Source organism: Pantoea sp. B9002 (assembly GCF_013385945.1).
Taxonomy (GTDB): Bacteria; Pseudomonadota; Gammaproteobacteria; order Enterobacterales; family Enterobacteriaceae; genus Pantoea.
Genome location: NZ_JACAPA010000003.1, coordinates 1 through 115,343, shown reverse-complemented (window position 1 = coordinate 115,343; position 115,343 = coordinate 1). Strand labels below are relative to the sequence as shown.

General features: G+C 55.1%; 106 protein-coding genes and 3 pseudogenes (1 of these 109 running past the window's edge). 62 read left to right on the top strand and 47 right to left on the bottom strand.

All coding sequences use genetic code 11. The annotated features are described in order from the left end of the window. From fabD to ptsG, 10 genes are all read left to right on the top strand, one after another. Positions 1-385 carry the end of an ACP S-malonyltransferase gene (gene fabD / locus HX773_RS02580; protein WP_176970304.1) on the top strand. It extends 548 nt beyond the left edge of the window, so 385 of the gene's 933 nt are visible here — the last part of the coding sequence; its start codon lies beyond the left edge, outside the window; its stop codon occupies positions 383-385. A gap of 10 nt (positions 386-395) precedes the next feature. Beyond that, positions 396-1,130 (top strand): 3-oxoacyl-ACP reductase FabG, encoded by a 735-nt coding sequence (gene fabG / locus HX773_RS02575; protein WP_007885776.1) that lies wholly within the window; start codon positions 396-398, stop codon positions 1,128-1,130. A 153-nt stretch (positions 1,131-1,283) separates the two neighbouring features. Next, complete coding sequence (gene acpP, locus HX773_RS02570; protein ID WP_007885774.1) at positions 1,284-1,520, top strand: acyl carrier protein; 237 nt, start codon at positions 1,284-1,286, stop codon at positions 1,518-1,520. An 86-nt stretch (positions 1,521-1,606) separates the two neighbouring features. Further along, positions 1,607-2,848: a beta-ketoacyl-ACP synthase II gene (gene fabF, locus HX773_RS02565; protein ID WP_101760834.1), complete on the top strand. Its 1,242-nt coding sequence runs from the start codon at positions 1,607-1,609 to the stop codon at positions 2,846-2,848. A 76-nt stretch (positions 2,849-2,924) separates the two neighbouring features. Next, positions 2,925-3,737 carry an aminodeoxychorismate lyase gene (gene pabC / locus HX773_RS02560; protein ID WP_176970303.1) on the top strand — a complete coding sequence of 271 codons (813 nt, stop codon included), beginning with the start codon at positions 2,925-2,927 and terminating at the stop codon, positions 3,735-3,737. Beyond that, positions 3,734-4,753, top strand: a complete 1,020-nt coding sequence (gene mltG, locus HX773_RS02555; protein WP_176970302.1) for an endolytic transglycosylase MltG — start codon at positions 3,734-3,736, stop codon at positions 4,751-4,753. Before pabC ends, mltG begins: the two co-directional genes overlap by 4 nt. Beyond that, positions 4,743-5,378: a dTMP kinase gene (gene tmk, locus HX773_RS02550; protein WP_176970301.1), complete on the top strand. Its 636-nt coding sequence runs from the start codon at positions 4,743-4,745 to the stop codon at positions 5,376-5,378. Before mltG ends, tmk begins: the two co-directional genes overlap by 11 nt. After that, positions 5,375-6,364 (top strand): DNA polymerase III subunit delta', encoded by a 990-nt coding sequence (gene holB / locus HX773_RS02545; RefSeq protein ID WP_176970300.1) that lies wholly within the window; start codon positions 5,375-5,377, stop codon positions 6,362-6,364. The genes tmk and holB overlap by 4 nt, the downstream gene beginning before the upstream one ends. Before the next feature lie 16 nt (positions 6,365-6,380). Beyond that, positions 6,381-7,172 (top strand): metal-dependent hydrolase, encoded by a 792-nt coding sequence (locus tag HX773_RS02540; RefSeq protein ID WP_154181483.1) that lies wholly within the window; start codon positions 6,381-6,383, stop codon positions 7,170-7,172. A gap of 285 nt (positions 7,173-7,457) precedes the next feature. Then, the gene (gene ptsG / locus HX773_RS02535; protein ID WP_176970299.1) at positions 7,458-8,891 is read left to right on the top strand and encodes a PTS glucose transporter subunit IIBC; all 1,434 of its coding nucleotides are present in this window, start codon (positions 7,458-7,460) and stop codon (positions 8,889-8,891) included. A gap of 223 nt (positions 8,892-9,114) precedes the next feature. On the opposite strand, the gene HX773_RS02530 is transcribed toward ptsG, so the two are convergent. Next, positions 9,115-10,254: a glycoside hydrolase family 105 protein gene (locus HX773_RS02530; protein WP_176970298.1), complete on the bottom strand. Its 1,140-nt coding sequence runs from the start codon at positions 10,252-10,254 to the stop codon at positions 9,115-9,117. Further along, on the bottom strand, positions 10,251-11,855 hold the full coding sequence (locus tag HX773_RS02525) for an MFS transporter (protein WP_176970297.1): 1,605 nt from the start codon (positions 11,853-11,855) through the stop codon (positions 10,251-10,253). The genes HX773_RS02530 and HX773_RS02525 overlap by 4 nt, the downstream gene beginning before the upstream one ends. Before the next feature lie 356 nt (positions 11,856-12,211). On the opposite strand from HX773_RS02525, the gene hinT reads away from it, so the two are divergent. From hinT to HX773_RS02485, 8 genes are all read left to right on the top strand, one after another. Then, positions 12,212-12,562 (top strand): purine nucleoside phosphoramidase, encoded by a 351-nt coding sequence (gene hinT / locus HX773_RS02520; RefSeq protein WP_007885755.1) that lies wholly within the window; start codon positions 12,212-12,214, stop codon positions 12,560-12,562. A gap of 17 nt (positions 12,563-12,579) precedes the next feature. Next, positions 12,580-12,945 (top strand): YcfL family protein, encoded by a 366-nt coding sequence (locus HX773_RS02515; protein WP_101760824.1) that lies wholly within the window; start codon positions 12,580-12,582, stop codon positions 12,943-12,945. A 10-nt stretch (positions 12,946-12,955) separates the two neighbouring features. Further along, positions 12,956-13,552 (top strand): penicillin-binding protein activator LpoB, encoded by a 597-nt coding sequence (lpoB, locus tag HX773_RS02510; protein WP_176970296.1) that lies wholly within the window; start codon positions 12,956-12,958, stop codon positions 13,550-13,552. Continuing rightward, the gene (thiK, locus tag HX773_RS02505; protein ID WP_370463581.1) at positions 13,512-14,354 is read left to right on the top strand and encodes a thiamine kinase; all 843 of its coding nucleotides are present in this window, start codon (positions 13,512-13,514) and stop codon (positions 14,352-14,354) included. Before lpoB ends, thiK begins: the two co-directional genes overlap by 41 nt. 15 nt (positions 14,355-14,369) lie before the next feature. Then, positions 14,370-15,413: a beta-N-acetylhexosaminidase gene (nagZ, locus tag HX773_RS02500; RefSeq protein ID WP_176970295.1), complete on the top strand. Its 1,044-nt coding sequence runs from the start codon at positions 14,370-14,372 to the stop codon at positions 15,411-15,413. 39 nt (positions 15,414-15,452) lie between these two features. After that, entirely contained in the window at positions 15,453-15,995 is a 543-nt protein-coding gene (gene ycfP / locus HX773_RS02495; protein WP_061716944.1) for an alpha/beta hydrolase YcfP, read from the top strand. A gap of 212 nt (positions 15,996-16,207) precedes the next feature. Next, positions 16,208-17,512, top strand: coding sequence for an NAD(P)/FAD-dependent oxidoreductase (locus tag HX773_RS02490; RefSeq protein ID WP_176970294.1), 1,305 nt, complete (start codon positions 16,208-16,210; stop codon positions 17,510-17,512). Positions 17,513-17,808: 296 nt separating this feature from the next. Then, the gene (locus HX773_RS02485; RefSeq protein WP_007885735.1) at positions 17,809-18,351 is read left to right on the top strand and encodes a glycine zipper 2TM domain-containing protein; all 543 of its coding nucleotides are present in this window, start codon (positions 17,809-17,811) and stop codon (positions 18,349-18,351) included. 180 nt (positions 18,352-18,531) lie between these two features. On the opposite strand, the gene mfd is transcribed toward HX773_RS02485, so the two are convergent. Further along, positions 18,532-21,975, bottom strand: coding sequence for a transcription-repair coupling factor (gene mfd / locus HX773_RS02480; RefSeq protein ID WP_176970293.1), 3,444 nt, complete (start codon positions 21,973-21,975; stop codon positions 18,532-18,534). A gap of 297 nt (positions 21,976-22,272) precedes the next feature. Then, positions 22,273-22,482 (bottom strand): hypothetical protein, encoded by a 210-nt coding sequence (locus tag HX773_RS02475; RefSeq protein WP_008103029.1) that lies wholly within the window; start codon positions 22,480-22,482, stop codon positions 22,273-22,275. Positions 22,483-22,711: 229 nt separating this feature from the next. On the opposite strand from HX773_RS02475, the gene lolC reads away from it, so the two are divergent. The 4 genes from lolC (at position 22,712) to cobB (ending at position 26,779) form a co-directional block, all read left to right on the top strand. Further along, positions 22,712-23,911, top strand: a complete 1,200-nt coding sequence (gene lolC / locus HX773_RS02470; RefSeq protein WP_176970292.1) for a lipoprotein-releasing ABC transporter permease subunit LolC — start codon at positions 22,712-22,714, stop codon at positions 23,909-23,911. Further along, positions 23,904-24,605: a lipoprotein-releasing ABC transporter ATP-binding protein LolD gene (gene lolD, locus HX773_RS02465; RefSeq protein ID WP_176970291.1), complete on the top strand. Its 702-nt coding sequence runs from the start codon at positions 23,904-23,906 to the stop codon at positions 24,603-24,605. Before lolC ends, lolD begins: the two co-directional genes overlap by 8 nt. Beyond that, positions 24,605-25,849: a lipoprotein-releasing ABC transporter permease subunit LolE gene (gene lolE, locus HX773_RS02460; protein ID WP_008103023.1), complete on the top strand. Its 1,245-nt coding sequence runs from the start codon at positions 24,605-24,607 to the stop codon at positions 25,847-25,849. The genes lolD and lolE overlap by 1 nt, the downstream gene beginning before the upstream one ends. A 96-nt stretch (positions 25,850-25,945) precedes the next feature. Further along, positions 25,946-26,779: a Sir2 family NAD+-dependent deacetylase gene (gene cobB / locus HX773_RS02455; RefSeq protein ID WP_176970290.1), complete on the top strand. Its 834-nt coding sequence runs from the start codon at positions 25,946-25,948 to the stop codon at positions 26,777-26,779. 109 nt (positions 26,780-26,888) lie between these two features. On the opposite strand, the gene potD is transcribed toward cobB, so the two are convergent. Genes potD through potA form a run of 4 tightly spaced genes read right to left on the bottom strand, consistent with a single transcriptional unit; the run spans position 26,889 to position 30,669 of the window. Then, entirely contained in the window at positions 26,889-27,932 is a 1,044-nt protein-coding gene (gene potD, locus HX773_RS02450; protein ID WP_176970289.1) for a spermidine/putrescine ABC transporter substrate-binding protein PotD, read from the bottom strand. Between the two features lie 10 nt (positions 27,933-27,942). Then, positions 27,943-28,716: a spermidine/putrescine ABC transporter permease PotC gene (gene potC, locus HX773_RS02445; protein WP_061716930.1), complete on the bottom strand. Its 774-nt coding sequence runs from the start codon at positions 28,714-28,716 to the stop codon at positions 27,943-27,945. After that, positions 28,713-29,573, bottom strand: a complete 861-nt coding sequence (gene potB / locus HX773_RS02440; protein ID WP_176970288.1) for a spermidine/putrescine ABC transporter permease PotB — start codon at positions 29,571-29,573, stop codon at positions 28,713-28,715. The genes potC and potB overlap by 4 nt, the downstream gene beginning before the upstream one ends. Next, positions 29,557-30,669, bottom strand: coding sequence for a spermidine/putrescine ABC transporter ATP-binding protein PotA (gene potA / locus HX773_RS02435; RefSeq protein WP_176970287.1), 1,113 nt, complete (start codon positions 30,667-30,669; stop codon positions 29,557-29,559). Before potA ends, potB begins: the two co-directional genes overlap by 17 nt. A gap of 299 nt (positions 30,670-30,968) precedes the next feature. Between potA and pepT the strand changes: the two genes are divergently transcribed. Then, positions 30,969-32,198, top strand: coding sequence for a peptidase T (pepT, locus tag HX773_RS02430; RefSeq protein ID WP_176970286.1), 1,230 nt, complete (start codon positions 30,969-30,971; stop codon positions 32,196-32,198). A 265-nt stretch (positions 32,199-32,463) separates the two neighbouring features. Here pepT and HX773_RS02425 read toward each other — a convergent pair whose 3' ends face one another. The 8 genes from HX773_RS02425 to rluE form a co-directional block, all read right to left on the bottom strand. Then, complete coding sequence (locus HX773_RS02425; protein WP_101760811.1) at positions 32,464-33,585, bottom strand: cupin domain-containing protein; 1,122 nt, start codon at positions 33,583-33,585, stop codon at positions 32,464-32,466. Between the two features lie 57 nt (positions 33,586-33,642). Continuing rightward, complete coding sequence (gene phoQ, locus HX773_RS02420) at positions 33,643-35,103, bottom strand: two-component system sensor histidine kinase PhoQ (protein WP_176970285.1); 1,461 nt, start codon at positions 35,101-35,103, stop codon at positions 33,643-33,645. A 3-nt stretch (positions 35,104-35,106) separates the two neighbouring features. After that, entirely contained in the window at positions 35,107-35,775 is a 669-nt protein-coding gene (gene phoP, locus HX773_RS02415; protein ID WP_176970284.1) for a two-component system response regulator PhoP, read from the bottom strand. A 182-nt stretch (positions 35,776-35,957) separates the two neighbouring features. Beyond that, positions 35,958-37,328, bottom strand: a complete 1,371-nt coding sequence (gene purB / locus HX773_RS02410; protein ID WP_176970283.1) for an adenylosuccinate lyase — start codon at positions 37,326-37,328, stop codon at positions 35,958-35,960. A gap of 44 nt (positions 37,329-37,372) precedes the next feature. Beyond that, on the bottom strand, positions 37,373-38,014 hold the full coding sequence (hflD, locus tag HX773_RS02405) for a high frequency lysogenization protein HflD (RefSeq protein ID WP_176970282.1): 642 nt from the start codon (positions 38,012-38,014) through the stop codon (positions 37,373-37,375). 36 nt (positions 38,015-38,050) lie between these two features. Next, positions 38,051-39,163, bottom strand: coding sequence for a tRNA 2-thiouridine(34) synthase MnmA (gene mnmA / locus HX773_RS02400; RefSeq protein WP_176970281.1), 1,113 nt, complete (start codon positions 39,161-39,163; stop codon positions 38,051-38,053). A 42-nt stretch (positions 39,164-39,205) separates the two neighbouring features. After that, positions 39,206-39,679: an NUDIX domain-containing protein gene (locus tag HX773_RS02395; RefSeq protein WP_176970280.1), complete on the bottom strand. Its 474-nt coding sequence runs from the start codon at positions 39,677-39,679 to the stop codon at positions 39,206-39,208. Positions 39,680-39,709: 30 nt separating this feature from the next. Then, positions 39,710-40,378: a 23S rRNA pseudouridine(2457) synthase RluE gene (gene rluE / locus HX773_RS02390; protein WP_370463580.1), complete on the bottom strand. Its 669-nt coding sequence runs from the start codon at positions 40,376-40,378 to the stop codon at positions 39,710-39,712. Between the two features lie 101 nt (positions 40,379-40,479). Between rluE and icd the strand changes: the two genes are divergently transcribed. Beyond that, on the top strand, positions 40,480-41,730 hold the full coding sequence (icd, locus tag HX773_RS02385) for an NADP-dependent isocitrate dehydrogenase (RefSeq protein WP_007891496.1): 1,251 nt from the start codon (positions 40,480-40,482) through the stop codon (positions 41,728-41,730). An 84-nt stretch (positions 41,731-41,814) separates the two neighbouring features. Here the strand turns inward: icd and HX773_RS02380 are convergent, their stop codons facing one another. The 4 genes from HX773_RS02380 to HX773_RS02365 form a co-directional block, all read right to left on the bottom strand. Further along, entirely contained in the window at positions 41,815-43,332 is a 1,518-nt protein-coding gene (locus HX773_RS02380) for a hypothetical protein (protein WP_218168115.1), read from the bottom strand. 153 nt (positions 43,333-43,485) lie between these two features. Next, entirely contained in the window at positions 43,486-44,742 is a 1,257-nt protein-coding gene (locus HX773_RS02375; RefSeq protein ID WP_176970277.1) for a mechanosensitive ion channel family protein, read from the bottom strand. 98 nt (positions 44,743-44,840) lie between these two features. Beyond that, positions 44,841-45,236 carry a type II toxin-antitoxin system HicB family antitoxin gene (locus tag HX773_RS02370; RefSeq protein ID WP_176970276.1) on the bottom strand — a complete coding sequence of 132 codons (396 nt, stop codon included), beginning with the start codon at positions 45,234-45,236 and terminating at the stop codon, positions 44,841-44,843. Positions 45,237-45,275: 39 nt separating this feature from the next. After that, positions 45,276-45,458, bottom strand: coding sequence for a type II toxin-antitoxin system HicA family toxin (locus tag HX773_RS02365; RefSeq protein ID WP_176970339.1), 183 nt, complete (start codon positions 45,456-45,458; stop codon positions 45,276-45,278). Between the two features lie 270 nt (positions 45,459-45,728). On the opposite strand from HX773_RS02365, the gene HX773_RS02360 reads away from it, so the two are divergent. Continuing rightward, the gene (locus HX773_RS02360) at positions 45,729-45,926 is read left to right on the top strand and encodes a DUF6404 family protein (protein ID WP_176970275.1); all 198 of its coding nucleotides are present in this window, start codon (positions 45,729-45,731) and stop codon (positions 45,924-45,926) included. Between the two features lie 52 nt (positions 45,927-45,978). On the opposite strand, the gene HX773_RS02355 is transcribed toward HX773_RS02360, so the two are convergent. From HX773_RS02355 to HX773_RS02345, 3 genes are all read right to left on the bottom strand, one after another. Continuing rightward, positions 45,979-46,227, bottom strand: a complete 249-nt coding sequence (locus HX773_RS02355; protein ID WP_007891510.1) for a CsbD family protein — start codon at positions 46,225-46,227, stop codon at positions 45,979-45,981. Between the two features lie 150 nt (positions 46,228-46,377). Continuing rightward, positions 46,378-46,929, bottom strand: coding sequence for a hypothetical protein (locus HX773_RS02350; RefSeq protein WP_176970274.1), 552 nt, complete (start codon positions 46,927-46,929; stop codon positions 46,378-46,380). Positions 46,930-46,990: 61 nt separating this feature from the next. Beyond that, on the bottom strand, positions 46,991-47,320 hold the full coding sequence (locus HX773_RS02345; protein WP_176970273.1) for a hypothetical protein: 330 nt from the start codon (positions 47,318-47,320) through the stop codon (positions 46,991-46,993). Positions 47,321-47,519: 199 nt separating this feature from the next. On the opposite strand from HX773_RS02345, the gene HX773_RS02340 reads away from it, so the two are divergent. Both HX773_RS02340 and HX773_RS02335 read left to right on the top strand, forming a co-directional pair. Further along, complete coding sequence (locus HX773_RS02340; protein ID WP_008108187.1) at positions 47,520-47,699, top strand: hypothetical protein; 180 nt, start codon at positions 47,520-47,522, stop codon at positions 47,697-47,699. Between the two features lie 129 nt (positions 47,700-47,828). Beyond that, positions 47,829-48,212: a hypothetical protein gene (locus HX773_RS02335; protein WP_176970272.1), complete on the top strand. Its 384-nt coding sequence runs from the start codon at positions 47,829-47,831 to the stop codon at positions 48,210-48,212. Between the two features lies 1 nt (position 48,213). Here HX773_RS02335 and HX773_RS02330 read toward each other — a convergent pair whose 3' ends face one another. Further along, positions 48,214-48,876: an MBL fold metallo-hydrolase gene (locus tag HX773_RS02330; RefSeq protein ID WP_176970271.1), complete on the bottom strand. Its 663-nt coding sequence runs from the start codon at positions 48,874-48,876 to the stop codon at positions 48,214-48,216. A 23-nt stretch (positions 48,877-48,899) separates the two neighbouring features. Beyond that, positions 48,900-49,823 carry a muramoyltetrapeptide carboxypeptidase gene (gene ldcA / locus HX773_RS02325; protein ID WP_176970270.1) on the bottom strand — a complete coding sequence of 308 codons (924 nt, stop codon included), beginning with the start codon at positions 49,821-49,823 and terminating at the stop codon, positions 48,900-48,902. A 163-nt stretch (positions 49,824-49,986) separates the two neighbouring features. Here ldcA and emtA point away from each other — a divergent pair, with 163 nt between their 5' ends. After that, positions 49,987-50,616: a membrane-bound lytic murein transglycosylase EmtA gene (gene emtA / locus HX773_RS02320; RefSeq protein WP_072093393.1), complete on the top strand. Its 630-nt coding sequence runs from the start codon at positions 49,987-49,989 to the stop codon at positions 50,614-50,616. Between the two features lie 46 nt (positions 50,617-50,662). Here emtA and HX773_RS02315 read toward each other — a convergent pair whose 3' ends face one another. Beyond that, complete coding sequence (locus HX773_RS02315; protein ID WP_176970269.1) at positions 50,663-51,613, bottom strand: sugar-binding transcriptional regulator; 951 nt, start codon at positions 51,611-51,613, stop codon at positions 50,663-50,665. A 183-nt stretch (positions 51,614-51,796) separates the two neighbouring features. On the opposite strand from HX773_RS02315, the gene HX773_RS02310 reads away from it, so the two are divergent. From HX773_RS02310 to HX773_RS02280, 7 genes are all read left to right on the top strand, one after another. After that, entirely contained in the window at positions 51,797-52,738 is a 942-nt protein-coding gene (locus HX773_RS02310; protein WP_176970268.1) for a D-ribose ABC transporter substrate-binding protein, read from the top strand. 13 nt (positions 52,739-52,751) lie between these two features. Beyond that, positions 52,752-53,363, top strand: coding sequence for a DUF2291 family protein (locus HX773_RS02305; protein WP_176970267.1), 612 nt, complete (start codon positions 52,752-52,754; stop codon positions 53,361-53,363). Beyond that, entirely contained in the window at positions 53,363-54,877 is a 1,515-nt protein-coding gene (locus HX773_RS02300; protein WP_176970266.1) for a sugar ABC transporter ATP-binding protein, read from the top strand. Before HX773_RS02305 ends, HX773_RS02300 begins: the two co-directional genes overlap by 1 nt. 1 nt (position 54,878) lies before the next feature. Continuing rightward, the gene (locus tag HX773_RS02295) at positions 54,879-55,985 is read left to right on the top strand and encodes an ABC transporter permease (RefSeq protein WP_176970265.1); all 1,107 of its coding nucleotides are present in this window, start codon (positions 54,879-54,881) and stop codon (positions 55,983-55,985) included. Positions 55,986-56,073: 88 nt separating this feature from the next. Continuing rightward, a complete protein-coding gene (locus tag HX773_RS02290) occupies positions 56,074-56,907 on the top strand; it encodes a transketolase (protein WP_176970264.1) in 834 nt (277 codons plus the stop codon). Next, a complete protein-coding gene (locus tag HX773_RS02285) occupies positions 56,900-57,844 on the top strand; it encodes a transketolase family protein (RefSeq protein ID WP_101760785.1) in 945 nt (314 codons plus the stop codon). The genes HX773_RS02290 and HX773_RS02285 overlap by 8 nt, the downstream gene beginning before the upstream one ends. Positions 57,845-57,846: 2 nt before the next feature. Further along, complete coding sequence (locus HX773_RS02280; protein WP_176970263.1) at positions 57,847-59,334, top strand: FGGY family carbohydrate kinase; 1,488 nt, start codon at positions 57,847-57,849, stop codon at positions 59,332-59,334. A 127-nt stretch (positions 59,335-59,461) separates the two neighbouring features. On the opposite strand, the gene HX773_RS02275 is transcribed toward HX773_RS02280, so the two are convergent. After that, entirely contained in the window at positions 59,462-60,196 is a 735-nt protein-coding gene (locus HX773_RS02275) for a flagellar brake protein (protein WP_176970262.1), read from the bottom strand. A gap of 186 nt (positions 60,197-60,382) precedes the next feature. On the opposite strand from HX773_RS02275, the gene HX773_RS02270 reads away from it, so the two are divergent. Next, the gene (locus HX773_RS02270) at positions 60,383-60,631 is read left to right on the top strand and encodes a GlsB/YeaQ/YmgE family stress response membrane protein (RefSeq protein ID WP_008102737.1); all 249 of its coding nucleotides are present in this window, start codon (positions 60,383-60,385) and stop codon (positions 60,629-60,631) included. A gap of 63 nt (positions 60,632-60,694) precedes the next feature. Here the strand turns inward: HX773_RS02270 and HX773_RS02265 are convergent, their stop codons facing one another. Both HX773_RS02265 and treA read right to left on the bottom strand, forming a co-directional pair. Further along, positions 60,695-62,794 (bottom strand): TonB-dependent siderophore receptor, encoded by a 2,100-nt coding sequence (locus HX773_RS02265; RefSeq protein ID WP_176970261.1) that lies wholly within the window; start codon positions 62,792-62,794, stop codon positions 60,695-60,697. Positions 62,795-63,057: 263 nt separating this feature from the next. Further along, on the bottom strand, positions 63,058-64,737 hold the full coding sequence (gene treA, locus HX773_RS02260; protein WP_176970260.1) for an alpha,alpha-trehalase TreA: 1,680 nt from the start codon (positions 64,735-64,737) through the stop codon (positions 63,058-63,060). Between the two features lie 208 nt (positions 64,738-64,945). Between treA and ghrA the strand changes: the two genes are divergently transcribed. Genes ghrA through HX773_RS02245 form a run of 3 tightly spaced genes read left to right on the top strand, consistent with a single transcriptional unit; the run spans position 64,946 to position 67,233 of the window. Continuing rightward, entirely contained in the window at positions 64,946-65,884 is a 939-nt protein-coding gene (gene ghrA / locus HX773_RS02255; protein WP_176970259.1) for a glyoxylate/hydroxypyruvate reductase GhrA, read from the top strand. Between the two features lie 24 nt (positions 65,885-65,908). Next, on the top strand, positions 65,909-66,646 hold the full coding sequence (locus HX773_RS02250; RefSeq protein WP_176970258.1) for a phosphatase: 738 nt from the start codon (positions 65,909-65,911) through the stop codon (positions 66,644-66,646). A 26-nt stretch (positions 66,647-66,672) separates the two neighbouring features. Beyond that, positions 66,673-67,233: a molecular chaperone gene (locus HX773_RS02245; protein WP_176970257.1), complete on the top strand. Its 561-nt coding sequence runs from the start codon at positions 66,673-66,675 to the stop codon at positions 67,231-67,233. A gap of 3 nt (positions 67,234-67,236) precedes the next feature. Here the strand turns inward: HX773_RS02245 and HX773_RS02240 are convergent, their stop codons facing one another. After that, complete coding sequence (locus HX773_RS02240) at positions 67,237-68,598, bottom strand: CoA transferase (RefSeq protein WP_176970256.1); 1,362 nt, start codon at positions 68,596-68,598, stop codon at positions 67,237-67,239. 46 nt (positions 68,599-68,644) lie between these two features. Beyond that, positions 68,645-69,529, bottom strand: coding sequence for an EamA family transporter (locus tag HX773_RS02235; RefSeq protein ID WP_176970255.1), 885 nt, complete (start codon positions 69,527-69,529; stop codon positions 68,645-68,647). Positions 69,530-69,719: 190 nt separating this feature from the next. On the opposite strand from HX773_RS02235, the gene HX773_RS02230 reads away from it, so the two are divergent. Continuing rightward, complete coding sequence (locus tag HX773_RS02230) at positions 69,720-70,445, top strand: glutamine amidotransferase (RefSeq protein WP_176970254.1); 726 nt, start codon at positions 69,720-69,722, stop codon at positions 70,443-70,445. On the opposite strand, the gene HX773_RS02225 is transcribed toward HX773_RS02230, so the two are convergent. Next, positions 70,433-70,996, bottom strand: coding sequence for a class I SAM-dependent methyltransferase (locus HX773_RS02225; protein ID WP_110865965.1), 564 nt, complete (start codon positions 70,994-70,996; stop codon positions 70,433-70,435). The genes HX773_RS02230 and HX773_RS02225 overlap by 13 nt on opposite strands. A 238-nt stretch (positions 70,997-71,234) precedes the next feature. On the opposite strand from HX773_RS02225, the gene HX773_RS02220 reads away from it, so the two are divergent. Beyond that, complete coding sequence (locus HX773_RS02220) at positions 71,235-72,755, top strand: aldehyde dehydrogenase family protein (protein WP_176970253.1); 1,521 nt, start codon at positions 71,235-71,237, stop codon at positions 72,753-72,755. A gap of 172 nt (positions 72,756-72,927) precedes the next feature. Next, the gene (locus HX773_RS02215; protein ID WP_110865967.1) at positions 72,928-73,140 is read left to right on the top strand and encodes a hypothetical protein; all 213 of its coding nucleotides are present in this window, start codon (positions 72,928-72,930) and stop codon (positions 73,138-73,140) included. Positions 73,141-73,241: 101 nt separating this feature from the next. On the opposite strand, the gene fumA is transcribed toward HX773_RS02215, so the two are convergent. Then, positions 73,242-74,885, bottom strand: coding sequence for a class I fumarate hydratase FumA (gene fumA / locus HX773_RS02210; RefSeq protein WP_176970252.1), 1,644 nt, complete (start codon positions 74,883-74,885; stop codon positions 73,242-73,244). 164 nt (positions 74,886-75,049) lie between these two features. After that, positions 75,050-76,564: an anion permease gene (locus tag HX773_RS02205; protein ID WP_176970251.1), complete on the bottom strand. Its 1,515-nt coding sequence runs from the start codon at positions 76,562-76,564 to the stop codon at positions 75,050-75,052. A gap of 605 nt (positions 76,565-77,169) precedes the next feature. Here HX773_RS02205 and HX773_RS02200 point away from each other — a divergent pair. Both HX773_RS02200 and HX773_RS02195 read left to right on the top strand, forming a co-directional pair. After that, the gene (locus HX773_RS02200; protein ID WP_176970250.1) at positions 77,170-79,950 is read left to right on the top strand and encodes a flavocytochrome c; all 2,781 of its coding nucleotides are present in this window, start codon (positions 77,170-77,172) and stop codon (positions 79,948-79,950) included. Positions 79,951-80,096: 146 nt separating this feature from the next. Beyond that, positions 80,097-81,062, top strand: a complete 966-nt coding sequence (locus tag HX773_RS02195) for an FAD:protein FMN transferase (protein ID WP_176970249.1) — start codon at positions 80,097-80,099, stop codon at positions 81,060-81,062. Here HX773_RS02195 and dcuR read toward each other — a convergent pair. The 4 genes from dcuR to HX773_RS02175 all read right to left on the bottom strand — a co-directional run bounded on the left by dcuR (position 81,056) and on the right by HX773_RS02175 (position 84,765). Continuing rightward, a complete protein-coding gene (gene dcuR / locus HX773_RS02190) occupies positions 81,056-81,775 on the bottom strand; it encodes a two-component system response regulator DcuR (RefSeq protein ID WP_008102769.1) in 720 nt (239 codons plus the stop codon). The genes HX773_RS02195 and dcuR overlap by 7 nt on opposite strands. Beyond that, entirely contained in the window at positions 81,772-83,397 is a 1,626-nt protein-coding gene (locus HX773_RS02185; protein WP_176970248.1) for a sensor histidine kinase, read from the bottom strand. The genes dcuR and HX773_RS02185 overlap by 4 nt, the downstream gene beginning before the upstream one ends. Positions 83,398-83,610: 213 nt before the next feature. Continuing rightward, entirely contained in the window at positions 83,611-84,147 is a 537-nt protein-coding gene (gene msrA, locus HX773_RS02180; protein WP_061716771.1) for a peptide-methionine (S)-S-oxide reductase MsrA, read from the bottom strand. Positions 84,148-84,210: 63 nt separating this feature from the next. Then, positions 84,211-84,765 carry a flavin reductase family protein gene (locus tag HX773_RS02175; protein ID WP_176970247.1) on the bottom strand — a complete coding sequence of 185 codons (555 nt, stop codon included), beginning with the start codon at positions 84,763-84,765 and terminating at the stop codon, positions 84,211-84,213. A gap of 109 nt (positions 84,766-84,874) precedes the next feature. Between HX773_RS02175 and HX773_RS02170 the strand changes: the two genes are divergently transcribed. Next, positions 84,875-85,933, top strand: a complete 1,059-nt coding sequence (locus HX773_RS02170; protein WP_176970338.1) for a nitronate monooxygenase family protein — start codon at positions 84,875-84,877, stop codon at positions 85,931-85,933. A gap of 45 nt (positions 85,934-85,978) precedes the next feature. Next, entirely contained in the window at positions 85,979-86,404 is a 426-nt protein-coding gene (locus tag HX773_RS02165; protein ID WP_176970246.1) for a DUF393 domain-containing protein, read from the top strand. Between the two features lie 10 nt (positions 86,405-86,414). On the opposite strand, the gene HX773_RS02160 is transcribed toward HX773_RS02165, so the two are convergent. Continuing rightward, on the bottom strand, positions 86,415-87,341 hold the full coding sequence (locus tag HX773_RS02160) for a LysR family transcriptional regulator (protein ID WP_176970337.1): 927 nt from the start codon (positions 87,339-87,341) through the stop codon (positions 86,415-86,417). 95 nt (positions 87,342-87,436) lie between these two features. On the opposite strand from HX773_RS02160, the gene HX773_RS02155 reads away from it, so the two are divergent. Continuing rightward, positions 87,437-87,925 (top strand): GNAT family N-acetyltransferase, encoded by a 489-nt coding sequence (locus tag HX773_RS02155; RefSeq protein WP_176970245.1) that lies wholly within the window; start codon positions 87,437-87,439, stop codon positions 87,923-87,925. A gap of 579 nt (positions 87,926-88,504) precedes the next feature. Here the strand turns inward: HX773_RS02155 and HX773_RS02150 are convergent. The 4 genes from HX773_RS02150 to HX773_RS02135 are packed head-to-tail and all read right to left on the bottom strand — an operon-like array spanning position 88,505 to position 93,275. Next, positions 88,505-89,326 (bottom strand): alpha/beta fold hydrolase, encoded by an 822-nt coding sequence (locus HX773_RS02150; protein ID WP_176970244.1) that lies wholly within the window; start codon positions 89,324-89,326, stop codon positions 88,505-88,507. A 36-nt stretch (positions 89,327-89,362) separates the two neighbouring features. Next, positions 89,363-90,988 carry an MFS transporter gene (locus HX773_RS02145; RefSeq protein ID WP_176970243.1) on the bottom strand — a complete coding sequence of 542 codons (1,626 nt, stop codon included), beginning with the start codon at positions 90,986-90,988 and terminating at the stop codon, positions 89,363-89,365. Then, entirely contained in the window at positions 90,975-91,394 is a 420-nt protein-coding gene (locus HX773_RS02140; RefSeq protein WP_176970242.1) for a DoxX family protein, read from the bottom strand. The genes HX773_RS02145 and HX773_RS02140 overlap by 14 nt, the downstream gene beginning before the upstream one ends. Positions 91,395-91,397: 3 nt before the next feature. Then, entirely contained in the window at positions 91,398-93,275 is a 1,878-nt protein-coding gene (locus HX773_RS02135) for an amidohydrolase (RefSeq protein ID WP_176970241.1), read from the bottom strand. A gap of 197 nt (positions 93,276-93,472) precedes the next feature. Here HX773_RS02135 and HX773_RS02130 point away from each other — a divergent pair, with 197 nt between their 5' ends. Genes HX773_RS02130 through HX773_RS02110 form a run of 5 tightly spaced genes read left to right on the top strand, consistent with a single transcriptional unit; the run spans position 93,473 to position 100,716 of the window. Beyond that, positions 93,473-94,165: a hydrolase gene (locus HX773_RS02130; protein ID WP_176970240.1), complete on the top strand. Its 693-nt coding sequence runs from the start codon at positions 93,473-93,475 to the stop codon at positions 94,163-94,165. 56 nt (positions 94,166-94,221) lie between these two features. Further along, positions 94,222-94,473: a DUF1427 family protein gene (locus HX773_RS02125; RefSeq protein WP_176970239.1), complete on the top strand. Its 252-nt coding sequence runs from the start codon at positions 94,222-94,224 to the stop codon at positions 94,471-94,473. Between the two features lie 2 nt (positions 94,474-94,475). After that, positions 94,476-94,730, top strand: coding sequence for a XapX domain-containing protein (locus HX773_RS02120; RefSeq protein ID WP_176970238.1), 255 nt, complete (start codon positions 94,476-94,478; stop codon positions 94,728-94,730). A gap of 41 nt (positions 94,731-94,771) precedes the next feature. Beyond that, positions 94,772-95,158, top strand: a complete 387-nt coding sequence (locus HX773_RS02115; protein ID WP_176970237.1) for a response regulator — start codon at positions 94,772-94,774, stop codon at positions 95,156-95,158. Next, complete coding sequence (locus HX773_RS02110; protein WP_176970236.1) at positions 95,155-100,716, top strand: ATP-binding sensor histidine kinase; 5,562 nt, start codon at positions 95,155-95,157, stop codon at positions 100,714-100,716. The genes HX773_RS02115 and HX773_RS02110 overlap by 4 nt, the downstream gene beginning before the upstream one ends. Positions 100,717-100,782: 66 nt before the next feature. Here the strand turns inward: HX773_RS02110 and HX773_RS02105 are convergent, their stop codons facing one another. Both HX773_RS02105 and HX773_RS02100 read right to left on the bottom strand, forming a co-directional pair. Next, positions 100,783-101,397: a response regulator transcription factor gene (locus tag HX773_RS02105; RefSeq protein WP_176970235.1), complete on the bottom strand. Its 615-nt coding sequence runs from the start codon at positions 101,395-101,397 to the stop codon at positions 100,783-100,785. 190 nt (positions 101,398-101,587) lie between these two features. Then, positions 101,588-101,980: a YgiW/YdeI family stress tolerance OB fold protein gene (locus HX773_RS02100; RefSeq protein WP_176970234.1), complete on the bottom strand. Its 393-nt coding sequence runs from the start codon at positions 101,978-101,980 to the stop codon at positions 101,588-101,590. 223 nt (positions 101,981-102,203) lie between these two features. Here HX773_RS02100 and HX773_RS02095 point away from each other — a divergent pair, with 223 nt between their 5' ends. From HX773_RS02095 to HX773_RS02085, 3 genes are all read left to right on the top strand, one after another. Continuing rightward, positions 102,204-103,337: a glutathione-independent formaldehyde dehydrogenase gene (locus tag HX773_RS02095; protein WP_176970233.1), complete on the top strand. Its 1,134-nt coding sequence runs from the start codon at positions 102,204-102,206 to the stop codon at positions 103,335-103,337. A 306-nt stretch (positions 103,338-103,643) separates the two neighbouring features. Beyond that, positions 103,644-105,908, top strand: a complete 2,265-nt coding sequence (gene katE / locus HX773_RS02090; protein ID WP_176970232.1) for a catalase HPII — start codon at positions 103,644-103,646, stop codon at positions 105,906-105,908. 268 nt (positions 105,909-106,176) lie between these two features. Then, positions 106,177-107,736: a sensor domain-containing diguanylate cyclase gene (locus HX773_RS02085; protein WP_176970231.1), complete on the top strand. Its 1,560-nt coding sequence runs from the start codon at positions 106,177-106,179 to the stop codon at positions 107,734-107,736. Between the two features lie 5 nt (positions 107,737-107,741). On the opposite strand, the gene HX773_RS02080 is transcribed toward HX773_RS02085, so the two are convergent. Continuing rightward, entirely contained in the window at positions 107,742-107,993 is a 252-nt protein-coding gene (locus tag HX773_RS02080; RefSeq protein ID WP_176970230.1) for a hypothetical protein, read from the bottom strand. A 212-nt stretch (positions 107,994-108,205) separates the two neighbouring features. Here HX773_RS02080 and HX773_RS02075 point away from each other — a divergent pair. Together HX773_RS02075 and HX773_RS02070 are read left to right on the top strand one after the other, a co-directional pair. Next, positions 108,206-108,486 (top strand): annotated as a pseudogene (locus tag HX773_RS02075) (type II toxin-antitoxin system RelE/ParE family toxin). Beyond that, on the top strand, positions 108,486-108,803 hold the full coding sequence (locus HX773_RS02070) for a HigA family addiction module antitoxin (RefSeq protein WP_176970229.1): 318 nt from the start codon (positions 108,486-108,488) through the stop codon (positions 108,801-108,803). Before HX773_RS02075 ends, HX773_RS02070 begins: the two are co-directional and overlap by 1 nt. 305 nt (positions 108,804-109,108) lie before the next feature. Here HX773_RS02070 and umuC (HX773_RS02065) read toward each other — a convergent pair. Beyond that, a pseudogene (gene umuC / locus HX773_RS02065) lies at positions 109,109-110,074 on the bottom strand (translesion error-prone DNA polymerase V subunit UmuC); the annotation flags it as partial. Between the two features lie 141 nt (positions 110,075-110,215). On the opposite strand from umuC (HX773_RS02065), the pseudogene HX773_RS25870 reads away from it, so the two are divergent. The 5 genes and pseudogenes from HX773_RS25870 to umuC (HX773_RS02045) all read left to right on the top strand — a co-directional run. Further along, positions 110,216-110,592, top strand: a pseudogene (locus HX773_RS25870) (IS3 family transposase); the annotation flags it as partial. 240 nt (positions 110,593-110,832) lie between these two features. Then, entirely contained in the window at positions 110,833-111,795 is a 963-nt protein-coding gene (locus HX773_RS02060; protein WP_176970228.1) for a hypothetical protein, read from the top strand. Positions 111,796-111,866: 71 nt separating this feature from the next. After that, on the top strand, positions 111,867-112,838 hold the full coding sequence (locus tag HX773_RS02055; protein WP_176970227.1) for an FRG domain-containing protein: 972 nt from the start codon (positions 111,867-111,869) through the stop codon (positions 112,836-112,838). Positions 112,839-113,243: 405 nt separating this feature from the next. Beyond that, positions 113,244-113,666: a translesion error-prone DNA polymerase V autoproteolytic subunit gene (gene umuD / locus HX773_RS02050; RefSeq protein ID WP_176970226.1), complete on the top strand. Its 423-nt coding sequence runs from the start codon at positions 113,244-113,246 to the stop codon at positions 113,664-113,666. After that, the gene (gene umuC / locus HX773_RS02045; protein ID WP_176970225.1) at positions 113,666-114,928 is read left to right on the top strand and encodes a translesion error-prone DNA polymerase V subunit UmuC; all 1,263 of its coding nucleotides are present in this window, start codon (positions 113,666-113,668) and stop codon (positions 114,926-114,928) included. The genes umuD and umuC (HX773_RS02045) overlap by 1 nt, the downstream gene beginning before the upstream one ends. Positions 114,929-115,343 lie beyond the last annotated feature (415 nt).

Sequence of the window (115,343 nt, the reverse complement as noted above, 5' to 3'; positions counted from 1 at the left end):
TAAGGCTGCCGGCGCCAAACGTGCACTGCCGCTGCCCGTCAGCGTGCCATCGCACTGCGCGTTGATGAAACCTGCTGCCGATAAGCTGGCGGTGGCGCTCGAAGCGATCACCTTCAATGCGCCTTCGGTGCCGGTGGTGAATAACGTCGACGTGAAGTGTGAAACTGAAGGTGCTGCGATTCGAAGCGCGCTGGTCCGTCAGCTGTATAGCCCCGTGCGCTGGACCGAATCGGTCGAATTTATTGCTGCGCAGGGCGTTGAGCAGCTGCTGGAAGTCGGTCCAGGTAAAGTCCTGACCGGTCTGACCAAACGTATTGTGGATAGCCTGAGTGCCGCTGCGGTGAACGATTCTGCTTCACTGAGCGCTGCACTTTCACAGGAATAAGAGGAAAAACATGAGCTTTGAAGGTAAAGTAGCGCTGGTTACCGGTGCAAGCCGTGGAATTGGTCGCGCCATTGCGGAAACGCTGGCTGCGCGCGGTGCTAAAGTGGTGGGAACCGCCACCAGTGCAAGCGGTGCGGAAGCAATCAGTGCTTACCTCGGCGACAAGGGCAAAGGCCTGCTGCTGAACGTCACTGATGCCGCCTCAATTGAGAGCGTCCTCGAACAAGTTCGCGCCGAATTTGGCGAAGTGGACATTTTAGTCAATAATGCAGGCATTACGCGTGACAATCTGTTGATGCGCATGAAAGACGATGAGTGGGCGGATATCCTTGATACCAACCTGACATCTGTCTTCCGTCTTTCTAAGGCGGTTATGCGTGCCATGATGAAAAAACGCGTGGGCCGTATCATTACCATCGGTTCTGTAGTTGGGACCATGGGTAACGCGGGTCAGGCAAACTATGCGGCAGCAAAAGCAGGTTTGATTGGCTTTAGCAAATCACTGGCGCGAGAAATTGCGTCACGTGGCATTACTGTAAACGTCGTGGCTCCGGGCTTTATCGAGACGGACATGACGCGTGCACTGAACGAAGATCAACGTTCGGGTATTTTGGCAGAAGTTCCCGCAGGTCGTTTAGGTGACCCGCAGGAGATTGCCAATGCTGTTGCATTCTTAGCCTCTGACGAAGCAGCCTACATCACGGGTGAGACGCTTCATGTCAATGGCGGCATGTACATGGTCTGATAATCACGAAAACATTTGCTTTATCTGCGGTAAACACCGCAGAATAACGCAAAATCGTGGTTCGACCAGCCGGGATTTTGTTGCATCTTTTTCAACATTTTATACACTACGAAAACCATCGCGAAAGCGAGTTTTGATAGGAAATTAAATAGTATGAGCGATATCGAACAACGCGTTAAGAAAATCGTAGCTGAGCAGCTGGGTGTTAAAGAAGACGAAGTGATTAACACTGCTTCTTTCGTTGAAGACCTTGGTGCAGATTCTCTTGACACCGTTGAGCTGGTAATGGCTCTGGAAGAAGAGTTTGATACTGAAATTCCAGACGAAGAAGCTGAGAAAATCACTACCGTTCAGGCAGCGATCGACTACATCAATAGCCATCAAGGCTAATGAATATCTTCAGGCGGTCACCTCGACCGCCTGAGTTTTATGTTTGCCCCACATAGCGTTATTTTTTCCCTCCCTGGAGGACGTGCGTGTCTAAGCGTCGTGTAGTTGTGACTGGTCTTGGCATGTTGTCTCCTGTCGGCAATACCGTAGAGTCTACCTGGAGTGCTCTCCTTGCCGGTCAGAGCGGCATTAGCCTGATCGACCATTTTGATACTAGTGCCTACGCAACGCGTTTTGCGGGCTTAGTAAGAGATTTTAATTGCGATGATTTCATCTCGCGCAAAGATCAGCGCAAGATGGATGACTTCATCCAATACGGCATCGTTGCGGGTATTCAGGCTATGGCAGACTCCGGTCTGGTCGTAACCGATGAGAATGCTGGTCGCATTGGTGCGGCAATCGGTTCTGGTATTGGCGGACTGGGTTTAATCGAAGATAACCACAGCTCGCTGGTCAACGGTGGACCGCGCAAAATCAGCCCATTCTTCGTGCCTTCTACCATCGTCAACATGGTTGCAGGTCACCTCACCATCATGTACGGCCTGAAAGGTCCAAGCATCTCTATCGCAACTGCCTGTACGTCTGGTGTGCACAACATTGGTCATGCGGCGCGTATTATTGCGTATAACGATGCTGATGTGATGTTGGCCGGTGGTGCGGAGAAAGCCAGTACGCCATTAGGTGTAGGTGGTTTCGGTGCTGCTCGCGCGCTCTCCACGCGTAATGACAATCCTCAGGCGGCAAGCCGTCCGTGGGATAAAGATCGTGACGGTTTCGTGTTGGGTGACGGTGCTGGCATTGTCGTACTGGAAGAGTACGAACACGCTAAGAAACGTGGTGCGAAGATTTATGCTGAGATCATTGGTTTCGGCATGAGCAGCGATGCTTACCACATGACGTCACCTCCGGAAGACGGTTCAGGTGCAGCCGCAGCGATGGTTAACGCGCTGCGTGACGCGCAGCTGAACGCTGAGCAAATCGGTTATGTCAACGCGCATGGCACCTCGACGCCAGCCGGTGACAAAGCGGAAGCGCAGGCGGTTAAATCGGTATTTGGTGCGGCGGCTCACAGTGTGATGGTCAGCTCCACCAAGTCGATGACTGGCCACCTGTTGGGTGCGGCGGGTGCGGTAGAAGCGATTTATTCGATTCTGGCGCTGCGCGACCAGGCGATTCCACCGACCATCAACCTCGACAATCCTGACGAAGGTTGCGATCTGGACTTCGTGCCGCATACGGCGCGCCAGGTCAGCGGACTGGAGTACACCTTGTGTAACTCCTTCGGATTTGGCGGCACTAACGGCTCGCTGATCTTCCGCAAGGTTTAATCGCTCCTCAGCCATACAGAGGCCCGCAATGCGGGCCTTTTTTATATTTTCTACCGGGCTAATCAAGGCGGCCAACATGTGGATAAACGGCATAGCGCAAACCGAGCTTTCAGCACGCGATCGCGCAGTGCAATTTGGTGATGGCTGCTTTACCACCGCCGCGGTGATTAACGGCCATGTTGTAATGCTGGATGCGCATCTGCAGCGGCTCAAAGAGGCCTGCGCACGGTTAATGATGGATGCGCCTGATTTAGCACAGCTCGCCACAGAAATGCATGATGCCGCAGCGGGACAAACACAGGCGGTGCTGAAAGTAATTTTGACGCCGGGCGCAGGCGGACGCGGTTACAGCCGCGCAGGTTGCCACTCTCCCACGCGCATCCTTTCGCTCTCGCCGTGGCCGCAGCATTACGCCACGCTGCAACAGCAGGGCGCTGTGCTCCACACCAGCCCAATCCGTCTGGCGCGCAATCCGTTGCTGGCCGGGGTAAAGCACCTTAATCGCCTTGAGCAAGTGCTGATTCGCCAGCATCTTGACCAGACGGGCGGTGACGAGGCGCTGGTGCTTGACACTGGCGGGACGGTGGTGGAATGCTGTGCGGCCAATTTATTCTGGCGCAAAGGCAACAACGTCTTTACGCCGCAGCTTGAGCAGGCAGGCGTGGATGGCCTTATGCGTCGTTATCTGATGGCACAGATGGCCGCGAATGGCCAGACTTGTCAGCTGATTGATGGCAGCAGGGACGACGTATTGAATGCCGATGAAGTGGTGATATGTAACGCCCTGATGCCTGTTTTACCCGTGCGGCAAATTGACGACGTTTCGTTTACCGCACGCTCGCTGTATCAGCAACTGCGCGCCAGTTGCCCGACGATGGAAGCATCATGACTCGAATGAAAAAAATTCTCGCAGGCGTTGTGGTTGTCGCAGGACTCGCCGCCGCCTTTAGCTATTGGCAGATTGCACGTTTAGCCGATACGCCCTTAACACTGCAGCAGGAAACCATTTACACCTTGCCCGCTGGCAGCGGTCGCGTGGTGCTGGAAGCGCAACTGGAAAGTCAGAAGATCATTCCGCAAAGCATCTGGTTTGGGCCGTTGCTGAAACTGGAACCGGAACTGGCACGTTTTAAAGCCGGTACCTATCGCCTGGAAACCGGCATGACGGTGCGCCAGCTACTGCAATTGTTAGCCAGCGGTAAAGAAGCGCAATTCCCGGTGCGTTTTATTGAAGGTTCGCGTCTTACCGAGTGGTTAGCCGAGCTGAGGAAAGCGCCATACCTGAAACACACGCTGAGTGACGATCAATTTGCCACCGTTGCCGCCGCACTCAAACTCGACGTCAGCCAGCTGGAAGGCAGTTTCTATCCTGATACCTATCTCTACACCGCCAATACCAGCGATGTGGCGCTGCTGGAACGTGCCCACGCGCGCATGAACAAGCTGGTCGATGAGATTTGGCAGGGACGCATGGAGAATCTGCCTTACAAGAAAGAGCAGGACATGGTCACCATGGCATCGATCATTGAGAAAGAGACCGGCGTGAGCGAAGAGCGCGCGCGCGTGGCGTCGGTGTTTATCAACCGCCTGCGGACCGGAATGAAACTGCAAACCGATCCCACGGTGATTTACGGTATGGGCGACAGCTACACCGGCACGCTAACGCGTAAAAATCTGGAAACGCCGACCGACTACAACACTTACACCATTAGCGGTATGCCGCCGGGACCGATCGCGATGCCGGGCCGTGCTTCACTGGAAGCGGCTGCGCATCCGGAAAAAACCAATTACCTCTATTTTGTCGCGGATGGCAAAGGTGGACACACCTTTACCACCAATCTGGCCAGCCACAACAAAGCGGTGCAGGTTTACCGGCTGACAATGAAGGAAAAAAATGAAAAGTAAGTTTATCGTCATTGAAGGCCTGGAAGGTGCAGGCAAAACCACCGCGCGCGATGCGCTGGTTGCCGTGCTGCATGAGCACGGCATTAATGATGTCGTCTTCACGCGCGAGCCGGGCGGTACGCCGCTGGCAGAACAGCTGCGTGTGCTAGTCAAGCAGGGCATTGATGGCGAGCAGGTGACCGATAAAGCCGAGCTGCTAATGCTCTACGCGGCACGCGTGCAGCTGGTAGAGAACGTGATCAAACCGGCGCTGGCACGCGGTGCGTGGGTGGTTGGCGATCGCCACGATCTCTCTTCACAAGCCTATCAGGGCGGCGGGCGTGGTCTGGATGCGCAACTGATGACTACGCTGCGCGATGCGGTGCTGGGCGATTTCCGTCCCGATCTCACGCTCTATCTCGACGTAACGCCAGAAATTGGCCTGCAACGCGCCCGCGCACGCGGCGAGTTGGATCGTATTGAGCAGGAATCATTGCGGTTCTTTGAGCGCACGCGTGAACGCTATCTGGCCTTAGCCGCTCAGGATCCTTCGATCCTCACTATTGATGCGACGCAAAATATCGAAGACGTGACATCGTCACTTCAAAGCACCTTGCGTAGCTGGCTGGCAGGCCAATCCGCATGAATTGGTATCCGTGGCTGAATCAGCCTTATCGACAAATCATCGCCCGCCATCAAAGTGGACAGGCGCATCACGCGCTGCTGGTACAAGCCATTGAAGGCATGGGTGACGATGCGCTGATCTGGGGCGTGAGCCGTTGGTTGATGTGTTTGCAGCCGGAAGGATTGAAAAGCTGCGGCCATTGCCACGGCTGCCAGTTAATGCAGGCGCACACGCATCCCGATTGGTATCGCCTGGAAGCAGAAAAGGGAAAATCCTCGCTTGGTATTGATGCGGTGCGCGACGTCACTGAAAAGCTGTATCACTTTGCCCAGCAGGGCGGCGCAAAAATCGTTTGGTTGCCCGATGCCGCGCAGCTCACGGAAGCCGCCGCCAACGCATTATTGAAAACGCTGGAAGAGCCACCGGCCAATTGCTGGTTTTTCCTCAGCGTGCGCGAACCTTCACGCCTGCTGGCTACGCTGCGCAGTCGCTGTATGACGTGGCATCTGTCGCCGCCAGAAGAGGCGCATAGCCTGCAATGGCTGCAGAAACAGCAACCGCAGCCGGAAGAGAAGCTGCGCGCTGCCTTGCGTTTGAGCAATGGCGCACCCGCCGCCGCTTTGACGCTGTTGCAGCCCGAGCGCTGGCAGGCGCGTGAAACGCTGTGCGAAACGCTGATCAAAGCGCTCAACGGCGATGTGTTGCAGCTGTTACCCGCGCTGAACAGCGAAGATGTGGCTGAACGTCTCAGCTGGCTGATTTCGCTGCTGGTGGATGCGATGAAAGTGCAGCAGGGCGCAAGTCAGTGGCTGAGCAACGGCGATCGCCCGGATGTGGTCACGCAGTTAGCGCAAAGAATGAACAGCAGTGCGCTTAACAGCAGTGCGCAGCAATGGATGAAGTGCCGCGAACAGCTGTTGCATGTTGCCGCACTCAACCGTGAATTAATGTTGACCGATCGTTTACTCGCCTGGGGACGTTTACTGACTCCGGCAACGGTCGGCTAAGCAAAAAGAGAACTCTATGTTTATTGTCGATTCCCACTGCCATCTCGATGGCCTCGATTATGAAAAGCACCATCGCGATCTGGATGATGTCATCGCCAAAGCGGCAGCGCGCGATGTGAAATTTATGCTGGCGATTGCCACCACCTTGCCGGATTACTACAAAATTAAACAGCTGGTGGGCGATCGTGAAAACGTCGCGCTGGCCTGTGGTGTCCATCCGCTTAATCAGGAAGCGCCGTACGACGTCGAAGAGTTCCGCCGTCTGGCCGCAGAGGATCGCGTGGTCGCGCTGGGTGAAACCGGGCTGGACTATTTCTATCAGCAGGAAACCAAAGCGCAGCAGCAAGCCTCGTTTCGTGAGCACATTCGTACCGGTATCGCGCTTAATAAACCAATCATCGTGCACACGCGTGATGCGCGTGAAGACACGCTGGCGATTCTGCGCGAAGAGCAGGTAGAGAAGTGCGGCGGCGTGCTGCACTGTTTTACCGAAGATAAAGAGACCGCCGCCAAACTGCTCGATCTCGGTTTTTACATCTCTTTCTCCGGCATTCTGACCTTCCGCAACGCCGAACAGATCCGCGATGCGGCGCGCTACGTGCCGCTTGATCGTATGCTGGTGGAAACCGATTCGCCTTATCTGGCGCCGGTACCGCACCGTGGTAAAGAGAATCAGCCGGCGTTTACGCGTGATGTGGCGGATTACATGGCGGTGTTAAAAGGCGTTGATATCGAAACGCTGGCCGCTGCCACCACCGAAAACTTCTCCCGCCTGTTCCACATCCCGATGAGTCGTCTCGGCGGCTAAACGCTTTATTTCAAACGCTGTAATTAATCACAAATCACTTTACTGTACTGCGTCTTACGGGACGCAGGCAGTGTTTTATTGCTGTTTATTAGCGCAAGTCAGTAAGAAATGACTGAAAGGAAAGGGGCGTCCTTAGCGAAATGTGATGGCCGTCAATTTAACAATTAGCGATTTATTTTACTCTTCGTAATAAATCAAAAGACGCTCAGCGTCACCCCGGCGAAGGATCCTCCCCCTAAGCCATGCGCACTGCGCAAAAAATTGCACTCATACTCAGGAGTTTCTATGTTCAAGAACGCATTTGCGAACCTGCAGAAAGTAGGTAAATCGCTGATGTTGCCGGTATCGGTTCTGCCGATTGCCGGTATTTTGTTAGGTGTTGGTTCAGCAAACTTCAGCTGGCTGCCGGAAGTGGTTTCCCACGTCATGGCCGAAGCGGGTGGTTCGGTGTTTGCCAATATGCCGCTGATCTTTGCGATCGGTGTGGCGCTAGGCTTTACCAATAACGACGGCGTCTCCGCGCTGGCGGCCGTGGTCGCCTACGGCATCATGGTTAAAACCATGGCGGTCGTCGCTCCGCTGGTGCTGCACTTACCGGCGGGCGAAATCGAGGCCAAGCATCTTGCGGATACCGGTGTGCTCGGTGGGATCATCGCCGGTTCCATCGCGGCGTATATGTTCAACCGCTTCTACCGCATCAAACTGCCTGAGTATCTCGGCTTCTTTGCCGGCAAGCGCTTTGTGCCGATCATCTCCGGTCTGGCGGCGATTTTCACCGGTGTGGTGCTGTCATTCATCTGGCCGCCAATCGGTACGGCGATTCAGGACTTCTCACAGTGGGCAGCGTATCAAAACCCAGTCGTGGCCTTTGGACTGTACGGTCTGATTGAGCGTTCACTGGTGCCGTTTGGTCTGCACCATATCTGGAACGTACCTTTCCAGATGCAGATTGGTGAATTCACCAATGCCGCAGGTCAGGTGTTCCACGGTGATATCCCACGTTACATGGCGGGCGACCCAACCGCAGGCAAGCTGTCTGGCGGCTTCCTGTTCAAAATGTATGGTCTGCCAGCGGCAGCGATTGCGATTTGGCATACTGCTAAACCAGAAAACCGCGCCAAAGTGGGCGGCATCATGATCTCCGCCGCGCTGACCTCGTTCCTGACCGGTATCACCGAGCCAATCGAGTTCGCCTTTATGTTCGTGGCGCCGATTCTGTATGTGATCCACGCGATTCTGGCAGGCCTGGCCTTCCCAATCTGTATTCTGCTGGGTATGCGTGATGGCACCAGCTTCTCACACGGTCTGATCGACTTTATCGTTCTGAGCGGTAACAGCAGCAAAATCTGGCTGTTCCCGATTGTGGGTATCATCTACGGCCTGATTTACTACACCGTATTCCGTTTCCTGATTGTGAAACTGAATCTGAAAACCCCTGGCCGTGAGGAGACCGCGATGGAGCAGAGCAGCGCAACCGGCAGCGAAATGGCGGGCAAACTGGTTACCGCGTTTGGTGGTAAAGAGAACATCACTAACCTTGATGCCTGTATCACGCGTCTGCGTGTGAGCGTGGCGGATGTGGGCAAGGTTGATCAGGCTGAACTGAAAAGCCTCGGCGCACGTGGTGTGGTGGTAGCAGGTTCAGGCGTTCAGGCGATTTTCGGCACCAAGTCCGATAACCTGAAAACCGAAATGGATGATTATATCCGCGGTATGTAACGGGGTGTTTTAACCGCGCGCACATGCGTTGATAGCAGGAAGAGGCGGCAGAGGAGTAAAGCGTCCCGCGACAAGGATGTCGCGGGCCGAGCCCCAGGGATGGTTTATGGCGACTTTACGATCTGACGCCTCTTCCAGCGAAAGCACTTGAACCCTCTGTCGCCGCTTCAACGCACTTTATTTTCGGTGCGTAAAAATGCCCTCAAATGAGGGCATTTTTTATTTATAAATAAACCCGCAAATACTCGGTTAAACACAGCAGCGCCATTGCCTGACCATACGGCATTGAGGTGAGCGGAATTTGGCGGTAATACTCCAGATCGCTGCCCATCGCTGTTCCGAACGACACCTGCTTCAATTCCCCATCCTCATCGATATTGCCGATCACGCCGCGCAATGCTTTCTCCGCCAGCGGCAAATACTCGGGCGAAAGATAATGTTTGCGCACCGCTTTAAGAATGCCATAGGCGAAACCGGCGGTGGCGGAGGCTTCCGGGTAACTGTTGGGATCGTCGAGCAAGGTGTGCCACAAACCGCTGCTGTGCTGACAGGCGCTCAGCGCCTTCACCTGACTTTCCAGCACCTGTTGCAGGAAACGCCGCGTGGCGTGCTGTTCCGGCCAGTTCATCATCTCGAGGAAATCAGGAATTACGATAGTCAGCCAGCTGTTGCCGCGCGCCCAACGTGCGTTGGCAAAATTGTGCCGCCCATCAAACGTCCAGCCGTGGAACCACAAACCGGTTTGGCGATCCATCAAATATTGAGTATGAATCAGGAACTGATAGCTGGCTTCTTCGACAAACTCCGGACGATCCAGCAGCTGACCAATCTTCGCCAGCGCCATCACGCTCATCATTAAGGTGTCATCCCACAGCTGCTGGGTGTTTTCATTGTTGTAGACGATGTGCTGCAAGCCGCCTTGCTCGGTGCGCGGCATCTCATACATCACCCATTCAGCCCAGCGCTCCAGCACCGGCCGCCACGCGGCATTTCGCGTCTCTTCATAGCGATACGCCAGCGTCAGGAATGGGCAGACGGTATTGACGTTCTTGGTTGGTGTACCTTCCGCCAGGCGCGTGCTGAACCAGTCATCGATAATCTTCAGCGTAGCTTGATCGCCGGTTTGCTGATAGTAGTGCAGCATGCCGTACAGGCCGATGCCGTGCGTCCACTCCCAACCGGCCCAGCCTTTGGTATCGATCACGCGGCCATCATCGAGGCGCAGCAAAAACTCGCCGCTGTGATCGGTAATATTCACCAGATTATGGGTTAGCCGCTGAATCAACTGCACCAGCTCAGTACGTGGCAACAGATATTCAGGCTGGCGCAGTAACGCGCTGTGCTTTACAGGAAATACAGTCATGGTTCATTCCTATCGTTAATCAGGGTAGAGAGAGAAGGTAAAGATCGTGGCTGCGTCGGCAGCGGCGGTGCGGCAGCTTTATCACGGTTGAGATAGCCGACGTTGTTATTGCCCCACAGATTTTCATACGGCATGCCCGCCAGCATTTCGACCACTTCACGCGCCTGCGGCGTAATGCGCTCTGGCACCACGCGTCCGGCTTCACGCATTTTCAACGTCTCTTCGCGCAGCACGGTGTGAGTTTGCAGATTGAGTTTGAAGCGCAGTGAAATAATGAAGCCGCAAGCCAGCACGCAGAGCGTGCCCACGCTGAGGATCGCCAGAATGGTATGGCCGACAGCCGGCACCTGCGTGGCCTGACCGGAAGAGAAGCCCGCCAGCTGCAATACGATACCGACGAACATCACCGCACCTGCTTGCGAGGCTTTGCGCGTCAGCGTCATGATGCCGGCAAAAATGCCTTCGCGACGTTGACCGGTAATCACTTCATCGACGTCAGCGATATAGGTGTAAGTATTCCACGGCACATAGTTGATGCCGCCGCGACCGAGACCGGCAAGGCCGGAAATCAATACCAGCAGAGCGAAATTATCGTTCATGCCGGTGTACCACAATCCGGCGTAGGAGAGGGCGCTAAGACCAAACAGCACCACCACCATACGATACGCGGGCGCAGGTCCAAGGCGGATACACAGCGGAATCATTGCCATCACCGCAATAAACTGCATCACCGCCATGGTGCCCATCAGGTTGGAGGCGATCTGCGCGCTTTGCATCAGCACAAACACCACATACCAGGTGAACACCGCATTAAAAACGTCCTGCGCAATATAGCCGCCGAGATACATGCCCAGATGCTGACGGAAAATACGAATGCGCAGCGTTGAGGCCAGCTCGGTGTAGAGGCGCTTCAGGCTCTGCAGCAAGGTCAGCTGCGATTTTTCCTGCTCGGCGCGGCGCGATTCGGCAGAGAAATCGTCGGGATCGCGTTCCCAGGTAAACAGCCACACCAGCGTTAATACCAGCGCACAAATCACCGAGAACACCAGGCTGGCGTAGAAAAAGGAGATCGGATTATCTTTGCCAAACCAGCCAATCAGCACGCCCGGCAGGAACGCTGCCAGAATGGCCGACAGCTGCGCCAGGCCAATACGTGCGCCAGAGAAACGGGTTTTCTGTTTGAAGTCATCGGTCATCTCCGGCACCAGCGTTTCGTAAGGCACCAGAATCATGGTGTAGACCATATCGAACAGCAGATAGGTCAGCAGATACCACCAGAAACTCATGTCGCCAACCCACATCAGGCTGTAGCTGAACACGCACGGAATGCCGAGCAGGATAAAGAATTTGCGGCGGCCAAAGCGCTTGCCGAGCCAGGTCGAACCAAAGTTATCGGTCAGGAAACCCATGAGCGGGCTCACCACCGCATCCAGCACGCGGGCGGCAGCGAAAATGAAGGTCGCCTGAATCGGCGAGAGCCCACAAAAGGTGGTGTAAAAGTAGAGCAGCCAGGCGGCGGTTAACGCCGTGGTGCCTGCACCGAGGAAATCCCCGGACCCATAGGCCAGATAATGGCCCAGGCCAATCTTACGAGAGCGCATGGCAGGTTCTCCTTGAATTAGTCGGTAAACACATCCCTCATCACTCCGTACAACTTGCTCGGATTGGATTGAAAGTAGAGCGGCTTAAGCCGGCAAACCTTCGTGATTTCGCAATGACTTGCAGGTGAATGGCAAAATCACAAAGAAAATGGCGTGATATCTCTAATTTATAAAACAGCGTTTCATTTTTGTGGTTAATGAGATGTTAGAAATGCGAGCCGTAGCACAATGCATGGTGAAGTGAGAAAACGGCTTAAAGGCAGCCATTTAATGCAGGAATTGTGGTCCTGAGGTTGAAAGAAATGGAATTCCTCACGCATACTGCCTGACTGAACTCAGGCTTAAGGAAATGCACCATGGCTGAAGAAACCATTTTCAGTAAAATCATCCGTCGCGAGATCCCCGCCGACGTGGTTTATCAGGACGAACTGGTCACCGCCTTCCGTGATATCGCGCCCAAAGCGCCTACCCATATCTTGATCATCCCCAACGTACTGATTCCCACCGCCAACGATGTGCAGGCCGCACACGAGCAGGCGCTGGGCCGGATGATCACCGTGGCCGCCAAAATTGCCCGTGATGAAGGCATTGCCGAAGATGGCTATCGCCTGATCATGAACTGCAACAGCCATGGTGGTCAGGAGGTTTATCACATCCATATGCATTTGGTTGGCGGTCAGCCGCTGGGCCCGATGCTGGCCATCTAACTCAGGCGGACAACGTGATGCGTCAATGGCTGAGTGGCTTGCTGTTGCTGACCCTTGCAGGTTGCAGCAGCGATAAGCCGATGATTAATACCTCGCAATCGCTGGTGATGGAATCAGCGGTGTTATCTGCGGGCATTATTACCGATGATCCGAAGTTGACCGAACAAGATGGTCAGCAGCGTGCCATGAGCGTGTTGTACAACCAGCGTGAAACGCCGGTGAAAGTGCACTATCGTTTCTATTGGTACGACGACAAAGGATTGGAAATCACGCCGGAAGAGCCGGCGCAGAGCCAAATTGTTCCGGCGCACGGCAGCGTAGAAGTGGCCTCACAAATGGGCAATCCGACCGCCAGTAAGGTGCGTCTCTATCTTTATCTTTGAGGAGTAAGCTGTGATTCGCAGTATTAAACGTTCGGGCGCGCTGCTGTTTGCGCTAATGCTCACCGGTTGTGTGGTGCAACAACAGACGCCGGCACCGGTAGAACCCACGCAGCCGACCACACCCACTCAGCCAGTAGAGCCGCCAACGCAGCCAGTGCCGCCGCCGCAAACCGTGCCGCAGCCACCAAAGTTGAAAACCATTAACTGGGATGCCAGCGTACAACCATTGGTCGGCAAGATGGTGCAATCTTCAGGCGTGAATCCGGGCAGCGTGCTGCTGGTGGACCGCATCAAGAACAGCACCAACGGCGCGCTGCAAACCGACAAAGCCACCGATGCGATTCAGAATGCGTTGGCCAACAACGGCAAGTTCACGCTGATCACCCCAGAACAGCTGGCGCAGGCCAAGCAGACGCTGGGCTTATCGCCGGATGACAGCCTCAACTCGCGCAGTAAAGCGATTGGCCTGGCGCGCAACGTTAACGCGCAGTATGTGCTCTACAGCAATGCGCAGGGCGATGTGAAATCACCGACGCTGCAAATGCAGCTGATGCTGGTACAAACCGGTGAAATCATCTGGTCAGGAAACGGTGTTGCTCAACCCTGATCCCCAGCTGCAAAACCTGCTTCAGCAACAATGGCCGACGGCGCAAGCTGCCGGTCATTTTTTCGCGCTGCCGGGACTGAGCGGGCAAAGCGTGCGCGTGCAGATGCCGCAGGGCGAGTTGCTGGCGCGACGTGCGCCGCCGCAGCCGATCCCGTTTGTTGATCGCCAGCGCGAATACCGCATTCTGCAGCAGCTCCGGCATGCACAGCTGGGTCCGCAGCCGCTGGCGTGGCGCCATCCCTGGCTGCTGCAAGGCTGGCTGCCGGGCGAGGTGCTCACCTCCGCGCAGTTTAACGCGCAGCGGGAGGCGATTGTGGCGCTGCTGCAACGTCTGCATCAACAGCCGCTAACCGGCTACCGTTTACGATTAGCGCCGCTGCTGCAGCGCTATTGGCAGCTTTGTCGTCAGCGTCACTGGCGCTGGCAGCGTCGTCTGCAACGCTTATTACAGCAGGGCGAACCGCAGCCGCTGCGGCTGGCGCCGCTGCATATGGATGTCCACGCCGGCAACCTGATTGCCACACCGGAAGGGTTACGCCTGATCGACTGGGAATATGCCGCCGACGGTGATGTGGCGCTGGAGCTGGCGGCGGTTTGTGCGGTCGATGGCGATACGCGTTCCGCGTGGATTGCCGATTACGCCGCGCGCGCGCAGCTTGATGAGCCGGCACTGGCGCGCCAGATGCAGCGCTGGCAACCGTGGCTGCAGCTGCTGATGGCCAGCTGGTATCAGCTGCGTGCCGAGCAGTGCCAGGATGACACCTTACTACGGCTGGCGCAGGCCAGCTGGCACGACCTTTAACGTAGGATCTTAATCATGACCATGAACACGCCTGGACCGCTGATGCTCGACGTCGAAAGCTATGAGCTGGACGCCGAAGAACGCGAAATTCTGCAGCATCCGCTGGTGGGCGGACTGATTCTGTTTGCCCGCAACTTCCACGATGTCGAGCAGTTAGCAGAGCTGGTGCGCCAGATTCGCGCGGCATCGCGTCATCGTCTGGTGGTAGCGGTGGATCAGGAAGGCGGTCGCGTGCAGCGTTTCCGCGACGGCTTCACGCAGCTGCCGGCGATGCAATCGTTCGCCGCGCTGCACGATCTCAATAGTGCCGGTGAACTGGCGCAGCAGGCGGGCTGGCAGATGGCGTCGGAGATGATCGCCATGGATATCGACATCAGTTTCGCGCCGGTGCTCGACATTGGTCACATCAGCGCGGCGATTGGCGATCGTTCATTCCATGAAGATCCGGCCATCGCCCTGCAGGTCGCGCGCCGTTTTATCAACGGCATGCATGAAGCCGGCATGAAAACTACTGGCAAACACTTCCCCGGTCACGGTGCGGTCAGTGCCGATTCGCACAAAGAGACGCCGCGCGACAACCGCGATGCCGCCACGCTCCGTCAGCATGACATGGCGATCTTTAAGCAGTTGATTGACGAGCAGCTTCTCGATGCGGTGATGCCGGCGCACGTTATCTATACTGAGGTGGATCCGTTGCCCGCCAGCGGTTCCCCGTACTGGCTGCAAACCGTTTTACGCCAGGAGCTCAGCTTCAACGGCGTGATTTTCTCCGACGATCTGTCGATGGAAGGTGCCGCGGTGATGGGCAGCTACGCCGAACGCGCGCAGCAGTCGCTGAATGCCGGTTGCGATATGATCCTGGTGTGCAATCAGCGCGCGGGCGCGGTGAGCGTGCTGGATAACTTGACGCCGATCGGCGCAGAGCGCGTAACGCAGTTATACCATCAAGGGCGTTTTACCCGTCAAAGCCTGCTGGCAAGCGAGCGCTGGCGGAAAAATCAGCGTCAGTTAAGCGCGTTGCAAGAGCGCTGGCTGGCGCACAAAGCCTCGGGCAGATAAGCGTCGCTGCCCGGATCTCATTCCACGCTGAGGAAAATCATGATCATCTATCTGCACGGTTTTGATTCCAACAGTCCGGGCAACCATGAAAAGGTGCTGCAGCTGCAGTTTATTGACCCGGACGTCAGATTAGTCAGCTACAGCACCCGCCATCCCAAACACGACATGCAGTTTCTGCTGAAAGAGTGCGACAAGCTGCTGCAACAGGGCGACGATGCGCATCCGCTGATTTGCGGGGTTGGGCTCGGTGGTTATTGGGCCGAACGCATTGGCTTCCTGTGCGGCATGCGTCAGGTGATTTTCAATCCTAATCTGTTCCCGTTTGAGAACATGGAAGGCAAAATCGATCGCCCGGAAGAGTATCTCGATATCGCCACTAAGTGCGTCAGCGATTTCCGCGAAAAGAACCGCGAAAAGTGTCTGGCGATTCTGTCTCGTCAGGATGAAGCGCTGGACAATCAGCGCAGTGCGGCGCACCTGCAGCCGTTTTATGAAATCATCTGGGATGACGCAGCCAGCCATAAATTCAAGAACATCGCGCCGCATTTGCAGCGCATCAAAGCCTTCAAACTCCTCGCCTGACCGCCGACGCGCCGTGTGATGCGGCGCATAAAATGTGTAACATTCTGATAATGCAGCTGAAAGATTGATGTACATCAATTTTCTTATGTGATGTCTCTGACGCCGTGATATTCTGCCCTCAGCTCGCGATTTAACGTCGCCAACCCTATGTTTATTAAGGTTTTTATTAACCTTTAATTAACTATTGGTTTACAACTTTGAGGGGGTCTTTGTTGACTACATCTATGGAAAAAATCGTTATCATCGGCGGTGGTGCTGGCGGCTTAGAGCTGGCAACGCAGCTCGGTCACAAGCTGGGACGCAAGAAGAAAGCCGAGATCATATTGGTCGATCGTAACCACAGTCATCTGTGGAAACCGCTGCTGCACGAAGTGGCAACCGGTTCGATGGACGAAGGGATTGATGCGCTGAGCTATCTGGCGCACGCACGCAATCACGGGTTCCAGTTCCAGCTGGGATCGCTGACGCAAATCAATCGTGAAAACAAAACCCTTGAGCTGGCCGAAATCCGCGATGCGGAAGGCGCACTGTTAGTGCCGCAGCGTGAGCTGGCCTACGATCGCCTGGTCATCGCGCTTGGCAGCACCTCAAATGACTTCGGCACGCCGGGCGTAAAAGATCACTGCATCTTCCTCGACAACCCGCATCAGGCGCGTCGTTTCCACAACGAAATGCTCAACCTGTTCCTGCGTTTCTCGGCCAGCGAAGGCAGCCTGGAAAAAGTCAACATTGCCATTGTCGGCGGCGGCGCCACCGGCGTGGAACTCTCCGCAGAGCTGTATAACGCGGTGAAACAGCTGCACAGCTACGGCTATAAAGGCCTGGATAGCAGTTCGCTGAACGTCACGCTGGTGGAAGCCGGTGAACGCATTCTGCCTGCGCTGCCACCGCGCATCTCAGCGGCGGCGCATCAGGAGCTGACCAAACTTGGCGTGCGCGTGTTGACGCAAACCATGGTCACCAGCGCCACCGAAAACGGCTTGAATACCAAAGGTGGCGAATTCATCGACGCCGATCTGATGGTGTGGGCGGCCGGTATCAAAGCGCCAGATTTCCTGAAAGAGATTGGCGGACTGGAAACCAACCGCATCAATCAGCTGGTGGTGAAAGAGACGCTGCAAACCACGCTGGATGATGACATCTACGCCATTGGTGATTGCGCCTCCTGCGCGCTGCCGGGTGGCGGATTTGTGCCGCCGCGCGCGCAGTCAGCGCATCAGATGGCGTCGCGTGCGCTGGAGAACATCCTTGCACAGCGTAAAGAGAAGCCGTTGAAAGCGTATGTTTATAAAGATCACGGTTCGCTGGTGTCGCTGTCGCGCTTCAGCACCGTCGGCAGCTTGATGGGTAACCTGATGCGCGGATCGATGATGGTGGAAGGGCGAATTGCGCGTTTTGTCTACATCTCTCTATATCGTATGCACCAGATTGCGCTCCACGGATACTTCAAGACCGGTCTTATGATGCTGGTCGGCAGTCTTAACCGCGTCCTGCGTCCGCGCCTCAAGCTGCACTGATGATTTTCGGGCGGTGAATGCCGCTCCACGCCACGCCAGCTGCCGTAACCCGCTGAAAACTGCACGTTCAGCTTAAGGTTACGGCACTATTTCACCCGCTCTCAGAACTCTCCTAAAAGCTGGCCCTGATGGGTTTCCGCTGCGTTTCCTCCATTAATCTGATGTTGCAATTACGGTCCATCTGTAAAACTTATTACCAACAAACACGGCGCGGCGCGCACGCCGGTTATGCCTCGGCTACACAGGATTTGGTAGCGGCAGGAATGCGCGGTAACAACCTTCAGGAGGACATTCCTGTGAATAAATCAATGTTAGCGGGTATCGGTATCGGCGTGGCAGCAGCGTTAGGTGTTGCCGCAGTCGCCAGCATGGATGTCTTCGATCGCGGCCCGCAGTTTGCACAAGTTCTGTCGGCGACGCCGATCAAAGAGAGCATCAAGCAGCCGCGACAGGAGTGTCGCAATGTGACGCTGACCCATCGTCGTGCGGTCCAGGATGAGAATCGCATTGCCGGTTCGGTGCTGGGCGCGGTAGCCGGTGGCGTGTTGGGCCATCAGTTTGGTGGCGGACGCGGACGTGATGTCGCTACGGTAGCGGGCGCGTTGGCCGGTGGTTACGGTGGTAATCAGGTGCAGGGTGCGCTGCAGGATCGCGACACTTACACCACCAACGAGCAGCGTTGCAAAACGGTATACGATAAGCAGGAAAAAATGCTGGGTTATGACGTGACCTATAAAATAGGCGACCAGCAGGGCAAAATCCGCATGGAAAACGACCCTGGCACCCGCATTCCGCTCGACCGTAATGGTCAGCTGATCCTGAATTCGAATCAGGCCTGATTGGGCAAAGATGCATCACAGCAGCAGTAACGATAAAAGCGCCGCAAGGCGCTTTTTTTGTATATGAGATCCTCAACTCGCACGGATTCGTAGCGGCGCAATTTATTGCGCCTTATCAATGGCGCACGGAGTCAAAGGCGCGCGATGAATCGCGCCGCTACGATTCCGTGCGGATATCCACTAAACCCGGTTTTTTGCCAGCTCGCTGACAAATCCCTGCACCCATTCCATACGGATTTTCCGGTCCGCCATGTCGCGGGTAAACTTCAATCGCGTTGGGCCATCCAGCTTCCACTGCTGAGGATCTTTCTGCAGCAGGCCAATCAGCCAGCCCGGGTCAACCTGATTCTGCGGCGCAAACTCGAAGAATCCGCCTTTGTCACTGGCTTCAATCTTACGAATCCCCAACTGGCGCGCCACTAATCGCAGCCCGGCGATATCCAGCAGATTACGCGCCGCATCCGGCAGTTTGCCGAAGCGGTCAATCATCTCAACCTTCAGCTCCGCCAAATCCTGCTCATCGGCGGCGCTGGCCACGCGCTTGTAGAGCGACAAGCGGGTATTCACATCCGGGATAAAATCATCTGGCAGCAGGGCAGGCATACGCAGTTCGATTTCGGTTTGATTGCTGGTGAGATCTTCCAGCGACGGCTCGCGGCCCGCCTTCAGCGCATCGACCGCGTTCTCCAGCAGCTCCATATACAGCGTGAAGCCGATGGTTTCCATCTGGCCGCTCTGATCTTCGCCGAGCAGTTCACCCGCGCCGCGAATCTCCAGATCGTGGGTCGCCAGCGCAAAACCAGCGCCGAGATCTTCCAGCGAAGCGATAGCTTCCAGACGCTTCTGCGCATCGGTGGTCATCGCTTTTGGATGCGGCGTCAGCAGCCACGCATAGGCCTGATGGTGCGAACGTCCCACGCGGCCACGCAGCTGATGCAGCTGCGCCAGACCAAAGTGGTCGGCGTGTTCGATGATAATGGTGTTGGCGCTGGGTACGTCGATACCGGTTTCGATGATGGTGGTACACACCAGCACGTTAAAGCGCTGATGGTGGAAATCATTCATCACCCGCTCCAGATCGCGTTCGCGCATCTGACCGTGACCAATGGCAATACGCGCTTCCGGCACCAGTTCGGCCAGTCGCTGCGCCGCTTTCTCAATGTTCTCCACGTCATTGTAGAGATAGTAAACCTGGCCGCCGCGCAGCACTTCACGCAGGATCGCCTCGCGCACCACCAAGCTGTCATACTCACGCACAAAGGTTTTCACCGCCATGCGTCGTGCCGGTGGCGTAGCAATAATCGACAGATCGCGCATGCCGCTCATCGCCATATTCAGGGTGCGCGGAATCGGCGTGGCGGTGAGTGTCAGGATATCTACATCGGCGCGCATCGCTTTGATCCGCTCTTTGTGACGCACACCAAAGCGGTGCTCTTCATCGACAATCAGCAGGCCGAGATCGTGCCATTTCAGGTCGTTCGACAGCAGCTTATGCGTACCAATCAGAATATCAACTTTGCCCTCGCGCGCCTGTTCCAGTACCTGACTCTGCTCTTTGGCGGTGCGGAAGCGCGACAGCATCTCAATGCGCACCGGCCAGTTAGCGAAACGATCGCGGAAGTTGTCGTAATGCTGCTGCGCCAGCAACGTGGTCGGAACCAGCACCGCGACTTGTTTGGCGTTCTCAACCGCCAGGAACGCAGCGCGCATCGCCACTTCGGTTTTACCAAAGCCCACGTCACCGCACACCAGACGATCCATCGCCAGCGGCTGACACATGTCGCTCAGCACTGCGTTGATCGCCTGACCTTGATCCGGCGTGGTTTCAAACGGGAAGCCTTCGCAGAACAGCTGATACTGATCGCGATCGTGCTTAAAGGCAAAGCCGGTTTTGGCCGCGCGCTGCGCGTAGATATCCAGCAGCTCCGCCGCTACGTCGCGCACTTTCTCAGCGGCTTTCTGCCGCGCGCGTGACCAGGCATCGCTGCCAAGTTTATGCAGCGGCGCATTCTCATCCGCACCGCCGGCATAGCGGCTAATCAGATGCAGCGACGAAACCGGCACGTACAGCTTGGCGTCGCCCGCATAGGAGAGCATCAGATATTCGGCGACGATGCCGCCGGCTTCCAGCGTGGTCAGGCCGATATAACGCCCAACGCCATGCTCCAGATGCACCACCGGCTGGCCGGGATGCAGCTCGGCGAGGTTGCGGATCAGCACATCGGGATTGATGGTGCGGCGATTATCCTGGCGACGACGACTGACTCGCTCGCCCAGCAGATCGCTTTCGCAGATCAACGCCAGCTGGCGTTGCGTATCGATAAAGCCGCGTTCGCTGGCGCCAATCATCAGGCTATGCGGTTGATTGGCGGCCTGATCAAAGTGATCGATAGCCTGTGGACGCAGTTTGATGCGCGTCAGCAGCTCTTGCAGGCTTTCGCGGCGGCCTTCACTCTCAACCGAGAAAATCACCTGACCGCTGAATTGTTCGAGGAACTGACGCAGCAGATCGAGTGGCGCTTTGGCCTGCGCCTGCACGGTCAATTCCGGTAGCGGCTGATAACCGAGATTGGTATTCGCCGCTTTCTCCGGCAGCGTTTCGCTGCTTAACTGCATACGCGGCCAGGCTTTCAGTTCGCTCATTAGCGTGTCGGGACGCAGCCACAGCGTGACCGGCTCCAGCAACGGACGCATCGGATCGATACGGCGATTCTCAAAGCGCGCGTTGGCGTCAAGCCAGAAGCGCTCGGCGCTGGCCAGCAAATCACCGCTGTTGAGCAGCAGCGTATTGGCGGGCAGATAGCTGAACAGCGTCGGCAGCTCCTGCTCAAAGAACAGCGGCTGCCAGTATTCGATACCGGCGGGCAGCGTGCCTTTGCTCACCTGCTGATAGACGTGCTCCGGCTCGCGCCGTACGTCAAAGGTTTCGCGCCAGCGGCTGCGGAACAGCTCGATGGCGGCTTTATCCGTGGGGAATTCATGCGCCGGCAGCAGGTTGATAGCGTTGACCGCTTCCAGCGTGCGCTGGGTATCGACATCAAACAGACGCAGGCTGTCGATCTCGTCATCAAAGAAGTCGATGCGATAGGGTTGATCGCTGCCCATTGGGAACAGATCGAGCAGCGCACCACGCGTGGCGTATTCGCCGTGCTCCATCACCTGATCGACGTGGCGATAACCGGCCTGCTCCAGCTGATCGCGCAGCGCATCGCGCGACAGCTTTTGCCCTTGCTGCATCACCAGCGCATGGCCGTGCAGGAAGCTGTGCGGACAAACGCGCTGCATTAGCGTGTTGACCGGCATAATCAGCATACCGCGCGTTAAGTTGGGCAGTTGATACAGCGTGGAGAGGCGAGCAGAGATAATGTCCTGATGCGGCGAGAAGCTGTCGTAGGGCAGCGTTTCCCAGTCAGCGAGATTGGTGACCGGCAGATCGGTGAACTGGCGAATCTCCTCCTGCAGACGCAGGGCAGATTGCATATCCGGGGTAATCATCAACACCGGACCGCTGTGGCGTTCGGTGATGCTGGCGCACTCAACCGCTTGCGCGGCGCCGACGAGCTGGCCGAGCTGGCGATGGTCGCCGGCTTTGACTGGCAGGGTATAACGACTCTGTTCCGACATGGGATCTCGACATTCTCTCCTTGGATTACAGGGCGTCATCATTCCATAATCCGCCCTGAGGATCATCTGTCGTTTCTGAGTTTCTGCCAGGTCGCCATAAATGACGACCCTACAAAAACGCGCAGGTCGCCATTATGGCGATAATGCCCGCCAGTTAAGCACCGCATTAAATCACCGCACATTTCGTAGCGGCGCGATTTATCGCGCAATGAATTGCGCCGCTACACTATGTGCGTTCAATAATTTGTTTTTTCATCTCTTAACTGACAAACATTGCGCCATTATGGCGACCACAACTCACTTACTCGATTGCTGTGTGTAGTGCATACGTGGACGATCGACATTGGCCCATGACAGCTCTTTCTCCAGATGGTAGCTGTGATTGCCGTCGTCCCACTTCACGTAATAGCCGGTTGGCGCATCTCCCTGTTCAAAAACGTTAACGATCTCGCCTTTAATTTCACCCGATTTGTGTTTCACAATACTGCTTTTGGGGAATTTGAACATGGTGTACTCCTCGTCGCCTACGGTATTTCATCTTTAAGTCTACGCCAGCCGATGACGAATAAACGTACAAATAACATCATTAATTTGTCGCAATTTTATGCATAAGCGTTGGCTGGGACGGTTTTTGACACAACTTTGCCGCAGACTCAGAGGGTTAGAGGTTTCATAAAGAGGACGCCTCCTTTATCATCCCACTACTTATTTTCAGGCAACTGCCAAGACGGATCTCATGTATCAACCAGTCGCGTTATTCATCGGTTTGCGCTACATGCGTGGACGTGCCTCAGACCGCTTTGGTCGCTTCGTCTCCTGGCTCTCTACTATCGGCATCACGCTCGGCGTGCTGGCGCTGGTCACCGTGTTATCGGTGATGAACGGCTTCGAGCGCGAGCTGGAAGGCAATATCCTCGGCCTGATGCCGCAGGCGCTGATCACCAGCGACAAAGGCAGCATCAACCCGAAGGAGTTACCCGCCGAGAACCTCAAACTGCAAGGCGTTAAGCGCATCGCACCGCTGACCACCGCCGATGTGGTGTTGCAAAGCGCGCGTAACGTCTCGGTCGGCGTGATGCTCGGCATCAATCCCGACGAACAGGATCCGCTGACGCCATTCCTCGTCAACACCCAACAAAACGTGCTGCAAGCGGGCCAGTACAACGTCATTCTCGGTGAACAGCTGGCTGCACAGCTGGGCGTGAAGCGCGGCGATCAGCTGCGTTTGATGGTGCCATCGGTCAGCCAGTTCACGCCGGTAGGGCGCTTGCCGAGCCAGCGTATTTTCACCGTGGCTGGCACCTATGCCGCCAACAGCGAAGTGGATGGCTACCAGATTCTGGTCAATCAGCAGGATGCGTCACGCGTGATGCGCTACCCGCTCGGCAACATCACCGGCTGGCGTTTGTGGCTGGATAAGCCGTTAAGCGTTGATGCGCTCAGCCAGCAAAAACTGCCGGATGGCCTGACGTGGAAAGACTGGCGCGAACGCAAAGGCGATCTGTTCCAGGCGGTGCGCATGGAGAAAAACATGATGGGGCTGCTGTTGAGCCTGATCATCGCGGTGGCGGCCTTCAATATCATTACCTCGCTTGGCCTGCTGATCATGGAGAAGCAGGGCGAAGTGGCGATTCTGCAAACGCTGGGTTTAACCCGCCGCCAGATTGTCGCGGTGTTTATGGTGCAGGGCGCCAGCGCGGGCATTATTGGCGCGCTGCTGGGCACCGTGCTTGGCGTGCTGCTTGCCAGCCAGCTGAATAATTTGATGCCGGTGATTGGTCTGTTCCTTGATGGCGCGGCGTTGCCGGTCGACATCAATGTGCTGCAGGTGATCACCATTGCGCTGGTCTCGATGGCCGTCGCGCTGCTTTCTACCCTTTATCCGTCGTGGCGCGCTGCCGCCGTCCAACCCGCTGAGGCTTTACGTTATGAGTAATACTCCTTTGTTGCAGTGTCGTGACCTGTGCAAACGCTATCAGGAAGGCAGCGTGCAGACCGATGTGCTGCGCAATGTGGCTTTCAGCCTGCAGCCGGGTGAACTGACGGCGATTGTCGGTAGCTCCGGTTCGGGTAAAAGTACCTTACTGCATCTGCTCGGCGGCCTGGATGCGCCGACGTCAGGCGATGTGATTTTTGACGGTAAGTCGCTGAATGCGATGTCGTCAGCCGCGAAAGCCGAGTTGCGCAACCGCGAGCTGGGCTTTATCTATCAGTTCCACCATTTGCTGCCGGACTTTAGCGCGCTGGAGAACGTGGCGATGCCGCTGCTGATTGGCAAAGTCGGCAAAGCGGAAGCGGAATCACGCGCGCGTGAAATGCTGGCGGCGGTCGGGCTGGAAAAACGTGCTGCGCATCGGCCTTCTGAGCTGTCGGGCGGTGAACGTCAGCGTGTGGCGATTGCTCGCGCGCTGGTGAATCGTCCACGGCTGGTGATGGCCGATGAACCTACCGGTAACCTCGATGCGCGCAACGCCGACGCGATTTTTGAACTGCTCGGCGAGCTGAACGTCAAACAGGGCACCGCTTTTCTGGTGGTAACGCACGATCTGCAGCTGGCGAAACGCCTGAGCCGGCAGATGGAGATGCGCGACGGTGAGCTGAGCGACCAACTGACGCTGGGAGTGATCTGATGGCTTCGTCATTATCCCTGCTGCTCGGGCTGCGTTTTAGCCGCGGTCGGCGGCGTGGTGGCATGGTCTCGCTGATCTCCATCATCTCCACCATCGGCATTGCGCTGGGCGTGGCGGTGCTGATCATCGGCCTGAGCGCCATGAACGGCTTTGAGCGTGAGCTCAACAACCGCATTCTGGCGGTCGTGCCGCACGGTGAAATCGAGCCGGTGAATCAGCCATTCCGTAACTGGCAACCGATGATCGCGCCGATTGAGCAGGTGGCTGGCATTGCCGCCGCAGCGCCCTATATCAACTTCACCGGGCTGATTGAGAGCGGTGCGAAGCTGCAGGCGCTGCAGGTGAAAGGCGTCGATCCGCAGCAGGAAGCGCGTCTTAGCGCCTTGCCGAGCTTTGTTGCCGGTGATGCGTGGTCGCAGTTCGCGGCCGGTAAACAGCAAATCATTCTGGGTGGCGGCATCGCCAAATCGCTCAACGTGAAACAGGGCGACTGGATCACTATCATGATCCCGAATAACGATGGCGAGAATAAGCTGCTGCAGCCGAAACGTATTCGTCTGCAGGTCAGCGGCGTGCTGCAACTGAGCGGCATGCTCGACCACAGCCTGGCGCTGGTGCCGCTGGCCGATGCGCAGAAGTATCTGGATATGGGCGACAGCGTCAGCGGCATCGCGCTGAAAATGAATGACCCGTTCCAGGCGCAGAAGCTGGTGCGTGACGCCGGTGAAGTGACGCACTCTTATGTCTACATCAAGAGCTGGATTGGCACTTACGGCTACATGTACCGTGACATCCAGATGATTCGCGCCATTATGTATTTAGCCATGGTGCTGGTGATTGGCGTGGCCTGCTTCAACATCGTTTCGACGCTGGTGATGGCGGTGAAAGACAAAAGCAGCGACATCGCGGTGCTGCGTACGCTGGGCGCCAAAGATGGTTTGATTCGCGCCATTTTCATCTGGTACGGCTTGCTGGCGGGACTGCTTGGCAGCGTCAGCGGCGTGGTTGTCGGCGTGCTGGTGGCGCTCAATCTCACGCCGGTGATGCGCGTGTTTGAGCACCTCACCGGACATCAGCTGCTGGCGGGCGATATCTACTTTATCGATTTCCTGCCGTCCGAACTGCACTGGATTGATGTGATTTCGGTGCTGGGCACCGCGATTGTCCTGAGCCTGATTGCCAGCTGGTATCCGGCACGACGCGCCAGCCGTATCGATCCGGCCCGCGTGCTGAGCGGTCAGTAAAGATAAAACGCAGCCGCCGTGCGGCTGCTATTATCGGGCAGATGAGCCCGAAAATACCCGACGCGCGGCGATAAACGCCGCAGATAAGGAGCTTTTATGCGCATACCGCGCCGCCGCCTACGACTCGCCCGCGACAAAAAAAACCGCCGCAAGGTGCATCAGCGCTTTCGCCAGCGCATCTTCGAGCGCGATCGCAAAGCTGAACTGGCCGCGCATCCGCAACCGCGCGTGGTGGTGCTGACCGGCGCGGGCATCTCCGCCGAGTCCGGTATTCGCACTTTCCGTGCCGCCGATGGCTTGTGGGAAGAGCACCGCGTGGAAGATGTCGCCACGCCGGAAGGTTTTCAACGCAATCCGGCGCTGGTGCAGGCGTTCTACAACGCGCGCCGTCAGCAGCTGCAGCAGTCGGAGATTCAGCCCAACGCTGCGCACAAAGCGCTGGCGGAACTGGAGCAGGTGCTGGGTGATAACTTCCTGCTGGTGACGCAGAACATCGATAACCTGCACGAACGCGCCGGCAGCCAGCGCGTGCTGCATATGCACGGTGAACTGTTGAAAGTGCGCTGTGTCAGCAGTGGACAAGTGCTGGACTGGACCGAAGATTTAACCCCGGACGATCGCTGCACCTGCTGCCAGTTCCCGGCAATGCTGCGCCCGCACATCGTGTGGTTCGGCGAAATGCCGCTGGGGATGGAAGAGATTTATCAGGCGATTGAGCAGGCGAATCTGTTTATCGCCATTGGCACGTCGGGCCACGTCTATCCCGCCGCCGGTTTTGTCCACGAGGCGAAACTGCAGGGCGCGCATACCGTGGAGCTGAATCTGGAGCCAAGCCAGGTCGGCAATGAGTTTGCCGAGCGTCATTACGGCTTAGCAAGCGAAGTGGTGCCAGAGTTTGTGCATACCTTTTTGCGTGGGTTGTATAAGTAGTTTTGTGCGCGCTTTCCCTCATTCCAACCTTCTCCCAGAGGGAGAAGGGGCTAGACGGAACCCTCTCCCGCTTGCGGGAGAGGGCAGGGTGAGGGGACGCCGCAGAGGACTAACGTCCCGCCTTCAGCTTCTGGAACAGCGTCTCATACTGCACGCTGGCTTCACCGACATCGTTCTGCCACTCGCCGTTTTTGATCACATCCTCAGCAGGATAAAGCGAAGGATCGCTGGCCACTTCCTGTGGCAGTAACTTCTTCGCTGCCAGGTTTGGCGTGGGATAGCCAATGGTTTCTGCCACCTGCGCCGCCACATCCGGACGCAGCAGGAAGTTAATCAGCTTCAGCGCGCCTTCACGGTTTTTCGCATTGGCCGGAATCGCCAGGTTATCCATCCAGAAAATCCCGCCTTCCTGCGGCCAGATAATCTGCAGCGGCGTGCCCGCCTGACGCGCAACGTAGGCGGAACCGTTCCAGATCATCCCAACGTTCACTTCGCCTTCCATAAATGGATTTCCCGGATTATCGGAGTTGAACGCCAGCACGTTCGGCATCAGCTTTTTCAACTCTTCATAAGCGGCTTCGATCTGCTTAGGATCGCGGGTGTTGCCCGAATAGCCCAGCTTGCGCAGCGCCATCTGGAACACTTCTCGCGCATCGTCGGTCAGCAGCAGGCTCTGTTTATATTCCGGCTTCCACAAATCGGCCCAGCGGGTAATGCTTTTGGCATCCACTTCATCGGTGTTGATGCCAATGGCGGTCGCGCCCCAGATATAGGGGATCGAATAATCATTGTTAGGATCGAACGGTTTATTCAGCAGGTTAGGATCGAGGTTTTTGAAGTTACTGAGCTGGGATTTATCGATCTTTTGCAGCATGCCTTCATTACGCATTTTGGCAACGAAGTAGGTTGAAGGCACCACCAGATCGTAGGCGCCATCTTTCCAGGTCTTCAGCTTGGCATACATGCTTTCATTGGATTCGTAGGTGGAGTAAATCACCTTGATGCCGGTCTCTTTAGTGAACTGCTCAAGCAGTCCCGGCGGCACGTATTCGGTCCAGTTATAGAAGTAAAGCGTTTTGCCGGCATCCGCCTGCGCGCTCTGCATGCCCAATGCCAGCGCCCCAGCCGCCAGCCAATGAGACCACTTTTTCATCGATTATCCTCTATTTGGTTTTATCACGGAGCAACAGCTGACTGAGCGCCACCAACAGCAGCGACAGCAGCAGCAAAATTGTCGCCAGCGCGTTCACTTCCGGTGACACGCCAACTTTCACCATCGAATAGATTTTTAACGGCAATATTTCGAAGCTCGGGCCGGTGACGAACGACGATACCACTACATCGTCCATCGACAGCGTAAAACTCAGCAGCCAACCCGCCGCGACCGCCGGTAGCGCCAGCGGCAGCAGAATTTTGCGCAAAATGGTGACTTCGCTGGCACCGAGATCTTTGGCGGCTTCCAGCATGCGCACATCAAATCCTTTCAGGCGCGAATAGACGGTGATCACCACAAACGGCAGGCAGAAGGTGATGTGCGAGAACAGCAGCGACCAGAAGCCAAGCGAAATGCCCAGCAGCATAAACAGCACCAGCAGCGAAATCGCCATCACGATATCCGGCGACATCATCACCACAAACAGCATGCCGCTCACGAACGGTTTACCACGGAAGCGATAGCGATAGAGCGCCACGGCGGTCAGCGAGCCGATAATCGTGGCGCAGCTGGCAGAGAGCACGCCCATCAGCAATGAATGCTGGGCCGCCTGAATCAGGCTGTCGTTATTCATCAGCAGGCGATACCACTGCGTGCTGAAGCCCTGCCAGTTAATGCCGAAACGCGAACGGTTGAAGGAGTTGACGATCAGAATGATGATCGGGATATAAAACCAGGCATAAATCACGGCCATGAAGCCGCCGCGTAACCAGCGCGCCATCATTGCAGTTCCACCTTGCTGTTCAGCATACGCGCTGCGCGCCAGTAAGCCAGCAGCATCAGCCCCATCAGCAGCGTCATCACAATGCTGGTGGCGGCACCGAACGGCCAGTCGCGGATATTCAGGAACTGGCTCTTGATCACGTTGCCGATTAACAGGTTTTTCGCGCCGCCCAGCAAATCCGCCACAAAGAACATACCCATCGCCGGGATAAACACCAGCAGGCAACCCGCGACAATGCCCGGCATGGTGAGCGGCAGAATGATGCGTAAAAAGGTTTTCAGTTTATTTGCGCCAAGATCGCGCGCCGCTTCGAGGCAGGATTTATCCAGCTTTTCCAGGCTGGAGTAGAGCGGCAGCACCATAAACGGCAGCAGAATGTAGATCAGTCCCAGAATCACCGCTTCCGAGGTGTACATGATGCGGAACGGTTTATCGATCACCCCGAGCCACAGCAAAAACTCATTCAGCCAGCCGCGCGTGCTGAGAAAGATTTTCAGACCGTAGATGCGAATCAGCGAGTTGGTCCAGAACGGCACAATCAGCAGGAACAGCATCAGCGGACGCAGGCGCGCCGGCAGTTTCGTCAGACACCAGGCAAACGGATAACCGAGCAGCAGGCAGCACAGCGTAGCAATCAACGCCATATTCAGCGAGTGCAGCAGCACATCAGCGTAGAGCGGATCGAGCAGCCGCGTGTAGTTATTGAGGGTGAAGGCCATACTGACAAAATGCGCATCGTCGCGCGTCAGGAAGCTGGTGGCGAAGATCATCAGGTTGGGCAGCAGGACAAACAGCGTTAGCCAGCTGACGATCAGCGCGACAATGACTTTCTGCAGGCGGTTACGCATCAACTTCATACGGCAGCACCACCTCCCAGTTGGCGACCCAGCTGACGGCCATTTTCTGGTTCAGCGAGTGATCAAAATCGGGATCGTCTTCATTGAAGAACTCGCTTACCGTCAGCAGTTTGCCATTCTCCAGCTCAACGGTGGATTCCAGCGTCATGCCTTTATAGTTGCGCTCGCGCACGTAGCCGATCAGGTTGTCGCTGCGGCTGTCGTGATCGATCTCTTCGACGCGCAGATCTTCCGGGCGCAGCAGCACATGCAGCTTATCGCCGGCGCTTACCGGGAAATCACACTGCAACTCGCATTCGCGGCCTTCTACGCGTGCGCGGATGGTCGGCGCATGGTCGCTGTTCAGCACCTCAGCATCGAACACATTAATTTCGCCGATAAAGCGCGCCACAAACAGGTTGGCGGGCTCTTCGTAAATCTCGCGCGGCGTGCCGTCCTGTTCAATGCGGCCATCGCGCATCACCACGATACGATCGGACATGGTCAGCGCCTCTTCCTGATCGTGGGTCACAAACACAAAGGTGATGCCGAGCTTACGCTGCAGCGCTTTGAGCTCGTTTTGCATCTGGCGACGCAGTTTGTAATCCAGCGCCGACAGCGACTCATCCAGCAGCAGCACTTTCGGGCGATTGACCACCGCGCGCGCAATCGCCACGCGCTGCTGCTGACCGCCCGAAAGCTGATGCGGACGGCGATCGGCAAAACTCTCCAGCTGCACCATCGCCAGCGCATCGTTAACGCGCGTGGTGATCTCCGCCGCCGGGGTTTTCTGCATGCGCAGGCCAAAGGCGACGTTCTCAAACACCGACATGTGCGGGAACAGCGCGTAGCTCTGAAACACGGTATTGATGTGGCGATGCTCGGCGGGCAGATCGGTGATGTCGTTGTCATCAAGAATGATGTGACCGCGATCGGCCTCTTCCAGTCCGGCAATCAGGCGCAAAATGGTGGTTTTTCCGCAGCCGGAGGGGCCAAGTAGCGTGATGAACTCGCCGTGACGGATGGTCAGGTCGAAGTCAGAGATGATGGTTTTGCCATCGAAAGCTTTACTGATGCCAGAAAGCGTAACCAGCGCAGGCGCGCATGTTTGCGTCATTTTAGTCACTCAGTCTGATGGTGAATCAGGTTACAGCATAGCCGCTGGTGGCCGCTTGCTGTGATGAAGGGCGCGATGATACCGCAAAAATGTGTCAATGCCATGTTTTGCCACGGATTTACCTTGAAAACTCTGAAAAATGCCGGAGTATGCGTAACGGATAAGTCGGACAGGCACAAGTGAGCGAAATTTCAGCGCAATTCACGTTGAGAGAGCTAACCTGAAGGATAATGATTTGACGCAACATGGTGCCATTTGGTCACCATGATAATGACGCAGGTTCTTTAGAGGGATGACAGATGGATCAATTACTTGAGCGTTTTCTCAGTTATGTCGCAGTAGAAACTCAGTCAAAACCTCAGGCACGACAGGTGCCAAGCAGCGAAGGGCAGTGGACGCTGGCGCGTCAATTACAGGAAGAACTTATCGCGCTGGGCTTTGTTGATGTTTCTCTGAGCGATCACTGCTGTGTGATGGGCACCTTACCGGCTAACGTTGATTGGGCCACGCCGGTGATCGGCTTTATTTCGCATATGGACACCTCGCCGGATTTTACCGCTAAAAACGTCAATCCGCAGATTATTGAAAACTACCGCGGTGGCGATATCGCGCTCGGTAACGGTGATGAAATTTTGTCACCGGTGATGTTCCCGGTCCTGCATAAGCTGATCGGCCATACGCTGATCACCACCGATGGCAAAACGCTGCTCGGCGCGGATGATAAAGCCGGTATCGCCGAGATCATGACCGCGATGGCGCGTCTGGCAAAAAGTGATATTCCACACGGTGCGATTCGCGTGGCGTTTACACCGGATGAAGAGATTGGTCGTGGTGCGTCGCACTTCGACGTCGAAGGCTTTGCCGCCGATTGGGCGTATACCGTGGATGGCAGCGATCTCGGCGAGTTCGAGTTCGAGAACTTCAATGCCGCTACCGCAATGGTCAAAATCACCGGCAACAACGTGCATCCGGGCAGCGCCAAAAATGTGATGGTCAATGCGCTGGATCTGGCGATGCGCTTCCACGCGGAACTGCCAGCCAAAGAGAAGCCGCAATATACAGACGGCTACGAAGGCTTCTTCCATTTGCACACCATCAAAGGCACGGTTGAGCATGCCGAACTGATGTATCTGATCCGCGATTTTGATGCCGACAGCTATGAACAGCGTAAACAGCTGCTGGAAGAGATTGGCCAGCGCGTCAGCAAAGGGCTGCAAAGCGAGTGTTCGGTGAAGGTGGAGATCAGCGACAGCTATCGCAACATGCGCGAGAAAGTCGAACCGCATCCGCACATTATCGAGTTAGCGCTGCAGGCGATGCGCGATTGTGGCATCGAACCGAACGTCAAACCGATTCGCGGCGGCACCGACGGCTCTGCGCTGTCATGGAAAGGATTGCCGTGCCCGAACCTGTTCACCGGCGGCTACAATTATCACGGCAAGCACGAGTTCGCTTCACTCAATGTGATGGCGCAGTCGGTGGACGTGATTGTGCGTTTGGCTGAGCTGGCGGGGCAGAAGAAGAGTTAATTGTGCTTACATAGTGCTGGTTGTCCCCCATCCCGACCTTCCCCCGCAAGCGGGGGAAGGAGACGCTGCCACATGCAGCTTCATAACTAACATATGGCAGCATCTTCCTCCCCCATTTATGGGGGAGGACCGAGGAGGGGGACAGCCAGCACCGACCGAGGAGGGGGACAGCCAGCACCGACCGAGGAGGGGGACAGCCAGCACCGACCGAGGAGGTGAACAGCCAGCACCAACCAGGTTTGGAAATCCCAAGACAGACTAAAACTTACTCGCCGAAGAACCAATAACCGCTATTCACCAACGCCGCCAGCTGCGCCAGCAGTGAAGGATCGTCCAGCGCATCGCCGAAATCTTCCAGCGTCAGCACGTGATTGTGCGCCAATGCCGCCAGCACATGCGGATGGCTGCTGGTGACCGATTCACCGTTCACGAACACCACATCGCCGATGGTCAATACGCGCAAACCGCCGAGACGCGTCAGCGCATCGCCTTGCTGCAACGCATCGTAGATTTCATCCGGTTGATACGGCGGCTCCGGCGGCGCGACGTCCAGTTCATGACGCGACTGAGAAATAAACTCGCCAAACCACTGATTAAACTGTTCCGGCTGGTTAATCACATCCATCATGACTTTGCGGATGCCTTCCAGTTCTGACGGCAGAATTTGCGATGGGCATTCACGCGATGGCACATCGGGATCGCTGTAGCGATAGCTGCCCAATTCGTTGGCCAGCATGTGATCGGCAAAACCGCTGATCAGCTCGCGACCGTTCGGTGCGCGGAAGCCGACCGAATAGTTGATGGCGTTTTCCAGCGAATAGCCTTCGTGCGGGAATCCTGGCGGAATATAGAGAATATCGCCGGGCTCCATCTCTTCATCGATGATGGCGTCGAAAGGCTCAACCTGCAGCAGATCCGGGTGCGGGCAGTGCTGTTTCAACGGCACTTTTTCACCCACGCGCCAGCGACGGCGGCCGGTGCCCTGAATGATAAACACATCGTACTGATCGAAATGCGGACCCACGCCGCCGCCCGGCACGGCAAAAGAGATCATCAGATCGTCAACGCGCCAGTCGGGCAGAAAGCGGAACGGGCGCATCAGCGCGGCAGAAGGTTCGTGCCAGTGGTTGACCGCCTGCACCAGCAGCGACCAGTTGCTCTCACCGAGATGATCGTAGCTTTCAAACGGGCCGTGGCTGACTTGCCATTTGCCCTCGTTATGGCTGACAAGGCGGCTATCCACCTCATTTTCCATCGCCAGACCGGCCAGCTCGTCAGGAGAAATAGGATCGACGAAGTTTTTAAATCCACGTTTAAGCACCACCGGGCGTTTCTGCCAGTAGCGCTGAATAAAGTCGGGCCAGTTGATATCGAGCTGATAGTCCATATGAGGAGTCCGTTTGCTGCAAAGAATGATGGCAAGTATAACAGCCCGCGTCCCTTTCTACTCGCGGTGATGCTCGACTTCCTGGCGCTGGAAAATCACCTCCATGCGCGCGCCGCCGAGCGGGCTGGTGGTGGCAATCACCTGACCGGCGTACTGTTCGAGGATGTCGCGCACCACGGCTAACCCTAATCCCTGACCGGGACGCAAGGTGTCGGCGCGTTGACCGCGCACGAAGATCAGATCGCGTTTGCTTTCCGGGATGCCGGGGCCGTCATCATCAATAAACAGATGCAAGGTGTTGTCGGTTTGTCGTGCGGTGACTTCAATAAATTCGAGGCAATATTTGCAGGCGTTATCCAGCACGTTGCCGAGCACTTCCATAAAGTCATTTTTATCGCCGATAAAAGTCAGCTCGGGCGAGATATCCAGCGTGATCGCCACGCCTTTGCGTTGATAGACCTTATTCAGTGCCGAGCACAGGCTATCGAGCAGCGCCGAAACCGAATGCAAATCGCGCTGCAAGGGATTGTGATCGGCCTGCATGCTGGCGCGGTGCAGGTAATATCCAATCTGCTGCGAGATGCGGCTGATCTGCTCCAGCATCACCGGCTCGGCCTGTTCAATGGTTAACTCTTTACCATTGCGTAACGATCGCAGCGTACTTTGCAGCACCGCCAGCGGGGTTTTCAGGCTGTGGGTGACATCCGACAAGGTAGTGCGATAGCGCGTGTAGCGCTGGCGTTCGTTGGTCAGCAGCAGGTTAAGATTGCGCACCAGACTGCGTAGCTCCTGCGGCGGATTGTCACCGAGATTCTCGCGCTGGCCGGTTTCCAGCTCGCGCACCTGCGAAGTAAGATCGCCAATCGGCCGCAAACTCCAGTGCGCTGCCAGCCACAGCAGCGGGATCACCAGCAGCAGATTCGCCGCCAGCACATAGCTAAACCACGACCACACTACATCGGAATGCTGCAACTCCTGCGGGATCGAATCGACCACCACGATGGTCAGCGCCGGTAAGTTGGTGGTGGCATCGTAGCGATTGACGGCGACCGAGTGGGTGAAAGTGTCGTTGCTGTCGCTATCCAGCGCATGCAGCCGCTCTTTCGCCAGCGGATTATTGCCCATCGCCGCCATGCTGGTGCGATTGCTGGTGTCGATTTCGTAGAAGTCGGGCTTGAGCAGCCATTCACGACGAATCTTTTTGCGGATGTCCGGCACATCGCGCTGTTGCCACAGCAGTTTGCCGCGTTCATCGTAGATAAAGACCAGCGTGGGGAAATTGAGCGTCATGCGCTCCGGCTGGCCAATGGTGAGCTGATTGTCGTGCCACTGCGCCAGCGTGAAGAACAGGTTGCTCTCACCGCGCATCACGCGATAGGTGTTTTTATCGAAGCTGACGACATAGCCGACCACCGCGACCATGCCGTAGGAGAGTGACAAAAACAGTACGATCGCCGCGGTCGCCAGCAGAAAGCGAGCGCGGAGTGAGAAGGGGCGTAAACGCTGGAACCACGTCATAAATCAAAGATCAAAGCGATATCCCTGGCCGCGTACGGTGTTGATCACTTCGGTCGGATAGAGTGAGAGAATTTTTTTGCGCAGACGGCCCATCAGCACGTCGATGGTGTGGCTTTCGCGCAGTTCGGCATCCGGATAGAGCTGCAGCATCAGCGAATCTTTGCTCACCACTTTACCGGCGTTGCGAATCAGGGTTTCAACGATGGTGTACTCGAAAGCGGTCAGTTTTACCGGTTCGTCTTGCACCGTCAGTTCGCGGCGAGAGAGATCGACCTGGAACGGCGGCATTGAGATAATTTGCGACGCGTGCCCGCTGTTGCGACGCATCAGCGCCTGCAAGCGTGCAGCCACTTCTTCAATGTGGAATGGCTTAGTGACGTAGTCGTCGGCACCGGCTTCCAGCGCTTCCACTTTGGCCTGCCAGCCTTCGCGCGCGGTTAACACCAGAATCGGTTGACGTACCGCATCGGTGCGCCAGCGGCGAATCAGCGACATGCCATCTTCATCGGGCAAACCGAGATCGACCAGCGCGATGTCGGGGATATGTTCTTGCAGGAAATAATCCGCTTCTTTGGCATCTTCTGCGGCGTCGACCTGATGGCCCATTTCACGCAATTGCACGGCGAGGTGATGGCGCAGCAGCGCATTATCTTCCACAACCAGAACACGCATAGTATTTCCTTAGCTTCGAACGTAGTGATGATGGAGAAGAGTATATGCGACGCCAGCTAAACCGCAGATTAACACCGGGCGATGTTGGAAGACATCAGGTCGCCATAAATGGCGACCCTACAGCGCGGATGTCGTAGGGTGCGCATTGATGCGCACCCAAAAAACACACCTGTTGCTGGCGACTATTTTAAATCATCAACCATCTGAATCGCGCGGCCGAGGTAGTTGGCTGGCGTCATCTGCTTCAGACGCACTTTTTCCTCTTCCGGCAGTTCGAGGCTATCGATAAAGGTCTGCATGCCTGCGGCATCAACGCGTTTACCGCGCGTCAGCTCTTTCAGCTTCTCGTACGGTTTTTCGATGCCGTAACGACGCATCACGGTTTGGATCGGCTCAGCCAGCACTTCCCAGTTGTGATCCAGCTCGTCCAGCAGACGATCGCGGTTAACTTCCAGTTTAGAGATGCCTTTCAGCGTAGCTTGATAGGCGATCAGCGCATAACCGATGCCCACGCCAAGGTTACGCAGCACGGTGGAGTCGGTCAGGTCGCGCTGCCAGCGTGAAACCGGCAGTTTGCTGGCCAGATGCTGCATCATCGCGTTAGCCAGACCGAGGTTGCCTTCGGAGTTTTCGAAGTCAATCGGGTTCACTTTGTGCGGCATGGTGGACGAACCGATTTCACCGGCGATGGTTTTCTGCTTGAAGTGATTGAGCGCGACGTAGCCCCAGATATCACGATCAAAGTCGATCAGAATGGTGTTGAAGCGCGCGATGCAATCAAACAGCTCTGCAATGTAATCGTGCGGCTCGATCTGCGTGGTGTACGGATTCCAGGTGATGCCCAGCGAGGTAACAAACTGCTCGCTCAGCTGGTGCCAATCCACTTCCGGGTAAGCGGAGATGTGGGCGTTATAGTTACCGACCGCACCGTTGATTTTACCCAGCACTTCAATTTTGCTCAGCTGAAGCAACTGGCGCTCGAGACGGTACGCCACGTTTGCCATCTCTTTGCCCATGGTTGACGGCGTTGCCGGCTGGCCGTGGGTGCGCGACAGCAGCGGAATGTCACGGTATTCGTGTGCCAGACCTTTAACTGCATCGATCAGCTGATTCCAGAATGGCACGATCACATCGCGACGTGCGGTTTCCAGCATCAGCGCATGCGACAGGTTGTTGATATCTTCGGAGGTGCAGGCGAAGTGGATGAATTCAGACACCGCATGCAGCTCAGGTACATCGGCCACTTTCTCTTTCAGGAAATATTCCACGGCTTTAACGTCGTGGTTGGTGGTGCGCTCGATGGTTTTGATGCGCGCCGCGTCTTCTTCGCTGAAATTGGCGACAATGGCATCAAGGAAAGCGTTTGCGTCGGCATCAAATGCAGGAACTTCCTTGATCTCTACAGTCGTAGCCAGTTTTTGTAACCAGCGAACCTCAACCTCAACGCGGAATTTCAGCAAACCGAATTCGCTGAAAATGGCGCGCAGTGGGCTGACTTTATCGCCGTAACGACCATCGACAGGTGAAACGGCGGTCAGAGAGGATAATTCCATCAGTGCAACTCCTGAATCGTTTAACAATTATGCCGGGGCGGCGCTTAATACGCCGGACCCAGGCGGGATAAAATGGTTTTGGCTTCGCTCAGCAATCGCTGGCGCGAGAACATCAGCTGCAGACGGCCACCGCCAACCTGCTGCCATAACACCGCAGAGCGAATGCCGGCCAGCAGGGCGGCGCGCACTTTACTCTGCACTTGTGAATTCTGTAATACCTGCGGCGAACCGGTCACCTGAATGCGCGGCCCCAGCGGGCTAATCACATCCACATAAATACCGGCCATCGCGCTGGTGATGGTGTCTGATTCCAGCTCGTAATGCGCCAGCTGGCGGTCGAGCTGGCCGATGCGTTGTGCCAGCGTGTTCATCGCGGTTTTGTTGCCGTGCAGCTTACGCTCCAGCACCATCATGCTTAAGGTATAACGCGTCAGTTCGGCGCTGGCGCCCTGACGATTGCTGCTGTTCAGCACCGCCATCAAGGTCTCTAATCCAACCTTCAGGTTGGCTTCGTCGTTGCCAAACACCGCCAGCGTCGAACCGGGATTGAGATCGATCAGGCTTCGCAGCGACACATTCAGTGCCGCGTTATTGCAATGTCCCTGCTGCGCGAGCTGTTGCACCACATGGGCGGCCTGGCATACGCCCGCCAGCGCCAGCGTAATCTCATAATAGTTCTTAGCCACGCTTAACTCCTGTCATCGCGTCGGGCAGCGCCGACCTTAGGCTTCTGCCAGAGGCAGGCGTTGTTCGATAATGCCGCCGCCGAGGCACACTTCACCGATATAGAACACGGCGGATTGGCCTGGCGTGACGGCCGCAACCGGCTCGTCAAAACGGACTTCAATACGGTCGTCGCCATGTGGAATGATTTCACACGGAATGTCGGTCTGGCGATAGCGGGTTTTCACCGTACAGCGCAGCGGGGCGGTAATCGGCTGGCGATCAACCCAATGCAGCTGTTGGGCAATCAACCCCACAGACATCAGGCGTGGATGCTCGCCGCCTTGCGCCACGATCAGGCGATTGCGCGCCACATCTTTGTCGACCACATACCAGGGATCGTCGTTACTCTCTTTACGACCGCCGATGCCCAGACCTTTACGCTGGCCGAGCGTGTGATACATCAAGCCCTGATGTTCACCGACGATTTCGCCGTCAACGGTTTCGATTTCGCCCGGCTGCGCAGGCAGATAGCGGCCAAGGAAGTCGCGGAACTTGCGCTCGCCGATAAAGCAGATACCGGTGGAATCTTTCTTCTTCGCGGTGATCAGATCCAGCTGCTCAGCGATGCGGCGCACTTCCGGCTTATCCAGTTCGCCAACTGGGAACAGGCTTTGCGCGATCTGCTGGTGGCTGAGCGTGTAGAGGAAATAGCTCTGATCCTTGTTGCCGTCGAGGCCGCGCAGCAGGCGGCTTTGACCGTCAACATCCTGACGGCGCACGTAATGGCCGGTGGCGATGAAGTCTGCGCCGAGATCGTCCGCCGCGAATTCGAGGAAGGCTTTGAACTTGATCTCTTTGTTGCACAGGATGTCGGGATTCGGCGTGCGGCCGGCTTTGTACTCTTCCAGGAAGTGCTCGAACACGTTATCCCAGTACTCAGCGGCGAAGTTGATTTTGTGCAGTTTGATGCCGAGTTTGTCACACACGGCTTGTGCGTCAGCCAGATCATCGGCGGCGGTGCAATACTCCTCGCCATCGTCTTCCTCCCAGTTCTTCATGAACAGGCCTTCAACCTGATAGCCCTGCTGCTGCAGTAACCAGGCGGAAACGGAAGAATCGACGCCGCCGGACATTCCGACGATCACTTTTTTCTGGCTGTTGTCAGACATGACGCACTCTTAAATTACGATAAAAACAGGCGGCGCATTCTATCATGCAGAAGCGGGGCGCGCACCCTCATGAAACGGCCACTGGAACGGCGCGACCAGATGCAGCGGATAACGTTCGCCTTGTTGCCACAGTCGCACGCTCTCTGCCACTAACGGCGAACGCAGGCGATTGGCCGTCAGAATCTGCTCTGGCGGCAGCCACCAGCAGCAATCGATGTCGCGATCGTGCGGCGAGGTGTCGACTTTTTCCGCCAGATCGAGGCCAAACAGGAAACGCACAAAAGGTGTATCGTCCGGCGCAATCCACTGCTGCACGCCGAGGAAATATTCGGGTTCGGCTTCAATGCCGGTCTCTTCAAACAGCTCACGCTGGGCGGCTTCGAGCAGGGTTTCATTGGCCTCAAGATGCCCGGCGGGCTGGTTCCAGGTAATACGACCGTGCACGCGCTCTTCCACCACCAGCAAATGTCCCTTTGCCTGCACAATGCAGGCCACCGTTACATGAGGTTTAAACATCCTTCCTCCGAAATTGTTAACTAAAAGTTATTAAATGGCTGCGCTGATATCGCGCCATTCACCCGGCGGCAAATCGCCTAGCTGATGTTCGCCCATCGCAAAGCGAATCAGGCGCAACGTTGGGAAACCGATGTGTGCCGTCATGCGGCGCACCTGGCGATTTCGTCCCTCAAACAGGGTGATTTTCAGCCAACTGGTGGGAATCGCTTTGCGCTCACGAATCGGCGGCTGGCGCGGCCACAGCCACTCTGGCTCGTTCACCAACTCAATGCCTGCCGGCAAAGTGGGGCCATCGTTCAGCGTTACGCCGCTGCGTAACAGGGATAAATCTGATTCCTGCGGCGCGCCTTCCACCTGCACAAAATAGACCTTTCCGGTGTGCTTGCCAGGCTGCGTCAGCGCGGCCTGCAGCGCGCCATCATTGGTCAAAATCATCAATCCTTCGCTGTCGCGATCGAGTCTGCCGGCAGCGTAGACGTCGCTCACTGGCACAAAATCCTTCAGCGTGCGGCGTCCGGCTTCGTCACTGAATTGCGGCAAAACATCGAATGGTTTGTTAAAGAGTATGACGCGTCTTGGGCCTTTCGGACGGGTATCGCGGCGCATGGGCTTACGTGCCGGGGCGCTTGCGCGCTTATCCTGGTGAATTCGTTGAGAAGTTTTTCGCATGGGCTTTGCAGTCGGAAACATTCGGCGCATTATAGCGCGAAACTACGGTGATTGGCGTAGCGGAAATAATCAAGTAGTATTGACCCGCATCTTACAAATCATTAACAAAAAATCGCTCGAAGGAGAGGTTGATGGAAAGCAAAGTAGTTGTTCCGGCGGAAGGTCAAAAAATCACCCTGGATCAGGGAAAACTGAATGTTCCGAATAACCCGATTATTCCTTACATCGAAGGTGACGGTATCGGCGTTGATGTTTCCCCGGTAATGTTGAAAGTGGTTGATGCCGCTGTGAAGAAAGCCTACAACGGCGAGCGAAAAATTTCCTGGATGGAAATTTATACCGGCGAAAAATCAGTAGAACTCTACGGCCAGGACGTCTGGCTGCCGCAGGAAACCCTCGATTTAATCAAAGAATACCGCGTTGCCATTAAAGGCCCGCTGACTACTCCAGTGGGTGGCGGTATTCGTTCTCTGAACGTTGCACTGCGTCAGGAGTTGGATCTGTACGTGTGTCTGCGTCCGGTTCGCTACTACAAAGGCACGCCAAGCCCGGTTAAGCGTCCAGAAGAGACCGACATGGTGATCTTCCGTGAAAACTCAGAAGATATCTATGCCGGTATCGAGTGGAAAGCGGGCACGCCAGAAGCGGATAAAGTGATCAAGTTCCTGCGCGAAGAGATGGGCGTGAAGAAAATTCGCTTCCCTGAGCAGTGCGGTATCGGCGTTAAGCCATGCTCGGAAGAGGGCACTAAACGTCTGGTGCGCGCAGCGGTTGAATACACTATCACCAACGATCGTGATTCTCTGACCCTGGTTCACAAAGGGAACATCATGAAGTTCACCGAAGGTTCTTTCAAAGACTGGGGTTACCAGTTAGTGAAAGAAGAGTTCGGCGGCGAGCTGATCGATGGCGGCCCGTGGATGAAGTTCAAGAACCCGAACACCGGTAAAGAGATCATCGTTAAAGACGTGATCGCCGATGCCTTCCTGCAGCAGATCCTGCTGCGTCCGGCGGAATACGACGTCATCGCCTGTATGAACCTGAACGGTGACTACATCTCTGATGCTCTGGCAGCACAGGTTGGCGGTATCGGTATCGCACCAGGCGCAAACATCGGTGACGAATGCGCCCTGTTCGAAGCGACGCACGGTACAGCACCGAAGTATGCAGGTCAGGATAAAGTGAACCCAGGTTCAGTGATCCTGTCAGCTGAAATGATGCTGCGTCATCTGGAGTGGTTCGAAGCGGCTGACTTAATCGTTAAAGGTGTTGAAGGCGCAATCGCTAACAAAACCGTGACCTACGATTTCGAACGTCTGATGGACGGCGCTAAACTGCTGAAATGTTCAGAGTTTGGTGACGCGATCATCAGCAACATGTAATTTGCCACTCAGGCAGAAAGCATAACGGGAGCCAATGGCTCCCGTTTTTTTGTCTAATGATTAACGATGTTGTTTCCCGTTGAATTATGGAAACACAATCCTGTGGTTATAAACCAGGATTGTCATCCCTTCGAAGATCATCACTTCATCAGCCGCTCCTAACTGTTGGCGAATGGTGTTCACGCGGCGATTGGCTTCACTATTTTCATCTGCAGTCTCGACGGCAGGTATGGCCACAAACTGACGCTTAGGGGACTGTTGAATAAAATCGGCTTTTAGCCAGGAACGCATGGTTTGGACACGTGGACGGTCAGACATTATCTGAAAACTGTCCTCCCATCGGACTGAGGTTATATGAATTTCATTTTCAGATAACCAGTTCACATTATTAGCGAGTTGCCAATAATCGCTGTAGCCAAACATCAAATTATTCTTCTTAAGAAAGTCAATATAAGCCCAGGTTTTAGCTTCCTGATCGGCAATAGGGGCACTGTATTTATAGTAAGAGTAATAAGAAGAGCAGAGGAATAAGGCGAAAACGAATGCAATAAGAGGATTGCTTTTAAACGAAAAGCGTAGCGTTACTACCATCATCAGAAAAATAAAGGCGTTAACAAAGAAACGAGCGCTGCCTTCATAAGGCATGTCGTAACCAATTATGAATGATGAGATGATCGCTGCAATGCTCAGGAATGAGAAAATAGCAATAAACCGCGCCTGGTTTCCTTTTTTCCAGCATACGATTAAAGCATGGATAAATAAAGTTGACCAAATAAGTAATGAAGCGGCATAAACAATATTATTATCGATAAAAAACAAATTGAGACTGCGTCCCATTACATGAATAACCCATTCGATGTTGACAGGCCATTGTGCAAATGGCACTAACTCAAATCGCTGAATAGGAATGTGCAGCCAACGCGGCACGGCATGAATCATAGTGAAAATGAAGGTAATCAGATAAATTATGCTGATTTTTTTGGTGATAATTTTCTGCCATGTGAAATAGAAATGCGTCAATAAAAGTGGAAGGAAATATGTTGCTGCAAACCACGGATCCGAAACGGCAGCTAGCAGAGATAATAGGCTGTAAAGCAGGCAGATGGCGGCCGATTGCTTTTTGAGGTTAAAAAAGCAGAGTGCAAAGACAACAATGCCAAAAAAGTTAGTGGAGTAATGTGAAAAAGGATGCGCGATAAAACCGTAGATATAGCAGTAAGCGGGCAATGAAATAATGAGGATAGGAGCGAATATAAAACTAATTTTTTTGTTAGTTGAATTGATAATAACAGCCACAATGAGCGGTGTGATGAACACAAAGAACATGGTTGACAAGGTCAAGGCAAAACGCCCATCACTGGAAAGTAAACTGTAGAAAATGAAGTTTATAGGATAAACGGTAAAGTACCAATTATCCGGTGTTGGGAACCAATCCTTAAAAACTGAAAATCCTTCAGTTAAAAATCCTCGCCATACCAGCGGGCTATTAGCAACATCCGGCTCAAAAGGAAAGTAGCGGAAGGTTAAATACCATGAGGCAGCAAAAGTGAATAGAATGATAATTAACCATGTCATTCTATGCATTAGCCGTGAACTTAACATTTAATAATCCCTTTTGAATATGTAACTAAAGAGTACAGAGGATAAAATCTGGGTAATCTTATCAGAAGGGTCTTGTAGTGAAAACTATGAGATTTAGGCTTTCAAGGTAGATTGGGAGCCGTTGCTCCCAATGCTATCGATTATATAAGTGAATTAATCAGTCTCTCTTTCGCCAGGATTAAGTGTTTGGACACGCTCCTGCGACAGTCGCCAGAAATCACTGCCGCCCGGTTGCTGATACATCCGCAGCGAAAAGTGACCGACGATCGCATAGATATACTCAAAAATGGCCGACTGAGAATCCTCATAATCCACCCACAGCACTGACGAGGTGAAGCAATAAACTTCCACCGGCAAGCCCTCTGGCGAAGGCTTCATGGCGCGTACCACGATATACATATCTTTCTTGATATCGTCGCGCTGCGAAAGCCACGCTGTAAGGTATTTACGAAACACCGTCAGATTGGTGATGCCGTTTTCTGCAAACCAGCGTTCACCTACCGCATTGCTGTCGCGGCCATCCATCAGCGCCGAGAGTTGCTCACTGACACCGCGGATTTGGCTCATCTGCTGCACCATCTCGTGATCGAGAAAGCGTATCGACATCTGATCGAGATGGAAACTGCGCATAATACGGCGCGCGCCGGAGGAGAACATCGCCTGCCAGTTGGTATAAGTTTCGGTGAGGAAGTTTTTGGTGGGGATGCGCGACAGCGTATTGTCCCAGTTGCGAATAGTGATGGTATGCAGCGCGATATCGATCACTTCGCCGCTGATGCCGTTATCCGGCATTTCAATCCAGTCGCCGAGTTGCAGCACATCGTTTGATGAGACCTGAATATTGGCCACCAGCGACATCAGCGTATGCTGGAACACCAACATCAATACCGCCGCTACCGCACCCAAACTGGAGATAATAATCACCGGCGATTTATTCGACATAATCGCCAGAATCATGATCGCCGAAATAATGTGCACCAGAATCTTGCCGACCTGGATATAACCCTTGATCGAATGATTTTTGCGTTTGGCTTTTTTCGAATAGGAGTTATTAACGATCTCCAGCACTTCGGTAAAGAACAGCGATAAATAGACGAAGAACAGAATGCCGCAGATGGTCTTTATCGCGATCAGCAGATGCTCCGGTAAATCCGGCATAAACTGCAGCAGATAATAGACTGTGATCACCGGGATAAAGTTAGAGAGCTTCTCCGACAGCCTGACGTCCTTATCCAGCGGCACCTGATTCTTGTGCGTGCTGAAGAACACCTTTCTGACCACCTTAACGATAAAGAACTTACAGATAAGATGGGCGATCATGCCGGCAAACATCAGTAACACCAGGCTAAAAGCGGCCGACAGCACCGTGTTGCCCTCAATAAAACTTTGTATTTTGCTTAAATAATTCATTTCAACCACATGCCGGACAGTGTTGGCGGGAATTCAAACATAATCGCGCCGATGGCGATATGCGACGCGTGCGCAAAAGCGGTTGACGTCGCAACATGCTATGAGTGTGATAACGCTTTACGCGCGGCTTCAGCGAGAAAATGGCTGCGGCTGTTATAACGCGCATCGTTTCCCACGGCCTGATCTATCTTCTCAATCAATAAGTTCGGCATAGTGATGTTGATGCGCTCAGATTTACCCAGATAGCGCGTAATATCGATCTCAACATAAATCCAAATTCCTGGTTGGCTAAAATCGGTCATCCAGTTTTGCGAAGGTTCGGGAATGAGCATGCTTTTTTCAGCCATTAATTCAAAATGCGCACTCAGCGCTGACTGGGCATCGTAAAGCGTTTGCTCGGGCGTATCGCCAGCAAAATAGCATCCGGTTACGTCGGGGAAGAAACCGCTGGCTGAGCCATCAACATCAATTTCAACAAAGGCGGGATACAACATGATTTCACCTGTGGCTGAGTTTAGTAGGGCGTTATCGGCCTATTTAAGTTTGGCGTCCTTCAAAATCTGCATCAGCGTCCCCTTTTTTAAATCTTTTCTGGGGTGCGGTACGGTGATGAGATAACTGAAGTCAGGATGGGAGAACTGATGATGACTGCCTTTGATTCTTTCCAGCGTCCATCCAGTGTTCACCAGCATTTTAATCAGCTCTGTGCTTTTCATCGCCATCCCTGCCTTCAAATTATACACACGATACACACCCATGCAATCGTCTTGTTTTGCTAACAACGTGCTTAACCGTGATTAAATTAACCTGATGACACCCGAGTTGCGGCAGGGAGAAAACACATTCTGCGCAGCGTATTCCCAACACTTTGCGTTGCTTTACAATTCGCTTCATGGAATTTTGAATCAGTTAACATTTACGTGCTGATGGCAGTGTGTATTAGAGACTAAACCGCTATCTTCAGCGCTTACGTTTGAGGAGGTGGTATGCAAGGTGTAATCAAGTTCGTCAAAGGCTGGCTGCTGTTTTCCCTGTTGTGGGGCATTTTTATGTGGTTTGTTTCGTGGCAGGCGCAGGGCAAAGAGATCGGCATGGTGATCGTGATGAGCTTGTATGCGGGATTAATTTATCAGGCACTGATGACCATGGTTGCGCGCTATAAGGCGCGGCGTTCGCAGGCTTGAAAATGTGAAATAATAACCAACAACGGGGCCAGCATGGCCCCGTTTTGACGGATTACTTACGTCCGAGCAGAAAACCGACAATCACACCAATGCTGGCTGCAACTGCCAGGCCGGTCGCGGGATTATCGCGCACCGATTTCACCACACAATCCGCTGCATCCTGAACCGCATAGCTGGCCTGAGCCGGATAACGACGCGCCGCACCTTTGGCTTGCTGACGGCGTGAACCGGTGAATTCGCCAAATTTTTCCTGAACGGCACCTGCCGCTTCATTCAATTTTGCTTCCGCTTTGTCACTCATAATTACTCCCTGATCGTGGTGAATGTCCTGTAAAGCGTAGTCAGAGAAACTGCAGGCAGCAAATGACGCAGCGGTAAAGGTTGTAACAGCAGTTTGCAGTACGCGAAAATTCTGCGCGCAGCAGAAAGGGGGAAGCGTGAGGATTTGGACTTATGACTTACCACGATACGCCGGATACCAGCTGACCAAAAAGTGGCGCAGATGATCAAAACACCACTCGGCATCGTCGGCCTGCTGGCAGTAATAGCGCAAGGTCACTTTTTCGTAGCGCATGTGGCGCTGCTGCAGCGGTGACCAACCCCAATCAAGCACGGCGCGCGCGTAATTGATCAGCGTGCCGCTCTGCATGTTGTGCTGCTTCTCCTGGCGGCTGAGGTAGATTTCAAATGCCTGATCGAGACTTTGCGTCTCTTCCGTATTGAAGCCTGCCACCGTCGGACGAAATGCCACATCGATAAATCCGCACACGCCATCGTCACGCTGCTGCCAGTCGCAGGCCAGCGTCATAAACAAGCCATCCTGCAGATTCACTTCTTCCAGCAGACGCAGCATATTTTCGGAATGTTTACCGGCGGTGATCTCATCAATGCGATCGGTTTCCAGCGTCAGGTCGAATCCACAGGGATTCACCGAGCCATCCGCATTGGTGCTGGCCGGGAAGGGGAAATCGATATAGCCGTTGTTATCCAGACTCTTTTCCATCATGCAGGTCCGCAGCGTGAGATGGGCAGACAATAAACCATCTCACGCTGCGACGCACGGCTTATGGGCACGTCCAGGTAATCATGGTGTTCTGATAAGGATTGATCAGGCGGAACTGTTTATCAGAGAGACGTTGCGCGTAGAAGCCCTCAGCGGTGATGGCCGATGGCACGTACTGAAAGCGATCGGTGGAGTGCAGCGTGCCGCTTTGCACCTTCACGCCATCGCGCGATACGGCGAAGGCGCTCACCAAATCAAAGATCCGCGCCTGCGTGTTGCCCATCGATTGTCCATAAATCGTCGACACTTCGCCTGGACAGTCGACACCTTTCGGTGCGGAACTGCAGCCAGCTAACAGTAAAAGGGTGAGTACAACCGTGATTCGCCACATGAGCACCTGCTTCATTCCCTGGTTTGCAATGGCACGCCTATGCGTACTGATAAGTGGATCATAGCAGGTCTGACGCTGCTTCCCATTTGTCATTTGTATAATCGTTAAGCGGAAGGAATGTAAAGGGGTGACTTTACTAGCAGATAAACGGTATTCTTGCCAGCGTTGCGCACCAGGTAAGCAAAACAAGGGTAAATTAATGAAAGAAGAAGAAGCGAGTTTAATGATTCTTCAGCACGCGATCGACAAATTAGAAGCCGACAAAAAGAAGCAGGTGATGAACTGCGTAGCGGCCATTCAGGAAGTGATGCAGCGTTTTGAAGCCGAAGAGGCCGGGCTGGCATTGATGTTAGTCGCGGCGCAAGTGGCCGCTGAGTAGTTCCTGCTCTCGCAAAATCTCGCCACGTTTGATGTACAAGGCTTTGCTGCTGTTGGATAACGTTTATGGAATGCAGCAGCAAGGCCAGTCACTCCACGAAATCATCATTTAACCTCAGCGGAGAACCCAATGAAGGCGATAGTCATGGCTGTTGGCGTGCTGGCTTGTCAGATAGCGCCCGCCTGGAGCGAAACCGAATATCAAATCACCTGTCCCGGCCGTCCCACTATGACGGTATCGCGTGCCGAGTATGGTTTGAGCACCTTAATGTGGCCGACGCGCCACTTCCAGATTGCTGCCGGGCAGCAGCGCACCAGCCTGCAAGGCGGCGACAAAGTTGCCATCACCCGTTTTCGTAATGGCGATCAGCTAATCGTCAACAAAAAGAACGATGAAACTTTCTTCGTCTATGCCAACAGCAACAAGCTGTTGCCCTGCAGCCGCACCGATAAGCGCGATGCGCAGATTCTGTCGCTGGAACGCTACGACGACAGCGCGCGTCCGAACTCGTGATTTAAATCAGTTGCCGCTGGCGCAGATCCAGCGGTGACTGCTCCGCCTCATCGATAGCTGCCAGCCAGCTCTGCAAATTTACCTTAGCCCACGAAAGATGTCCGCGCGTGGTACTCATCAACACCACATCGGGGCGTAACGAGCGATACAGCTCCAGCGACTGCTGCAGTTCTGTGGGATTGCTTTCTGGCATCAGCACGCTGATCCAGCGGTTGTAGTCGCGGGTCAGCGTATCGCCGACAAACAGATAAGTGTGGCCGAGCGGCGAGTGATAGAGATAGCTGCTGCTGCCGGGCGTGTGTCCGGGTGTCGGCAGCAGGTGAAAATCGCCGAAGTGCGTCTCTTGCTGAGTGAAAGTTTCATCGGGCTCAATCACCAAACTGACCGGCCCCAGCGAACGGCTGTGGCAATAGAGCGCGCTATTAAAGCGCTGCTGAATGGCGATCGCGCCCGGCGCCGCTTCGTGCCAGTGGGTCAAATAGTGGCGAATGACGCCGCCGGCATCGTTGAGGAACTCATGGTCGAGCGGATGCTCCACGCGGCCAATCAATAAATTGCCGCGTGGGTGGCACAGCATAAAGCCATGCATCATTAAGTCACTCGCCGTCTCTTCGGCGGGGAATTCTGGCGTGGAGATCCACAAATCGTCGTACAGTGGCTTCATTGTCGGTCTCCTGCGGCAAAACGTTAGCGCAATGTCGGGTGGCCGGTGAAGGCGAACTGTGCTTCTCCATTCTCAATCTGCAACGTGGCGCGGGCACCCAGCGGCAGCGTCACGGTATCGGCATCGTGTCCAAAAGCCAGATCGCTGATCACCGGAATCTGAAACTCGTCACGGATGCGCTGCCACACGGTGGCAAAATCAAAACCGTTGTCATACGCCGACAGCGAGGTGCTGGTAAAGCTGCCGGTAATAATCGCTTGCTGGCGCGACAAAATACCACTCTGCTGTAGCTGAATCAGCATGCGTTCGATGCGGAACGGATGTTCGTTCACATCCTCGATCACCAGAATGCCGCCTTCGATTTGCGGCATCGACGGCGTACCAATCAGCGAGCAAATCATCGCTAAATTACCGCCCCACAAGGTGCCTTGCCAGCGGCCGTGATCAGGGCTTGCGCTGCGCCAGCTTAGATTGACTGTAGGAGAAGTTAGCGCTTGCCAAAAGTGCGATTCGGTAAAATCAGATAATGCCTCTGCGCCGAAGTTACCGGCCAGCATCGGCCCGCTGAAGGTGATTAGCCCGATTTGCGCCAGTAACGCCAGTTGCAGCGCGGTGAAATCGCTGTGGCCGCACAGCGCTACCGGTTGATTGAGCAATCGACGTTGCAGGCCAACGTAATCGATCTTATCCAGCAAACGTGAAGCGCCGTAGCCGCCACGCACCGCCAACACGATATCAGGCAGCGGCTCCAGCGTGGCCAACGCATTGATATCATTCAGTCGCTGCACATCATCGCCGGCAAAGCGCTGAAAGCGGCGGGTGATGGCAGAAAGATTCTCAAGATGATGGCCTGCGGCCTGTAAACGACTCACCGCGCGCTGGGCGGCGTCCTGATTGTGGCAATAGCCGGAAGGGGCGATGAGACGTAGCGTGCGGGGAGTAACCATAACTTCCATCCTGCTGTAGAGTGGCCTGCTGATGATGACGAAATGCGTTATCAAATTCACGGTAGCATAAGGTTTTTTACCGATTTAGGATAAACGGTAATTTTGCATCGCGCTGCGCCAGGTATGATAGCTTGCGCCAACCCTATTGCGGAACCCAAAATCAGTGAAAATTCGCCTACTTATGCTTTCTGCACTGCTGCTTGCTGGCTGTTCAAGCGAGCCGGAAAAACCGGCACTGCCCGAGAAGAATACGCCTTTAACCCAGGCACCGCCGTCGAAAGTGAATGATGCATGGTCAATGTTTACCGAAGATGCCGCCAGTCATTATGGCGTTGATGAGAAGTTAATCAGCGCCATTATTAGTGTCGAATCCGGAGGCAATCCCACCGTGGTGAGCCGTTCCAATGCGGTTGGTCTGATGCAAATTAAGGCCTCTACCGCCGGCCGAGAAGTCTATCGCACGCAGGGCCGTCATGGTCAGCCATCCTCTTCCGAGCTGCGCGATCCGGCGAAGAATATTGATATCGGCGCGGCCTACCTGAAAATTCTGCAGGATTCCGCCTTAGCCGGGATTCGCGATCCGCTAACGCTGCGTTACGCCACTATCGTGTCCTACGCCAACGGCGCCGGTGCCTTACTGCGCACCTTCTCGCGTGACCGCGACCGTGCTATTGCGATGATCAACTCCATGACGCCGGACGAGTTTTACCAGCACGTACAGAACAAACATCCGGCGGCGCAAGCTCCGCGTTATCTGTGGAAAGTCACCACCGCCTACCGCACCATCGGTTGAATGTAGGGTCGCCATTTATGGCGATCTTATCCACAACCCCACCACACTAACCCTCCGCCAACAATCTCGCCGTCGGATAATCCACAATCAACACCTGCACATAACCGCCGCGCAACGCCCCGCGAATCGCCTGCGCTTTCTCTTTGCCGCCCGCTAACGCCACCACCTGCGGACAGCGTTTCACCTGCGCCAGCTCCATGCCAATCACCGGATCTTCCTCTGCGCTCAGCACCGGCTGACCATCGGCGTCAAAATAGTGCAGGCAGATATCGCCCACCGCGCCGCGTTCGGCCAGCGTTTGCAGCATCTCACCGTCGTAATAGTTGCCGGAATTGCGCAGCAGGGCGGAAGGCTCCAGATCGCCGATACCGACAATCGCCAGATCCACCTGATCAAACTTTTCCAGTACCACCGCAACATCGGGATTGACCGACAAACGCTGGCGATCCCGTACCGAATGCTCAATCGACTGCGACGGCAGCAGCCACGCCGGGCAATCCAGCAGCGCCGCAAGATTCTGCGTCAGAATCGTGGCCTGCACATTGCCGTTGGCGCCCACGCCGCCCAGCAGCTGAATCACGCCTTTGCACGGCGCGCTAAGCGGATGCAGCGCATCCACCATGGCGCGAATCGTGCCGCTCCAGGATGAAATGCCAATCAGCTCATCAGCACGCACCCGCGTTTCCAGATAGTGCGCGGCGGCGGAACCAATCGCCTGTTTGATCTGCAACGCCGAAGCCTGATCCGGCACATCCACCACGATCACCTGCGGCAGTTGATAGAGCTGCTCAATGGCCTTTTCCAGCTCAGGGAACACATTGGCCGGCGGCACCACGCTGATCTTCACTACACCTTCTTTCACGCTGCGATTGAGGATGCGCGACACAAAGGATTGCGACAGCTTCAGCAGCTGCGCAATATCGGACTGCTTCCTGCCTTCCACATAATAAAGCGTGGCGATTTTCACCATCAGCCGCTGTTCATCCTGTTTTGCCATGGTTTTTTCTCTCTCTTAACCTGCCTGGTATTGTTAATCAGCCTGTCATAAATAACAACGCAGAACATTTTGTGATCGTTTTCGCTTTTTGAGGATCGGGCAATGGACGTGCTCAGAAAGCCAGCGCATAGTCATTATGCATATAAAATCGCAATTGAATATATATTCAATCGGAGATAACAAATGAAAGCCTCTGTCCTCAAAGTCTCTCTACTTGCTTCAATCATGATGATCTCGGCGGCGTCGCTGGCGGCGGATAAGGGGTTGCTGGCCATCATTACGCCATCGCATGACAACCCGTTCTTTAAAGCCGAAGCCGACGGCGCGCAGGAGAAGGCCAAAGCGCTCGGTTACACCACGCTGGTGGCCTCACACGATGATGACGTTAATAAGCAAAATCAGCTGATTGAAACCGCCATCGCGCGCAAAGCCAAAGCCATCATCCTTGATAACGCCGGTGCGGATGCCACGGTTGGCCCGGTGCAAAAAGCGAAAGATGCCGGTATTCCTACCTTCCTCATCGACCGCGAAATCAACAAAACCGGCATCGCCGTGGCGCAAATTGTCTCCAACAACTATCAGGGCGCACAGCTCGGTGCCGAGAAGTTTGCCAAGCTGCTGAACGGCAAAGGGGATTACGTCGAGCTGCTGGGCAAAGAGTCAGATACCAACGCGGGCGTGCGTTCGCAGGGTTATCACGACGTGCTGGATGATTATCCCGACCTGAAAATGGTGGCGCAGCAGAGTGCCAACTGGAGTCAAACCGAAGCCTTCAGCCGCATGGAAACCATTCTGCAGAAGAACCCCAACATTGTTGGCGTGATCTCCGGTAACGACACCATGGCGCTGGGCGCGGAAGCGGCGCTGAAAGCGGCGGGCAAAACCAATGTGATTGTGGTCGGCTTCGACGGCAGCGATTACACCCGCGACTCCATCATCAATAAAGGCAACATCAAAGCCACCGTGCTGCAGCCGGGCTGGGATCAGGCGCAAATGGCCGTCGAGCAGGTGGATTACTACCTGAAGAACGGCAAAGCGCAGAAAGAAGAGAAACAGCTGATGGATTGCGTGCTGATTGACGACAGCAACGCTTCGAAGCTGAAAACCTTCAAGCTGGCGCAATAAGATGGAGGTCGGCATGAAGGGGAAAGCGCTGAGCGGCATGCTGGTGGCGCTGCTGACGCTGTTGTTAGCCGCCTGCACCGTGGTGGATCTCGATGCCAACGGCAAACCCATCATGCCGAAAGATCCCAACGCCAAACCGGGCTACAGCGATCAGACGCCGCAGCAGATTGCGGAGTCAAGCTGGGCCAGCCGCGTGCAGCAGCCCGCCGAGAAGCAGGCGCTGAGCTGGGCGGATATGGAAACCAAAAGCCACACCGTCAAAGCGGGCGGCAGCGAAAGCGTGTTTGTGCGCGCTGCGGGCACGGTGACGGCATTTGATAACAGCAACGAGCGGGAACGCAGCCTCACCATGACCATCAACGGCAAGCCGGTGAAGGTATTGATTGGCCCGGTGCTGCGCGGCAACGCGATTCGCGATGCGGCCGGTTTCCGCTTCGAAGAGTTCACCAATCAGGTGCAGTACGCGCAGCTCACCAAAGCACTCAATCGCCACGCGGTGAAACAGCTGCCCGCGGTGGATGCCAGCTGGGTGGGCAAACCGGCGCAGGCGCTGCTGGCCGTCAGCATGGGCGCGGGCACAGTGGATGATGTGGTTGCGGTGCAGCTGCAGCAGGGAAATCCATAATGAGCGACGAGATCATTCTGCAGGCCAATCAGATGTCGATGCTGTTCCCCGGCACCTTAGCGCTGGATCGCGTGGATTACCGCGTGTGGCGCGGCAAAGTCAACGTCATCATCGGCGAAAACGGCGCGGGAAAATCGACGCTAATGAAGATACTCGCCGGGGTGCAGCAGCCGACCAGCGGTGAGATGTTCCTCAATGGCAACAAAGTGGCGTTTCACAGCACGCGAGACGCCGCGCGCCACGGCATCGGCATGGTGCATCAGGAGCTCAATCTGTTTGAGAACCTCAGCGTGGCGGAAAACATTTTCCTCGGCCGCGAAATCCAGAGCGGCATCCGGCCCATCAATGAAGCTGAGCAGAAACGCCGCACCGCCGCCTTAATGCAGCGCCTCGATCAGCCAATTTCACCGGATGAGAAGGTTGGCAACCTGAAGGTTGGCCAGCAGCAACTGGTGGAGATCGCCAAAGCGCTGGCGGAGGACGCCGACATTCTGATCCTCGACGAACCGACCTCGGCGCTGAGCAAAACCGAAGTAGAGATCCTGTTTCGGGTGATCCGCGAACTGACGCGCCAGGGCGTCTCCATCATCTATATCTCGCATCGGCTCGAGGAGCTGATGGCGATTGGCGATGTGATCACCATTCTGCGCGACGGGCGTTTTCAGGCCGAAGCGCAGGTCAGCGATATCGACGTGCCGTGGATCGTGCGCGAAATGCTGGGCAGCGAACCGGTCGGCACTTTCCTGCCGCCGGATCGCCAGTTCGGTGCGCCGGTACTGGAAGCCGAACACATCACCTGCGTCAGCCCGAACGGCAACACGCTGGTGGATGATGTCAGTTTTCAGGTGCGTTCCGGGGAGATCGTCGGCATTTACGGGTTGATGGGCGCCGGGCGCACCGAGCTGTTTGAGTGTTTGCTTGGCACGCAGCGTAACTATCTCGGCAAGCTGTGGCTCGACAGCAAACCGCTGCCGACGCGTCTGCCCACCGCTGAACGCATTCGTATGGGCATGAGTCTGGTGCCGGAGGATCGCAAACGCTCGGGCATTTTTCCCATCTCATCGGTGGCGAGCAATCTCACCATCGCCAGCCTGTGGCGGCGTCTATCGCATCGCACCGTGATTTCAGAGCAGGCGGAACGCGAAGTGGTAACCAGCACCGTCGGCAATCTGGCGATCAAAATCTCCTCGCCGGATGTCGCCATCAGCGCGCTGAGCGGCGGCAATCAGCAAAAGGTGGTGATTGGCCGTTCGCTGCTGACCAATCCGCGCTTGCTGCTGCTGGATGAGCCGAGCCGTGGCATCGACGTCGGTGCCAAAGGTGAAGTGTTCCGCATGATGGTGAAGCTGTCGGAGCAGGGCATTGCGGTGGTGTTCTCCACCTCGGATCTGAAAGAGATCATGGCCGTTGCCGATCGCATCCTTGTGATGTCCGGCGGCAAATTGACTGCTGACCTGCCGCGCGCTGAAGCGGAAGAGGCGGCGCTGGTTAAAGCAAGCGCACAAGGGTTCTGATATGAAAAACAACGGCGCGCTCGCGCTCGCATCGCCTGTCAAAGCGTTCAACTCACGCGAAAGCCTGATTCTGCTGCTGCTCAAACTGCGCACCTTTATTGCGCTGTTTCTGATTGTCGGCTTCTTCGCGATCACGGTGCCCGATTTCCTCGCGGTGGGCAGCATGGTGATTATGGTGAAACACATCGCCATTAACGCCTTCCTCGCGCTCGGCATCACTTTTGTCATTATCACGGCGGGCATCGATCTCTCCATCGGCGCCACGCTCGGCCTGTGCGGCATGATCGCCGGCTGGCTGATCACCAAAGGCATTGTGTTGCCGATGTTTGGCATCGCCATCTTCCCCAGCGTGTGGCTGATCGTGCCGATTGTGTTGCTGATTGGCGGCCTGATTGGCGCGGCAAACGGCTGGATCATTACCCGCTATAACGTGGCTCCGTTCATCTGCACGCTCGGCACCATGTACATCCTGCGCGGTACGGCGATGCTCACCTCGGGCGGCGAAACCTTCCCCGGTTTACAGGGCAATGAAATGCTGGGGAATACCGGATTCGACAAGATTGGCGCGGGCTATTTCCTCGGTTTGCCGTGGGCGATCTGGATGATGGTGCTGCTGGCGCTGGTGATTGCCTACGTGGCGCGCCGCCTGCCGTTTGGCCGTCAGGTCTACGCGATTGGCGATAACGAACGCGCTGCTGAACTCTCGGGCGTGAAAGTAAAGTCGGTAAAAATCTGGGTGTATGCCATCTCCGGTTTTTGCGCGGCGATTGCGGGCATCGTGGTGTCGTCGCAGCTGGTGGCCAGCCATCCGGCGAACGGAACCTCCTTTGAAATGAACGCGATTGCCGCGGTGGTGCTGGGCGGCACCTCGTTGGCCGGTGGACGCGGCACCATTCTCGGCACGCTGATTGGTGCCTTTGTGATCGGCTTCCTCGCCGATGGTTTGATCATGATGGGCGTTAGCGAGTTCTGGCAAATGGTGATCAAAGGCATCGTGATTATCGTGGCGGTGATCATCGACCAAATGCAGAGCCGCATGCAGCAGAAAGCGGCGGTGGTGGCGCAGAAAGCGCTGATTGAGGAGGGCGGCAGCCCGGCAAAAAGTTAATCGGTTGGGTGCAGGCGCTGATTTTCTGCACCTTTTTTTCTCCATCAAGAATAAATATTCATCCATGCTTTAAAATTCAGAGGTGTCTATGAATCCTTTCAAATACTCGGTAGCGGATCTGGCAGCGAAAGCGCGCGCCGTGCGCCGCCGCATCATTCAGCTTAATGCGGGCAGCCCGGCGGGCGGTCACACTGGGGCCGATCTCTCGCAGGTTGAGATCCTCACCGCGCTCTATTTCCGCATCCTTAACTGCGCGCCGGATCGCACCAACGATCCGCAGCGCGACATCTACATCCAGTCGAAAGGCCATGCGGTGGGCGGTTATTACTGCGTGCTGGCAGAAGCCGGTTATTTCCCCACCGAATGGCTGCCGACTTATCAGCATTCCGATTCGCATCTGCCAGGCCATCCGGTGCGACAAAAAACGCCGGGCGTTGAGCTGAACACCGGCGCGCTGGGCCACGGTTTACCGGTGGCGGTTGGCATTGCGCTGGCGGCGAAGAAAGATAACAGCGACCGCCGCATTTTTGTTGTCACCGGTGACGGTGAGCTGGCGGAGGGCAGCAACTGGGAAGCGGCGCTGGTGGCGGCGCATTACTGCCTCGATAACCTGGTGATCATCAATGACAAGAACAAGTTGCAGCTGGCGGGCCATACCCGCGACATCATGAATACCGATCCGCTGCCGGAAAAATGGCGCGCCTTTGGTCTGGACGTGAGCGAGTGCAACGGCAATGACATGGCGGCGGTGGTGGAAGCTATCGAAAACCTGCCGCGCAACAGCGGCAAGCCGCAGGTGATTGTGGCGCATACCGAAAAAGGCTTCGGCATCTCCTTTATTCAGGGCAAACCGGAGTGGCATCACCGCGTGCCGAAAGGGGAAGAGATTGAGTTGGCACTGGAGGAGTTGAAAGATGAGTAATGCAAAACACCTGGCGACGGTAATGGTCGAGGCATTTATTGATGCGGTTAATCGCGGCGTCGATTTAGTGCCGGTGGTGGCCGATTCCACCTCAACCGCCAAAATTGCGCCCTTTATCAAAGCATTCCCCGATCGCCTGATCAACGTAGGGATCGCGGAACAAACGCTGGTGGGCACCGCAGCCGGTCTGGCGATTGGCGGCAAAGTGGCCGTGACCTGCAACGCCGCGCCGTTCCTGGTTTCCCGCGCCAATGAGCAGGTTAAAGTCGACGTCTGCTACAACAACACCAACGTTAAACTGTTTGGCCTGAATGCCGGTGCCAGCTACGGCCCGCTGGCCAGCACCCATCACAGCATCGACGACATTGCGGTGATGCGCGGCTTCGGCAATATAGAAATCTATGCGCCATCCTGCCCGCTGGAGTGCCGCCAGATTATTGAGTATGCGCTGGCGCATGTCGGGCCGGTGTACATCCGTCTGGACGGTAAAGATCTGCCGCAGCTGCACGATGAAAATTACCAATTCCGTCCTGGCCAAATCGATGTTTTACGTGAAGGTCATGACATTGTGCTGGTGGCGATGGGCTCGACGGTTCACGAGGTGGTTCACGCCGCCGAGCAACTGCATGAGCAAGGCATTACAGCGGGTGTGATCAGTATTCCATCGATTCGACCTTGTGATACCCAACAGCTGCGCGAGCTGTTAAATCACTATCCAGCGGTGATTACCGTGGAAGAACACAACGTCAACGGCGGCGTCGGCAGCCTGGTGGCAGAAGTGCTGGCGGAAGGCGGCTGTGGCATCCCGCTGCTACGTTTGGGCATCCCCGATGGCGAATACGCAATTGCCGGCGACCGCGCCTCAACCCGTGCCCGACATGGCATTGATGCCGCCAGCGTAGTGAAGAGTGCAGCGCGCATCTGTGCAGGAGCGTAAAGATGGCAGGTTCGTTGATACTGGCAATTGATGAAGGCACCACCAACGCGAAAGCGATTGCGGTTGACCGAGCAGGCAATGTGGTGGCGCGCGGCAGTCAGCCGCTGACGCTGGAACATCCGCAGCCGGGTTTGGCGGAGCAGGATCCGCTGGCGATTTGGCAGGCGGTGAAACAGGCGGTGAGCGCTTGTCTGGCGCAGTGTGCGGGGGCGCACGTGGCGGCGGTGGCGATCAGCAACCAGCGCGAATCGGTACTGATCTGGCAACGACATAACGGCCAGCCGCTGACGCCGCTCGTCAGCTGGCAGGATCGCCGCTCGGAGGCATTTTGCCGCGATTTACGCGCGGCGGGTAAAGCACCGCGCATCACCGGACTCACCGGATTGGCGGTCGATCCGATGTTCCCGGCCGGCAAACTCACCGGCATGCTTGCCGCCTTGCCGAATGGATTCGCGCGCGCCCAGGCCGGTGAACTCTGTATCGGCACCGTGGACAGCTGGCTGAGCTGGCAGCTGAGCGGCGGCGAAAGCTTCGTCACCGATCATGCCAATGCGGCGCGCACCCAGCTGTACAACCTGCACAGCGGCGACTGGGATGATGAACTGCTGACGCTGTTCCACATTCCCCGTGCGGCGCTACCGCAGATTGTGCCCTCGGCCAGCGCGCAAGGCGTGGTGACACGTAACGATATTCCCGGTTTAGCGCCCGGCACGCCGATTTTGTCACGCATCGGTGATTCGCACGCCGCGCTGCAAGCGCAGCGCAACGGCAGCGAAGAGGTGGTCAAAGCCACTTACGGCACCGGTTCATCACTGATGATGTCGATGGCGACGCCGCTGCTGACGGAAAATGGTCTCAGCACCACGGTGGCGTGGCATGACGGCACGCTGCGCTATGCCTTTGAGGGCAACATTACCCACACCGGTTCCGGCGCGGCGTGGCTGGGCCGCATGCTGGGCATCAACGATCCGCGAGAACTCACCGCGCTGGCCCAGCGCAGCGAGCATAATCAGGGCATCTATTTTGTGCCGGCGCTCTCCGGTCTTGGTGCGCCCTGGTGGGATTTGAAAGCGCGCGGCATGGTGTGTGGCTTAACCGATGCGGCGACGCCGGAGGTGCTGGCGCGTGTGGCGCTGGAGTCGATCACCTTCCAGATCGCCGACGTGTTTTTCGCCATGGAACAGGCCAGCGGCGTGCAACTTCCTGCGCTGTGCGTGGATGGCAGCGCCACGGAAAACAGCTGGTTGATGCAGATGCAGGCCGATGTCTTGCAGCGACCACTGAAACGCGTACCGACGGCAGAAGTGTCTGCGTTGGGCGCTGCATTATTAGCGGGCCGCACTCTGGGCTGGTGGCAGCAGGGCAGTGAGATGCAAGCCTTACAGGGCGGCAGCGTGATTATGCCGCGTGAGGATCAGGCGAAAAACATGCAGGAGAATTATCACGGCTGGCTCGATGCGGTGGCGCGTTGCCGTTATCAACCGCATTGATTACCGATATATAAATCGCGCACGCTTCGTAGCGGCGCGATTTATCGCGCTTTTAGACGTTTATCTCATGCCACATAGCGCAATAAATTGCGCCGCTACGATGCTGTACGGTGATAAACGTCCAGCGCTACTGGAAACGGTTGGCCTTGTCTCGCGCCAGACGTTCCAGCGCAAAAATCACCTGCTGCAGCTGGCGTTCCTGAATCGGCTCGATGGCGGTAAAGCGAAAGCTGAGGCGCGGTGTGACGCGGGTTTCATTCTTGCTGGTCACCATGGTGCGCTCACCAATGTGCAGCAGCTGTGCTGTCACCTCGAAGTGACCGTACTCAGCCAAATCAACGCGCAGCTTTTTAAAGGTATCGCCGCGATTAAGGCCTTCTGGCAGCGCTTCGTCCAACAGCACGCCCACGCCGCCCAATGACAGATCCTGCAGGCGGAAACGCGCTGTGCGTCCATCCGGCCACTGGCTGTGGCAATAAAAAACCGGCTCCAGCGGCGCGTTAACGCGGAAGAACTCACGGCGCTGAATCTGCCACACCAGTTCGGGTAGCGACGCGGCAAAAGCGGGTAAGCCTTCGAATTCAACACGCTGTAAACCGATTAAGCCAAATTCGACTTTGGCACCGTGCGTTTCGGCGGCGATATTCACTTCGCCACCTTGCAGCGCTAAATCGTTATCCAGCGCGTTGCTGCCGAGGTCAAAGATCACCTGATCTTCATCGGCTGACAGCAAGCGGCTGATAAACTGACCGCGCGAAAAATTCACCATCAACGGGGTTTGAAAACGCAACAGGTCCTTCATCACGCCCAAAACCGCTAACGTGCCTCGCTTGAGGTATTGTTCTTTATCGGCTTCTCCCACGTCCTGCTCCACTTATCCGATTGTTATTTTCACGACTGACAATGCTGTTCGTCAGTTATCGGCGTCGCTGCGCTAATCTTTAGTCAGCTAACGATGATTTACTGCGGCAAGTTGCGATGCAGATCATAAAATCCCGTCTATACTAGAGGCGGTGAACACATTGATTAATAACGTAAGGAGCAGTACATGGGTATTCTTTCATGGATTATTTTTGGTCTGATTGCCGGGATTATCGCTAAGTGGATTATGCCGGGTAAAGATGGCGGCGGCTTTATCATCACCGTAGTTCTGGGTGTGGTGGGTGCGGTTGTCGGTGGCTGGATCAGTACCCTGTTTGGTTTCGGTAAAGTTGACGGTTTCAACTTTGGCAGCTTCGTGGTGGCCGTGATTGGTGCCATTGTGGTGCTGTGGATCTACCGTAAAGTACGAAGTTAACAGCATAGAGATTTGATGAAATCCGCCATCCCGCATAAGGATGGCGGATTTTTTTATGCCTGATTAAAAGTCGTAGCCCACCGTGGCCATAACCGTGCGCTCGGCACCGCGATAGCAGTAACCGGTGCCGTAACAGGCGGCCAGATACTTTTTATCGGTCAGGTTGTTGGCATTCACCTGCAGCCACGCGCCTTTCAGCTGTGAGTTCCATGCGCCAAGATCGGCGCGAACCGAGGCATCAAACAGCGTTACCGATGGCAGACGCGTAGTGTTCTCGTTATCCGCCCACTGTTTGCCGATATAGCGCACACCCGCACCGGCGCTCAAGCCATAGTCAAACTGATAATGGCCCCACAACGACGCCATGCTGTTCGGTGTGACATACGGCGTATGGCCATCGTTACCGTCCACCGAATCTTTAAAGCGCAGATGATTCAGCGTGTAGCCGGCGATAGTGCTGAAACGCGACGTCAGCTGATTACGTGCTTCGAGTTCAATGCCCTGCGAATGCACTTTGCCCGACGGCGTGTAAGTACCATCCAGCACGTTACGGTTGGCGACATCGTCCTGAGTCAAATCGTACACCGCGATTGAGTACATATCGCGCGTGCCCAGCGGCTGATATTTCACGCCCGCTTCATACTGCTCCGACGTGGTCGGTTTCAGCTGATTGCCATTGGGATCGGTTAACGAAGCCGGCGTAATCGCCTGGCTCCAGCTGACGTAAGGCGAGATGCCGTTCTCGAAGGCATACAGCAGCGCGGCGCGACCGCTGATGTGATCGTCCTGACGGCGGCTGGTGCCATTTTCCGACACGATGCGATCGTAGCGTCCCGACAAGTCCAGATGCCAGCGATCAAGCTGCAACTCATCCTGCAGATACAAACCGGTTTGATAGTAGCGGCGCGTCTGCGATGTCCAGTCGAAGTCCGGCATGATGCCCACTTCTTCGCCGTTCCATGCATTCAGCGCACTGGCGGCACCGCTGGCTTCGGTGATGTCGTTTTTATAACGATGATATTCCGCACCCAGCGTCACGCGATGCTGAACCGCGCCGGTAGCAAAATCGGCCTGCAAGCGGTTGTCGTTGGCCCACGCGCTGAGCGATGAACGCTCGCCGGAGAAGTAGCGGTTCAGCAGGTCTGGATTCGTTGCGTTCCAGCCGATCTGATAAACCTGATCGAGCTCGGTATTGGAGTGGCTGTAGCTGCCGGTGGAGTACACCGACCACACATCGTTGAAGCGGTGCGAGAAGTCATAGCTGTAAATCTGTTCGCGACGTTTGAACTGGTCGAGCGCACTGTCGCCTTCGTAGAAACTGTCGCTCAACTTGCGGCCGTTATGGCTGTAGAGCGTGCCTTCCGCCGGAACCGAACCGTGATAGCCGCCGGACGGATCTTTCTGCAGGTAGGCACGCAGCACTAAGTTGGTATCTTCGCTTGGCTGCCACATCAGCTGTGGCGAAATCGCATATTTCTCTTCGCGGGTGTGATCGTATTGGGTATCGCTGTTGCGCGTAATGCCGGTTAAGCGAAATGCCCACTGATCGTTGATAGCGTTGGTGTAATCAAAGGCGGCGTTATTGGTGGCGTTGGTGCCGGTCGACAGGCGGAAGTGGCCCTCTTCGGCAAATTGCGGACGCTTACTCACCATATTCACCAATCCGCCCGGCACCGTTTGGCCGTAGAGCGCGGAAGAGGGACCTTTGATCACATCGATGCGGTCGAGGAACCAGTTATCCACCTGCAGGATGTTAAAGCTGCCGCCGTCACTCATCACGCGCAGGCCATCGAGGAAGGTGTTATCGACATCGCCGCCGTGGAAACCCCGCAGCGCGATGGTGTCGTAACGCGTGGCTGCGCCGCCAAAGTTGGTGAAGACGCCCGGCGTGTAACCTAACGCCTGATTGAGATCTTGTGCGCCCTGATCTTCCATCTGCTGACGCGTTACCACCGAGATCGACTGCGGCGTAGTAATTAGCGGCTGATCGCTTTTACTGGCGCCGCTGCTGCGCGTGGCGAGATAGCCCTGCGTCGGCGAGGTGGCGCTCTCTTGCGGTTGCGCCGTTACAACAATCGACTCTTCAGCGAAGCTTGCAGCGGGTAAAGCCAGCGCAAGCGCGCACAGTACGCGGCCACGTTTGAGGGTAAACAACGAGGTCATGAGAGGTTCCTGATATTTTAATGGGAATAGCTATCGATATTAGATTGAGAATTATTATCTTTTGTCGCGAGTGTTTCAAGATGTGAGTTTGTTGTAAGAGGGATGTGAGGAAAATGCACAGGCAGACACGCACGAGTCGTAGCGGCGCGATTTATCGCGCATTTCATTGGTTGCACCTTATGCAGGTTTGGATCGCGCAATAAATTGCGCCGCTACGGTAATGTGCGGTGGCCGGGCTTATTCGCCCGGCAGGATAGAGGTGATTACTTCGCGCTAGTCAAAACCGGCATATTCGGGATATCGCCGGCGTTGTTACAGGTTTTGTCTTTCGGGCAGTACTTATCCAGCAGCTTCAGCGTCACGCCGTTGGTCCAGCCGAAGCCGTCCTGCAGCGGATATTCACCGCCGCCACCGCCGCCCAGCTGCGCGCCTTCAACCACGTATTTCTCGACCAGTTTATGCTCCTTGTCGTAGGTCGCCTGCACGTTCTGCAGGAAGCGCTGACCAATCTGCTGCGCCAGTTTCGGCTGCTTGTAATGCTCCAGACCTTCCACCGCCACCCATTGCAGCGGCGCCCAGCCGTTTGGCGCATCCCATTGCTGGCCGTTATTTACCGTGGTGGTCACCAGACCGCCCGGTTTCAGCAGCTGTTTTTCAACTGCGGAAGCGGTGCGCTCAGCTTGCTTATCGCTCGCTACCTGCATATAGAGCGGGAACAGCGTCGCAGCGGTCAGCTGTGAGTGAACCTGCTTCTTCTGGAAATCGTAATCGGCGTACCAGCCTTTTTTGTCATCCCAAAGATAGCGATTGATCGCCGCCTGACGTTTCTCCGCATCCGCCGCGAACTGTTTGGCTTTGTCATCCTGCTTGTCCAGTTTGGCGGCTTTGGACAATGTCTGTTCGAGGTGGAAAATCAGGCTGTTGAGATCGACCGGTGCCAGCTGCGTGGTGCGGATGGACGCCAGATTGTGCGCATCGGTGAACCAGCGCGAACTGAAATCCCAGCCTGATGCCGCGCCCGCACGCAAGTCGCGATAGACCTGCTGTTTATTGCGTTCCGGCGCTTTATTCGCGGTGTTAACGTCATCGAGCCAGGATTCGGTACGCGGCGCATCGCGATCGTCCCAATAACGGTTAAGCAGCGTGCCGTCGCTGAGTTTGATCACGCGTTTGCTGGCCTGGCCGGCCGCCACTTTATCGCTGTCCGCCATCCAGTAATCGTACTCTTTCTGCAGCTGCGGCAGGTATTGGCGATAGACGTCGTCACCTTTGTGCGTCGCCAGCAGGTCAACCATCAAGCTGAAGAACGGCGGCTGCGAGCGGCTGAGATAGTAGCTGCGGTTACCGTTGGGAATATGGCCATATTTGTCCAGCTCGGTGGCGAAGTTATCCACCATATCCTGCACGCGATCCCAGTGACCGCTCTCCGCCAGGCCGAGCATAGTGAAGTAGCTGTCCCAGTAATACACTTCGCGGAAGCGTCCGCCAGGCACCACGTAAGGTTTGGGCAGCGGCAGCAGCGAATCGTACTGACTGGCACTTTGCGCGGTACGCGTCAGCACCGGCCATAAACCGTTGATGTGCTCACGCAGGCTTTGCCCGGCGGGCGGCACATATTTGTCTCCCTCTTTCGGCAGCGTAAAGTTGCTGTCGACAAAGTGTTTGAGATCGAAGTTGCGCTGGCTTTTTTGCATCTGCCAGTCGGCCAGAATCGAAGAGGGATTGGATTTCGGCACCGCATCGGCGAAGGTTTTCTGATCCGGATAAAATTTAGCCTGCTGTACCGCATTGAACAACGGTCCCAGGCGCACATCCGGTGGCTGCGGTTGGTTGCTGAGCATGCGGCTTTGATCGTCGGCGTGTGCGGCGCTGGCACCGGCCAGCAACGCGGCGCTGAGTAAAAAGGTCAGACGCACGGGCGTGAATACGGCATTTTTTATCATCGGTTTTTCTCCTTGTCCGAAAAGGTGGTGTGCTAACGCATTGACCACCCGAACAACTTTAGTCGCAATCGCGCCGCTTAGCCTCGCACAGCGGTGGAAATGTGAAGCGCCCGGAATTAATCACGCGAGAAATTGCATCAAGGCTAAGGTTTTTGCTTGCCCTGTACGGCTATTTGCCTGAGGCTGAAGCAAAAAAAAGGAGAGTCGTATGGAGATAATCTGGTATCACCCGTCGCTGGCGCCGCAGGGCTGGCTGGAAGGTTTGCGTCAGCGTTTACCTGAGGCGCGCGTGCGTGACTGGCAACCGGGCGACAACATGCCGGCCGATTATGCGGTAGTGCGTTCTCCGCCGGTCGAGATGCTGGCGGGGCGCCAGCTGAAAGGCGTGTTTGCCATGGGCGCGGGCGTCGACGAAATCCTCAAACAGCTGCGTGACCATCCACAGATGCTGGCCGACAACGTGCCGTTATTCCGCCTGGAAGATACCGGCATGGCGCGCCAGATGCAGGAATACGCCAACTGGTGCGTGCTGGGCTGGTTCCGCCGTTTTGCGGAATATCGTCAACTGCAGCAGCAGGCTACGTGGCAGGAGCTGGATGGTTTAGATCGCGAGAACTTCACCATCGGCGTGCTCGGCGCGGGCGTGTTAGGCAGCAGCGTGCTGGAGAGTTTGCGTCAGTGGGGCTTCCCGTTACGCAGCTGGAGCCGTTCGCCGAAGCAGATCGACGGCGTACAAAGCTTCCATGGCCGCGAACAGCTCAATGCCTTCCTTGCGGGCACGCAGGTGCTGATCGATCTGCTGCCTACCACGCCGGAAACCACCAATCTGATCGATAGCCAGCTGCTTAACGCATTGCCGCACGGTGCCTGCTTCCTCAACCTGGCGCGCGGTGCGCATGTGGTAGAAGCCGATCTGCTGGCGGCGCTGAACAGCGGTCAACTGGCCGCCGCCGCGCTGGATGTGTTCCAGACCGAGCCGCTGCCGCAGGATCATCCGTTGTGGTCTCATCCGCATGTCACAATCACGCCACATACTGCGGCGATTACCTTGCCAGCCGAGGCGATGGATTACATTGCGGATGCCATACTTGCTCTGGAGCAAGGTCAACAGCCGGGTGGTTTGGTCGATCGCCAGCGCGGCTATTAATTCCCATTGGGTCAGGAGATGAAGATGTATCCCGTTGATTTACATATGCACACCGTTGCCAGCACACACGCTTACAGCACGCTGCATGATTATGTGGCGCAGGCGAAACAGAACGGCCTGAAGCTGTTCGCGATTACCGATCACGGCCCGGATATGGCCGATGCGCCGCACTATTGGCATTTTGTCAACATGCGCATTTGGCCGCGCGTAATTGATGGCGTTGGCGTGCTGCGCGGTATCGAAGCCAACATCAAAAATCAGCAGGGCGAGATCGATTGCAGCGGCCCGATGCTGGATGCGCTGGATCTGATCGTTGCGGGCTTCCACGAACCGGTTTATGCGCCGCGTGACAAAGCGCATCACACCGAAGCGATGATTGCGGCGATGGCGGGCGGTTTGGTGCATATCATTTCGCATCCGGGCAACCCGAAGTTCCCGGTGGATATCTGCGCGATTGCCGAAGCCGCCGCGCATTACGATGTGGCGCTGGAGATCAACAACTCCTCCTTTACCCATTCGCGTCCGGGCAGCGAACCGAACTGTCGCGCCATTGCCGAAGCGGTGCGTGATGCGGGTGGACGTCTGGCGTTTGGCTCCGATTCGCATACCGCGTTTACGCTGGGCAATTTCGAACACTGCCTGCGCATCACCAGCGAAGTGGATTTTCCGCAAGATCGCGTGTTAAATGTCACGCCGCGTCGTCTGCTCGACTTCCTCGAACAGCGCACCGGCAAACACATTGCTGAATTTGCTGATTTTTAACTTTTTGTCTCAAGGAATTCTGTTGCATGAATGAGTTTTCCATTCTCTGCCGCGTCATCGGCTCGCTGTTTAATCGCCAGCCGCAGGATCCGCTGCTGGTGCCGCTGTTCACTCTGCTGCGTGAAGGCAAACTGCAACAGCAGTGGCCGCTGGAGCAGGACGAACTGTTGACGCGCCTGCAGCAGAATAGCGATCCGCAGGCGCTGGCCGCCGACTACAACGCGCTGTTTGTTGGCAGCGACTGCAGCGTGCCGCCGTACGCATCACAGTGGCCGAACGGTGTTGCTGAAGCAGACGTGCGTGCGTTTCTCAGCGCGCGCGGCATGCCGCTGAGCGAAGCGCCTGCCGATCACTTTGGCGTGCTGCTGCTGGCGGCATCGTGGCTGGAAGATCAGTCGGCAGAAGATGAATCAGCCGCGCAGCTGGCGCTGTTTGATGAGTATCTGCTGCCGTGGTGCGGCGCGTTCCTCGGCAAAGTGGAAGCGCATGCAACCACGGCGTTTTACCGCACGCTGGCGGCATTGAGCCGTGAGGCGATGCAGGCGATGTACGACGAACTGAATGAAGAGCAGGGCGACGAGGCGTAATCGTTACCAGCTTGCTGCGCTGCTGCCGAGCTTCACGCCTGGCGTCGCGCAGATCATTGGCGTGCCGGGCAAATACGCTGCGGCACGCAATCTCGCAGCAATTCCCCACTGATTGATCTCTACTGCGCTCAGCGCGTCATCGCGCTGCGCGTGGATACCGTTTTGCGCATTCTGCGGCGCGGCGCCGAACTGCTGCAACAGCCGCGCGGTGCGCGCCAGCGATAAACGTGCCTGCCAGCCAACGCCGTTGGTCAAGCGCTGACGCAAACCTTCCAGCACCGCGGCGGCCATCAGATAACCGGTGGCGTGATCGAGCGCCTGCACCGGCAGCGGCGTCGGTTGATTATTGCCGCTCCAGCGCATGCCTTGTTCGGCGATGCCGCAGCCCATCTGTACCAGACTGTCGAAGCCGCGCCGGTTGCGCCACGGCCCGCTCCAGCCCCACGCGTTCAGACTGACATCCACCAGGCCCGGCGCGAGTTGGCGGCGCGTATCGGCATCCAGCCCGAGTTTTTCCAGCGCATCGGCGCGATAACCGTGTACCAGCACATCGCTGTGCTGCAACAGCTGGCGCAGCTGCTCGCGCCCCTCGTGGGATTTGATATCAAGCCGCGCACAACGTTTGCCGCAGGTGATCTCCTCTTCCAGCGTTGGTTCGTGCCAGTCGGGCGGATCGATGCGCAGCACCTGCGCGCCGAGGCTGGCGAGAAAACGCGTCGCCACCGGTCCGGCAATGATGCGCGTGAGATCCAATACGCGCACGCCGAGCAGCGGCCGCGCGGGCGATAATGACCAGGCTGGCGTCGGGGCGGCGTCGGTGGCCTGTTGGGCAATCAACGCTTCCTGCTGCACGGCGCGGCCTTGCGGGTGTTGCAGCCATTGCGCTTCGCTGCGCATCTGCGCGGCGCAGCCGCCGGCATCAATCACCGCCTGTTCCAGCGTGGCGGCGGACCAGCGGGCCACCGCGTCGGCCAGCGCGGCACGATCGGCATGTTGGCCGAGCACGCGCTCCATCGCCGCACGATGATGAGCTGCGTTGGTGTGCAGGCGGATCCAGCCGTCGGCGCAGGCGTAATCACCGGCGAATTCATCCCACAGCGCGGCAGGCGGTCGATTAAGCGGAATCAGGCTGTGCTGAAACCAGCGCGAGGCGAGACGGACATTGACGCTGACCGGCGCGGATTGGCCAAGCAGATCGCTTAGCGCCTGGCTGGCAAGACCAATGCTGGTGGCCGCCAGTTCGCTGACGGCGAAGGCAGAGGAGAAGGTGTCGGGCTGGAGAAAAGTAGGCGAGGGAAGCGGGTCCGCGCCTCGCAATCCCTGCCACATTTGCTGCCACAGTGCGGCAGCACGTTGAGAATCCATGTTGAGTCTCCGGAAAACGCGCGAGACTCAAGCATAGCAGAGCGATTTAACGGCAGCGTAAGCGCGGAAAACGCGCGTGCATCCGCAGGTTACGCAGGTTGATCACCGCAATCGCGGTGCCCAGCACCACCAGTGACGCACCGAGAATTTTGAAGCTGTTCATGCTGTCGCCCAAGACGAAAACGCCCATCAACACTGCCAGCACCGGCGTCAGCAGCGAATAGGGCATGATCAGGTTGACGTTGTACTTCTTCAGCAGCGCGTACCATAGCGTGTAGGCGACAATCGACGAGGCGAGCGCGCTATACAGAATGCCAAACCAGCCGCGCCAGCCAGCGTGGCTCAGCGCGTAAAACTGATGGGATTCGGTCAGCCACGAAGCGGCACCGACAATCGGCACCGCAAGGAAGGAGATCCAGCCGGTGAGCGTCAGCGGTTTGATCGGCGGCGATTTTTTCACAATCATATTGCTGATCGCCCAACCAAACGCGCTACACAGCAGAATACACAGCACCCACCAGGCCGGAATGGTCGGGCTGCCCGACAGCACCGCCACGCCGCTCAGCGAAATGGCGATACCAAACAGCTGCACCAGCCGCAATTTCTCTTTCAGAATCACCATCGCCAGCAGCATAGCAATCGGCGTGCCGAGCTGAACCACGATGGCGCCGGTGCCGGCATCGGTGTAGCGCATGCCGACAAACAGCAGCGAGAAGTGCATAAAACCGAAGGTGAACGCCAGCGTCAGCAGCCACGGCAGCTGCGCGCGCGTGATGCGGCAGAACGGCACCAGCACAATCGCCACTACCACAAAGCGCATCCAGGTGAGAAACAGCGGCGGAAGTTCCAGTAATCCCCACTTCACCGCCACGTTGTTGAAAGCCCAGATGGAAACCACCATCAGAACCATTAAAAAATGCCGCACTGCCACGAGGTCTTCCTTCACGCTGTACAAAGATGATCACCGGCTAATGATGGCATGAAGGCGCGCACTTCGGACATGTCTGGCGAAATTTTTTTCGCTTAAGCATTAGCTTATGCAGGAAAAAAATAAGACATGTCGCTGATTTACTGTCAAAGTGGACGTCCGAAAGGCGACCATAACGAGGACCGTATTCGGCATGACACACACCCGCGCTTTACCTCTTGCTCTGATTCAACTCGACGTTCCGCCGCCGCAGGTTGTGGCGCAAATTGGTGAACAACCCCGCTGGTTTATCGACGCACTGCAACTGCAGCCCGATGACTATGTGATTGTGCGTCCGCATCTGGGCGATGATTTACCGGCCTTTGACCGCGTCAGTGGCGCAATCCTCAGCGGTTCCTGGGCGATGGTCACCGATCACGCCGACTGGAGCGAACGCACCGCCGCCTGGATTCGTGGCGCGCTGGAGGCGGATCTGCCGCTGCTGGGCGTCTGTTACGGACATCAGCTGATGGCGTATGCGTTGGGTGGCAAAGTGGGCGATAACCCGCATGGCTGGGAGCGTGGACTGAAACCGCTGACGCGCGATGCGCAGGCGCACAACGATCCCTGGCTGGCCAATCTACCGGGCGAGTTTCAGGCGTGGTTATCACATCGGCAATCGGTGTTAACGCCGCCGCAACATGCGCAGGTGCTGGCGCGCTCGGCGCTGGATGGCTGTCAGATTTTGCGTTATTCACCGCAGGCGCTGTCGGTGCAGTTCCATCCGGAATTCACCCGCGAGATTATGACCGCCTGCTTACCGGCGGGCGTCAGTGACGATGGCACTGTACTTTCGGGCGAAGATTGGTCGCGCGAACTGTTGCGCAGCTTCTGGCTGCAAACGCGGCCGCAGCCGCGCGCGCAGGCTCAGGGCGCGTAGTTACGCGTGCAGCGATAAACCCACGCGGGTGGCATGTTTTTCAGCACCCGCTGGCGTTCCCAGGTGAAGTAGCGTGACAAATTCGGCTGGGTGAACGAGGTGTACTGAAACTGCACGAATACGCCGCGTGGACCCAGCGCATCATGCACCGCACTGAGAATGTTGTCGCGCGTGGCGGGCGGTAATGACAGCAGCGGCAGACCAGAGAAAATCACATCATATTCCCCGGCGAGATATTCCGCCGAACAGGCGCGTACCTGCATGCGCGCATCGGGCAATCCACGCAGGCTTTTCACCAGTTCCGGGCTGATTTCGAACACATCAAGCTGTGCTTGCGGTGACATACGCGCCAGCACGTGACGCGTGAGCACGCCATCACCGGCGCCGAGTTCGGCGATACGCAGGCTGTTATCCCAGTTCACCGCATCGCACATGGTGCGGCACAGCGCGGCGGAAGAGGGCGTGATGCTGCCCATTTTGCGCGGGTTGCGGATAAATTGCTGAACAAAGTTCGCTTTGGCGCGCATTAACGTCAGGGCTGAAGCCAACATCTGTTTCTCCTGGTTAGTATCCTGCTTCATATTGACCACATATTTCGCCCATGTTCCGCTTTTTGCTGCATAAGCGGGAAAACTCGGAATTATCTGTAGCGCCTGTCGCGCGCCACATTTCCCTCGGTGCGGTCACAGTTTCCCCTTCTGCGATCTGACAGGCTGGCGTTGATCGCTCAATGTTAATAACAGGTTTCATAGTTGTTAATCGCCACTCTGTCCCGCAAGGAGAAACACCATGCGTTACGCTGCTCCGGGAGAACAAGGTTCTCTCATTACTCTGCAATCGCGTTATGGCAACTTTATCAACGGCGAATTTGTTGCGCCGGTGAACGGTAACTACTTCGTCAACACCTCACCGATCAATGCTTCTACTATTGGCGAGTTTCCCCGCTCGGACCGCGCCGATATCGATAACGCCGTGGCTGCCGCCCAGGCCGCTGCCGATGCGTGGGGCAAAACCTCGCCGCAGGCACGCTCGCTGGTGCTGCTGAAAATTGCCGATCGGCTGGAAGAGAATCTGGAATATATCGCGGTCAACGAAACCTGGGATAACGGTAAGCCGGTACGTGAAACGCTGGCGGCGGATCTGCCGCTGGCGGTCGATCACTTCCGCTATTTCGCTGGCTGCGTGCGTGCACAGGAAGGCACCGCCGCTGAAATCGATGAGTTCACCGCCGCCTATCACTTCCACGAACCGCTGGGCGTGGTGGGGCAAATCATTCCGTGGAACTTCCCGCTGCTGATGGCGGCATGGAAACTGGCGCCGGCGCTCGGCGCAGGTAACTGCGTGGTGCTGAAACCGGCCGAGCAAACGCCGCTGTCGATTACGCTGTTTATGGAAGTGATCAAAGATCTGCTGCCGCCGGGCGTGATCAACGTGGTACATGGCTACGGCAAAGAGGCGGGCGAAGCGCTGGCGTCGCATCCGGGCATCGCCAAAATCGCCTTTACCGGTTCCACCGCCACCGGCGGCCATATTCTGGAGCTGGCGGCGAAAAGCCTGATCCCGTCCACCGTTGAACTGGGCGGCAAGTCGCCGAACATCTTCTTCGAAGACATCATGGATGCCGAAGAGAGTTTCATTGAGAAAGCAGCAGAAGGCGTGGTGCTGGGCTTCCTTAATCAGGGTGAAGTTTGTACCTGTCCGTCGCGCGCGCTGGTGCAGGAATCGATCTTTGAGCCGTTTTTGGCGGCGGTGATGAAGCGCATCAAAACCATTAAACGTGGCGATCCGCTGGATACCGAAACCATGATTGGCGCGCAGGCGTCGCAGCAGCAGTTCGACAAAATCCTCTCTTATCTGGAGATCGCGCAGCAAGAGGGCGCGCAGGTGCTACACGGCGGCGGTGTAGAGAAAGTGGGCGAAGAGTTTGCCAGCGGCTACTACATCCAGCCGACGCTGCTGAAAGGCGATAACAGCATGCGCGTGTTCCAGGAGGAGATTTTTGGCCCGGTGGTTGGCGTGCTGACCTTTAAAGATGAAGCGGAAGCGCTGGCTATCGCCAATGATTCGATTTACGGACTTGGCGCAGGCGTCTGGACGCGTGATATCAACCGCGCCTATCGTATGGGCCGCGCCATCAAAGCCGGTCGCGTGTGGACCAACTGTTATCACCTCTATCCGGCGCACGCGGCGTTTGGCGGCTATAAGAAATCGGGGATTGGCCGCGAGACCCACAAAATGATGCTCGACCATTATCAGCAAACTAAAAACCTGCTGGTGAGCTACAGCACGCAACCGCTCGGTTTCTTCTGATGGTAAAAGGCAGCGGTATTATCCGCTGCCTTTTCATCTCTTCGTCATCTTGCCGCTGCAGGATAATCACATCGCCAGAATTTTCTGATTAAAGTGGCATCTTTAAGCCAGGTCTTGTGTGTTTAAAGGGTGCGATTGGGCAGAATAGCGCACCTATTTTCAAGGAGATCCCATGAACACGTTGTATAACTACCTGGAACAGCATGATGAGATGCTGGACGGTGTGGAGCAAAATATTATTACCGTTAACCTGCCTGGACGTCAGGCGGTGTATGTGATTGGCCAGAACGATGCCGACCTGCTGCTGGAAGTGAAAGCGCGCGAAATCGCCACGGCGCAGCGCATGGAAACATTGCGTCAACTGGAGAGCCAATTCCGTTTTTAACTTTTCTGCTTTGCCTCATTCGATGATCAATTCGTCAGAAATTTCGCAATAAAAAAGCCGCTATCAAGAGATAACGGCTTTTTTGTGGTGCGATGCGTAGATTACTTCACGCAGGCGGCACAGTTGTTGTGAATCTGCTGGAAGAAGTCGTTTCCTTTGTCATCCACCAGAATGAATGCCGGGAAGTTTTCCACTTCAATCTTCCAGATCGCTTCCATACCGAGCTCGGCATACTCCACGCATTCCAGACTCTTTATACTCTGCTGTGCCAGCACCGCTGCCGGGCCGCCGATGCTGCCCAGATAGAAGCCGCCGTGTTTTTGACACGCATCGGTAACCTGCTTGCTGCGGTTGCCCTTCGCCAGCATCACCATGCTGCCGCCGTTGGCCTGCAACAGATCTACGTAGGAATCCATACGACCTGCGGTGGTTGGGCCGAGTGAACCGGAGGCATAACCTTCTGGCGTCTTCGCCGGACCCGCGTAATAGACCGGATGATCTTTGATGTACTGCGGCAGACCTTCGCCGTTATCGATGCGCTCTTTCAGCTTGGCGTGCGCAATGTCGCGCGCCACGATGATGGTGCCGTTAAGCGACAAGCGGGTGGAGACCGGATAAGCCGACAACAGCGCCAGAATCTCGCTCATCGGCTGGTTCAGGTCAACATGCACCACTTCGCCTTCGCCCTGCTGACGCAGCTCTTCCGGAATATAGCGGCCTGGATTGTCTTCCATCTTCTCAATCCAGATGCCTTCACGGTTGATCTTGGCTTTGATATTACGGTCAGCGGAGCAGGAAACACCCATACCGACCGGGCAGGATGCGCCATGACGCGGCAGACGCACCACGCGGATATCGTGCGCAAAGTATTTACCGCCAAACTGCGCGCCGAGGCCCAGCTCCTGCGAGGCTTTCAGCAGCTCTTCTTCCAGCTGAATGTCGCGGAACGCCTGACCATGTTCGTTGCCTTCGGTCGGCAGCGAATCGTAATAGTGGGTAGAGGCCAGCTTGACGGTTTTCAGCGTACTCTCCGCTGAAGTCCCACCAATCACGAATGCGATGTGGTACGGCGGACAGGCCGCGGTGCCCAGCGACATCATTTTATCGATCAGGTAGTTCTTCAATTTGGCTGGCGTAATCAGCGCTTTGGTTTCCTGATACAGATAGGTTTTATTGGCGGAACCGCCACCTTTAGCAATGCACAGGAATTTGTATTCGTCGCCATCAACGCTGTAAAGGTCGATCTGCGCCGGCAGGTTGGTGCCGGTATTCACCTCTTTATACATATCCAGCGCGGCATTCTGTGAATAGCGCAGGTTATCTTCAATAAAGGTGTTGTAGACGCCTTGCGACAGCGCGGCTTCATCGCCGCCGCCGGTCCAGACGCGCTGGCCTTTTTTGCCCATGATGATTGCGGTGCCGGTATCCTGACAGGTTGGCAGCACGCCTTTCGCGGCAATTTCAGAGTTACGCAGGAACTGCAGGGCGACGTATTTGTCGTTCTTGCTGGCTTCGTCGTCGGCAAGAATGGACGCGACCTGCGCTTGATGCGAGGCGCGTAGCATAAAGGAAGCATCGTGGAATGCCTGCTTCGCCAGCAGCGTCAGCGCTTTGGGATCGACTTTCAGCACTTCTTCGCCATCGAAGTTGGCCACCGAGACGTAATCAGTGCTCAGCAGATAGTATTCGGTATCATCTTTGGCGAGAGGAAAGGGATTCTGATAATAGAAGGGTTTGTTCGACATGTTGGCTCACTTAGCTTCGTGTGGCCCGCCAGCATGACGGGCGACAAATTAGGCAGTCTGTTATTCGATTTTCTCTCGCCAGCCCTCCGTGGGGGCTGACTGGCGAGTATCATAACATTTTCACGGTAATGCGCGGCTCCGTTTTTAACATCGAAGCAACATCATCAGAACATCATCACCATCCATGGATAGGCGACAACCATCAGAAGAACCAGGAACAGCGCGCCGAAGATGGTGCCCAGGCGCCAGTAATCTTTGGTTGGCAGATAGCCGCTACCGTAATAAATCGGGCTTGGGCCGGTGCCGTACGGGGTGATAATGCCCATCACACCCAGAGAAACACACATCATCAGACAGAACACCGGCATGTTGATGCCCGGAATGGATGCGGCGATGGTCAGCATCGCAGGCAGCAGCGCGGTGGTATGCGCGGTGGTACTGGCGAACAGGTAATGGAGCAGGTAGAAGGCGATTAACAGCACCACTGCGGAAACCTGTGGGTCGTAACCATGCAGCAGCATCGCACCTTCTTTACCCAACCAGGCGATAAAGCCGACGCGCGCTAAACCATCAGCCAGCGCGACCAGCGTGGCGAACCAGGCGAAGGTATTCCAGGCGGCTTTATTGCTGGTGATGTCATTCCAGTTTAGTACACCGGTCCAAAGCATCAGCACGATAACTAACAGTGCGGCCATCGCTGGCTCAATCCATGCGGTGGCGAAAATCCACATCATCAGCGCCGCCACCACGAAGCCCAGCAGCAGGATTTCGTTACGTTTCAATTTACCGAGTTTTGCCAGCTCAGCGGTGGCCCAACGTGGCACTTCATCATTGACTTTCACTTCTGGCGGATAGAGCCAGTAAGCCAGCAGCGGCATGGTGAGAATCAGCAACACACCCAGCGGCAGGAAGGCGAGGAACCACATGCCCCACGAGATATCAAAGCCGACCACGCTTTTCACCAGCGCCAGCGCCAGCAGGTTCGGTGCCAGAGCGGAAAGGAACATCGAACTGGTGATACAGGCGGCGGTGATCGCCACCCACATCAGGTAAGAACCAATCTTACGTGCGCTCGGGTCATTGGGTTTTGAACCGTAAAGCGGCGGTAGGTTGGCGATGATTGGATAGATAGTACCGCCACTGCGCGCGGTGTTTGACGGCGTAAACGGTGCCAGCAGCAGGTCAGCAAAGGTAATGGCGTAACCCAGCGTCAGGCTGCGACGGCCGAGATATTTCACCAGAATCAGCGCCAGGCGGCGACCAAACTGGGTTTTATCGTAGCCAGCGGCGAACATAAAGGCACCGAAGATCAGCCAGACCGTGGAGTTGCCGAAGCCACTCACCGCCCATTTGAACGACTGCGCCGCGGTTTTGAACTTGGGATCCGCCAGTTCTGCCGGGCTAAACAGCACCCATTGGCTGAAAAGCGCAATCACCACCACGCCGGTTAAACCGATAACGGCACCTGGCAGCGGTTCGAAAATCAGTCCCACAATAACCCCGACAAAAATGGCGAAGAAGTGCCAGGCGTAAGGTTCCAACCCCGCAGGAGTCGGCACCAGCAGCAACAGCACAGCCACAATAATTGGCAGGCACAACATTATCAGGCGGTTCTTTTTCTTCCCCGGTGCCGCGGGAGGCGCGGTAAGGGATTCACTCTGGGTTGTTTGTGTGTTCATAGTTTTGTCTGCAAGTTATGGAGAATGCGTATATACGCCCCGAACCAAGCTGGTTTTTTTAGTTACAAAACTCTTTTAACAGATTAGTCGTGACATTTAAAACTGAGTTTTAATAAATCGCTGTTTACAAAATTCGATGCGCGAATTATCTAATGGATGCGCCTATGATGCGATTAATTAAAATATCTATTTTGATCTAGATCAATAAAATTTATTGGTGGTTTTTTTGCTTTAAACATGCGCGCCTTAATAAACGAACCATTAGGTGAAAATTAACTGTGTGAGGTGAATAAAACGGCACAAATCAAGCAAAAAACAGAGAAAGGAGACGATTTATCTTTATGATAAGGCTAGATTTGTTTTAAATGTAAGGAAAAAGTTGATTTTTGTCAAGTCTTGGTTAAAACTTAGCGGAGCGCAGCTTTCAGCAATAAGCATCAAATATTATTTCCATGCGTAAAACTTATATAACTAACGAATAAGGTTATGTAAGTAAATAAAATGGTATATTTACGCCATGAAATCGGACCACTCAAATAATTATAAATTTCTCCGAACCGCCAAAGAATTGAATACAAAGTTTCTTAATTCTGGAGTTGCTCATCATGAATACGCTCACCCCGATTCTTAATCCGCTTACGCTACCGAAAGGTGCGGTGCTTAAAAACCGATTGGTTATGGCACCGATGACCACCTGTACCGGTTATTACGATGGCGGTGTTACCAGTGACCTTGTCGAATATTATCGCGTGCGTGCCGGCAGCATCGGTACCGTCATTGTAGAGTGCTGCTTTATTGATAACCGTGGCCCTGCGTTTCCAGGCGCGCTCGGTATCGACAGCGACAACAAAATCCCCGGTCTGGCGAAAATCGCTCACGCCATCAAGTCGCAAGGCTCCAAAGCGGTTCTGCAGATTTATCACGGCGGCCGCATGGTGGAACCGGCGCTGATCGGCGGTAAAACCCCGGTCGCACCGAGCGCCATCGCCGCACCGCGTGACGGCGCCACTAAACCTCAGGCGCTGACTGCAGAAGAAGTGGATGTGATGATCACCAAGTTTGGTGATGCGGTGAACCGTGCGATTAAAGCCGGCTTCGACGGCGTGGAGATCCACGGCGCCAACACCTATCTGATCCAGCAGTTCTACTCGCCAAACTCTAACCAGCGCGACGACAAATGGGGCGGCAGCCGCGACAATCGCGCGCGCTTCCCATTGGAAGTGCTGGAAATCACCCACAAAATGGCTGACCGCTTCGCCGCGGCAGACTTCATCATCGGCTATCGCTTCTCTCCGGAAGAGCTGGAAGTGCCGGGCATCCGCTGGGACGACACGCTTTATCTGCTGGAGAAACTGGCGGAGCGCGGTCTTGACTACGTGCACTTCTCGGTGGGTCAACTGCTGCGTCCGTCGATTGTTGACACTCAGGATCCAACGCCGCTGATCACCAAATATCTGGCACAGCGCTCACCTAACCTGGCGAAAGTGCCGGTGATTGGCGTCGGCGGCATCGTCAATAAAGAAGATGCCGAGAACGCGCTGGAGCACGGTTTTGATTTAGTGGCGGTGGGTAAAGCCTGCATCGCCTATCCGGACTGGACCGATCGCGTCATCAAGAATCAGCACATGGAGCTGTATATCGACAGCACCAAGCGCGAAGAGCTGACCATTCCAGAACCGCTGTGGCGCTTCTCGCTGGTGGATGCGATGATCCGCGACGTCAGCGATACCGGCCGTAAATACAAAGCGGGCGTTTATCAGGCCAAAGTCGAAGCCGAAGCGCTGAAGCTGAAAATCAACGTTACGCTCGATACCGACCGTATCACCGACATCTCGCTGGTGCCGGATCCAAGCCTCGACGTCGACTTCACCAGCACCTTCGAAAGCCTGCGTGAACGCATTCTGGTAGCGAACAGCCCGCACGTTGACGCCATCACCGGCGCCACCACGCAGAGTGAAGCGCTGAAAAAAGCGGTATCACGCGCCATGACCACTTCAAGCAAAGAGTATGTGATTGAAGAGGGCGGTAATCCGAACGCACCGGTGAATTACGATGTGGTGGTGGTGGGCACCGGCGGTGCTGGTCTGGCGGCGGCGATTCAGGCGCATGACGATGGCGCACGCGTGGTGATCATCGAGAAGATGCCAACCATCGGCGGTAACACCATCAAAGCCTCGGTCGGCATGAACGCGGCGGAAACCCGTTATCAGAAGCTGAAAGGCATCGAAGACAGCAAAGAGCTGTTCTACGAAGAGACGCTGAAAGGCGGCAAGTTCAAAAACAATCCAGTGCTGCTGCGCGAGTTTGTTGAGCAGGCACCGGAAGCGATTGAGTGGCTGGCCGCGAAAGAGATCGAGCTGTGCGACATCACCATCACCGGCGGCATGAGCATCGATCGTACGCACCGTCCGGAAGACCGTTCTGCGGTCGGCGGCTTCCTGATCAGCGGCCTGGTGAAAAACGTTAACCAGCGCAATATCGAAGTGCTGCTGGAAACCTCGGTGGCCGAAATTCTGGTGGAAAACGGCGCGGTCACCGGCGTGAAAGTGGTGGATGAGTATAACGACAGCCGCATTATCAACGCCAAAAGCGTGATTGTGGCGACCGGCGGCTTCAGTGCTAACCGCGAAATGGTGGTGAAATATCGCCCTGAACTGGACGGTTTTGTCACCACCAACCACAAAGGCGCCACCGGCAGCGGCATCGCCATGCTGCAACATATCGGTGCGGATACCGTGGATATGGGCGAAATCCAGATTCACCCAACGGTTGAGCAAACCACGTCGTACCTGATTTCCGAAGCGATGCGCGGCGGTGGGGCGATTCTGGTGAGCCAGGCGGGCAAGCGTTTCTACAACGAAATGGAAACCCGCGACAAAGTTTCCGCTGAGATCATCGCGCTGCCAGAGAAGAGTGCGTGGATTGTGTTTGATGAGCAGGTACGCGCCAACAACAAAGCGGCTGACGAATACATCGCCAAAGGCTTTGTCATCAGCGCGCCAACGCCACACGAGCTGGCGGTGAAACTCAACATGGATCAGGAAGCGCTGCAAACCACGCTCGGTCGTTACAACGAGTTCGTGGCGAAGCAGGATGACGAAGACTTCGGTCGTAAAACTGCGCTGCGTCACCCGCTGAATAAAGGTCCGTACTTTGCGATTCGTATCGCACCGGGCGTGCACCACACCATGGGCGGCGTGACCATCAACACCGATACCGCGGTGCTGGATGCGCAGAAAGAGGTGATTCCAGGCGCATGGGCGGCCGGTGAAGTGGTCGGCGGCATCCACGGCGCCAACCGCATCGGCGGCAACGCGGTGGCCGATATCATCATCTTCGGTATCAAAGCCGGTCATAACGCGGCTAAACTGGCGTTAGGAAAGTAATCTCTCTCGCTACCTGCTACGTTGCTCATGCCATTCGGTGCGCATTAATGCGCACCCTACCGGTTTTGTAGGGTCGCCATTTATGGTGACCGAATGGTGCTTAACGTCACGTGCAGGCATCTTTTTCTCTCTGAGAAGAGGCATCAATGAACACCGACGCTGGCGTCTATGCCTATTCTGCCGTTCTGATGGGTTCGCCCATTCTACTCAAATTGTTTGATGACAATCCCACGTTAGCCCGCCACGTATTTCAACTGATTAAACAGCAGGAAAACCTGTTCACCGTTAACCGCGCTGAATCCGAAGTGATGTCGATCAACCACGCCGCAGGCCGCCATCCGGTTATCGTCAGCGAAGCGGTATTTGCCTTAATTAGCGTGGCACACGCCGTGAGTGTGCTGCCGGACAGCGCCTTCAATTTCACCATCGGCCCGGTGGTCAAGCGCTGGAAAATCGGCTTTCACGGCCGTGCGGTGCCGCCTGCGCTGGAAATCGCATCACTGCTGAAACTGACCGATCCGCATCAGGTCGTGCTCAATCCCGCCGATCGCTCAGTATTTTTGCAGCAGCCAGGCATGGAAATCGATCTCGGAGCCATCGCCAAAGGCTACATCGCCGATCGCGTGCAGGCGTTTTTACGCCAGCAGGGCGTGCAGCAGGCGCTGATCAATCTGGGTGGCAATGTGCAAACGCTGGGTTCGCCGCCGCACGAGCCGCAAGGTTGGGGCATTGGCCTTAAAAAGCCGTTTGGTCGTGATGACGAGCTGCTAGGCGTGCTGCAGGTGCAGGGCAAATCGGTGGTGACGTCGGGGATTTATGAGCGCTACTTCGAACTGGATGGCCGCTGCTGGCATCATATTTTTGATCCGCAAACCGGCTATCCCCTTGATAACGAACTGCTGAGCGTAACGGTGATTTCCGATCGCTCAATTGATGGCGATATCTACACCACGCTGCTCTACGGCATGGGCGTGGAGCAAGGGCTGGCTTATCTCGCTGACCAGCCCGACATCGACGCGGTTTTTGTCACGCGCGATCGGCAGATCATCTGCTCCTCGCCGCATCACTTTCACTTCCAGCAGCTCGATTTCGACTGGCAGCTGCGTTACTGACAATATTGCTGCAGCAGCGAATGGTATTCCGGCTGCAGGCGATAGCGGTACACCGGTCGGCCGGTCGCGCCATAGTGAATGCTGGTGAACAGAATATTAATCTGCGCCAGCCAAATCAGATATTTACGACACGACACGCGTGAAATATTGACTTCAGCCGCCAGTTCATCAGTTGAGAATTCGTGCCCCGGATGCGCATCAATCCACTGACACAGCGTGCGCAGCGTTTGCGGCGTTAAGCCTTTTGGCAGGCGCTTGTTGTCGTGCTGCGTCGCCGGGCTGCCGTGAATCAGCAGATCCACGTCCGCTTGCTGATAGTAATGCTGATTGTCCATCAGCGATTTCTTCTGCCGCCAGCCGGTCAGCGCCTCTTCAAAACGCGGGAACTGGAACGGTTTGATCAGGTAATCCACCACGCCGTAGTGCAGCGAGGTTTTGATATTCTCCGCATCGGCCGCCGACGAAATGATGATCACCTCCACCGCGCTCTGCGCCGTGCGCAGCTCCGGCAACAGATCGAGGCCATTCTCCTGCTGCATATAGATATCCAGCAGCACCAGATCGACCGCGGTATCGCTGTTGAACAGGATCTCTTTCGCCTGCTTCAAGGTTGAGGCGGTGCCACAACAGTGAAAGCCCTGAATTTGGCCGATATACGCGCGATTAAGCTCGGCGACCATGGCGTCATCATCGACCACTAACACATTGATCATGCGGATTGGTTTCCTCCATCCCAGGGAAGTTGGACTAAAAATTGGGTAAACACGCCGGGTTCTGACTCAACACTCACGCTGCCACCGACATTTTCGGTTTGCTGCTGCAGCAGAAACAGCCCGACACCGCGGTTTTCACCTTTGGTGGAGAAGCCTTTTTCGAAAATAGTACTGAGATGATCCGCTTCAATGCCCGGACCATCATCGCTCACTTCGCAGGTCAGCCAACCGTTTTGGTAGTGCAGCATCACGTGAATCTCGCCTTCAACCTGCTCGCTCATCGCATCCAGCGCGTTCTCAATCAGATTGCCGATCACCGTAATCAGCGCCGCCATCTGCTGTTCATTGCCGCTGTCGGGCAGGAAGCTGGCATCGCTGATGGTCAGGCGATGGCCGCAATCCGACGCGCGATTGATTTTGCTCAGCAAGAAACCGGCAATCACCGGCGACTTAATCTTATCGAGCAGGAAACCGATCTCCGTCTGGTAATTATTGGCGGTTTTGAGAATGTAGCTTTCCACCTGCGTGTAGTTTTTCATGTGCAGCAGGCCGAGGATCACATGCAGCTTGTTCATAAACTCGTGCGAGCGCTCACGCAGCGCATCGACGTAGTTTACCATGCCCGTCAGACGCTGCATCAGTTGACTGATTTCCGTCTTGTCCCTGAAGGTGCAGACCGCGCCGATAATCCGTCCCTGCGTGCGCACCGGCACGGTATTGCTTAACAGCACGCGGCCATTCACATTTAACTCTTCGTCACGCCGCGCCCGCCCGCTGTGCAGCACATCCCGCAGATGATCGTTGATCACCGACGCATCATAGATGCGGTCGCCGCTGATGGTGCCCATCGAATCGTTCAGCAGCGAACGCGCTGCCTGATTCACCAGCGTCACCTGCGCCTGATCGTCCATCGCCACCACGCCCTCTTTTAGCGAGTTGAGAATCGCCTGGCGCTGTTCAAACAGAGTAGAAATTTCGTAGGGTTCGAGGCCAAACAAGATGCGTTTCAGCACGCGCACCAGTACCAATGTGCCAATGGCGCCCGCCAGCGTGCCAATAAAGATGGTCCACAGGATGCTCCAGCGGCTTTCGTTGATCTGCACCGAAACGGCATCCAGCGAGATGCCAATCGCCACCACGCCAATCTGCTGATGCTGGTTGTTGTACACCGGCGTAAACACACGCAGCGCTTTCGCCAGCGAACCTTTATTCACCGAGACGTTTTCACGGCCGCGCAGCGCCGGCTCCAGATCGTCACCGATAAAGTGTTTGCCAATCAGTTCAGGGTTGCGATGCGAATAGCGGATGCCGTCCATGTTAGTGACGGTAATGAACAGCAGATTATTGGTCTCTTCCACCGCTTTGGCGATCGGCTGGATACGCGTGCCATCCGGTGGGAACGCCAATGCGCGCTGGATTTCCGGCGAGTCGGCCAGCGTGCGCGCCACCGCCATGGCTTTATCCTCCAGCTGCGCGCGCGTCGCTGCGCCAATCTGGAAGAAATAGAACATGTGCACGCTGAGCAGCACCAGCACAATCACTGCGCTGAGCATCAGGGTGACCAGCGTATTAAGCTTCATCGGCTGCTTGCGCGCCGCGATTCCTTGCTGTGAAGAAGACATGATCGCTCTCGGAGGAGAAGAGGGCGACTATTATGACGGATAAACAGCAGAAGGTCGCGTACCGCGTAGGGTCGCCATTCATGGCGTAATGCCGCTCAGTTAAGCATTGGTTTGCATATGTAAGCAGGTGCGCATGAATGCGCACCCTACGAAAAACGCGCCAATCCATGTAGGGTCGCCATTCATGGCGACCTCAACATTGGCGGTAGTGAATTAACTCGATTTAACGCGATTCGCAAAGCTCTTACGCAGCTTCTGCAGTTTCGGTGGGATCACCGCCATGCAGTAGCCGTTGCGCTGACCGGCGCCTTCCCAATAATCCTGATGATAACCTTCCGCCGCATACCACTCTTTCAGCGGCTCGATGGTGGTCACCACCGGATCGCTCAGGCCTTCCTGCGCACGAGCAATCGCGGCAATGGCTTCGGCTTCCTGCTCAGCATTCGCCGGGAAAATCGCCGAACGATACTGGGTGCCCACATCGTTGCCCTGGCGGTTCAGCGTAGTAGGATCGTGAGTGGCAAAGCTGATATCCAGCAGATCGCCGTACTTCACCTGCTGCGGATCGAAACCAATGCGAATCGCTTCGGCATGGCCGGTCGCGCCACTGCACACCTGCTCGTAGGTTGGATTCGGACGTGCGCCGCCGGTATAACCACTCTCGACTGACTCAACGCCAATCACATCTTTAAACACTGCTTCAGTACACCAGAAACAGCCACCCGCGATCACCGCATATTCGGTTGCCATTATATCTACTCCTGTCAGGGCGAAAGGTTAAAAGTGGGGGCAAGCCTATATCAATTCAAGCAGTTAAATTAACATTTCTGGCTTAAAGTCGCCGCGCTTGTCGAGCCGCAAATTGCTCATCACGCTGAAGCGTCCTTCACCCGTGTAGTGCAGCGTCGGCGGAAACTCCGGCGTTTCGGCCACCTGCGCTTTGACGATCTCAAAGATAAAGAAGTTGTAGTTATCCACCATCGAATCGTCATACAGCTGGCACTCGAAGCTGGCAAAGCACTCGTCGATTAACGGCGCGTTGACCACGCTGGCCGGTTCGGGCGTCAGGTTGAAGGCATCAAACTTATCGAGACGATCTCCGTGGCTGTTACCGATCGCCACCACGCTGTCCACCAGATTGGCCGACGGCACGTTAATCACGCACTGGCCGCTCTGGCGAATCAATTCATGACTGTAATTGCCGCCGGCAATCATGCAGCCAACCAGCGACGGCGAGAACTCCAGAATGGTGTGCCAGCCGAGCGTCATGATGTCGCGATGATCCTCAAACTGAGAACTCAGCAGCACCACCGGACCCGGCTCCAGATATTTCCGCGCTTTGCTCACCGGAAAGTCGATTTTATGCATCGGGATTCTCCTGTTGTAGGTACAGACACATTAAGTGTAGATGCCAGCCTTTACCGAGCTGAAAAATCGCGGCATGTTATCGGCTACCTCTTACCAACAGGCCAATAATATGAACAACATCCTGTGTCAGACCCTTAACCTTCGCTATCCGATTATTCAGGCGCCGATGGCAGGCGTCTCGACGCCGGAAATGGCGGCGGCGGTGAGCAACAGCGGCGCGCTGGGATCGATCAGCGTGGGCGCTTCAACGCCGCAGCAGGCGGATATGATGATCCGCAAAACGCTCGCCCTGACAGCCGCGCCCATCAACGTCAACGTCTTCTGCCACGCGCCGGTGCAGCGCAATCCACAGCATGAACAGGCGTGGATCGCCCGCTTTCAGCCGGTGTTTGCTCGCTATGAAGCGACACCGCCCGATGCGCTGTCAGAGATTTATCAAACGTTCGTGGATAACCACGCGATGCTGGATGTGCTGCTGGACACCGCGCCCGCCGCCGTGAGTTTCCACTTTGGGTTGCCATCCGCCGCTGTTGTGCAGCGCTTGAAAAGTCGCGGCATTATCACGCTGGCCAGCGCCACCAGTATTCGCGAAGCCCAGGCAATTGAAGCCGCCGACATCGATTTTATTGTGGCGCAGGGCATCGAGGCGGGCGGGCATCGCGGGATATTCCATCCAGAAAATGACGATCAGCAGCTCAGCACCTTTACGCTGGTGCAGGCGATTCGCCGGACGTCGCGGCTGCCGGTGATTGCCGCCGGCGGCGTGATGGATGGCGCGGGCATGGCTGCCATGCTCAAACTGGGCGCGGCGGGTGTACAGCTGGGTACGGCGTTTATCCTGTGCCCGGAATCCGCCGCTAACGCGGCGTATCGTCAGGCGCTGAAAAGCGCGCAGGCCAACAGCACCGAGATGATTGCCGCCATTTCTGGCCGACCGGCAAGATGTCTCACCAACGATTTTTGCCGTCTGGCGCGCGAGTTTGCGCAGGACTCCATTCCACCTTATCCACTCACCTACGCGCTGGGCAAAGCGCTCGCCACCGCAGCCGCCGCCAAAGGCGCGCATGGCTTTGGCGCGCAATGGGCCGGGCAGGGCGCCATGCTGGCGCGGGAAATGCCGGCGGCAGAATTAATTAACACGCTGGTGGCAGAGTGGCAGGCGGCGTAACGCGGCTTATCTGCCGCGACAATCTATAGGGTTGAGGAGCCGATGATGACAAACCCAGCCGGGATAAATCCCGGAGAACAGGTCGTTTTATACGACGGCGTATGCAAACTGTGCAACGCGTGGGTGATGTTTCTCCTGCTTCACCGCATTCCGCGCCATGTACGTTTTGCGGCGGTTCAGAGTGAGCAGGGGAAAGCACTATTAGGTTTTGTCGGTCTGCCAGATGAAGATATTCGCACCATCGTTTTGATTGATGGGCAAAATCATTGGCTCCGTGCGCAGGCAATTTTCCGCATCATGCAATGTATGCCGTGGCCGTGGCGCGTTTTGTCTGTCGTGAGGTTTATGCCTGACGTTATCAGCAATTATTGTTACGACCGCATTGCGCTAAATCGCTATCGGCTTTTTGGTCGCTACGACAATCATTACCCAATCAAATCCGATTATCACGGACGATTTTTAGACCAGTAAAAATCGTCCCTTAATCCTCGAAACGGTACGCTTGCTGCGTAATAGTTTTAGCCATCATCGATTTAATCCATTCCGTGGGTTCCCGCTTACCGCTGCGTTTGTGTGAATATATTTTCACGGTGAACCTTGGCGCGGGAAACGGCAGTCTGAATGAGGTCACATCGGTGGCCTGTTTAATTTTACTGGCGACGAAGGACGGGATCGCCATCAGCAATTCACTTTCCGCGATAATAAAGGGCGCACTCAGCATTGACGGCGTTCTGATGGCGATGCGGCGTTTAAGACCCATGCGCTCAAGATGGGAATCCAGCAATCCCTGCTTTTCATTCCACGGCGTAACAACCAGATGCCCGGCGGCAAGATAGTCGTCAAGATTCAGACTGCTGCGTTGCGCATTGGCAATCACCATAAATTCATCACTGAATAAATCGGTCTCTTCCAGGTCGGGATGATGCATGCCGTCCGGCTCGCTAAAACTCAGCGCCATATCGATTTCACCCGCCAGTAATTCAATCAGCGCCGGATTATGCGGCAAATGGCAGAGTTCAAAACTCAGGTTGGGTGCCGTATGAGTCAGCGCATGCATCAGCCCTGGAAAGACACAAAAAGCGGTGTAATCCGTTACCGCAATTCTAAAACAGTCATCACTGGTCAGGGGATCAAAAGGCTGCACCGGGCTGAGATGCCGATTTAACCCGGTTAGCGTTTCGGCAATATAGGGCGCCAGCTGGCAGGCATAGACGCTGGGACACATTTTGTGGCCTTCGCGGTAGAACAGCGGATCTTTAAAAAACTCACGTAATCGGGACAGCGCGTGGCTTAACGCGGAGGTACTCAAACTGAGTTCAATTGCCGCCAGCCTGACCGAACGATGTCTGAATACTGCGTCGAAAACGGGGAGGAGATTCAAGTCCAGTCGACGCAGAACATGATGCATGAAATTCACCTATCATTGATTTTATTGCACTTATTTCATCGAACAATACCCATTATGCTGGGCAGCATCAATCTGATTAAGTAAGACAATAATGCATGAAGATTACTATTCGGCCAGCCAATCCTGAAGACGCGGATGCCATCTACGGCATGATTGCTGAGTTGTCGGTTTATGAGCATGGATTCCAGCAGTCAGTGACGACTGCAGAAGAGATCAGGACGATGCTGTTTAATCCCGACAGTAATAGCGAAGCGCTGATGTGCGAGATTGATGGCTCAACCGCCGGGTATGCGGTGATTACGCGTAGCTACTCGGCGTGGCTGGGGCGTCGCGGGATGTATATGGAGGATTTGTACTTCTCGCCCAATTTTCGTGGTCTGGGCGCAGGCAAAGCGCTGCTGCAGTATGTCGCGCAGCACGCGGTCAATCACCAGTGCAATCGTATTGAGTGGAGTGCGTTAGATTGGGATCAGTCGGCCAGAGAGTTCTATCTCAGTATTGATGCGCTGCCGTTAAATGAGTGGGTTCGTTATCGCCTTGACGGGGCAGCATTAGAGAAATTCGCCGCCGCCACGCCGCAATAGTTCTTCTAATGCCGATCAGTTAAGCGCCGTATCAAATCACCGCACCTTCCGTAGCGGCGCGATTTATCGCGCAATGAATTGCGCCGCTACAATGTGTGCTCTCGGTAATTAGGGGTTTTCATGCCTTAACTGACGAGCATTACGCAATAGTTCTTCGCCATAAAAGGCCCGCCAAACTGGCCTGATGCTCTTGTCAGCCAAGCCAATGACGAGTGTGCAGGCCGGTGGCACTTTTGGTCCGCTTCGACGCTTCAGTGCATGCTGCTGAAAAGGGCACATTTACCAGAGGCGCTGGCGCGTCTGCTGCGGCAAAAGGGCTATTCGCAGCGCTGAGGCTTTTACGTTGGGCCAGGAGCTTCACGCATGGATGCGTGAAGCAGTTCGGGGCCGGCCAGGACGGCCGATCCCCGAACGGTCCGTCGGCACAACGTGGAAGCCGAAGGTACCGCGTTAGCGGCGCGAGGACGGCCCGTGACGCAGCAGATGTGTCAGAGCCCGCACGATTAATCCAGCCTTAAAGCCAAATTCTTTCTTAACTGACAAGTATGAGGCCAAACTGGCCGATCAATGTTATTCCCGTTACAGCGCTTGCAGGAACGTCAGCAGATCGGCGTTAAGCTGATCGGTATGCGTCACTGCAAAGCCGTGCGGCGCGTTGTCATACACTTTCAGCTGCGCACCGGCGATCATTTCGGCGGCGACTTTCCCGGTGGTTTCGAACGGCACGACCTGGTCGTTGCTGCCGTGAATCACCAGCGTCGGCACGTCGATTTTCGCCATATCAGGGCGGAAATCGGTTTCCGAGAAGGCGGTAACACAATCAATTGTCCCTTTCAGTGACGCCAGCAGCGCAATATTCAACGTCTGCGTCAGCGCGCCTTGTGAAACCGTTTGACCGGCGTTGGTGCCGTAGAACGGTGTGGCAAAATCACTGATGAACTGCGCGCGGTCTTTACGTAAGCCCTGACGAATGCCTTCAAACACCGACAAATCAACGCCCGCTGGATAATCATCGGCCTTGCCGAAAATCGGTGTCACCGCGCCCAGCAGCACTAAGCTATCCACGCGGGCTGTGCCGTAATTGTTGATGTAGCGCGCCACATCGCCGCCACCCATCGAGAAGCCCACCAGCGTGACGTTTTGCAGATCCAGATGGCTGATCAGGTCGTTGATATCCGATGCAAAAGTATCGTAGTTGTAGCCTTCCCACGGTTGATCGGAACGGCCAAAGCCGCGGCGGTCAAAAGCGATAACGCGATAGCCTTTCTCCGCCAGGAAATTCAGCTGGCTGTCCCACATATCCCCGTCGAGTGGCCAGCCGTGGCTGAACAGCACCGGCTTGCCGGTACCCCAATCTTTGAAATAGATCTGCGTACCATCCTGAGTCTTGAATGTGCTCATGTTTCAGCCTTATTGATGTCGAGTGATGAGAGCGCCTTATTCAGGCGCCACGAGATAACGAACTTCCGGAAGTGCAGTGCCTTGATGGAATCCCAGCACGCGGTTCTGAATCTTTTGATCGTTCATGGTGTAACGCTCGCGCTGACGCAGATGCTCCATCCACGAGCCAACCACAAAGGTCTCGACAAACATGCCGGGTTGCAGCATGTCTTCATACAGAGACCAGTTCAGCGCGCCGCCACGCCGTCTGACGCGCCGCATATCCTGCATGCACACCGCAAAGGCATGCGCATCGTTGCGGTTGATCTGATAATGATAGCTGACCATCACCGGCCCGCGATCGTGACGAATCTCCAGCTCGGGCAAAGGATCGCTGACCGTGCTGAGGTCGAGGTTGAGATCCGGATCCTGATCCAGCCGCCAGCGCAGCACCGTCAGGGTCGCCAGCAGCATGCCGACGGTGGCGACAGTCAGTGACAGTGGAATGCTGAATTTCGATGCCAGCTGTCCCCAGATGGCGCTGCCTAACGTCATCGAGCCAAAAAACACCGTCAGATAGACCGCCAGCGCCCGGGCTTTCACCCATTTGGCGGCGCTGCGCTGCGCGCCAAGGTTGAGGGTGGAAAGCACGGCGATCCACGCAAAGCCGGTAAAGAACTCGAACGCATTCAGCAACCAGACGTGACGAATAAACGCCAGCGCCAGCATAGTGATGGCAAACATCAGGCTTGCCAGCACCATCAGTTGATCGGGATTAAAGCGTTTGCGCATACGCGGCAACAGCAGCGCCCCGCAAATCGCGCCCACGCCGATGCAACCCAGCATAATGCCGTAACCGCCGGGGCCGAGACCCAGCTCGCGTCGGGCCACCAGCGGCAGCAAAGCCCAGCCGGCGCTACCAAAGACAAAGAAGGCGACAGTGCGCACCAGCACGTTGCGCAGAACCGGCGCGGCATGCACATAGCGCACGCCGGCGCGCACCGCCGGGAAGAAGTGTTCCGGCGGCAAACGCTGCACGCTGGGTTGTGCTTGCCAGACATACAGCACCAGAAACACGCCGAGTACCGAAAGCGTATTCAGCAAAAACACCATCCACGGACCGGCAAACGACAGAATCAGGCCGCCGAGCGCCGGGCCGATTGCGCGACTGATGTTAATGCCGAGCGAGTTGAGCGCAATCGCCGGGCCGAGCTCCTCCTTACTGACCAAATCGGGCACGATGGCCTGGAAGGGCGGAGAACTCATGGCCGCGCCGGTACTCAGCAGGAAGGCGGCGATCAGCAGCACCATCGGCGTCACCAGATCCGCCCACGACAGCAGAGTCAGACTGGCGGCGGCAATAAAGACCCAGATTTGCGAGAACAGCAGATATTTACGCCGATCAACGATATCCGCCATCACGCCAGACGGCAGCGCAAACAGAAACATCGGCAAGCTGCTGGCGGCCTGCACCAGCGCCACCGAGAGCGGATCGGCGCTCAGTGTCAGCATGGTCCAGTTAACGCCTACGTCGTTCATCCATGAACCGACATTGGAAACCACGGTAGCGATCCACAGCATGCGGAACACGCGCTGGCGCAGCGGCTGCCACGGTGAAACCGTCTGCGGAACGGGCTGCAGATCCGCCTCGGGGATGTCATGAATGTCATTAACCTGCGCCACGTGCCACCTCCGAAACTGCGCCAAACACGCGCCAGCGACCGGGGCCGGTCAGCGCCAGCGTGGTGAAAATGATCAGCAGCAGCCAGCCAAATTGTCCTTCCGCTATGCTCCAGTTGGGATGGACGAACACCATCGCCACCAGCAGCACGCCGATAATCGGCAGGCAGGCGAGGCGGGTAAACACGCCGAGCAGGATAAACAGCGGGCAGACCACTTCAGCGACGATCGCCGCCAACAGGCTGATGTAGGTACCCATGCCAAACGGATCCTCGATACGCGTCAGTTCTTCACTGAAATGGAACACCTTCGGCAAGCCGTGCACGTGCAGCAACAGCAGGCAGCCGGTGAGGCGCAGGAAGAACAGCCCCGCATCAATGCGAGGCGGCTGAGAGAGTGAATGTTTCATGGTTTAGAAGGCGAAGCAGCTGCAGCCGAGCGCGCCCCAGAAGGCGTTCTCTTCCGAAACCGGCAGGTTGGCGCCGCGCGCAATCTCGTGGGAATGCGTATGCACGCCGCACGGGCCGCTACAGTGATGCGCTTGCTGCATCATGCCTACGCGCGTGGTGGCGGTCGGTGGCGCACTGCGATAGTGGCCGGGAACCTTGACCACCGGCGACCACTCCGGCAGCACCGGAATTAGGGGCGGCGCTTCCGAGCTGAAAGAACCTGCTGCATAGACGATGTTCCCGTCGACCACGGTCAGCACCGACTCAATGCCTTTGATCTCCTCTTCAGGCACGCTGAAGTAGTCTTTGCTCAGCACCACCATATCGGCCAACTGACCGATTTTAATCTGGCCTTTTTTACCTTGCTCGCTGGAGAACCAGGCGCTGCCCTGCGTCCACAACATCAGCGCCGTATCACGGTCAAGGCGCGCGTTGACGTCGTACATCTGCATGCCGGCCACGGTGCGTCCCGATACCAGCCAGTAAAGCGCGGTCCACGGGTTATAACTCGCCACGCGCGTCGCATCGGTTCCCAAACCCACCGGCACGCCGGTCTCCAGCATGCGCGCCACCGGCGGCGTATGGCGAGTGGCCTCAATGCCGTAACGCTCGGCAAAGTACTCGCCCTGGAACGCCATGCGATGCTGTACGGCAATGCCGCCGCCCAGCTCTTTGATGCGGTCAAGATTACGCTGCGTCACGGTTTCGGCATGATCGAAGAACCAGTGCAGGCCGTTGAACGGAATGTCGCGGTTCACTTTTTCAAACACATCCAGCATGCGGCTGATCGATTCATCGTAAGTGGCGTGCAGACGGAACGGCCAGCGATGTTCCACCAGATGACGCACCACGCGCTCCAGCTCATCTTCCATGCCGGGCGCCAGATCGGGACGCGGTTCGAGGAAATCTTCGAAATCGGCGGCGGAGAACACCAGCATTTCACCGGCACCGTTGTGACGGAAATAGTCGCTGCCCTGGCCCGGCGTCAGCATGTCGGTCCACTTCTCGAAATCTTCCAGCTCGTGGCCCGGACGTTGGGTAAACAGGTTGTAGGCGATACGCAGCGTCATCTGCTTTTTCTCATGCAGCTCGGCAATGACTTCGTAATCTTCGGGATAGTTCTGGAAACCGCCGCCCGCATCAATGGCGCTGGTCAGGCCGAGGCGGTTCAACTCGCGCATAAACTGGCGGGTGGAATTGACCTGCTGCTCCAGCGGCAGTTTCGGTCCTTTCGCCAGCGTGGCGTAAAGGATCATGGCGTTCGGGCGTGCAATCAGCATGCCGGTCGGGTTGCCATTGCTGTCGCGCTGGATCTCGCCGCCCGGTGGATTGGGCGTGTCTTTGGTGTAGCCCACCACTTTCAACGCGGCGCGGTTGAGCAGGGCGCGATCGTACAGATGCAGGATGAACACCGGCGTATCCGGCGCGGCTTCATTGATCTCATCCAGCGTCGGCATGCGACGCTCGGCAAACTGAAACTCGGTCCAGCCGCCCACCACGCGCACCCACTGGGGCGACGGCGTGCGCAGCGCCTGTTCTCTCAGCATTCGCAACGCATCGGCGATCGAGGGCACGCCTTCCCAGCGCAATTCGAGATTGTAATTCAGGCCGCCGCGGATCAGGTGCAGGTGGGAATCATTCAGGCCGGGAATGGCGGTATGACCTTTGAGGTCAATCACTTTGGTGCCTTCGCAGTGATGCTGCATCACGTCGGCCAGGCTACCCACTTCGAGAAATTTGCCATCGCGCATCGCCACGGCCTCGGCAATCGGGTTGCCGCGATCGACGGTATGAAACCGCCCATTGGTCAAAATGATGTCTGCTTTGCCTAACGTAACCATAAAATCTCCTGAATAAGAGGTCCTGCCAATTTCGCAGGTGAAATGCTTGGTGGGATTATGTTCAGGCGGTGCGGAAAGCGTCTAGTTATACAAAAGGATAGGTATACCTTCGTATAGTTATACCTATAGATAATAGTTCGTGTGCCCAAAGGTTCTTACACTGCGCCCAGACATTCACCTCAATGGGCATACAAAAAATGACAACCAGTAAATTAGAAGTACTGACGCCGCACAACTGCCAGATCATCTTCATTGACCAGCAGCCGCAAATGGCGTTTGGCGTGCAGTCTATCGACCGTCAGGTATTGAAAAATAACGTGGTAGCGCTGGCGAAAGCCGCCAAAGTCTTCAACATTCCCACCGTACTGACCACGGTGGAGACCGAGAGCTTCTCAGGCAACACCTTCCCGGAACTGCTGGATGTGTTCCCCGGCCAGGACATTCTCGAACGTAGCTCAATGAACTCGTGGGACGACCAGAAAGTGCGTGACGCGCTGGCCGCCAACGGCAAAAAGAAAGTGGTGGTTTCCGGTCTGTGGACCGAAGTGTGTAACAACAGCTTCGCGCTGTGCGCCATGCTGGAAGGCGATTATGAGATCTACATGGTGGCTGATGCATCAGGCGGCACCAGCAAAGAAGCTCACGACTATGCCATGCAGCGCATGATTCAGGCGGGCGTGATCCCGGTGACCTGGCAACAGGTGATGCTGGAGTGGCAGCGCGACTGGGCGCACAAAGAGACCTACAACGCGGTGATGGATATCGTTAAAGAGCACTCCGGCGCTTACGGCATCGGCGTGGATTACGCCTACACCATGGTGCACAAAGCGCCGTCGCGCCAGAAGAGCGAGCACCGCACGCTGGCACCGGTTGCTGCGCCCGTTCGCTAAATGGTCACACAGGCGAGCGCTCAGCGGCTCGCCTGTCTCTTTTGCAAGGAGGACCGGTGAGTCCTTTACTGATTTCTCTGGCGGCGGGCGTGTTTATCGGCCTGATTTACGCCTTACTCAACGTGCGATCGCCGGCGCCACCCGCCGTGGCGCTGGTGGGCTTGCTGGGCATGATCGTGGGCAGTTCGCTGGGCGGAAAATTGACCCATCCGGTGGCCTCTGCCGCGCCCGTCGATAAAACGTCGCGCGCGATGGCCGCGGACAGGCCGCTACCTCCCGCCACGCTCACCGCAAAACAGGCGGGTTAAACATGCTGAAAACCTATGCGATATCGTTCTCCGTCGGTATTTTAGTCGGGATTATTTATGCCGTTATCGACGTCAACTCCCCGGCTCCGCCCGTGATTGCGCTGCTTGGCCTGTTTGGTATGCTGGTCGGCGAACAGATTATCCCGCTGTGCAAGCGCCTGATTAACCGTCAGCCGGTCACGCTGGCCTGGTTTCGTCACGAGTGTGTGCCTAAAATCAGTGGCACGCCGCCGCCCTCGCGTGACAAAACGTCCTGAGGACGCGCCGCAGGCAGTGAATAATAATGAAGGAACACAGCATGCAGCTGTCGCAGCGCATTGTCGTTGTTGATGATGAACGATCTGTTCGCAGTGGTTTGAGCAATCTGCTTCAGTCGGAAGGATACGCAACGCAGGCATTTGAGTCGGCTGAAGCGTTATTAGCGGACGAGACGGCGCTAAAAGACGCTGCGCTGTTTATTATTGATGTTGAGCTCAAAGGCATGTCGGGCTTTGAGTTGTTCCGTGCGCTGGTAGAGCGTCTCGAGAACCCACCCGGAATCATCATCTCCGGCAACGGCGATGAGAATATGCTCTGGTATGCCATCAATCTAGGCGCGATAACCTTTATGCGAAAGCCCATTGATATCGACCTGCTGTTCGAACATATTCGCCTGGCGTTTTCCTCCCAGGCGGCGCGCCAATGAGCACGCTTTTCCTGTCGTTAAATATCTCGGATGACGCGGCGCTGGTGCTGGCGGATGACATCGTTTTCACCCCTCTGGCGCAGGAAGGGCAGGTGGAATGGATCGAATGCCGTCACCTGATCTCCGGTGAGTGCTTTGTGCTGGCCACGGCGGCGGCCGAAGAGGCGGTGTTTCAGGTGACGCAACTGCTGAAAAATGAGTATGCGCTGCGCACCTTATTAACGGAAAGCTGGGCGCTAAAACCGCTGCGTCACACCTTATATCAGGGGCGCTACGCCCTGATTTATCCTGCCTTCCGCTACCAAACACTGGCGGATTATCTGCGCCTGCCAGCGGGTAAAATTCAGAAGTTCATCAGCTGCGCCGTGCTGCTGTGTAACGCGCTCAGCAAGCTGCATCAGCAAGGCTTGGTACACGGCGACATCAAACCGGCCAATTTCTTCTTCACCGATCAAGGCGACGTGGTGCTGGGCGGCTTTGGCCTGGCGTTTATCGAAGCGGACTCACAGCAGCCGCTGCGCGCCTCGGTGACCGGCGGAACACTGGCCTACATGTCGCCTGAACATACCTCGCGCACCGTGCACGCGGTCAGCCAGGTCAGCGATCTCTACAGCCTGGGCATCGTGCTTTACGAATTGCTCACCGGCAAGCTTCCCTATGGCAGCGCCGAAGGTGGCGCGGCTGAATGGGTGCACCATCACATTGCCTCCGAAGCGCTGCCGCCGCACCGGCTGCGCAAAGATGTGCCGCTGGTGCTCTCATCCATTATTTTACGCCTGCTAACCAAATCGCCGGAGCAGCGTTATCAAACCGTTGAAGGCGTGCTGGCCGATCTGCGCCGCTGTGAATCCAATTTGATGCCTGACGGCGTGGTTGAATCCTTCGCGCTGGGCTTACAGGATGTGCCGACCTCGACGCTGTTATCCGATGTGCTGTACAGCGACCATGCTCAGGCCAGCGAGATGCTGGCGGCGTTTGATGAGGTGTGCAGCAGCGGGAAACACTGCATGGTGGCGATTGGCGGCGCGCCCGGTGCCGGAAAATCGTCGCTGATTGCCTCGGCGCTTAAAATTCTGCGGGAAAAAAACGCGCTGCTGACGGTGACCAAAGCCGATCAGCACTCACCCATTCTGCCCTACGCGGTATTCACCTCGGCGTTTCGATCGCTGACGCTGCATCTGCTCGGGTTGCCCGCCGAAGAGATGGCGCGCTGGAAAACACACATCACGCGTCAACTGGGGAATTATGTTGGGCTGGCCGTCAATCTGGTGCCCGAGCTGGGCATCTTGCTCAACCACAAAGCCAGCGTGCAGGCGGATGCGCGCTCGCTGGATGCGCGCAATCGCCTGAATCTGGTGGCCTGCAGCCTGGTGAAAGCCTTTACGGTGCCGGGACGGCCGCTGATCCTGCTGATTGATGATGTGCACTGGGCCGATCAGGCGACCTTGCAGCTGCTGCAGAATCTGCTGCGTTCCAGCGACGATATTCCCTTGTTGCTGGTGATCTCTCACCGCGATCACGCCTCGTTGCCCTGTCCGACGGTGGTCGCCAGCCTGGATCGGATTCGTGCGGCGGCCACGCGCATTGTGGATGTCACGCCCGAGCCGCTGTCGGTGAAAAATATCGCCAGCTGGCTGGCCGGCATTTTTCACACGCGCAGCGCGGAGACCACCGAGCTTGCGCAGATCATCCATGAAAAAACCGCAGGAAATCCGCTCGCCACGCGTGAGTTTTACCGCCAGGCGGTGCGCGATCACCACATCACGCACGTCGCATCCCATAAATGGACCTACAATCCGCACGCGCTGAGAAACTGCCATTACACCGCGAACGTTGCAGCCAGCGTGCTGCAACAGCTGCAGTTGCTCGCGCTGCCGGTACGCCAGCTGCTGGGCCGATTGGCCTGCATCGGCAGTAGCGGCGATCTGCCGGTGTTGGCCGGTATTCTCGATACGACGGTTAGCGCCCTTTACGCCACGCTGCACCCTGCGGCTGAGGCCCGGCTGATCTCGCTGACCGATCACAGCTACGCCTTTATGCATGACAGCATGCATGAGGCCGCGCTGAAGATGCTTTCGTCGGCAGAAAAAGATGATTTTCACTTTGCCGCCGCGCGCTATTACATGCAGGCCGCGCGCCAGGATAACGCGCATGCGCTGCTGTTCAGTGCCGCGCATCACACCATCACGCTGCAAAACCGCGCACTTTTAACGCCTGAAGCCGCTGCGTTCGGTCTGCTGTTATTAAACGCCACCCGACGCGCGAAAATTATGGGCGATTACGCTTCCGCGCTGCGTTTCTTGCACACCGCCCGAGCGCTGAACGCAGAATCAGGCGTTGAAGAGAACGGCCTGTTTTTGTTTGAGCAAGCGGAGTGTGAGTTTTTAAACGGCAACTTATCGGGCGCGCTGGCGTTGAGTTCAGAGATTCTCGCCACGCCCGGTGCGGTCACTGATAAAGCCGAAGCGGCGACGCTGATTGCTGAAATTCATATGCGTCAGTCCGATAGCCAGCTGGCGCTGGAAACCGCGCTGGCCTGGCTGGCGGTGTTTGGCATTCATCTGCAGCGCTATCCGGATAAAGCCGAGTGCGATGTCGCCAGGCAGCTATTGAAAAAGGATGTTGGCAAAAATCCCTACACGCGTTTCCGTTCCCTGCCGCGAGTAACCTGCCACAAAACCGAAGCGGTGATGAACCTGATGGCCAGCGCCAGCACCTTCGCCGCCTTTATCAGCCCACGGCTGCAGTTCATTATCCTATGCAAACTTCTGCATCTGACGATGGAGAAGGGCATCAGCGGTGCCTCCACGCTGGCGCTTGCCTGGTACGGCGTGGTGTGTGGCGATCAGTTCGACGAATACAGCCGTGGATTTGCCAGCGCGCTGCTGGCCCGTGAGCTGGTGTATAAGCACGATTTCGTCAGCTACAAAGCGCGCACGCTGATGCCGCTGGATCAGGTGAGCGTCTGGACCATGCCGCTCAGTTACGCCATCGATTGCGCTAAAGCGACCTTTGATGTGGCGGTTGATATCGGCGATCGCACGTCGGCGTGTCTGGCGCTGCGCCATCTCACCATGAATTGCCTGGCGCGCGGTGACCATCTTGATGGCGTGCATACTTCGATCATGCGCGGCATGGTCTATGTGCGCAAAGCGCAGTATCGCGATGTGGAAGTGATTCTCGGCATGCAACTGGATTACGTGATGTTCCTGCGTAAGCCAGCCGGTGAGACATTGTCCGGCGATGATTTCCATGCGCCCGCGCTAAACGTGGTGCAACCCGAACACGCCATTGAACCGCTGTTTTTGATGCAGTTCTGGGCGCGGCTGTACAAAGGCATGGCGCACTTCTTTGCCGGTGAGTATGCCGCCGCCCATCGCCAGTTCAGCGATGCCGCGCCGCTCACTGACGTGATTCCCGGCCATGTGCATATGCTGGATTTCCACCTCTACAGCGCGCTTTCGCTCACCATACCGCTGCAACCGAATGAGCTTGATGCCACGCAGCGGCAGCAACTGCAGCGCCATCTCGAGAGAATCATCACCTGGGCAGCGGAGAACGCCGGCACCTTCGCCGACAAAGAAGCGCTGCTGCGCGCCGAACTGCTCAGGCTGGAGGATAACAGCGGCGCGGCGCTGGAGCAGTTTGAAAAAGCCATTGAGCTGTCGCGCAAAGGGCAGTTCCATCCGATCAACGGTCTGGCATGCGAACTGGCTGCGCGCTGCGCCAATGCACGCGGCATGGCGTTCGCTGCCGAGAGCTACATTAAAGGCGCGCTTGCCGCCTGGGATCGCTGGGGCGCGGGCGCCAAGGTGCGCCAGCTTGAAATGCACTATCCGCATCTGGCGGCGCACCCGCCGCAGAGCGCGTTAAACACCGTGACCTTTGAGCAGAGTGCGGCGATCAGCGACCTGCAAAGCATGGTAACGGCGATGCGCGCGCTGACCGAAGAGATTAATCTCGATCGGCTGATCCATATTTTGATGATGATGCTGGTGGAGCGCGCCGGGGCGCAGCACTGTATTTTGATTCGTCTTATCGACGGCAATGTGCCGGAAATTCAGGCGCGCGCGTCATCCACGGTGGAAGGCGTCAGAGTCAAAATCGTTAATGAATTGCCGGTGGCGACCGATCTGCCGCTGTCGATTCTCTCGGCGGTGATCCGCACCGGACAGGAAATCCGTACCGGCAGGCCGGAAGTGTTCAGCCCGTTTAGTCAGGATAACTATCTGGTCGCCTCCGGCGCGGCGGTGATGTGCGTGCCGATGTTCCGCCAGGCGCAGATGGTGGGCGTGCTCTATCTGGAAAACCGTCTAATGCCGGACGTTTTCACTGCGGAGCACTCGCGAATTGTCTCGATGTTAGGCGCGCAGGCCGCGGTTTCTCTGGAAACGGCGCGGCTGTATGCCGAGCTGGTGGAGGAGAACATCCAGCGGCGGAAAATTGAAAAACAGCTGCGCGCCAGCCAGACCTCCTTGATGCTGGGTGAAAAAATCAGTAATACCGGCACCTGGCACTGGCATCTCGGGCCGGATATCCAGCTGATTTCGGACGAATATAAACGCATTATGGGGCTGCCCACCGGGCAGGTGAGCACCTCGATGGCCGAGTTTCAGCGGCGGGTACATCCAGACGATATTCAGTGCCTGAAAGCGCTGATTGAATCCAGCGTGGCGCATGGCGTAAGCATGCAGGCTGAATTCCGCATCATCCGTGATGACGGCGAATGCCGTTATATCAAAGGCATCGGCGAGCCGGTGGAGAACTGGCCGGATGTCGCCGAATACTTCGGTACGCTGACGGATATCACCGCGCAGCGTCAGTCCGAAGATGCCGCCAGAATTGCGCAGGCGGAGCTGGCTCGCGTGGCGCGCGCCACCACGGTAGGACAGCTGACCTCATCGATCGCCCATGAAATCAATCAGCCGCTGATGTCGATTGTGGCCAATGCTGGCGCCAGCCTGCGCTGGTTGAAGCGCGATCCGGCTCAGCTGAAAAAAGCCAGCGAGAGCATTGAGGAGATCATTAACGAAGGACGGCGCGCTGGCGAAATTATTCGCGGCCTGCAGTCACTGACGCGCAACAATGTCGCGGAGTATGGATCGGCCAGGCTGCATCTGCTGGCGCGCGATATTTTGACCTTGTCGCGCCTGGAACTTGAGCGCCGCTTCGTGGCGCTGGAACTGGATATCAAAGCTGAATGGGATGAGGTGTTTTGCGAGCGCGTGCAGATTCAGCAGGTGCTGCTGAATCTGGTGATTAATGCCATTGAGGCGATGGCCGATAATGCCGGGGCGCGTATCCTGCGGCTCTCATCCTGCAATCCTGACGCTAACCTTATTCGTATTGAAGTTGCCGACAACGGCAGCGGATTATCGGCAGAGGTTATCGGTAAGATATTCGACTCTTTCTACACCACCAAAGCGGAAGGAATGGGAATGGGCCTGACCATCAGTAACGAAATAATCAAACGTCATGGTGGTGTGCTGAATGCGGAAAACCGCCCGCAGGGCGGCAGCGTATTTAGCTTTACCCTGCCGCTGAATGCGGGGAAATAGAGAATCTGATCTTCCCGCGCTATTTCGCGGGAGGCTGATCGTACAGTTATCGTTTAACGCCTGACGTTATTCATCTTGCAGTAAATGAAGTTTCTCAGCGGCTCGCACTAATTCTGAAACCGAACGCACCGCCATTTTTTCCATTACGCGGCGTTTATGCACTTTTGCCGTAATTTCACTGATGCCCATTTCGGCAGCAATCTGCTTATTTAATAAGCCGCGAATGACAAACTGCATCAATTCCATTTCCCGTGGCGTTAAAGAGTGATAACGCCCGGTGAGCACAACTCTTTCCTGTGCGAGTGCCGCGCTTTTTTCAGCCAGCGCCATGGCAGCGGATACCACTTGTATCAGGTCATCCGGCATCACCGGTTTGGTGAGAAACTCAAAGGCGCCCGCTTTCATCGCGCGAACCGTCAGGGGAATGGTGCCAAAGCCGGTGAGGAAAATGGTGGGAATGGTGTATCCGCGCGCGGTGAGATCCTGCGAGACATCAAAGCCGTCAAGGCCCGGCATATTCATATCGACAATTAAACAGCTCGGGGTACGGTAATGCGGCTGATGTAAAAATTCAGCGGGGGAGGTAAAGGTCGAGATCAGGTAGCCTTCTGAGCTCAGAAGATTTTGCAGCGCGTTGATGACGGCGGGGTCATCGTCAACAATATAAATCGTTCTATCCATAAAAACTCATTCAGACTCTTACGAGTTCTATTCACTACATGCGAGCTAATATACCCGCAAAATAGTGCGCCAGGAATGGCGAAAAACTTATATGTGAAAGTGATTATCTACTGCGCTATATGGCCTAAAAAGGGTGAGGATGAAAAGCCATGCACTCACCCGCTATTCTTAAGGTAATAAATGCGTAACCTTAAGGTTCTTCAATCCGCGATACTCTCAAGGTAGTTTGTTCGCCACGTCCATACACTTTTCCACTGACGCGAACTTTATCACTGGCTGAGTAAGTTTTCTCTTTGAATGCTGGCTTCTCAGCATTAATGATAATCGTGCCGGTATCATCACGGAATTTGTAGCTATCACCTTTCAGCTTTTCAATAATATGGCCTTCGAGCGTGACATAGCCGCCCTGACGGAAATCACGAATACGTGAAATCGGTGTTTGCGCGGTGTCTTCCGAACCTTTATAACCGGCATCCTGATTATGCTGCGGCGGTGCTGTTTCACCTGATTTGTAACCGCCTTCCGCTGCGCTCACGCCAACGCTGAACATCATTATTACTGAAGCTAAAACAACCTGTTTCATACGCTCTCCATGGATTTTCCTGCTCACACGATTTTAAGTCTGGCACAAATATGCGCGGCTGCACGCCAAACGCAGCGGTAATTGAAAAAAGCACAACTGAATTATTTATGCCAGGGTGTGTAGACGCGGTTTTTTATTTCTTAAGATAAGCGCGCCGTTAAATTAGCGCTGTGCTTATCTCCTTATTCGAATTAAAAAGTGTTACCACTCAGGAAAATAAATTATGAAAGCTATCGTCTATAACGGACCTTTTGATGTCTCGGTTAAAAATGTCCCTGATGCAAAAATTGTGCGTCCTACCGATGCGCTTATTCGTATTACCACCACCAATATTTGCGGCTCCGATTTACATATGTACGAAGGACGTACCAGTTTCGAACAGGGACGCATCTTTGGTCATGAAAACCTCGGCGAAGTGGTGGAAGTGGGGAGCGGCGTAGAACGCATCAAGGTTGGCGACTACGTTTGTATGCCGTTCAACGTCGGCTGTGGCTTCTGTGAAAACTGCGAGAAAGGTTTGACCGGTTTCTGCCTGACCGCCAATCCCGGCACCGCAGGAGCCGCCTACGGCTTTGCTGAAATGGGCGCGTGGGAAGGTGGCCAGGCCGAGCTGTTGCGCGTGCCGTTCGCCGATTTTAACTGTTTGCTGCTGCCGCCGGATGCGGTGGAGAAAGAGGAAGATTACGTGATGCTGTCGGACGTTTTCCCCACCGGCTGGCACGCGACCGAACTGGCAGGCCTGCGGCCGGGCGATAGCGTCGCCATCTACGGCGCGGGTCCGGTAGGTTTGATGGCCGCGCATTCGGCGATCATCAAAGGCGCGTCGCAGGTGTTTGTGGTGGATACGCACCCCGATCGCCTGGCGTTGGCGGAGCAGATGGGCGCAACGGGCATCAATGCCGTGGGCGACGCAGCGGTGCAGCAAATCCTTGATCTTACGGATGGACGCGGCACAGATTGCGGCTGTGAATGCGTGGGTTATCAATGCTGTAACCAACATGGGCACGAAGATAACAGCGCCACCATGAACAGCCTGGTCGCCTCCACTAAAGCCACCGGCGGCATTGGCGTGGTCGGCGTGTTTATCCCGCAGGATCCCGGCGCGGCCAGCGAGTTAGCTAAAGTGGGTAAAATGCCGTTCGATTTCGGCAGCTTCTGGTTTAAAGGGCAGTCGATCCGTACCGGCCAGGCCAACGTCAAAGCCTATAACCGCCAGCTCGCGCGATTAATTGCCACCGACAAAGCGCATCCGGCGAGTATTATTTCTCATCGATTGTCTCTGGCCGAAGGACCTGAAGCGTATCGCCATTTCGACGATCGTGATGCGGGTTGGACCAAGGTGATTTTGAAACCTTAACGCGTTCATAACGCATTTTTCGTCGCGTTGTATTTTGGGTCGCCATTAATGGCGACCCTACGAAGGATTCGCGAGGTTTTGTAGGGTGCGCATTTATGCGCACCGGAAAATAGCTATGAAATAAAGCGCAGCGGGTTTTATCAGGATTAATCTTATTAATAAAAAATTAAATAAACGGTTCGCTTAAAATAACCTCACTTTACATCCACCTCATTAATCTCTTTAAACATCATTTATAAGCGAAGCGAAATATAAATGTTTTTATGCTCTACAGTTAATAGGGTCTTAACTGGAGGAGCATGTCACATGTCGAAAGATAAAAAAGAACAGAATTTAACCCATACCGCGCCGCACAAAGGGCCAGAAACCTCTGAGCCAGGATTAGGTGATTTAGCACCGCAAGGCGGTGGACATAAACCTGCCGCTGAACCGACGCCGCCGGGCAAGCAGCCTACCGCGCCCGGCAGCCTGAAAGCGCCCGCCACGCAAAACAGCAAACTTGAGCAGCTCGATGAGTACCGTAAAAATGGTGAAAACGCCGACCTGACCACCAATCAGGGCACGCGCATCGCCAACGATCAGAACTCGCTGCGTGCCGGTTCGCGCGGACCTACGCTGCTTGAAGACTTCATCATGCGCGAAAAAATCACGCATTTTGACCACGAACGTATTCCTGAGCGTATCGTGCATGCGCGCGGTTCGGCTGCGCACGGCTATTTCCAGCCTTATCGATCGCTGGAAAAACTGACCAAAGCGGGCTTCCTCAGCGATGCCGAAAAAATCACACCCGTCTTCGTGCGTTTTTCCACCGTGCAGGGTGGCGCAGGATCGGCTGACACCGTGCGCGATATCCGTGGATTCGCCACCAAGTTCTATACCGATGAGGGCGTTTTTGATTTAGTCGGCAACAACACGCCAGTGTTTTTCATTCAGGATGCGCATAAATTCCCGGACTTCGTGCATGCGGTGAAACCCGAGCCGCACAACGAAATCCCGCAGGGGCAGAGCGCCCACGATACCTTCTGGGATTATGTGTCGCTGCAACCTGAAACGCTGCATAACGTCATCTGGGCGATGTCGGATCGCGGCATTCCGCGCAGCTACCGCACCATGGAAGGCTTCGGCATCCATACTTTCCGCCTGATTAACGCCGAGGGTAAAGCCACCTTCGTGCGTTTCCACTGGAAACCGGTGGCGGGCAAAGCCTCGCTGCTGTGGGATGAAGCGCAGAAGCTGACCGGCCGCGATCCCGATTTCCACCGCCGCGATCTGTGGGAAGCGATTGAAGCCGGCGATTTCCCGGAATATGAGCTCGGCCTGCAGCTGATCCCGGAAGAGGATGAGTTCAAATTCGATTTCGACATTCTCGATGCCACCAAACTGATCCCCGAAGAGCTGGTGCCGGTCGAACTGGTCGGCAAAATGGTGCTTAACCGTAATCCGGATAACTTCTTCGCCGAGACCGAACAGGTGGCGTTCCATCCGGGCCACATCGTGCCGGGGCTGGATTTCACCAACGATCCGCTGTTGCAGGGCCGTTTGTTCTCCTACACCGATACGCAAATCAGCCGTTTGGGTGGGCCGAACTTCCATGAGATCCCGATCAATCGTCCGGTTTGCCCGTACCACAACTTCCAGCGTCAGGGCATGCATCGTACGGAAATCGATACCAATCCGGCCAACTACGAACCGAACTCCATCAACAACAACTGGCCGCGTGAAGTGCCGCCAGCGGCGAAAGAGGGCGGATTCGAGAGCTATCAGGAGCGGGTGGAAGGCAGCAAGGTGCGCGAGCGCAGCCCATCGTTTGGCGAATATTACTCGCAGCCACGGCTGTTTTGGCTGAGTCAGACGGCGGAAGAGCAGCTGCATATCATCGGCGCTTATTCGTTTGAGCTCAGCAAGGTGGCGCGCCCTTACATCCGCGAGCGCGTGGTCGATCATCTGCTGCAGATTGACGTCACGCTGGCGCAGGCTGTGGCCACCAATCTGGGGCTGAAGCTGAGTGATGAGCAGCTCAACACCGTTCCGCCGAAAGAGGTCAACGGCCTGAAAAAAGATGACAGCCTGAGTCTGTATGCACAACCGAGCGGCGACATTAAAGGCCGTCAGGTGGCGTTACTGCTGAGTGACGGCGTGAAAGCGGCCGACGTGCTGGCAATTCTGCAGGCGCTGAAAGCGCAGGGTGTGCATGCCAAAATTCTGGCAGCGCACATGGGACAAGTGCTGGCGGATGATGGCTCGGTGCTGCCGGTCGATGCCACCTTTACCGGTCTTCCTTCTCTGACCTTTGATGCGGTGATTGTGCCGGATGGCAATATCGATGCGTTGTTGCTGAGCGGCGATGCGCGCTATTTCCTGCTGGAAGCCTACAAGCACCTCAAAGCCATCGGTCTGAGCGGTGATGCGCGCCGGTTCAAGGCGCAGTTCAACGTGCAGGACAACGAGGCCGAGGAAGGGCTGGTGGAAGATGTGAAAGCCGAAGGCACCTTTATGGCGGACTTCCTCTCGGTGATGGCATCCCATCGCGTCTGGTCGCGCAGCAAAAAAGCGCTGACCGTCGCAGCCTAATGCGCGGGGCGGAGTTGATTGCTCCGCCCCGTTTTCCTGCATCTTCAGCAAAAAAAAGCCCGCTCGTAGCGGGCTGGTCGAGATGAATACCGAAGTGATCGTGTAAACGCGTGCTGTGTGTTACTGCCACTGAGTGTGGTGGAACCAGACTACAGTAATATTTCGCAACTGGTCATAGGAGTTATCAATGGACCGAAAAATATCCGCATTCGTCTACTGATGCATGGTTTACCTGCTTAACTCTGTGGAGGGAAAGACAGAGGACAACATGCAGTTAAAAAGAAAAATGGATAAGCCGCTCTCTTCTGACGGCGGTTTACTGAAAAGCATTGTGCTCTCTGGACTGCTGCTGTTGATCACCGTAGCCAGTATGAGTATCTGGACCTTGCGTGAAGACTGGCTGGCGACCGTGCGTCAGACTCAGGAATCCGCGATGAATCTGGCGTTATCACAGTCGCGTCAGGCAGAAGATACCTTTCTGCAGACCGAGCTGTCGCTGCGTCAGGTACAGCGTGATCTGCAGCTACAGCTGGCAACGCGCATTCAGGGCCCTGACCTGAGTAACACCATGCGCGAATTACAGCGCCGTTTGCCGCAGTTGCACGGCTTGTTCTACTACGATCAAGATGGCAAGTGGATCGCCACCTCCGCCGAGCACGCCCCCAACAATATTAATAACTCCGATCGCGAATACTTCACTTTTCAACGCAATAACCGCCGCAACAGCGTGCATATCGGCCCGGTGATCAACAGCCGCAGCACCGGTGATTTGGTGATCCCCGTTTCCCTGCGCGTCAGTGATGCCAGCGGTGGCTTTAAGGGCGTGTTATTGGCCACCATCAAGGTCGATTTTTTCCGTCGCTTCTACAGCTATTACGAGCTCGGTGCGCGCGATGTGCTGGTGTTGATGCTGGCTGACAGCACGGTGCTGTATGCGCGTCCGATGCCTGACAGTTACATCGGCAAAAATCTCTCAGCCAGCCCGCTATTCCAGGAGATGCTGGCGAAAATGGATCGCGGCAGCGGGCAGTGGAAATCGGTGCTGGATGGCCAGGCGCGGATCTTTGGTTTTGCGCGTTCCGATCGTTACCCGATTATCGTCGCCGCCGGTTACAACAGCGACGATCTGTTCCATGTGTGGGTCAACCGTCGGGCACAGGATATTCTGCTCAGCATCATCCTGCTGCTGACCATCTTGCTGCTCGGCATCTTCCAGCTGCGTCAGGCGCGTAGCGTGTTGCGCTATCAGCAGGAATTGACTCAGTTGCGCGACGAACTGCACAGCGCCAACCTCGCTCTGAATAAACTCGCGCACGTTGATGGTTTAACCGGTCTGGCGAATCGAAGGGAGTTTGATCGTTTCCTGCATCAGGCGCTGGCCCACGCCGCCGCCAGCGGTAAACCGCTCACGCTGATCATGATGGATATCGATTTCTTCAAGCATTACAACGACAGTTACGGCCATATTGCCGGGGATAAGTGCCTGAAAGCGATCGCTGAGGTGCTCGCTTCCGTGGTGGCGCGGCGTTCCGATATTGCCGCGCGCTATGGCGGCGAGGAGTTTGCGCTGATCCTGCCGGATACCTCGTTCGATGAGGGCATGACGATTGCGCATCGAGTGGTTGAAGCGGTGCGGTTAAGGCAGCTTGCGCATATTTCTTCGCCCAAAGGGCAGGTGACGATCAGTGCCGGCTGCGCCACTACCGCAACGTCCGCCACTCTCAGCGCGGTAAAACTGCTGGAGTACGCCGATCACGCCTTGTACCGGGCAAAGCGTGAAGGGCGTGATGGGGCGAAAGGGGTCAATATCGATGAACCGCAAGCGTAATCGGTTTATTCCACGGCGGGCAGCTGGTAGTTGATATATTGACGCAGCGCTTTGTGCATCTGGCTATTCCTTTCGTCCTCTAAGCCGCGCTCTTCATATTCTTTCGCCAGCTGAATAATCACCTCGTCATATTTCCCTTTGAAGGTGATGTTATTTACCGCCACCTGCTTAATCATTAACTCGCGCAAGGCAGCCACTTCAATCTCCAGTCTGCTGACGTTTTCTTCCAGCTCGTTTACGCGTTCTTCATTCGACATAGGTTCTCCGGATATTATTAAGCTGTGGCTGTATCAGGGGCTGAATATCGCATTCACATGCGTGTAATTCAAGCGTGAAGCGGTTACTTCGTACCGGCAGGTCCGCTCAGGGCTTGAGTCTGTGACGCGCGGCGAAAAAGAAAAAGCCAGAGCTGTTTCCTGTTGAGAAACATATTATATGCTGTTCTCAGCAGGAAACGCGGAGGCGTGACGTGATTAAAAGCTGGAAGCATAAAGGATTACAAAGTTGTTTGAGGAAGAGGATATCAGCGGCGTCCAGGCGCAGGACGCGGAACGCATTCGGCTTCGCCTTCTGGTCATTGATGAAGCGCTCTCCACGGATGAATTCAGAAACTATCCGGGGTTTCGCTTTCATCCCCTAAAAGGGGACATGAAAAACCTGTTTTCATTAACAGTCAGGGCTAACTGCCGTATCACCTTCGAATTCACCGACGGTGATGCCTATATTCTTAACCTGGAGGACTACCACTGATGGCAATGTTCAATCCCCCGCATCCGGGCGTTCTGATCACCGAATACATCGAAGATAACAATATTGGCTTGCGCGTACTGGCGAAAGAGCTTGGCGTTTCAGCTTCAGCGCTGAGTAAAGTCGCCAGCGGTAAAGCATCGGTCAGCCCTGAAATGGCGGTGCGGCTTGAGGCGGGGCTGGGTATTGCGGCGCGCCTGTGGTTATCAATGCAGGCGGCATGCGACCTGCACAAGGCACGAGAAACCACGGACGTTTCCGGTGTAAATCTGCATCCGGGTATGAATGCCGCTTGTGAGGCGCACAGGGCAGCGAAGTAACGCACCCACGCCAGATACCTGTACAAAACCGCGCTGGCTGCTGTAATGCCGCTCAGTTAAGCATTAATTTGCATATGTATGCAGGTGCGCATGAATGCGCACCCTACGAAAAACGCGCCAATCCTTTGTAGGGTCGCCATTTATGGTGACCGAAAGAAGCTTAACTGACGAGCATTACGCTGACTGGCGCGTTTTTTTTGATCTGCTGAAACATCTTTTCGCCGAACCCGGTTCTCCAGATGCTATTAAGCTGTGGTTGTGTCAGGGCCTGAATATCGCATTGGCATAATTCAAGCGTGAAGCGCTTACTTCGCTACCGGCAGGTCCGCCAGCCGGGTGGTGTAGGCCGGGGACAGCATCTCGCGCTTCATCGACCAGGGTTTCTGAATTCCTTGCCCGGCAAACCATAGCGCGCCGCGCTGGTGGGCATTCATCTTGTCGATCAGGGCCATTAATTGGTCACTGTTATGGCGCGGCTGATATTCCGCAAACAGATCGAACTGCGCCACGCCATCGCTAAAGAAATCGCCCAGCATGACGCCGCCTTTCATATAACGCTTACCGGGAACCCAGATGCGATCTAAACAGTTGAGCGTAGCCTGAATAATATCGCGACTGTCAGCGGTGGGGGTAATCAAGGTTTGGCTGGCCGCATTGGCGTAATAAGGATGATGTGGATCGTGCGGACTGGTGCGAATAAACGTCCCGATATGACGGCAATATTGCCGCTCGCTGCGCAACTTCTCTGCGGCACGCGCCGCGTAATTGGCGATGGCTTCGCGCATATCCTGATATTCGGTAATGCGATCGCCAAACGAGCGCGAGCAGAGGATATTTTGTCGATTGGGAATCACCTCCTCAAACGCCAGACAAGACTCGCCACATAATTCACGCACCGTGCGCTCCAGCACCACGCCAAAGTGTTTACGGATCAGCGCAGTCGGGGTTTCAGCCAATTGCAGCGCGGTGGTAATGCCCATCAGGTTGAGCTTTTTCGATAAGCGCCGGCCCACGCCCCACACCTCTTCGACCTTGACCAGTTTCATCAACTCGCGCTGACGGTGTGGCAAGGAGAGATCCATCACGTTCTCGGCTTTGGTCCAGCGTTTGGCAGCCCAGTTGGCGAGCTTGGCGAGGGTTTTGGTCGGCGCAATGCCGACACCCACACGCAAATGGGTGTCCCGATAAATGCGGTCGCGAATGTCGCAGCCTAACTGTTCGAATGTCATGCAGGCGTTGATGCCGGTGACGTCAACGAAGGCTTCGTCAATGTAATGGAAAGATGATCAACCATGGACATCAATTAATTTTATTAAATTTAATAGATTATCTTCCTGCTATCATGTCCATAGAAATATGCATTTTTAATGGTATCTAGCCGGGATATGTCCATGGCCTAAAACTGCCGTCGTTATCCAATATCTTTCTCGCCAGACAGCAAGTTGACAACCAAAACGTTGGAAATGGCATGGAATGCCAGTTGTAACCTGCTGGAGTGATTTTCAATCATGATCAATCCAGTCACTACACAAGTAGACAGTTCCGCCAGTTACTGCGGCGTTAGAGGATCCAGCAGAGCATGAGTCGATGTTGAAATTATTGGCATAACAGCCCAATGGAGCGCTTCTTTCGGAGACTGGAAAATGAGTGGATACCGGTCATCGGCAGCATGGTCTTTAGATAAGCTTGCAATACAATTGCAAATTATATCAAGGGTTATTACAGTGCGCTTAGACCATACGAATATGACTGCGGATTACCACAAAATGTATCGGAAAATCGGTACTGAAGAAATCTGAAGAGGTGGTCATTTTTAATTCTGCACTACACAATGCATCAGCAATACCTTGCTTTGGGCATGGTGTTCGGCCTTTTGCAACTAAGGCTGAGCGTTTATAGGGTATATTACCTCTGGTGCTTCATTGACCAAACCCAATTAACAACTTACGGTTGTATCAATTATTGGGGGGCGGGTCAGTGATGTTTTCGTGGATTACCATTTATACTTCATTTGACCCTAGGACTACAGATGACTGGCTATCTTGAAACGATCGCTCACCCGTGGACACTTCAACACATACAAACAGCGATGATGTCTGATTTCAGTGCAGTACAGAAATCCATTGACAGAACAGATGGTGGACAGCTCTGGAATGGAATTAACGAACTTGACGATGCTGTTTGGGTATTTTCAAGAAGTACTACGGAATTGTTAGATGAAATAACTATCTTTGGTGAGAGAAGTAAGGATGTATATTTTTGGAATAAAATATATGAGAAAAATGAAAGTGACTTTGTACGTGAGGTGAAACGCAAGTTATATTATAGCACTTCATCGTTAATGACTGTAGTTGATATCGCACGTTCATTCAATAAAAGATGGCCTTTAGACGATATCTTTGAACAAAGAAATAAATTCTTTTCCACTCCGGGTCTCCATGATTTCCTACAAAATTTACGTAACTTCAGCTCCCACTGGCGTATAGCACAGGCAAACTGGAGAATTAGTCATGATTCAATCACGGGCAAAAGAACTGCTAGTTTTATTGTCACAAAAGATGAGTTGCTGGAATGGAAGGGCTGGGGAAGTAAGGCAAAAGAGTATATTGAGAGTGCAGGTGATAGTATTGATATATATGATATTTTTACTCAGTATAAAAAACATGTTCAGCAGTACTATGAGTGGCATAAAGGAGCCATTTTAGTAAAATACGCTCCTACGTTGCGCCCCTTCTTTGAGTACAAGAAAATCCATGAAGGGCTGCAGCAGAAGTTTAAGTGGAATATGATTATTTCTTTTTTTAAGCCAGGTATGAATGCATATGAACATTTGATAAGACATCTTACTAATAAACAGATTGAGATAGTTTTTTCGTATGAGCATCGCAGTGAGCAGCAAATTGATGCTCTAATTAAAATTCTGGATGTGGATGGCATTTGTGATGTGGAACTTAGAAATAAGCTAATGCGCATTTTCGGTGTTTCTATTTGAGTCGTATAATAATATGTTGCTAACTGAATTTTGAGTAAATTAATTTCTCTTAAGTATTTTAGGATTTATAAATGAAAGAAATTGAAGTTGAAGGTACGTTGAGTAGTATTACCGCTAGTTTGACCGAAGTAGCGGTAAACTTTAAAACTTTATGGTTTAGAGGTCAGCCTACTTATGGTCATAAATTACTCCCTAGTATTTTCAGGCAAGGTCCTTCTTTTGGTGTTATATATCACGAACAAAAAATGCTTCAAGAATTTAAAAGACGTTATCCCGACCAATCGAATACTCATAAAGATACATATGAGTGGCTAACGTTAATGCAACACTACGGCCTCCCGACACGTTTGTTGGACTGGTCAAGTAATTTGCTTGTAGGTCTTTATTTTAGTTGCATAAATGATTTAGATTGCGATGGTTCGCTTTTCATTTTTGACCCGACCTACCTGCATGATACTTATGAACTAAATGAGTTCCTTGAGATGCAGGTACAAGAGAAGTCTCGTGCAGATTTTTTCCAGAGACTAATCTATCGTCTTGACGAAGAACTGGATGGTAGTTCTAAATTAAATGGCATATCTATTCAGGAACTTAGAAGCAATATTTTCAAACGTTCTCCATTTTGTGGCCTTTCAACCGGTAGTTCAGCTTCTTTTGATAGCCTAGAGCTGAAGGTAGATCTAGAAAATACTAAGGATATCAATGGGAAAATGATTCCCTTCGTTTTCTCCGATGTAAAAAGAGCTTTTTCAAATATAGTTCCATTTAAAGCTCCGCACCTCAATCCTAGAATAAGACAACAACATGGATATTTCACCTTTCATGGTGGGATGTTTGTTGATGGTGATGAGTTTATTCCGGTTGGCGAACTGGAGAATGAAATGTATTCTGGGGATTCATTAATAAAAATGAGGATAAGAAAAGAAACCAAGCTTAAACTCCTTAAAGAGTTAGAATATGCAGGCATCAAAGAGTCAACTCTTTTCCCTGAAATGGAGTACCAAGCTAGGGAGATTAAAAAGTTATATTCTTTAAATTACTAAATTTCACAAAGATATAGCCTTAAGATAGTAATTTTATCTTTATTAGTATGGCAGGATAAATGTCACTTAAAGCGTAACGTGAATGCTATGTCCATGATAATTAATTGATCAAAAAACACACCTCGCTTATTTGAGTTATCTCCGCCGGGAACCTATTCCCTGTAGTCTGCTCAGATTGCACTTTTTCACATACTAAACAGGTGGATTGGGGTGTGTATGACCACTTCTAGCGTTATATCCACTTCTGCTAGGTGTTCTTTTCTCATCCTAACTTGCGCGTAATCGGCCGTGAAAATTAATTTCCTTCCTTACCAAAGGCTTCACTAAAACTTCCGATAATCGGCTTGATCGATCGAGTAGTTAGATATTACTGTATATTCATACAGCACTGTCGGAATTGCAATTATGAAATTTTTCAAACCAGAGGAAATCTGCGCCATCTTAGAGTTTCCGTTGTTCAATGACCGAGTACCTTGTGGCTTTCCGTCACCAGCTCAGGACTACATTGAGCAGCGATTAGATCTGAACGATCTGCTCGTCAGTCATCCCAGTTCAACCTATTTCATCAAGGTTAGCGGTGACTCTATGATTGAAGGTGGAATCAACGATGGTGATATGTTGGTTGTGGATAGCTCCATTAAAGCCGAACATGGTGACATCATCGTAGCAGCGCTGTCAGGTGAGTTCACCGTTAAACAGCTCATGATAAAACCTTTCTTGCATCTGAGGCCCATGAACGCAGCACATGCCATTATCCCCATAACCGACCCAGATCAATTCGAAATCTTCGGCATCGTAAAACACTCAATCAAAACAATGGTGCGCTAATGTTTGCGCTGGTTGATGTGAACTCGTTTTACGCTAGTTGCGAAACGGTTTTCAGACCTGATTTACGCGGCAAACCAGTACTGGTTTTAAGCAACAATGACGGATGTGTAATAGCTCGTTCCGCTGAAGTGAAAATCCTGAAAATTCCCATGGGAGCACCGTATTTCAAATTAAAAGACGAGATAAGAAAGCATAAAATTCATGTATTTAGCTCTAATTATGCCCTATATGCAGACATGAGTAATAGAGTGATGACAACTCTTGAGGATATGGCACCTTCTATTGAGATATACAGTATTGATGAGGCTTTTTTGGATCTTACGGGTGTCCGTAACTGCCGGATTTTGGAGGATTACGGTCGAGAGATTCAGGCGCGCGTTAAGCGCGACACACATCTGACGGTCGGTGTTGGCATTGCCCAAACCAAAACACTTGCAAAACTCGCCAATCACGCCGCTAAAAAGTGGACAAAAACAGGTGGTGTATTGGATCTCTCGAATGCAGAACGTCAAAGAAAACTGATGTCACTGATTCCTGTAGAGGACGTGTGGGGTGTTGGCCGACGCATTAGCAAAAAGCTCAACGCCATGGGGATCACTACGGCTAAAGACCTGTCAGAGCAAAGCACCTATATCATTCGTAAACATTTCAATGTAGTGCTAGAGCGCACTGTCCGTGAATTGCGGGGAGAGCAATGTCTAGAGCTAGAGGAATTCGCTCCAATAAAACAACAGATAGTGTGTTCACGATCATTTGGTTTTCGCATAACTGAATATTTGGATATGCGGCAGGCGGTTTTCACCTATGCAGAACGGGCTGCGGAAAAGCTTCGTAATGAAAAGCAATATTGTAGGCAGGTAGTCGTATTTGTCCGGACCAGTCCGCATGCCGTTGGAGAAACCTTTTACGGGAACCAAGCAACGGGCAAGCTGTTTACACCATCAAATGATACACGCGATATTGTCCGTGTTGCTATGGATGCGCTTGATTGCATATGGCGAGATGGACATCGGTATATGAAAGCAGGGGTTATATTGGGAGATTTTTTCAGTCAGGGCGTATCGCAACTCAACCTATTTGATGAATTTAAACCACAGGCTAACAGTGAAGCTTTGATGCGCGTTGTCGATGGCTTGAATCAGAGTGGAAAAGGGAAATTATGGTTTGCAGGGCAAGGGGTTCAGAAAGCTTGGGCAATGAAGCGAGAAATGCTCTCACCGGCCTATACAACTAAGTATTCGGATCTGCCTATCGCTAATTAACATATTACTTGGTGGCACAAGAAAAAATACTGCTCCTAAATGATCCGACCAGGCAATGCTAAGTTCCATCTTCGGCAGAGTTAGTAGTAGTGTTGGATATAGATAAATTAAGAAGGGAATTTTAGCAAGAAATATCGAGTTATGGTTGTGCTCATTTTTTGATGGTAGAGAACCTCAAGCTTAGGGATGTCTTCATGTGTTTCATGAAGACACTTAAAATATAAGTATTGAACAGGAATTGTTAATAAAATTATTTGATTAGTTATATGCAATCAACTGGCTCACAGCCCTTAATTTTCCTTTAAGTTTGCATAATTTATTTGACGCTTTTTCATGGAGTTTAGAGATCTTTTTCTTCTCTCGAGGTAGTTTTTCAAAAAAATCAAGATAAGCCTGTGTAGCGGTCAACAAAAAC

Bases quoted from the DNA above. Each gene is read 5' to 3' on its own strand.
- fabG (WP_007885776.1), top strand. From the start codon at position 396: ATGAGCTTTGAAGGTAAAGTAGCGCTGGTTACCGGTGCAAGCCGTGGA.
- acpP (WP_007885774.1), top strand. From the start codon at position 1,284: ATGAGCGATATCGAACAACGCGTTAAGAAAATCGTAGCTGAGCAGCTG.
- pabC (WP_176970303.1), top strand. From the start codon at position 2,925: ATGTGGATAAACGGCATAGCGCAAACCGAGCTTTCAGCACGCGATCGC.
- mltG (WP_176970302.1), top strand. From the start codon at position 3,734: ATGACTCGAATGAAAAAAATTCTCGCAGGCGTTGTGGTTGTCGCAGGA.
- tmk (WP_176970301.1), top strand. From the start codon at position 4,743: ATGAAAAGTAAGTTTATCGTCATTGAAGGCCTGGAAGGTGCAGGCAAA.
- holB (WP_176970300.1), top strand. From the start codon at position 5,375: ATGAATTGGTATCCGTGGCTGAATCAGCCTTATCGACAAATCATCGCC.
- HX773_RS02540 (WP_154181483.1), top strand. From the start codon at position 6,381: ATGTTTATTGTCGATTCCCACTGCCATCTCGATGGCCTCGATTATGAA.
- ptsG (WP_176970299.1), top strand. From the start codon at position 7,458: ATGTTCAAGAACGCATTTGCGAACCTGCAGAAAGTAGGTAAATCGCTG.
- HX773_RS02530 (WP_176970298.1), bottom strand. From the start codon at position 10,254: ATGACTGTATTTCCTGTAAAGCACAGCGCGTTACTGCGCCAGCCTGAA.
- HX773_RS02525 (WP_176970297.1), bottom strand. From the start codon at position 11,855: ATGCGCTCTCGTAAGATTGGCCTGGGCCATTATCTGGCCTATGGGTCC.
- hinT (WP_007885755.1), top strand. From the start codon at position 12,212: ATGGCTGAAGAAACCATTTTCAGTAAAATCATCCGTCGCGAGATCCCC.
- HX773_RS02515 (WP_101760824.1), top strand. From the start codon at position 12,580: ATGCGTCAATGGCTGAGTGGCTTGCTGTTGCTGACCCTTGCAGGTTGC.
- nagZ (WP_176970295.1), top strand. From the start codon at position 14,370: ATGACCATGAACACGCCTGGACCGCTGATGCTCGACGTCGAAAGCTAT.
- ycfP (WP_061716944.1), top strand. From the start codon at position 15,453: ATGATCATCTATCTGCACGGTTTTGATTCCAACAGTCCGGGCAACCAT.
- mfd (WP_176970293.1), bottom strand. From the start codon at position 21,975: ATGTCGGAACAGAGTCGTTATACCCTGCCAGTCAAAGCCGGCGACCAT.
- HX773_RS02475 (WP_008103029.1), bottom strand. From the start codon at position 22,482: ATGTTCAAATTCCCCAAAAGCAGTATTGTGAAACACAAATCGGGTGAA.
- lolC (WP_176970292.1), top strand. From the start codon at position 22,712: ATGTATCAACCAGTCGCGTTATTCATCGGTTTGCGCTACATGCGTGGA.
- lolD (WP_176970291.1), top strand. From the start codon at position 23,904: ATGAGTAATACTCCTTTGTTGCAGTGTCGTGACCTGTGCAAACGCTAT.
- lolE (WP_008103023.1), top strand. From the start codon at position 24,605: ATGGCTTCGTCATTATCCCTGCTGCTCGGGCTGCGTTTTAGCCGCGGT.
- cobB (WP_176970290.1), top strand. From the start codon at position 25,946: ATGCGCATACCGCGCCGCCGCCTACGACTCGCCCGCGACAAAAAAAAC.
- potD (WP_176970289.1), bottom strand. From the start codon at position 27,932: ATGAAAAAGTGGTCTCATTGGCTGGCGGCTGGGGCGCTGGCATTGGGC.
- potC (WP_061716930.1), bottom strand. From the start codon at position 28,716: ATGATGGCGCGCTGGTTACGCGGCGGCTTCATGGCCGTGATTTATGCC.
- potB (WP_176970288.1), bottom strand. From the start codon at position 29,573: ATGAAGTTGATGCGTAACCGCCTGCAGAAAGTCATTGTCGCGCTGATC.
- potA (WP_176970287.1), bottom strand. From the start codon at position 30,669: ATGACGCAAACATGCGCGCCTGCGCTGGTTACGCTTTCTGGCATCAGT.
- pepT (WP_176970286.1), top strand. From the start codon at position 30,969: ATGGATCAATTACTTGAGCGTTTTCTCAGTTATGTCGCAGTAGAAACT.
- HX773_RS02425 (WP_101760811.1), bottom strand. From the start codon at position 33,585: ATGGACTATCAGCTCGATATCAACTGGCCCGACTTTATTCAGCGCTAC.
- phoQ (WP_176970285.1), bottom strand. From the start codon at position 35,103: ATGACGTGGTTCCAGCGTTTACGCCCCTTCTCACTCCGCGCTCGCTTT.
- phoP (WP_176970284.1), bottom strand. From the start codon at position 35,775: ATGCGTGTTCTGGTTGTGGAAGATAATGCGCTGCTGCGCCATCACCTC.
- purB (WP_176970283.1), bottom strand. From the start codon at position 37,328: ATGGAATTATCCTCTCTGACCGCCGTTTCACCTGTCGATGGTCGTTAC.
- mnmA (WP_176970281.1), bottom strand. From the start codon at position 39,163: ATGTCTGACAACAGCCAGAAAAAAGTGATCGTCGGAATGTCCGGCGGC.
- HX773_RS02395 (WP_176970280.1), bottom strand. From the start codon at position 39,679: ATGTTTAAACCTCATGTAACGGTGGCCTGCATTGTGCAGGCAAAGGGA.
- rluE (WP_370463580.1), bottom strand. From the start codon at position 40,378: ATGCGCCGAATGTTTCCGACTGCAAAGCCCATGCGAAAAACTTCTCAA.
- icd (WP_007891496.1), top strand. From the start codon at position 40,480: ATGGAAAGCAAAGTAGTTGTTCCGGCGGAAGGTCAAAAAATCACCCTG.
- HX773_RS02380 (WP_218168115.1), bottom strand. From the start codon at position 43,332: ATGTTAAGTTCACGGCTAATGCATAGAATGACATGGTTAATTATCATT.
- HX773_RS02375 (WP_176970277.1), bottom strand. From the start codon at position 44,742: ATGAATTATTTAAGCAAAATACAAAGTTTTATTGAGGGCAACACGGTG.
- HX773_RS02370 (WP_176970276.1), bottom strand. From the start codon at position 45,236: ATGTTGTATCCCGCCTTTGTTGAAATTGATGTTGATGGCTCAGCCAGC.
- HX773_RS02365 (WP_176970339.1), bottom strand. From the start codon at position 45,458: ATGAAAAGCACAGAGCTGATTAAAATGCTGGTGAACACTGGATGGACG.
- HX773_RS02360 (WP_176970275.1), top strand. From the start codon at position 45,729: ATGCAAGGTGTAATCAAGTTCGTCAAAGGCTGGCTGCTGTTTTCCCTG.
- HX773_RS02355 (WP_007891510.1), bottom strand. From the start codon at position 46,227: ATGAGTGACAAAGCGGAAGCAAAATTGAATGAAGCGGCAGGTGCCGTT.
- HX773_RS02350 (WP_176970274.1), bottom strand. From the start codon at position 46,929: ATGGAAAAGAGTCTGGATAACAACGGCTATATCGATTTCCCCTTCCCG.
- HX773_RS02345 (WP_176970273.1), bottom strand. From the start codon at position 47,320: ATGTGGCGAATCACGGTTGTACTCACCCTTTTACTGTTAGCTGGCTGC.
- HX773_RS02340 (WP_008108187.1), top strand. From the start codon at position 47,520: ATGAAAGAAGAAGAAGCGAGTTTAATGATTCTTCAGCACGCGATCGAC.
- HX773_RS02335 (WP_176970272.1), top strand. From the start codon at position 47,829: ATGAAGGCGATAGTCATGGCTGTTGGCGTGCTGGCTTGTCAGATAGCG.
- HX773_RS02330 (WP_176970271.1), bottom strand. From the start codon at position 48,876: ATGAAGCCACTGTACGACGATTTGTGGATCTCCACGCCAGAATTCCCC.
- ldcA (WP_176970270.1), bottom strand. From the start codon at position 49,823: ATGGTTACTCCCCGCACGCTACGTCTCATCGCCCCTTCCGGCTATTGC.
- HX773_RS02315 (WP_176970269.1), bottom strand. From the start codon at position 51,613: ATGGCAAAACAGGATGAACAGCGGCTGATGGTGAAAATCGCCACGCTT.
- HX773_RS02310 (WP_176970268.1), top strand. From the start codon at position 51,797: ATGAAAGCCTCTGTCCTCAAAGTCTCTCTACTTGCTTCAATCATGATG.
- HX773_RS02305 (WP_176970267.1), top strand. From the start codon at position 52,752: ATGAAGGGGAAAGCGCTGAGCGGCATGCTGGTGGCGCTGCTGACGCTG.
- HX773_RS02300 (WP_176970266.1), top strand. From the start codon at position 53,363: ATGAGCGACGAGATCATTCTGCAGGCCAATCAGATGTCGATGCTGTTC.
- HX773_RS02295 (WP_176970265.1), top strand. From the start codon at position 54,879: ATGAAAAACAACGGCGCGCTCGCGCTCGCATCGCCTGTCAAAGCGTTC.
- HX773_RS02290 (WP_176970264.1), top strand. From the start codon at position 56,074: ATGAATCCTTTCAAATACTCGGTAGCGGATCTGGCAGCGAAAGCGCGC.
- HX773_RS02285 (WP_101760785.1), top strand. From the start codon at position 56,900: ATGAGTAATGCAAAACACCTGGCGACGGTAATGGTCGAGGCATTTATT.
- HX773_RS02280 (WP_176970263.1), top strand. From the start codon at position 57,847: ATGGCAGGTTCGTTGATACTGGCAATTGATGAAGGCACCACCAACGCG.
- HX773_RS02270 (WP_008102737.1), top strand. From the start codon at position 60,383: ATGGGTATTCTTTCATGGATTATTTTTGGTCTGATTGCCGGGATTATC.
- HX773_RS02265 (WP_176970261.1), bottom strand. From the start codon at position 62,794: ATGACCTCGTTGTTTACCCTCAAACGTGGCCGCGTACTGTGCGCGCTT.
- treA (WP_176970260.1), bottom strand. From the start codon at position 64,737: ATGATAAAAAATGCCGTATTCACGCCCGTGCGTCTGACCTTTTTACTC.
- ghrA (WP_176970259.1), top strand. From the start codon at position 64,946: ATGGAGATAATCTGGTATCACCCGTCGCTGGCGCCGCAGGGCTGGCTG.
- HX773_RS02250 (WP_176970258.1), top strand. From the start codon at position 65,909: ATGTATCCCGTTGATTTACATATGCACACCGTTGCCAGCACACACGCT.
- HX773_RS02245 (WP_176970257.1), top strand. From the start codon at position 66,673: ATGAATGAGTTTTCCATTCTCTGCCGCGTCATCGGCTCGCTGTTTAAT.
- HX773_RS02240 (WP_176970256.1), bottom strand. From the start codon at position 68,598: ATGGATTCTCAACGTGCTGCCGCACTGTGGCAGCAAATGTGGCAGGGA.
- HX773_RS02230 (WP_176970254.1), top strand. From the start codon at position 69,720: ATGACACACACCCGCGCTTTACCTCTTGCTCTGATTCAACTCGACGTT.
- HX773_RS02225 (WP_110865965.1), bottom strand. From the start codon at position 70,996: ATGTTGGCTTCAGCCCTGACGTTAATGCGCGCCAAAGCGAACTTTGTT.
- HX773_RS02220 (WP_176970253.1), top strand. From the start codon at position 71,235: ATGCGTTACGCTGCTCCGGGAGAACAAGGTTCTCTCATTACTCTGCAA.
- HX773_RS02215 (WP_110865967.1), top strand. From the start codon at position 72,928: ATGAACACGTTGTATAACTACCTGGAACAGCATGATGAGATGCTGGAC.
- fumA (WP_176970252.1), bottom strand. From the start codon at position 74,885: ATGTCGAACAAACCCTTCTATTATCAGAATCCCTTTCCTCTCGCCAAA.
- HX773_RS02205 (WP_176970251.1), bottom strand. From the start codon at position 76,564: ATGAACACACAAACAACCCAGAGTGAATCCCTTACCGCGCCTCCCGCG.
- HX773_RS02200 (WP_176970250.1), top strand. From the start codon at position 77,170: ATGAATACGCTCACCCCGATTCTTAATCCGCTTACGCTACCGAAAGGT.
- HX773_RS02195 (WP_176970249.1), top strand. From the start codon at position 80,097: ATGAACACCGACGCTGGCGTCTATGCCTATTCTGCCGTTCTGATGGGT.
- dcuR (WP_008102769.1), bottom strand. From the start codon at position 81,775: ATGATCAATGTGTTAGTGGTCGATGATGACGCCATGGTCGCCGAGCTT.
- HX773_RS02185 (WP_176970248.1), bottom strand. From the start codon at position 83,397: ATGTCTTCTTCACAGCAAGGAATCGCGGCGCGCAAGCAGCCGATGAAG.
- msrA (WP_061716771.1), bottom strand. From the start codon at position 84,147: ATGGCAACCGAATATGCGGTGATCGCGGGTGGCTGTTTCTGGTGTACT.
- HX773_RS02175 (WP_176970247.1), bottom strand. From the start codon at position 84,765: ATGCATAAAATCGACTTTCCGGTGAGCAAAGCGCGGAAATATCTGGAG.
- HX773_RS02170 (WP_176970338.1), top strand. From the start codon at position 84,875: ATGAACAACATCCTGTGTCAGACCCTTAACCTTCGCTATCCGATTATT.
- HX773_RS02165 (WP_176970246.1), top strand. From the start codon at position 85,979: ATGACAAACCCAGCCGGGATAAATCCCGGAGAACAGGTCGTTTTATAC.
- HX773_RS02160 (WP_176970337.1), bottom strand. From the start codon at position 87,341: ATGCATCATGTTCTGCGTCGACTGGACTTGAATCTCCTCCCCGTTTTC.
- HX773_RS02155 (WP_176970245.1), top strand. From the start codon at position 87,437: ATGAAGATTACTATTCGGCCAGCCAATCCTGAAGACGCGGATGCCATC.
- HX773_RS02150 (WP_176970244.1), bottom strand. From the start codon at position 89,326: ATGAGCACATTCAAGACTCAGGATGGTACGCAGATCTATTTCAAAGAT.
- HX773_RS02140 (WP_176970242.1), bottom strand. From the start codon at position 91,394: ATGAAACATTCACTCTCTCAGCCGCCTCGCATTGATGCGGGGCTGTTC.
- HX773_RS02135 (WP_176970241.1), bottom strand. From the start codon at position 93,275: ATGGTTACGTTAGGCAAAGCAGACATCATTTTGACCAATGGGCGGTTT.
- HX773_RS02130 (WP_176970240.1), top strand. From the start codon at position 93,473: ATGACAACCAGTAAATTAGAAGTACTGACGCCGCACAACTGCCAGATC.
- HX773_RS02120 (WP_176970238.1), top strand. From the start codon at position 94,476: ATGCTGAAAACCTATGCGATATCGTTCTCCGTCGGTATTTTAGTCGGG.
- HX773_RS02115 (WP_176970237.1), top strand. From the start codon at position 94,772: ATGCAGCTGTCGCAGCGCATTGTCGTTGTTGATGATGAACGATCTGTT.
- HX773_RS02110 (WP_176970236.1), top strand. From the start codon at position 95,155: ATGAGCACGCTTTTCCTGTCGTTAAATATCTCGGATGACGCGGCGCTG.
- HX773_RS02105 (WP_176970235.1), bottom strand. From the start codon at position 101,397: ATGGATAGAACGATTTATATTGTTGACGATGACCCCGCCGTCATCAAC.
- HX773_RS02100 (WP_176970234.1), bottom strand. From the start codon at position 101,980: ATGAAACAGGTTGTTTTAGCTTCAGTAATAATGATGTTCAGCGTTGGC.
- HX773_RS02095 (WP_176970233.1), top strand. From the start codon at position 102,204: ATGAAAGCTATCGTCTATAACGGACCTTTTGATGTCTCGGTTAAAAAT.
- katE (WP_176970232.1), top strand. From the start codon at position 103,644: ATGTCGAAAGATAAAAAAGAACAGAATTTAACCCATACCGCGCCGCAC.
- HX773_RS02085 (WP_176970231.1), top strand. From the start codon at position 106,177: ATGCAGTTAAAAAGAAAAATGGATAAGCCGCTCTCTTCTGACGGCGGT.
- HX773_RS02080 (WP_176970230.1), bottom strand. From the start codon at position 107,993: ATGTCGAATGAAGAACGCGTAAACGAGCTGGAAGAAAACGTCAGCAGA.
- HX773_RS02070 (WP_176970229.1), top strand. From the start codon at position 108,486: ATGGCAATGTTCAATCCCCCGCATCCGGGCGTTCTGATCACCGAATAC.
- HX773_RS02060 (WP_176970228.1), top strand. From the start codon at position 110,833: ATGACTGGCTATCTTGAAACGATCGCTCACCCGTGGACACTTCAACAC.
- HX773_RS02055 (WP_176970227.1), top strand. From the start codon at position 111,867: ATGAAAGAAATTGAAGTTGAAGGTACGTTGAGTAGTATTACCGCTAGT.
- umuD (WP_176970226.1), top strand. From the start codon at position 113,244: ATGAAATTTTTCAAACCAGAGGAAATCTGCGCCATCTTAGAGTTTCCG.
- umuC (WP_176970225.1), top strand. From the start codon at position 113,666: ATGTTTGCGCTGGTTGATGTGAACTCGTTTTACGCTAGTTGCGAAACG.